Source organism: Collinsella sp. An2, from assembly GCF_002160065.1.
Classification (GTDB): Bacteria; Actinomycetota; Coriobacteriia; order Coriobacteriales; family Coriobacteriaceae; genus Limicola.
Genome location: NZ_NFJW01000001.1, coordinates 171153 through 284393 on the forward strand (window position 1 = coordinate 171153; position 113241 = coordinate 284393).

The following is a 113241-nucleotide window of genomic DNA, read 5'->3' on the forward strand; positions in this document are numbered from 1 at the left end:
CACGAACGCCGTGACGCTTTTCGAGGGAAGCAGCAGGTGCGCGGGTGTGACGGTGACGCCCAGTAGCCGTCCGGCGTTGCAGGTGGCAACGATGCTGTCCTGCGCCTCAAGCGGGCAATCCCCGTAGCCGGCTGAGAAGCGCCAGTTGCGAGAGAGTCCCAGCTTTTGGGCATCGTCGCTCACGGCGGCGTCCATCTGGTCAAGCGCCGCCTCCACGTAGGCCGAGCAGGCGGCGTCGTATACCGCCGACTCCAGCGGACGCCGGCTGCCAAGAAGCCGCAGCGCGCGCTCGCTTGCCATGCCGAGCGTGCAGACCAGCAGCATGCAGCAGCAGGCTCCGCGCAGGTGGCGATACGCGTCGCGCCCGCGCAGCTCGACGGTGGTTCCTGCCAGGCGCACGCAGGGCAGACCGTCCTCGTCGGTACCGGTGGCGTCGACGGGGAAGGCCTGGCGGACGCCGGAAGGAAGAAGCGTCTCCTCGACCTGGCAAATCACGTGCTCGATGCGTTCGGCGAGGTCAGGCTTGAGCTCCTGCCCGGCATATCCCAGGTAGCGCAGCACCTCGGCGCGGTCTATCTGCGGGCGCTCGCTCGACTGAGGCCGATACAGCCCAGGCGTGCGCAGGCTGTCCCAAATGGCGCCTGTCCCTTGGGGCATCATGCGCTCCGGAGCGCGCTCATGGCCGCGCGGGCCACCGAGGGGCGGTTCATGGCGTAGACGTGCAAGCCATCGACGCCGTGTGCGGCCAGGTCCTCAAGCTGACGGCACGCGTAGTCGATGCCGGCTGCCCTCAGGCTCTCGGGGTCGTCTTCGTACTTTGCCAGCAGCTTGATCACAGGGGAGGGTAGCGACGCTCCGCAGGTAAAGACCATGCGCGTGATCTGCTGCTTGCTCATAAACGGCATGATGCCAACGGTGATGGGTACCGTGATGCCCGCCACGCGTGCCATGTCCAAGAAGCGATAGATGTATTCGTTGTCGAAGCACAGCTGCGTAACAAGGAAACTCGCCCCTGCATCCTGCTTCTGTTTGAGATGCTCTACAGAGAGATTCAGGTCTTCACACGTCAGATGTCCCTCGGGATATGCCGCTCCGCCTACGCAAAAGCCGGCGTCCACCAGCTCGGGCACAAGATCTTTTGCATAGGGGAAGGCGATGTCCCCTGCCTCCGCCTCGCTCATGCCGGCGGGCAGGTCGCCGCGCAGCGCCAGCACGTTTTCAATCCCTGCAGCGCGGAACTCGTCGATCTTCTCGCGCAGGCCATCGCGTGTCAGCGAGATGCAGGTGAGGTGCGCTACCGATGCCACGCCAAGCTCGTGCGAGATCATGGAGGCGATGCTTGCGGTCGCGCCCGAGTTGCCCGATCCGCCGGCCGAGTAGGTCACGCTTATAAAGTCGGGCCCCAGCTGCGCCAACTCACCCGCGATGTCGCGCGCCTGCTCGAGTGTGAGCTCGCCTTTCGGGGGAAACATCTCAAACGAGACGGGTTGTTCGTTTGCTTGTCGGGCGTTGCGAAAAATATCGTCGACGCGCATGGCGTTCACCTTTCTAGATCACAGCGGGGAGCCGCCCGTATGGCGGGTCAGAAAATCCCTGCAAGATACGCGAATTGTCTCTAGGCATGATACAGAATGGCTACGGTCCTGTTACACTTGCTTCTCGAAATGGTATCGAGCCGGCAATCCTCTGTTAATTTGGGCGAAACACGATGTGACTAACCTGCTTGATGTCCAATACGACCCGCCGGGCGCCTCCGGTGTGTAGAGAAGGGAATTCCGCATGGCGAATCTTACCGACCGATTCGGGACCCTGGTGTTCTCAGAGAGCGTGATGAAGGAGTACCTTCCCAAGGAAGTGTACAAGCGCCTGTTCGCCACCATCGATGAGGGTGAGCCGCTCGACCTCGACGTCGCAAACGCGGTTGCCCACGCCATGAAGACTTGGGCGATCGAGCACGGTGCGACGCATTACGCGCACTGGTTCCAGCCCCTGTCGGGCATCACGTCCGAGAAGCATGACAGCTTCCTGGAGCCCGTTGGTGACGGCACCGCCATCACCAAGTTCACCGGCAAGGCCCTCATCCAGGGCGAGCCCGACGCCTCGAGCTTCCCCAACGGCGGCCTGCGCGCCACCTTCGAGGCCCGCGGCTACACCGCTTGGGATCCCACGAGCCCGGCGTTCATCAAGGACGAGGTGCTCTGCATCCCCACCGCATTCTGCGGCTACAACGGCGAGGCGCTCGACAAGAAGACCCCGCTGCTGCGCTCCATGAAGGTGCTCGACACGCAGGCTAAGCGTGTGTTGGCACTCTTCGGCAAGACGCCCAAGCGCGTGGTTCCGAGCATCGGCCTTGAGCAGGAGTACTTCCTGATCAAGAAGGACGCCTACCGCAAGCGTCGCGACCTGGTCATCACCGGCCGCACCCTCTTCGGCGCTCCCCCCTGCAAGGGCCAGGAGCTCGAGGAGCACTACTTCGGCGCCATTCGCCCCAGCGTCTCCAAGTACATGAAGGCGCTCGACGACGAGCTGTGGGCGCTTGGCATTCCCGCCAAGACCAAGCACAACGAGGTCGCTCCTTGCCAGCATGAGCTCGCGCCCGTCTACACCGAGCTCAACGAGGGCATCGATAACAACATGCTCGTCATGGAGAAGATGAAGCTCGTCGCCACGAACTTCGACCTTACCTGCCTGCTGCACGAGAAGCCGTTCGAGGGCATCAACGGCTCCGGCAAGCACAACAACTGGTCGCTGGGTACCGAGGACGAGAACCTGCTCGATCCGGGCGATACCCCGCTCGAGAACCTGCAGTTCGTGGTCTTCCTGACCGCCGTCATCGAGGCTGTCGACAAGTATCAGGACCTGCTGCGTATGTCCGTGGCGAGCTGCGGCAACGATCACCGTCTGGGCGCTAACGAGGCGCCTCCGGCGATCATCTCCATCTTCCTGGGCGACCAGCTTACCGAGGTTGTTCAGAAGATCATGGACGGCAAGGCTTCTGTCCACGCCACCCACGGCGTGCTCGACCTGGGCGCCGACGTGCTGCCCAACCTGGAGCAGGACAACACCGACCGCAACCGCACCTCTCCGTTCGCTTTCACCGGCAACAAGTTCGAGTTCCGTGCCGTCGGTTCCGAGGCCAACCCGAGCGACCCCAACCTGGTGCTCGACACCGCCGTCGCCGAGGCGCTCAAGGAGTTCGCTGACGCGCTTGAGGGCACGCCCGCCGATGACTTCGCCAGCGCTGCGCTCGAGTACTGCAAGAAGACGCTCAACGAGCATCGTCGCATCCTGTTCTCGGGTGACGGCTACTCCGACGAGTGGCAGGAGGAGGCTGCTCGCCGCGGCCTCGACAACCTGCGCACCGCGGCCGACGCGCTGCCCGCCATGGTCGCGCCGAAGAACCTCGAGCTCTGGACCAGCATGGGCGTCCTTACCGAGACCGAGGCGTTCAGCCGCTACGAGGTGAAGCTTGAGAAGTACAACAAGCTCATGAACATCGAGGCCACCACGATGATTCGTGAGGCGCGCCGCACCTATCGTCCGGCGATTACCGCCTACGCCACGAAGGTCGCCAAGGGCCTGGAGATCATCCACAGCGCCGGTGCCGACGCCGCCATGGATTGCGAGAAGAACACGCTCAACAAGCTGTGCCGCGGCATCACCGACATCAACGAGGGCATCAAGGCGCTCGATGCGGTGCACCAGAAGGCCGAGGGCATTGTCGACGCGCAGGAGCAGGCCAACTGCTACGCGCATGAGGTGAGCCCTGCCATGGAGACGCTGCGTGCCGCCGTCGACGCCATGGAAGAGATCGTCGCCGCCGACTACTGGCCGGTGCCGACTTACGACGACATCCTGTTCTACGTGTAGCGTGAGCGCCTGACCAGGCATACATAGCAGTAGATGCGAGGCCCCGTCCCCGTTTTCGCCACGACCGGTTCCCGTGTGGACGGTCGAGGCGGAAGGGGGCGGGGCCTCTTGCTGTGTGGATTCGTTTGCTGGGGGTTGTGGCAGCGGGGGAGTAAGGCGGCTGCGGTGGCGGGGGGTGAGACGGGCTGTGTCGCGGTGAGAGGGTGTCGCCGGGCGGGGTTGCTGCCAGTGGGCATCGTCTGGCGGAGCCGCCGCCAGTGGGTATTGCTGGGGCGGGACCGCCGTCTCGTCGTGCGTGTCTGCACGTAACCGCCAGGCGAGGGCCTGCTCCACCGCCCCGCACCCTCGCGTTGTGCGGCAAATCACACGCACAGATTCTGTTCTGCGGCAATTCGCACGCTCGGGGCCCCTATTTGAGGGGTCGAGCGTGTGGATTGCCACAATTCCGGGCCCCGTCGCCGGCCGAGCGTGTGGATCGCCGCAGAACACAAGGGTGCCGCCCAGGCAGTTGGTGGGGCGGCACCCCTTTTTCATGGCTGCGATACGCAATCGGCGTCTGTCGGCCGTTCCGACGGGGCACGGGACGCGTCGAGCGATGCTTCGCCGCCGACACCTTCAAATACATAGACGAGGTTGACGTCGAGTCCTTGGGCAATCTTGTCGATGGTGCCGAGGGTTGGTGCCCTGAGGCCTCTTTCCACATTTGACAGAAATGTTTTATCAACACTAATGACCAGGGGCGAACTGCCGAAGCGACAGACCCCGTTGTTGTCTCAAAGCTCGAACACGCGAGCCGAATTGTTTCCTCACCTCGTTTGACATGGACAAACGTCTAACCCTCGTCGGATTGGTCGCTCTTTCGCGCGCTGCGCAGATGCATGTATACCGTATTGCGCGATATGTCCAGCTGCTGGGCAACAATAACGACTGCGTCTTTGAAACGGAACACTCCTTGCCGGTTCAGACGATTGACGATTTCCTTATTGCGGTTAGAGGGCAGTACGGCATCGTCGTCGAACACGGCCGAGCGGGTGCGCTCTACCATGGAGGCAATGAGCTCGTCGGCATTTGAGGCAAAGTTTTCTTCTAGTTGACGCTTGGGAGCGGCATCGGGCAACGCTTGCTCGGAAGCTGGCACAAGTTCATGCACCAAATCGATAACAGGTGTATTGAGATAGCGATTGATGCAGAGCAGCCCGATGATACGACCTTCTTCGCCGCGCACGGGAATCGTGGTCGACTTAAGCGGATCACCTGCACGATTGGTGCTGAAATAGGGTGTTGCGGGCTCGCCCTTGGATAGATGGTCGAGCATTTCAAGTGCACGGTCGGTGATGGGCGCGCCGATGGCGCGTCCAGTATGTTCGCCATTCACGATGGCGACGACTGAATGCTCGAAATCGTCCAGGGAATGTAGGACGATCTCATAGCTGCGTCCCAGATATCCGGCAAGGTCATAGACAACGTTGACGTAGGAAGCCAGAATCAGCTCGTCGGTTTTCGACAGGCTCACGGTCGCCTCCGTTCTGCGGGATATGTGCGAAGTGCGTCGGCCATGCGTGTGAGGGCGTCCTCGACGTGTTCGTCACTGCGATAGACTCCCAGCACGACACGGAGATGACCTTCTCCTCCCGGGCCATAGTTGGCTCCATCGTTGACTGAGACACCGGTATGCTCAACCAGGTACGCTACGATATCGCTCGAATCCCCGAGGTCCGACACATCAATCCAGCCAAGGAATCCCGACTGAGGCATGTCCATATGTACACCTGGCACGGAGTTCAAAATCCGGCATGCAATATGACGACGTCGATCGTAGGCGGCCTCGAACTCTTTCATGAATTCGGGATGTTCGAGCGCGGCAAGCACGGCCGCCTGCGCCGACGTAGACGTGGCTCCAATAACGGCGACCGCATTGGCGTACAGCGCGTCCATGATGTGATCATCGCAGACGATGTAACCAACTCGTAGCCCCGAAAGTCCCATGCCCTTCGAAAATGAAAACACCGTGACGGTGCGCTCGAACATACCGGGAAGGCTTGCAGGGGTGACCATCTCGTTGTCGAATGTGAAGTCCTCAAACGCCTGATCGACCACCAGAATGAGATCATGGCGGCATACGAACTGGGCAAGCTGTTCAAGTGCGTTCCGGCTGTAGACCGTAGTCGTGGGATTGTTGGGATGCGTGAGCACTACGGCCTTCGTGCGCGGGGTGGTTTTTTGCTCCAAGGCATCAATGTCCAGTTCGTAGCCACGGGCGGGGTCCAGCTCGACCGGTACAGGCATGCCGCCCATAATGCGTACGTCCAACGTGTTGTTGGGATAGCTGGGTGACGGGATGAGCACCTCGTCACCTGGATTGACAAAGGGAAGGAGAGCGAAATAGAGGCCCGAGTCCGATCCTGGTGTAATAAGGATGTTTCGCTGAGGGTCTACCTCTAGCCCGTTGATGCGTGAGAGCTTGCGGGCGATAGCTCGTTTGAGACTCGGATTACCGATGGGGGCCGTATAGTGAGGCGCGCTTTCTGCACGTACGGCATCAAGCCATGCGTTCTCGACGACGGGAGGCATCGAGCGATCAGGCATAAAAGGGTCCGCCCAACCCATGAGCGCTACGCCATTCTCAGCCAGCGTTTGATACGAGTCGCCAACATCGGCTTTCTCGACCGATGAAAACAAGCCGCCTTCGGCAGAGGCAAAGGCGGGCGTCATCTTACTGCGGACGTCCCACACGGGGCAGCCACCTCCTTGTATGAACGCGCGTTCTGAGCGCTTCTCTATACCTTATCCGAACGGATGCACCGTGGACAATTATCGGCCGTGTTGCGCGTGGTTTTGTAAATCACTGAACAATATTTCATTCTCATTACCTATATAGGAGATGTCTAGATACGTTGTGAGTGGCAGTATAGTACTCACAACATCGTAAAATGCCTTGTCTTTTAGGCCGAATGGCATGAGACACAAAGGGGCTGCGAGGAGCCGATAGGAGGCAAACGAATGAAATTCAATTCAGTTGAGCACCATTCGAACGAAGCGGACGGCACAGGACGCATCCACGGGTTCGCTCCACTTTCTCGTCGCGGCTTTCTTGGCGGAGTCGCTGGTGTCGGTGTGTTGAGCCTGCTCGGTGGTTGTTCCAACGGAGCTGGAGGTACGGGCAGTACGGGAGCCGCTTCCGATGAAAGTAGCGGCTCGATTTTGGCGTATTACATTAGCAATCCGACTGCCATTGACCCGTATAACTGCCAGGAGACGATGGGTAGTCAGGTGGTAAGCCAGCTGTTCGACGGCCTTATGATCTATGACTTCCAAAACGATGAACTCGTATGTACGGCCTGTGAGTCGTATGAGATGAACGACGACGCCACCGTGTTTACCTTTCATCTGCGGGAAGGCATGACGTTCCACAACGGCGACACGGTAGATGCCCAGTCGTTCAAGCGTGCGTTCGAGCGCATCGTCGATCCCAGCACGAACGACAGTCCCTCGGCCATTTCGTACCATCTTGAGCCGGTCCAAGGCTATGACGAGCTGCTGTCTGGAGACGCGGACGAGCTTTCTGGCGTTACCTGCCCCGACGAGCTCACGTTGGTCATTTCCCTTAAATACAGCTATGCAGACTTTCCGTATGTGTTGACTCACCCGGCACTGGTGCCAGTGCCGCAGGCGGCGCTCGACGACCCTGCAAGCTATCTGTTGGCGCCCATTGGCAACGGTCCGTTCCAGATGGAAGGCCAGTGGGAAGACGGCCAGATGATTTCGGTGAGGAAATTTGACGACTACTACGGTACGCCTAGCTCTATTGATGGAGTCGACTTCTCCATCAGGAGGGATGTCGGGTCTGCCTACATGGAGTTCCAGGCGGGTACGCTCGATTTCTGCCAGGTCCCGAACGCTCAGTATGAGGATGCCACGCAGCAATATGGCATCTCCAATGATGGTTACACTGCCACTCCGGGCAACCAGGTGCTCAACGGATCTGAACTTTCTACGTACTATCTCATCATTAACAACACGCAGCCGCCGTTCGACGATGTGAATCTGCGCCGCGCGGTCTCGCTTGCCATCAATCGCGAGGCCATCTGCGAGACGGTGTTCAACGGAAACCGCACACCCGCCGATGGATTTGTGGCGCCCATGGTCGACGGTTATCAGGAAGGATCCTGGGAGTACTGCAAGTATGATCCCGATCAGGCGCGCGAGATTCTCGACCAGTATTATCCCGCGGACGCCGACGGTAATCGTGGCATTACGCTTCAGCTGAGCTACGACCTGAACGGTGACCATGCCGATATCATGGATGTGGTTATGAGCTCGCTCAACGAGGTTGGCATTCAGGTCACTGCCGATACGGGCGAGTGGGCCAATATCGTCGCTCGTGTTCATGACCTGGATTACCAGTTCTGCCGCATGGGATGGTCTGCCGACTATCCTACGCTCGATAACTTCCTGTATCCGCTCTTCTGCTCCAGCAGCCCCGACGATGCGAGCGGATACAAGAACGATGAAGTCGATGCTGCTATCGCTGAGGCGCGTGCAACCGTAGACCACGACGAGCGCATAGCAAAGTTCCAGGCGGTCGACAAGATGATCGGTGAAGATTGCCCGGTCGTCCCGCTGTTCTACTATCAGCACAACTACGTCGTTGCCGAGCGCGTAGACGAGCTGTATCTGTCTCCCGGGATCATCCCCTCGCTTGATGCCGTAAAGATGGGATAGTAACTCCAACGAGAAGTGCGACGTCGTTGTTGTATGCAGCGGCGTCGCACTGCATGTAGTAGCGTGGCGACATAGAGGAAAGGATGGGCTGTGGAGGTTCTCAGCGTTCGTGAACAGTATCAGGTCATGGAAGAATCGTTGCGAGAGCGGCTTGACCAGTTGGTTCCGCAAGCCATGCGAGAGCATGAAGTCGACCTGTGGGTGGTTGCTTGTCGCGAATATAACGAGGACCCGGTTTTTCGGGCGCTGTTCCCACCGGCGTACCCAACGGCCCGTCGGCTTACCATGGTCGCCTTTGCTGCTGATGGACGACGTTGGTCGCTCTCTATGCCCGACGAAGGACTTGAGCCGTATTACACACAGTATTGGCGTGTGCGCGAAGAAGACCAAATGTCTGCTCTCAACCGCCTGTGCGCAGAGCTGGAGCCGACAACCATTGCGTTGAATGTGTCTAAAACGACTTCCTTTGCCGACGGGATGACTACAGGTGTCTTCCACATGATGCAGGAGGGCGTGTCGGAGCAATGGGTGAAGCGCATGCGTTCCGTCGATGACCTTGTTGTTGATGTGATGGGCCGACGGACGCCTACCGAGCGTCGCGTGTATCCCCATGTTCTCGATGCCGCCTTTTCTGTAATCGATGCCATGTATACGCCCGAAGTGGTAAAGCCTGGTGTCACCACCTGCGCCGACCTTGAATGGTTTATGCGCCAACGAGTGCGCGACATGGGTCTTGGCTATTGGTTTGAACCAACGATGGACCTTCAGCGTCGTGGTACCGGTGAGAGCCGCTCGTACGGAACCATCGAGGCGGGCGATCTTATTCATTGTGATTTTGGCATTCGATACCTGGGTGTTTGCACGGATACGCAGCGGCTGGCATATGTGGCGCTTCCTGGAGAGGACGGGCTGCCGGATGATTATGCGCGCGGCATGAAGACCAACAATCGTTTCCAAGATATCGTGCGCGAAAACATGGTGCCTGGTCGGACGGGCAACGAGGTCTTTACATCGTCGATTGGACAGGCGAAGGCCGAGGGTATTCAGGCAATGCTTTATTCGCACCCGTGCAACCTCTATGGACATGGTCCCGGACCGACGATTGGCCTCTACAGCAATCAGGCAGAGATTCCTGTGCAGGGCGACTTCAAGCTTGCGTGTAACACCACGTTTGCACTTGAGCTCAATACCACGTCGAAGTCTGCCAACGGTGAGGAGACGGTGTTCTACACCGAAGAAACGGTCTATCTCGACGAGGACGGCGTGAGATTCCTGCATCCTGGCCGCGAGACGATTACCGTGATTCATTAGTGTCACGACAAGTACATCCTGCCATGCGTGTCTGCACGTAACCGCCAGGCGAGGGCCTGCTCCACCACCCCGTGTCCTCGCGTTGTGCGGCAAATCACACGCACTGGTTCTATCCTGCGGCAATCCGCACGCTCGGGGCCCCTATTTGAGGGGTCGAGCGTGTGGATTGCCGCAATTCCGAGCACCGACGCCTGTCGAGCGTGTGGATCGCCGCAGAACACAAGGGTGCCGCCCAGGAAGCAGGAGGGGCGGCACCCTTTTTCATGGCCGCGATACGCAGTCGGCGTCTGCCGGCCGCTCCGACAGCGCACGGGACGCGTCAGGAGGCACACCGCCGCCGACACCTTCAAATATATAGACGAGGTCGACGCCGAGGTCCCGTCCCCGCCCCTCCATTCATCGTTCAAATCCAACCGTTCGCAAAATAAAGATTGCAACTTGAGGCATGAATCCCGTCCATTACGCCTCGATTGTTTCCCACGCGTTGCCCGATGATTGCGGCTTTGGGACGGGTCCGTTTCAAAATCCGGGTCGTTCGTTTCCGGTCGGTTGCCGTTCTGTATTCTCACCACATCGTTCTTTACCTGCAACATTGCGTTTCTACTCTAGGGAACGTGCGCGCGGCCAAGCGTGACCGAAGGTCTGGACAGCCAGCGTTGAGGCACGTCTCAGGATCTACGGTTCCGCGGACGCACGGAAAAGCCGTAGCCGCAAAGCCGGCAACGGTCCGCGTCCGACAACGCCCGCACGCACGACGGACAGCCTCCAGGAGGCTTGAGTTCGACACGACGAAAAGCAGGGGAGATGTGTATGGGGCTTAGGAATGGATGGGAGCCACAGGACGCCCTCGCGCGTGCCTGTCTTACGCGGCGAACGTTTCTTGGCGCCGCTGCCGGAGCATTCGGTCTGGCATCGGTCGGACTTTCGGGATGTGCGCAGAGCGCGCTCGCCGAGGCCATGTCGGGTTCGGGATCGGGTACAAGCGGCGCAGCGCAGGCGACGGCCGATGTGACCGCCTCCACCGTCAAGGTGGGCGTCATGCACTCGCTGTCGGGCACCATGGCTATGAGCGAGACCTCGGTGCGCGACGCGGAGCTGCTCGCAATCGAAGAGGTCAACGCGGCGGGCGGCGTTTTGGGCCGCCAGATCGAGCCGGTCGTGGAAGACGGTGCATCGGACAACGCCACCTTCGCCGAGAAGGCCGAGATGCTCCTCATGAGCGACCACGTGGCGGCGGTCTTCGGCTGCTGGACCAGCGCATCGCGCAAGGCGGTGCTTCCGATCTTTGAGAAGTACAACGGCCTTCTGTGGTATCCGGTGCAGTACGAGGGCATGGAGTCCTCGCCGAACATCTTCTACGTGGGCGCGGCTCCAAACCAGCAGATTGTCCCCGCCGTGGACTATCTCGCTGAGCGCTTCGGCAAGCGCATCTTTTTGGTGGGCTCCGACTACGTGTTCCCGCGCACCGCGAATACCGTCATCAAGGCGCAGGCGGCTGCCAAGGGCTACGAGATCGTGGGCGAGGAGTACACCCCCATGGGCCACACGGACTACGCCACGGTCATCAACAAGATCCGCGCGGCCGAGCCGGACTTCGTGTTCAACACGCTCAACGGCGACTCCAACGTCTCGTTCTTCAAGCAGCTCCGCGACTCCGGCATCAGCTCGGACGACCTCATGACCTGCTCGGTTTCGGTGGCCGAGGAGGAGGTTGCCGGCATCGGCGCGAGCTACCTCGAGGGGCACATGACGTCGTGGAACTACTACGAGACCACCGACACCCCCGAGAACGACCGTTTCGTCGCCGCCTACAAAGAGCGCTACGGCGCCGACCGCGTGACGGACGACCCCATCGAGGCCGGGTACTGCGCCGTTCATCTGTGGGCGGCTGCCTGCGAGAAGGCCGGGAGCTTCGATGTCGACGCCGTGCGTGCTGCCGCGGGCGGCGTGACGTTCCAGGCGCCCGAGGGCCTCATGACCATCGACGGCGACAACCAGCATATGTACAAGACGGTCCGCATTGGTCGCGTCAACGCCGACGGCCTCATCGACGAGGTCTGGGCAAGCGACGAGCCCATCAAGCCCGACCCGTACCTCAAGGGGTACGACTGGGCGTCCAACCTTTCGTAAAGGAGACCGGCTATGGTAGAAACCCTCATCATGCAGGCCTTCAACGGCATCAGCCTCAGCTCGATCCTGTTTTTGGCAGCGATCGGCCTGGCGGTGACCTTTGGCCTCATGCATGTCATCAATATGGCGCACGGCGAGTTCATCATGATCGGCGCCTACACCGCCTATGTGGTCCAAAACGTCTTCTCTGGCTTTGGAGACCTGTTTGGACTCTATGTGCCGGTGGCGCTCATCCTGTCGTTTGTTGTGGCCGCGCTCATCGGAGCGGTGGTGGAGCGGCTCATCGTGTGCAGGCTCTATGGCCGCGTTGCCGACAGCCTGCTTGTCACCTGGGGCCTCTCGCTGGTGCTGCAGCAGCTCGCGCGCAACCTCTTCGGTTCGGCGAACGTGGGCGTCGAGGTGCCGTCCTATCTTGCGGGAAGCCTCGAGATCGGCGGTGTGGCGCTGCCCTACACGCGCATCTGGATCCTGGTCATCGCGCTGCTCTGCCTGCTCGCGGTGTATCTCTTCATGTTCCGCACGCGCTTTGGCCGCACGGTGCGCGCCGTCATGCAGAACCGTCCCATGGCCGCGGCGCTCGGCGTCAACACGCGCCGCGTCGATGCGGTGACCTTCGCGCTCGGCTCGGGCCTGGCGGGCCTTGCCGGCTGCACGCTCACCTGGATCGGCCTCGTGGGCTCCGGCCTCGGTCAGAACTACATCACCCAGGCCTTCATGACCGTCGTCGTGGGCGGCGTGGGCTCGGTCTTCGGCTCGGTCTTCGGTGCCGGGTTCATCGGCGTGGGCCAGGCGATCTTCGAGTTCCTCACCGATGCATCCCTTGGCCAGGCGCTTATCTTCCTTGCGGTCATTGTGCTGCTGCAGTTCCGTCCCAAGGGCATCTTCTCGGTGAGCAGCCGCTCGCTCGAGGATGAATAGGAGGCTCCCATGGCTCGTAGTGAAATCACCAAGACGCAGCGGGGGCGCCTGATCCTTGCAGCCGTCATCTTTGTCATCCTGGCCATCGTGCCGGCGGTGCTCCCCATGTTTCGAACCACCCTTATCGCGCGCTTCATGTGCTACGCCATCGTGGCGCTCGGCCTCGACATGATTTGGGGCTACACGGGCATCATGAGCCTGGGCCACGGCGTGTACTTTGGCCTGGGCGCATACTGCATGGCCATGTACCTCAAGCTCGCGGCCTCCGGCGGCGGCCTGCCCGACTTCATGCAGTGGTCCGGCTTTGACGCGCTGCCTGCCTGGTGGGCGCCGTTTGCAAACCCGGCGTTCGCGTTTGCCATGGTGATCATCGTGCCCGTCGTCGTGTCGGTGGTGATCGGCCTGCTCACCTTCCTGCACAACATCAAGGGCGTCTACTTCTCAATCCTCTCCCAGGCGCTCGCCCTCATCATGAGCGTGCTTCTGGTGGGAAGCCAGCAGTACACGGGCGGCTCCAACGGCCTGACCGACTTCGACACCATCCTGGGCGCCTCGCTTTCGAGCCCGGTGACCGAGGTCGTGCTGTACTACGTGACCCTTGTCGTGCTCATCGCTGTCTTCGCACTTTGCTTCTTCTTGGTGAGCCGCCGCATCGGCAAGATTTTCATGGCGATTCGCGACTCCGAGAACCGCGTGCGCTTCACCGGCTATAACACCGCCATCTTCAAGGTCTTCGTCTATGCGCTCTCAGCTGCGGTGGCGGGTATCGCCGGCGCGCTCTATGTGAGCCAGGTGGGCATCATCACCCCCACCGACGTGGGCGTGGCGCCCTCGATCGAGATGATCGTGTGGGTGGCCATCGGCGGCCGCGGCACGCTCGTCGGCGCCATGCTGGGCGCGCTGCTTACCAGCGGCGTCGAGACCATCGCCTCTGAGACCTTCCCCGACCTGTGGAACTACGTGCTGGGCCTGGTGTGCATCGTCGTGGTGCTGTTCCTTCCCGGCGGCCTCATGGATCTGCCGAAGGTGCCCGCACGCATTCGCGCATGGTGGGCGCGCAAGCGCGGCATCCAGGAGCCTGCGTTGGACGTTTCTGCTGGTGAAGGACCTGATGTGAAGGGAGACCTGGCATGAGAATGCACGTTATGGATGCGCCGGCGACGTTGGTGGCGGCAATGGACGCGGCCATAGAGGCGCCGGTGCCGCCCAAGGTGAGCGTGTCCGAGCCGACCTCCAGCGCGACGTCCTCGGTCGACGTTGCCGGCGAGCGCACGGCAGCCGATTCCAAAAAGCCGCCGCTTCTTTCCATCGAGGACGTGAGCGTCACGTTTGGCGGCTTCCACGCCATCAGCCACGTGTCCACGACGGTGGGCGAGAACGAGATCCGATTCTTCATCGGGCCCAACGGCGCCGGGAAGACCACCATCCTGGACGCCATCTGCGGCAAGAACCACGTCTCCGACGGGCGCATCGTCTTCAAGGGTCGCTACGATTTGGCTCGCATGAAGGACTACAAGATCGCCAACCTCGGCGTCAGCCGCAAGTTCCAGGCCCCGAGCGTGTTCCCGGGCATCACCATCCTGGAGAACATGGAGCTCGCCGCTGCCAACAGGCACAGCCTTTACTCCACGACCTTTTTGAACCTCAAGCCCGAGCAGCGTGACTACATTCGCTACATCCTCGACTTCGTGGGTCTCTATGACATGCGTTTCGATTATCCGACGCGCCTGTCGCACGGCCAGAAGCAGTGGCTGGAGATTGGCATGCTCCTCACGCAGCGCCCCGAGTTGCTGCTGCTTGACGAGCCGGTCGCAGGCATGAGCCGCCGCGAGACCGAGCACACCGCCGAGCTTTTGCAGCGCATCAAGCGGGAGTGCTCGGTCATCGTGGTGGAGCACGACATGCAGTTTGCCAAGGACGTCTCGGACGACGTGACGGTGTTTCACGAGGGCAAGGTGCTCGCCGAGGGCACCATGGACGAGGTGTCGAAAAACCAGACGGTGATCGATGTGTATCTGGGACGAGGGGGCGATGCGTAGTGGCGCTCGAAATCTGTGACCTGACGGCGACCTATGGCGAGGGCACGGTGCTTCACGGTGTGTCCCTTACGGCCAAGCCCGGAATGGTGACGGCGCTGGTGGGGCGCAACGGCGCCGGCAAGACCACCACGCTCAAGGCCCTCATGGGTCTGGTGACTTCGCCAAGCGGCACGGTGTCGCTTGACGGGAAGGACCTCACGAAGCTTCCGGCATACGAGCGCGCCCGCGCGGGCATCGGCTACGTGCCGCAGGGACGCGAGATCTTCCCGCAGCTCACCGTGAAGGAGAACCTCGAGCTGGGTATGGAGGCGAACCCCGAGGTCCGCTCCATTCCCGAGGACATCTTCGAGACCTTCCCGGTGCTGAAGGAGTTTTTGGGCCGGCGCGGCGGCGACCTGTCCGGCGGCCAGCAACAGCAGCTTGCCATCGCCCGCGCGTTGGTGGCAAAGCCGCGGGTCCTGGTGCTCGACGAGCCCACCGAGGGCATCCAGCCGTCCGTCATCCAGGAGATCGGCCGCGTCATCACGCGGCTCAAGCAAAACGTGGCGGTGCTGCTGGTAGAGCAGTACCTGGAGTTTGCCCTCGACATCGCCGACGACGTTTATGTGATCGAGAAGGGCGAGATCGTGCAGCACGGGAAGCCCGGCGAGCTCGACGAGGAGAAGCTCAAGGAGACCATGTCGCTCTAGCCGGCATGGCGGGGCCCCGGGGTGCTGCTGGGGCAAAGATACGTCACACGAGAGGAGATGCGCATGCATCTGACCGAGAAGGACCAGGAGAAGCTGCTGCTACATGTGGCCGGCGAGCTTGCGCGCGAGCGCCGGGCGCGCGGGGTGAAGCTCAACTATCCGGAGGCGGTGGCCTACATCAGCTCAGAGCTCATGGAGCGTGCGCGCGACGGCGTGGACGTGGCCGAGCTCATGAGTGCGGGGCGCGAGATCCTCACGCGTGACGACGTGATGGAAGGCGTGCCCGAGATGGTGCGCGAGGTGCAGGTCGAGGCCACGTTTCCCGACGGCACCAAGCTGGTAACCGTGCACGAGCCCATTCGTTAGGAGGTTGCCGTGAAGGTAGGAGAGACCATATGTGCCCCCGGCGAGATCGAGCTGAACGAGGGGCGTGAGACGCGAGAGCTCACCGTGACCAATCGGGGCGACCGCCCGGTCCAGGTGGGGTCACATGTCCATTTCTTCGAGGTGAACCGCTGCCTGGACTTCGACCGGGCGTCGGCCTATGGATACCGGCTCGACGTGCCGTCGGGCACTTCCATGCGCTTCGAGTCGGGGGAGACGTATCGCGTGCGCCTGACCCAGATCGGCGGGGCACGCCGCGTCTTTGGCCTGAACGGCCTCACGCAGGGCTCGCTCGACGAGGTCGGCTCCCTTGACCGGGCGCTGGGCCGTGCCGAGGAGCGCGGGTTTTTGACCTATGAGGAAGGCGTCGCCGTGGGATTTGACGGCAAGCGCTACACGCTGGGCGGCTCCGGCGTGTCGACAGGACGGGAGGCGTGAGCATGGCGACGCGAATAAGCCGCGAGACCTATGCCTCGATGTACGGCCCCACGGTGGGCGACAAGGTGCGGCTTGCCGATACCGACTTGGTGATCGAGGTCGAGCGCGACCTGACGGTCTACGGAGACGAGGCCAAGTTCGGCGGCGGCAAGACGCTGCGCGACGGCATGGGCCAGTCGGTGAACACCACGTCTGCAGACGGTGACTTGGACCTTGTCATCACCAACGCGCTCATCCTCGACTACACCGGCATCTACAAGGCGGACATCGGCGTCAAGGACGGCCGCATCGTCGGCATCGGGCACGCGGGCAACCCCGACGTCATGGACGGGGTCACACCGGGTATGACGGTGGGCGCCTCGACCGAGGCGCTTGCCGGCGAGGGCCTTATCGTGACGGCCGGCGGCGTGGACACCCATATCCACTTCATCTCGCCCACACAGATCGGTTGCGCGCTCATGAGCGGCGTCACCACCATGATCGGCGGCGGAACAGGCCCTGCCGACGGCACCAACGCCGTCACCTCCACGCCGGGCCCCTGGAACATCGAGATGATGCTGCGCGCCGCCGAGGCCTATCCGGTGAACCTGGGCTTTCTGGGCAAGGGCAACTGCTCGGCCGTGCCTCCGCTCGCCGAGCAGATCGAGGCCGGCGCCATCGGTCTCAAGGTGCACGAGGACTGGGGAGCCACCCCTGCGGCGATCGACTGCGCCCTGCGCGTCGCCGACGAGTACGACGTACAGGTGGCCATCCATACCGACACGCTCAACGAATGCGGCTGCGTGGAGGACACCGTGGCCGCCATCGGTGGGCGCACCATCCACACCTACCACACCGAGGGCGCGGGCGGCGGCCATGCGCCGGACATCATGCGCATCGCGGGCGAGCCCAACGTCCTGCCGAGCTCCACGAACCCCACGATGCCCTTTACGGTGAACACCCTCGACGAGCACCTGGACATGCTCATGGTGTGCCATCACCTGGACAGCCGCATTCCCGAAGACGTGGCGTTCGCCGACAGCCGCATCCGTCCCGAGACCATCGCGGCCGAGGACGTCATGCACGACCTGGGCGTGTTCTCCATGATGAGTTCGGACTCGCAGGCCATGGGGCGCGTGGGCGAGGTTATTACCCGCACCTGGCAGACCGCGTCCAAGATGCGTACCCAGCGCGGCCCGCTGCCCGAGGACGAGGGCCGCGGCAACGACAACTTCCGCGCCCGCCGCTATGTGGCGAAGTACACCATCAACCCGGCGATCACGCACGGCGTCGCGCACCAGGTGGGATCGGTCGAGGTGGGCAAGCTCGCCGATCTGGTGCTGTGGGATCCGCGCTTCTTTGGCGTGGTACCCGAGATCGTGGTGAAGGGCGGCATGATCTGCGCGGCGCGCATGGGAGACGCGAACGCGTCGATCCCCACCACGCAGCCGGTCATGATGCGCACGATGTTTGGCGCGGACGGGCTCGCTCGGGCGCAGAGCTGCATCACGTTTGTCTCGCGCGCGGCGCTCGACGCCGGTGTGCGCGACCGGCTTGGCCTGGCGCGTCGCGTGGAGGCTGTGGAGGGCTGCCGTGGCATCGGCAAGGCCGACATGCGCCTCAACGATCGCACGCCTGCGATTTCGGTCGATCCCGAGACGTACGAGGTGCGTGTCGACGGCGAGGTCATTACCTGCGAGCCTGCGGACCGCTTGCCGCTCGCACAGCTGTATCACCTGTTTTAGTGAAAGGACGGAGGACTGCGATGCTCTGCGAGAAGATCATCGGCTCCCTAAACGACGGGGTCACCCACGCTGCGCTTGCGGCGCAGATGGGCGCCTATACCGTGGAGGAAGTTCCCTTCGCGTGGTTCGAGACGCATCGGCGCATCAATCGCAAGACGGGTGAGAACGGCACGGAAGTCGGTATTCGTCTGGACGACGAGGCGGCGCGGCGCGGCATTCACGACGGAGACGTGCTAGGCGTGAACGTGGCTCGCTGCCATGTGCTGGTGGCGCATGTCGAGTCGGCATCGGCTATCGTGGCCGAGGTTGCGCCCGGCGATGTGACGGCCGCCGCGCGCCTGGCATGGACGGTGGGCAACACGCACACACCGCTCTTTGCCGGCGACGGCGAGGGGTCCTTCCTGGTTCCGTGGTCCGAGCCGCTCAAGGTGGCCTTGGAGCAGCTGCCAGGCGTGCAGGTGCACGAGCGCGACGTTCTGCTGGATTCCGCGCGTCAGCTGTCGACGGGCGGCGGACACGGACACGGCCATGCTCACGCTCACGGCCACGTTCATGGTCATGGCGACGCTCATGCCCACGAGCACGGCGAGGACGTTCCGGTGCCTGCCGAGGTTGCGCAGTGACGGCGGACCTCCTGCTTATGCAGGTGACCGACTCGACCTTTCCCATCGGCGCCTACGCACATTCCTTTGGGCTTGAGACCTACGTGACATGCGGCGTGGTCGCCGACGAGTCCTCTGCGGAGCGGTATGTGCGCCGTCAGCTTGCAGGGCCCCTCACCTATACGGAGCTTCTGGGGATGCGGCTGGCCTTCGAACGCGCCGGCAACAGCGATGTGCCCGGCGTGCTTGGGCTCGAGGCGACGATTGCCGCCCACCGTGTTCCGTGCGAGCTGCGGGAGGCCTCGCAGCGTCTTGCGGCGCGTTTCTGCCGCATGGTGCCCGAGCTGTTGGGTGAGTCTGCGGCCAAGCGCTTCGCCCGCTATGCGGACGCCGGCGGGGTGCATGCCGTCAACGTTGCCTATGGCGTGTTCGCCCAGGTCGCAGGCATACCGCTGGAAGATCTGCTGCGACGCTACCTCTATACGCAGGTATCGGCTATGGTGACTACCTGCGTCAAGGCGGTGCCGCTCAGCCAGACCGCGGGCCAGCGGATACTGCGGCAAAGCTATGAGTCCCAGCAGGATGCCGTCGCGCGGGCGCTTGCCGCCTCTGAGGGCGACCTTTGCCGGTCGTTTCCCGGTTTTGACATTCGATCCATCGAGCACGAGACGCTCTACACGCGTCTCTATATGAGTTGATGATAGGAGCCAGCCATGGCATACGTTCGCATTGGTGTCGCGGGCCCGGTGGGGTCGGGCAAGACCGCGCTTATCGAGGCGCTTACCCGCCGCATGGCCTCTCGGTACAGTATCGGTGTGGTCACCAACGACATCTATACCAAGGAGGACGCCGAGTTTCTTGCTAAGAATTCGGTGCTCCCGCTCGACCGCATCGTGGGCGTGGAAACCGGCGGCTGCCCGCATACGGCGATCCGCGAGGACGCCAGCATGAATCTCGAGGCTGTCGAGCACATGGTGGCACAGCATCCCGATATCCAGATCATGTTCATCGAGAGCGGTGGCGACAACCTGTCGGCAACCTTTTCTCCCGAGCTGGCCGACGCGACGATCTTTGTGATTGACGTGTCTGAGGGCGATAAGATTCCGCGCAAGGGTGGCCCGGGTATCACGCGGAGCGACCTTCTGGTGATCAACAAGATCGACCTCGCGCCGTACGTTGGGGCGAGCCTTGAGGTGATGGACCGCGACTCCCGCAGGATGCGCGGCGAGCGTCCCTTCGTCTTCACGAACATCCGCGCCGGCGAGGGCGTCGACGAGATTGAGCAATGGATTCGGTGCAACGTGCTGCTTGAAGGGCTTGACGCATGAGCACGGCGGCGCGTAACCGCTACGGTCGCATCTCCCGGCTTGAGCTTACGGCAGAACGTTCGGGCGACCGGACCGTGCTGTGCCGCGCCTACGCCACCTCGCCGTTTCGCATTATGAAGCCGTTCGGCGGCGATGCTGCGGAGGGGCGGGATGTGCGTGTGGGTCAGGATGACGCCGCCGCCGTGGCGGGCCTGGACGCGCTTGCGGGCCGGGGTGACGCGCCGGCTGCCGGGCAGGACGCGCTTGCGGGCCGGGACAGCGCTGCGATGGAGCGCGCAGGACAGGGCACCGACGACCCCTCCTTCTTGCAGGTCATGGCCATGAGCTCGTCTGCCGGACTCCTCGCCGGAGACGAACAGCGGCTGAGCATCGAGGTGGGCCGCGACGCGGCGCTTTCAGTCGAAACGCAGGCCTTCGAGCGGGTGCATCGCATGGAAGAGGGCTGCGCGCGCCGATCGGTGGCGATTGCTGTCGACCATGGGGCGCGTCTGCGTTTCATGCAGCAGCCGGTAGTTCCCTATGCCGACTCGTGCTTCGTGGGAACAACGAACATCGCCCTTCAGGACGCGACCTCGGCCATAGCCTTTGGCGAGGTGCTTTGCTGCGGGCGTGTTGCACGGGGTGAGCGCTTCGCCTTCACGCGGTTCGAGAATCGTATCTCCCTGTGCGTGGGAAAGACGCCGATCTATGCCGACACCACGGTGCTCGACCCGCGAGATGGCCTGGAAGATCTGGGCATGTTTGAGGGATTCACCCATTTGGGAACGCTGGTGGTCATAGCTCCCTGGCTTACTGATACTGCCTTTGAGGAGGTTCGTGAACATCTTGCCCTGCTCTGCGGGGAGGGGAGCGCGCCCGGTGGATTGCGTAGCAGGCGTGAGGCCTCCAGCGGAGAGGAGCCCGCGTACAGGCCCCGCTTTCTGGGCGGCGTGACGCATCTGGGCACCGTCGAGGGAGCTACCGGATGGGCGGTCAAGCTGTTTGGCATGCAAGCGCCCGAGCTTCAAACGGTGTTGGATGGCGTCGCGGCCCAGTGTGGCTTTGCCGACGGCTTTCGTCGGATCGGTTCGAGTTCGGTCGGCGTGTAGTAGCGTTGGCGCATGGTGGCAGGTCGATATGGCCATAAGGGGCGGCGATGCCCAGGTAAGCGTCGGATCTTTGCGGACGGTGGCGCGTTACGGTTGCCGGGGTTGTTCTGGCACACTTCGTGGATGCGCAAGAAAGTCTCGCACAACAGATGAACTCTGGTATACTCTGTGAGCACTGTCCCCATCGTCTAGCGGTCTAGGACGTCGCCCTTTCAAGGCGAAGATCGCGGGTTCGAACCCCGCTGGGGGCACCACGCGAACACAGTGCGAACCCACCGCCGGGTTCGCACTTTTTTTGTGCCTCGAGCGCGAAGCGTATTTCCGCCAGATCTCCAACCTCGTCGCGGAAGTTGAAGCGCAGAAGAACGCAGTCCTCGAACAGGTAAGCCTCCCTGACAACGGCGCCAAATATCACGTCCTCGTCCGTCCGGTCGAACCCGTGCATCATGAACCCCACGATGTCATCCTCCGTGACCTCGCAAATCTGGCTCGCGAGGATTCCCCGGCGGTTGTGCAGGTTCTTCAGCTGTAGCTTTATCTCCTCGTTCCTGGAAACCATCTCGTCGTTCACGAAGCCCCTCATCGCAGCACTGGTGAGGTTGTGCTGCTCGCGCTCAAGCGCCGCGATCTGCTCCTCGACGGCATCCATCTCAGCCTGCTCCTCGCCGGGCTGCGCGTAGGCCTCGATGATGCGGTGGGCCATCATGCGCATCTTCTCCTCGTCCGAACATACCTCCAGAACGGCCTCGGCTATGGAGTCCTCCACAAGTTCCCTGCGCACCCACGGGCGCCCGCAGCCCCCGTTCTCCTTGCACGCGTAGTAGTGGTAGCGCTTGCCCTTCTTCCCAGTCCCTGCGGTGCCGTGCATGGGCATCCCGCAGAACCCGCAGTAGAGCTTGCCCGTGAGTCTGTAAACGTCCCAGTTCTCGTTGGCCCTGCGCTTCTTGGGGACAACGGCCTGTGACTTCGCGAACGTTGCCTTGTCCACGATCTGCGGCATGCCGCCTTCGACCTCTATCCCGCCCCACGAGTAAAGTCCGGTGTAGGCTCGCTTGTTCAGGATGCGCCACGCCCAGTTGTAGTCCACCGGGCGTCCGGTCGTGGTTGTCCAGCCCCTCTGGGCCATCTCTCGGGCTATGGAGTTGACGCTGTGGCCATGGATGTGCATCTGGAACATCTCGCGCACGCAGGCGGCCTCTGCGTCGTTTATAACGTACCTTCTGGTGTCCGGGTCGGTGTCGTACCCGAAGATGCGGTAGCCGTTGTTCTGGGCCTTCAGGGCGTTGCCCTCCATGCCCCTACGTACCTTGCGCGCCAAGTCCCTCACGTAGTACTCGCTCAGCAGTTCGAGCATACCCTCCTGCAACCCGCCCTCGGGGGTGTCCTCGACCTTCTCCGAGGCCGAGAGGACGCGCACGCCGCACTCGCGGAGCATCTTCTTGTAGGTCGCGGAGTCGTACCTGTCTCGGGAGAACCTGTCGAACATGTAGACAACGACGTAATCGCTCTCCGGCGCGTTGGCTATCATGCGCCGGAACTCAGGCCTGTGGTCGGTCTTCCCGGAGAGCGCATAGTCCGCGTATTCCGCAACTATGGCGATGTTCTCAGCCTTGCAGTAGTCCCTGCACACGCGCAGCTGATCGTCAATCGATGCCTCGCGCTGCTTGTCGCTGGAGTAGCGGGCGTACAGCACGGCCGTCTTCTGTGTCATAATTCGGTTGCCCCTTTCCGCACATGGGGTATTCACAGCCCCGGCGCTTGTCTGGCAGGACGTACGCGCCGGGGCGTTTCTCTATTGCTGCCTGGCAGAGAGAATCAGGTCGAGGCAGGACATCGCCTCCTGCATCGACTCGACGGCCTTTCGGTAGTCGTTGCTCTTAGTCTTCGTCGGCTTCGAGATGTAAGTGACGATGGCGCACGGCATATCGAAGTCGTTCAGGTCGATTCTCAGCGCCATGGTGTTCACGACCTTCTTCTGCTGGCGCTTCCCGCCCAGCGCGCCGACCACGGCGCCGACTCCGCCCAAGAGAAGCCCGCCGACGGCCGCCGCGCCAATCGTGCCGCCCTGGATTTCGTCATCATCCTGAAGGACGGAATATCCTCGAATATCGGAGAACGAGACGATGTAATCCTGCGGCTTCATGGCCGCTTCGGCTGCGAGCGAAATGCCGGCGGTCATCATCGCCAGCGTTGCCTTGCCGGCAACGCCGAGGGCGCCTGACTTCTTCTTGATCTTTGCCGTCGCGTGGCGAATCTTCAGAAGCTGCGCGTCCTTGTCGATGGACAGATCTCCGAAGCGCCTAGTCTCGTGAAAGCTGTTTTCGATGGCCTTGAGGGCAGCCTTCTCCTCCTTCTTCTCGATTGAGGCCTGCTTTGCCTCGTCGGCCTTCTGTATCGCGGCGTCAGCGGCCATGCCGGCTGCGTTGACAGCCATTTCCTTCGCCTTGTCAAATAGACCCATGTGACTCTCCCATCTAATCGAAAACAAACAGTTACTGCTCTTCTTGGAACTTCCTGAAGTCATCAACGGTCATTCCAAGAGCGTCGATAATCGCGCATGCCTTAGCCCATGTCGGCTCTTTGATCTTCCCGTTTAGCAGCTTTGAAATATATGGGGCATTAACGCCGCTCTTCTCAACGAGGTCTTTGGCTTCCATCGAGCGTTCGTCCATAGCCTTTCTGACGGCATCTGCAAACGTCACGGTGGCCCCCTTTCCTTCTGTACACGCAAGATTCTACCGTTTCCAATAGGAAATTGCCAATATGCAAAAAATCTTGTTGCCAAGTTGCCAATTAGCAACTACAGTAGTGGTTGCCAATTAGCAACTAGAGGAGGTGAACATGGACAAGATCGCGGAGAAGGTTGGCGCTTGGCTCCTCATCAGCGGAAACACCAAGGCGAAGCTCGCCAACGATTTGGGCATGTCGGTTGGGACGCTGAACAACCGGCTCTCCGGTGAGACGGAGTGGAGCTGGAAGGAGGTGTGTGACCTTGCAGAAATCATCAACTGCAAACTGTCTGACTTTCGGTAAGGAGCACGCAGCCTTCTGCGAGCGCCAGTTCGTCATCGAGCTGTTCCGACGCATCCGCCTGTGGAAGACGGACGGGAAGCCGGAGAAGAGGTAGCCGATGTACTGGACTACCTACATGCTCCGATACCTCGAGGAGCACGCCGACGAGGGCGCGGAGGCAATCGCCGAGGCGTTGGGCTGCTCCGTGCACGCGGTGGAGGTTCAGGCGAGCCGCTACGGCGTGTCGCTGCGAAAGCGGTGGCGCTGCCCCCGGTGCGGGATGGTCACCTTCAGGCCGCTGTCAACGGTGACCGGGTGGTGCTCCAACTGCACGAAGGAGGCTAGGCGCGACCGGATAGCGGAGGAGGTTCGGGCGCTAGAGGAGGAGGTGAGGCGGCAGGAGCGCGAAGACCGCGAGCGCCAGAGGCTCTACTCGCGGAAGCACCGCGCCAAGAAAAAGTTGAGAAAACGTGAGAAGTAAACGAGAAGTGGTCATCTACCAGCGGAAACGAGAGGAGAAAGATGAACCGGAGCACAAAACAGGGCGCCCCCGACTACCACATCACGAGCGCCCAGTCCCAAAAGGGCAACCGAAGCGTACCACGCCACCGCAGGAGCGCGGCGGAAATCGAGCGAGAAAACCAGACGATGGCCTTCAAGGCGGGCCTCTTCCTCGGGTTCGGAATCGCGGCGCTCGCCTTCGCGATCATCCTGTGGGCGTGGGTAATCCCCACGATGGACAACGCCGTCTCAATCGCCCAGGGGATGGTTGCATGAGGCGCATGGAGGCGCCGGGCAACCAGTGCGCACTTCCCGGACTAGACCCCAAGGGCGAGCAGCGCATGGCCGAGGCCCGCGCATGGGTGGCGGCCCACCCCGATGAGTGGGGCTGGTACAGGCGCAACGCCCGCCAGGAGTGCAGGCGCACGCACGACGGCAAGGCAAGCCCCAACCGCTGCATCTACGGCATGCGCATCGCCTTCGGCATCGAGCTGCCGAACCACATGGCGCCGTACCTCGCGCGCATCGCGATGGAGCAAGACCCCGAGATCCGCATGCGCGTGGCCAGAAGCGACGCCGACCAGTACACCACGGCGGTGCTGAAGTGAGCTGGCGCCTGCGCATGGTCGGCGAGGCCCATGCCATCGCCGAGGTTCCGGAGGTCGTGGGCAAGCAGCGGCCGCGCTACTCGCGGAAGCTTGGGCGGCCCTACACGCCGAGCAAGACCCGAGTGTTCGAGGAGTGCGTGCGCAAGGCTTGGCGCGAGCAGGTCGGCGAGGGATGGGCCGAGTTCTCCGGCGCCGTGACGGTCACGGTGGCCATGACGAGGGAGCTGGCCAAAAGCAACCCCAAGAAGTGGGCCGGAAGGCAGGACGTTCAGAAGCCGGACGCTGACAACGTGCTCAAGAGCTGTCTGGACGCCCTGAACGGGCTGGCCTACTCCGATGACGCCCATATCACCCGCGAGCTGGCGGAGAAGATGCCGCGCACACCGCATGGGAGCGGCAACCAGATCTCAATCCATTGCATCTACTACGAGGAGGAGTTCGAGAAATGAGGTACTTCGAGGAGAACTTGTACGAAGGCGAGGATCTGCATGAGCTGCACCACGACATCCTCAACAGCGTCGGTACAGTCGCGGGCAACCTCTTCTTCCACCAGTTCGTGGGGGCTGCGGCTACGACCGATCACCGCGAGACGCTTGCCCGCAGTGCCTACACGCTCATAGGGGTGTGCGAGGCCATCATCGCCCGCGTTCCCGAGAACGAGGCGAGAAATGCCCTTGCCAGAGTGCGCCAGCAGATTAGGCCCATCGAAGAGGGCGAGGCTGACGTTGCAATCGATGCCATCAAGAAGCTTCTCGTGGCTGTCTTTGACTAAAGGGAGGGGAGCCATGTCGCTCGTTGCTGACTGCAAGGCGGTGTTCGCGAAGATGACGGTGACCCTGCGGGGAACCCAGATGGTCTTCAGCCTGAGCACCGAGAGCGTGGGCCTGCTGCCGGAGCTGTCGAGGCTCACGGGGCAGATCGTGTTCCTGTCGATAGAGCCCGCGCAGACCGAGATGTTCGATGTCAACGCATACACGGAGGAGGACTAACCATGGAGATCACGAAGGACGAGAGGCTGGCGTTCCTGGCCGCCCTGGACAAGCGCGTGAAGCCGGCGCTCGATGACGCCAAGGCCGAGGCGCGCGCGGAGATCATGGACCGCTACGCCGAGGACGGCACCGACCGCAAGGCGATTCTGGTGGGCGGCGAGAAGGTCGGCGAGGTCGGCATCAGCTACTCGAAGGCCGCGCCGTACATCTACGCGGAGCAGATGACGGCAGCGCTCGACTTCCTGCGGCAGGTCGGCCTCGTGCAGGAGGCGCCCGCCAAGGGCTGGGAGCAGAGCTTCGACCTCATCGGCGGCAAGGTCGTTTACAAGCCCACCGGCGAGGTGGTCGAGTGGGCCGGGTGGAACCCCAAGGCCGCGAAGACGGCGGCCGTGCGCGGCTGCAAGCCCGAGGACGTCATGCGCGCCTTCGGCCCGCGCCTCGCCTCCGTGGACGCCATTGCGCTTCTCGACGGGGAGGTGGAGTAGATGGCCGAGGAGAGGAGCAAGACCTACATGAACAGCAACGACTACGTGGTCGAGAACGAGATCACCGTGCAAATCACGCTGGCAGAGTACAGAGACCTCGTTGGCTTCAAGGCCAAGCACGACGCAGAGCTGAGCAAGATCAGCAACGAGAAGTGGAAGGTCGAGCAGGAGAACAGGCGCCTCAAGGAGAAGATTCTCAGCCTCACCACCGAGTGCGGAAAGGACAAGGAAGAGGAGGAGCGGTAATGGCCGAGGAGACCATTCAGGAGTCACCGGCCGTGGCGCTCGTGCGCCTGCTGGCCGAGGCTCAGGGCGAGATGCCCAACCCGAAGAAGTCGAAGGAGGGCCAGAAGGGCTTCCAGAAGTACAAGTACGCCACCCTTGACGCCGTTCTGGACATCGTGAAGGGGCCGCTGAACGAGCGCGGCATCTTCCTCACGCAGCCCACGGGCATGACGCAGGACGGCCGCATGTTCGTGCAGACGGTGGTGTTCCGCGAGGGATCTCAGATGGTGCTGGACACCAAGCCCTTCGAGTACGACAGCGACCCGCAGGAGTTCGGCAAGCGCGAGACCTACGCGCGCCGCTACTCGCTGCTCACGGCCTTCGGCCTCGCCGGCGAGGACGATACCGACGGGGACACCGGCCCGAAGCAGCAGGCTCCCAAGCAGGCGAAGCCGGTGGACAAGCGCAAGAAGATGCTCGCCCGCGTGGCGCAGCTCAAGGCAACGCTCATGGAGCGCGGCCTCACGGAGGACGGGCTGGACGCCTACCTCATCGCGCACTACGACGTGGACTCCGCCGACAAGCTGACGGACGAGCAGCTGGTGGACTACGGCAAGCAGCTGGCCAAGACGGTCGAGGAGTACAAGGGCGAGGAGAAGACCAATGAGCATTAACAGCGTGACGATCAGCGGCAATCTGGGCCGCGACGCCGAGCTTCGCGCCACGAAGAGCGGCATGCAGGTGCTGGGCTTCAGCGTGTGCGCTAACAGCCGCGTCAAGCGCGGCGATTCCTGGGAGGACAAGCCCAACTGGGTTGACGTGAGCATCTTCGGCAAGCGCGCGGAGAGCGTGGCCAAGTACCTGACCAAGGGCACGCACGTGACCATCCACGGGCGCCTGAACCAGCGCACGTGGGAGACCGATGACGGCCAGAGGCGCTCCAAGCTCGAGGTCATCGCCGATGACATCGACTTCAGCGGAGGCGTGCGCAGCGATTCTGCGCCCTCCGGCGTGTCGGAACAGGACTACTACGACGAGGACTGCCCGTTCTAAGGAGGGGAACATGCCAGAGCAGGAGACCACCTACTCAATCGCCATGCTCGCGGCGGTGCGCTACCTGAGCGAGCTGGGCTACGAGAACATCAGCGAGGACGGATTCTCGTGCGACGAGGGCGCGGTGCAGATCGTGGCCAACAACGGCGGAATCGCGCACCTCGTCATCGCCCGCGCCAAGCGCACGCGCGGCGCCGTGACCAAGCCCGCGGAGAGCGAGGCCAAGATGCGCCGCATCGCCATGGCCTACCTCATCGAGCACCCGGAGGCGCCGGAGCTCCAGTTCCACATCATCGAGGCGCTCGTGGGCGAGCACGCCACGGTGACCATCAACGCCTCCATGTGCGCCTATCACTGGGAGCGCTAGGCATGGCTGCGGCGTTCACAATCTTCGAGAAGTTCGGTGACGTGTGCGCCGCGCTCAACGAGGCCGACCGCAAGGAGCTGTGCTACGCGATCTGCATGTACGGGATGTTCGGCGAGGAGGTCGAGCTTCCCTACCTCCTGAAGGCCATCTTCATCAGCCTCAAGGAGGACATCGACAACTCCAAGGAGAGCCGCGCCCGCGGCTCCAAGGGCGGCAGGCCCCGCAAGGGCAGCCCGGTTCCGGCCGACTCGGCATCGCCGGAACCGGAGGTTTCCGAAAGCGAGAAACCGGGGGTTTCCGAAACTGCAAAACCCCCGGTTTCCGGAAACGCGGCGAAAACCGAAAGCCAAACCAAACCAAACCAGACCAAACCAAGCCAGACCAAGGGTGGTAGGCGCTTCGCGCCGCCCGCACGCGATGAGGTCTCCGCCTACGCGCTGGAGTACGCGGAGGAGAAGCGACTCGACCCCGGGGGCTTCGACGCCGAGCGGTTCGTGGACTACTACGCCAGCAACGGCTGGAAGGTCGGGAGAAACGCGATGAAGGACTGGCGGGCGGCCGTGCGCGACTGGGTGCGCCGCGACTGCCGGCCGAGGAAGGAGGCGAAGCGGGATGAGTACTCGGCTCTCTGACGCCATCGGCGCGCTGAGGCTGCCGAGCGGCGTCAGGCCCGCGAAGCCGGTTCCGTTCGAGCAGACGGACGATTATCGCAAGATCCGCGCCAAGATGCTCGAGAGCAGGCTCCGCAAGGCCGGGCTGCGCGGCGCGTACGCCACGGCGGCGTGCACCGAGGGCGCGCTGGCGTACCGCAGGGCTCGCGACGGGCGCGGGACGTACCTGCACGGCATGCCCGGCAGGGGCAAGACCTACGCGGCTGCCGCCGCGGTGAGGCTCGCGGTGAGGGACGGCCTCACGGCCAAGCTCGTGACCGCCAAGGGCCTGCTGGACGCCATCAAGGCGGAGTGGGACGGCGGCGAGCGCGGCGCCCTGGAGCGCGCGGAGCGCTACGACCTGCTGGCACTCGATGACCTCGGTGTGGAGCGCCCCACGGAGTGGGCCATGGAGACCCTCACGGGCCTCATCGACGCCCGCGTTGCCGCTGGGCTGCCCATCATCGTGACGAGCAACTACAGCCTCGGCGAGCTGCGCGACCGATGGGGCGGCATGCCAGGCATGCGCGTCGCGTCGAGGCTCGGAGGGGCCTGCGAGCGCATCGAGATGGCGGGGCCGGACAGGAGGCTCGCATGAGCGCCTACGTGCCCCCGGCGTCGCTCCTGCGCGGCCTCAGCGTTGCAAGCGCCTCGAAGTTCGGCATGCCAAACGTCGGCGCGCACTACGAGGGCAGGGGGGTGCGGACCAACCGCCTCGATGACGGCGCCCTGTGCGCCTTCTGCCGCAGGCCCGCGACCAACGCCCACCACGTGCCGGCCGTGGGCATGGGCGCGCGCAACGCGACCTTCGAGCTGTACGGCCACAAGCTCCGGCCCGCGCTGATCGCGCTGTGCGGCAGCGGAACGACGGGCTGCCACGGCGAGTGCCATTCCGGCGTGATGAGCGTCGAGTGGGTCTGGGACGAGGAGGAGTTCGCGGAGGCGTGGTGGCGCGGGGAGCTGCTCCGCGAGCTGGGGCCTGCGAGCCCGCTCCTCTACGACTACGGCTATTGGGCCATCAAGAGGCCCGGTTCAATCGTCAGGCGCATCCGCGCCTAGGAGGGAGAAGACCATGGAGATTACGAGCTGCGAGCAGTACGTGCTGGCCGAGCTGGAGGCAGCTCAGGCGAGGGTGGAGAGCCTCACGGACAAGAACGCGAGCCTCCAGGCGCGCCTGCTGCTCGCCGAGGAGAGGGTGGACGCGCTCCAGAACGCCAAGCCCTCGCGCATCGAGGCCTACATCGCCGAGTACGGGAGAAAGCAGCTGTTCGATGACCTCACGTATGCCAATGCAACGCCGGCGATCTCGGCGGACGGGAAGAAGACGGAGTTCCGCGTGTGGTGCGAGGAGTGCCTCAGAGACTACGGGCGCCCGGAGTGGATGAGCGCCGCCGAGTTCATCGAGTTCTTCGAGCCGGAGTTCCGCAAGGCGTACGAGAAGCACATCGAGGAGCAGCGGTGAGCGCCGAGGAGCGCGCCCGCATAGTCGAGCGCCACAGGAAGGAGATAGAGCGCCTCGAGGCCGAGGGGAAGCACTGGGAAGTGAACCGGGTGCGCCGCGAGCTGCACGTGGCGCTCATGGAGATGGAGGTGAAGGAGCATGGCGGACACGTGGGAAGCGATTGAGCAGGATCTCGAGGAGGTCTTCGGCTACCGCGACGATGAGCGGCCGCAGGAGAGGGCGCACTCCTACATCAAGCAGAGGCAGGTGATGCGCGGCTTCAACGACACGGCGCTCCAGGTGGCGGCCACGGACATGTGCCGCAGGGCCTACGAGGCCGGCAGGGCCGAGGCGCTGGCGGGCATGCCGGAGATTCAGGGCGTGGCGGCGGACCTCACGGAGGCATCCGGGAAGCTGCTGAACCTCGCGCTCGAGCTGCGCGGGACGGGAGGCGCCCGATGACGCCGAAGAGCAAGTGGGTGCTCATGCCGAGCGTGCGCGTCTTCGATGACGTGACCGCGGGCAAGGAGCAGGTGACGAAGATCGCGGAGGAGACCTGCGAGGTCTACAGCGCGTGGGAGGACTACGCCGCGCTCGAGGGCGAGTACCCGGACGGCCACGACGTGCGCGAGCCGCTCCGCCAGAGGGTGATAGAGGAGTGCTGCGACGCCATCCAGGCAACGTGCAACCTCCTCGCCGCGCTCGGCGTCACGGACCTGACGGACGCGATGCTGGCGTGCCGGCAGCGCAACATGCGGAGGGGGCGAATCACGCGATGAGGTTGATCAAGGGCGCCGCGTGCCTGATGGCCTGCGCACTTCTGTGCGCCGCGCTCGCGGGGTGCGAGGCAGAGGAGGAGCCGAGCTGGGGCGAGAGCGCCGAGTTTTCGCAGCTGATGACCGGGCAGGCGCGCTTCTCGGAGCACGAGACCGGAATCTACAGCTGGAGCATCATCGTTGACCACCAGACCGGCATCCAGTACCTCGCCTACGAGCAATACAAGGGCGGCGCGGCGGTGTGCCCGCTCCTAGACGTGGACGGGACGCCGCTCAGGGTGCTGGAAGCAGGTGACGAGTGATGGCAGAGTGCAGGTTCCACGGCGAGTGCCGCCTCTGCGGGGGCCTCGCGCCCCGAGAGTGCGACGGCAGGGGCATGGTAACGACGCTCTCGGCAGTCGGCTACGTGTACGACAGGTGCAGCCGGTTCGAGCCGATGCCTGATAGGGACGCGCTGCTGAAGATCGCGGACGAGTGCATCGGCTTCGGCCTAAACGAGCACTGCGCGCGCTCCGTGCTCAAGGGTGTCGGGCACGACATCCGCAAAGCGCTGGGGGTGAAGGCATGAGACTCCTGGCTGACGAGATAGACAAGCTCATCGAGCACTACGACCAACTGGCAGAGAAGTGGCAGTACGAATACATGGACAGCGGCAAGCCGTCATCCCAGAGGGCGTGGGAGCGCAACGAGGCCATGGCGGACGCCCTGCGCGTGGCACGCGACGCCCAGAGGGGCACGCGAGAGCTGGTTGAGCTTAAGCTGGACGTTCTGGAGCTGGACGCGGGCGCCGAAGACCTCGCCGACAGGGTGAGGAGCCTCCAGAGGCGCGTCAGGGACGGCGAGATCGCATGAGGCCGCTCGACGGCCAGATGACGCTGGACCTGTTCCCGGAGGAGCGCCGGGGGACGTGGAGGCCGTTCGAGGACACCCTTGACTGGCTCATCAACACGTGGCACTGCCCGGAGGAGGCTGTGCGGCCGTACGTGGAGCGGTGCTTCAGCGAGTTCGCCGAGACGTGGGAGGCCGTGGACCGGGCGCAGGAGCTCAAGTGGTTCTTCTCGGCCGGGCGCCGGCGCCAGCCGGGATGCGCGCCGGAGGAGCTGGGCATGTTCGACCATTCCATCGACTACCACGTGTTCTGGGACCGCTGCTGGGCCTCGCTCTGGATTGACGCGGAGGAGGCCCGGAACGTGCGGGAGTGGAACTACAACTACCGCCAGCCGTACACGGGGGCGCCCGCGCACGTCTGGTACATCGACAACGACGGGCGCGAGGTCAAGCGCACGTACGAGAGGAGAGACTGAGATGGTTATGGCGTACATCGCCTTCATCGTAATAGTGCTGGTGCTGATAGCCGTGTGCGCGGCGGACTGGAGGGACTGATGGACGCGATGACTGACGGCAGGCCGTGGCACTGGGCCGTGGCCACGGCGCTGACGGTCGCGCTGCTGCTGCCGCTCCTGCCGGTGGCGGCCGTCGCGATCATGCGGGACAAGATGAGGAGGGGAGCATGGAACAGATAACGATGCTGCCGCTCGATGAGCTGAAGCCCTATGACAACAACGCCAAGCGCCACACGAGGGAGCAGCTGGCGGCCGTGCAGGCGTCGATACGGGAGTTCGGCTTCAGGAGCCCCATCATCGCGTGGCACGACGAGGACGGCGCCGCGGAGATAGTGGCGGGCCACGCGCGAGCGGCGGCCGCCAAGGCGCTCGGGCTGGAGCGCGTGCCGGTGATATTCTGCGATGACCTGAGCGACGCGCAGAGAAGGGCGCTCACGCTGGTGGACAACCAGACCACGATGATGACGGGCTGGGACTCCGACATGCTGGCGTACGAGCTGGACGTGCTGGCGCAGGACTTCGACATGGGGGAGCTGGGCTTCACAGATGCGGGGGAGGACGCGACCGACAGCCTCGATGAGGAGGCGGAGCCGAAGCGGAAGCAGGTGACCTGCCCGCACTGCGGCGAGACCTTCGAGGCGTGAGACCACCCCGGGGGGATGGCGAAAGGCAGCGGGAGGCAGAGGGGCCGTGGCCACGAGGAGCCGCGGCCCCTTCTCATGCCGGGGCCACAATGCGCTGGGAGGTGATGGGTAATGGGAGACCCTAGGACGAGGAACGGCAACGCGCGCAGGAAGCTCAGGGCGAGGCTCAGGGCGGAGGGAAGGCCGTGCCACATCTGCGGCCAGCCCATCGACTACAGCCTGCCTGCCGGGCACCCGTGGTGCTTCGAGGTGGACGAGATCATACCCGTGAGCAGAGGCGGCAGCCCGCTGGACTACGCGAACGTGGACGCGGCGCACCGCATCTGCAACCAGAGGCGCGGCAACAGGATGCCGGGCGATGAGGGAGCGAAGGGCTTGCCGATAGTGCGCACCCGCCTGTGGTAGCGGAACACGATGCCATGTGCACGCCGTGCAGGGGGCCGGGCCGGGGTGGCGTTTCGCCAGCTCGCTGCGCATCGCGCCGACAGACCGGGGGCATCGCCCCTCCCCGGGGTGCGACGGCAAGCCTCGCGGCCTAGGGCCAATTTCCCCCCGCCCAGTTGCGGGGCATAGGGGGGGGCTATCTCACGCCCGAAATACCATCTCTCCCGACGAAGGGAGGCGCGATGGCTGACAGTAAGCAGGGCGTGCCGATGCCCGAGGACATCGCGCAAGACCCGGTGCAGAGCGCCATATGGAGGGACATAGCCCCGGAGGAGGGGAACAGGTTCACGGCGCAGGACGTGCCGACGCTGCGGCTGCTGTGCTACTGGCACGCCGTGGCGATACAGGCCCAGGAGGCCATAGCCAAGGGCAACGGCCACATCAACATCTTCGACCGCATCGGGACCAAGCCGTACAAGACGGATGACGGCCGGAGCGTGCCGCTGGTGCGCAAGAACCCGGCGCTGGGCATCCTGAAGGAGGCGAGCGCCGAGATCCGCGCGCTCTCGGACCAGCTGGGCATCTCGCCCAGGACCAGAGCGGCCGCTCCGGCTGAGGCGCAGCAGCCCCGCAGCGCCAACGGCCGCATCCTCAGCATGGTCCTCAGCGACCGCGAGGCCAAGGCGCGGAAGGCGGCGGGCGCATGAGGCCGCGGCAGACGCCGACCTACGAGGCGAACATCCCAGATAGCCTGAGCGGTGACGGCTTCATGGCCGCGCAGCTCGCCACGGCGTACTTCGGCGAGCCGATGCCATGGCAGCCGCACCTTCTGGACATCATGCTGGCCCGGGACGAGCACGACAAGTTCTGCGCGAAGACCATGGGCGTGAGCATCCCGCGCCAGAACGGCAAGAGCTGGGTGGTCAGGGCGCGCTGCTTCTACGGAGCCCTGAACGGCGAGAAGATCCTGTACACCTGCCAGCACGGTGACACCTCGGACGAGATGTTCCAGCAGCTCTCCGAGCCGTTCGAGGACGAGGACGAGCCGGAGCTGCACGCGCTGCTGAAGACGGTGCGCAAGACGAACGGCCAGCAGGCCATCCGCCTGAACAACGGTGGCCTCATCCGCTTCACCACGCGCACCGACTCCCTCGCGCGAGGCAAGACGTACGACGTTCTGATCTACGACGAGGCCCAAGACCTGACGAACGGGCAGCAGGCGGCATCGCTCCCGGCCATCTCGGCGGGAAGGAAGCACAACCCGCAGACCATCTACCTCGGGACGCCCCCGGCGCCGGAGAACAAGGGCACGGTGTTCCGCAGCCTGCACGATGACGTTCACGCCGGGCGCTCGGACATGGCGTGGGTGGAGTGGGCCGCGTCTGAGATAGGGGACAAGACCGACCGCTCAAGGTGGTACGAGTGCAACCCGTCGCTCGGGACGCTCATCGACATCGCCGCAGTGGAGGGCGAGAGCCAGCAGATGCAGCCCGACGTGTTCGCGCGCGAGCGCCTCGGCTGGTGGTCACCCATCGGAGGCGTGCAGAACCCCGCCCTGGACGGCAACAAGTGGCTGGAGTGCACGCGGGACGGCGCGGTGGCCGATGGGAAGCTGGCCTTCGGCGTGAAGTTCTCGCCGGACGGCGGCACAGTGGCCATCTCGTGGGCTCGCGCCGTCCTCGGAGGCCCATCCTACGTCGAGCTGTACGACGTGCAGAGCGCCGGGGGAGGAACCGCGAGCATCGCGGACATGCTGCTGCGGAACGAGAGCGAGATCGCGGCCGTCTGCATCGACGGCAAGACCGGCGCCGCGGCCCTCGTCCAGAGGCTGACGGACGGCAAGTTCCCGAAGAAGGCCATCATCACCGGCACGGCGGCCGTGGCCCAGAGCGCGGCCACGATGCTGCGGGACGAGGTGAACGCCGGAACGGTCGGCCACGTTGCGTCACCGGCGCTGGACGAGTCAGCCGTGAAGTCGGTGCGCCGGAGCATCGGCCACGACGGCTGGGGCTTCGGAGACGGGCCGGACAGCATATCGGCGCCCATCGAATCGGCATCCCTCGCGCTGTACGCGGCGCGAACGACGAAAAGAGACCCGCAGAGAGTGCAGGAGGCGAGCTTCTGATGATTGACATGAACCTTGCGCCCGGGGTGTCCTCGGCGGCAGGACTCGAGCCGGAGGACAGGGACGTTGTGAGCGAGCTGGTGGAGCTGTGGGGCAAGAAGCGCCCGCGCAACCTGCTGCGCGAGAAGTACTACCTCGGCCACGTGCGCGTGAAGGATCTCGGCATCGCCATGCCGAAGAGCCTGGCCAAGAAGATTGACCCGCGCATCGACTGGCCGAAGAAGGCCGTGCACGCGCTGGCAGACCGCAGCGTGTTCGACGGCTACACGACCGACGATGACACGACCACGGAGGAGCTGCGCGAGATCTGCTCCGCCAACTCGCTGCCCGCGCTGTACCGGAAGAACCTCATCTGCGAGCTGAAGCACTGCTGTGGCTTCTGGACAGTGACCGAGGACGGCGATGGCACGCCCATCATCAGCGCCTATCCTGCAACGTCGGCGTGCGCCCTGTGGGACGATGCGCTGAAGGCCATCCGCGCCGGCATGGTCGTGGCCGAGTCGAAGGCCGTGGCCGGGACGAGCACCCGCAAGCCGTCCATCATTGAGGTCTACAAGGATGACTGCATCATCGTGCTCCGCTGCGAGCGCGGGACGTGGCACGCTGAGTACCTCGAGCACTCCATGGGGCGCCCGCTGATGGAGCCGATGCCCTACGGCGCCACGCTCGAGCGGCCGTTCGGCGCCTCGCGCATCACGCGCTCGGTGATGAGCATCACGGATGACGCGATCAGGCAGCGCGCCCGCATGGAGGTGGCAGCCGAGTCCTCGACGCTGCCGCAGATGTGGCTGCTCGGCACCAACAAGCGCATGACCAACACCGAGAACAAGTACGATGCGTCGATGGGCGCCATCAACGAGGTCACAAAAGACCCAGACGGTGACTCCCCGACAGTCTGGCAGAGCGCGCAGCTCCAGATGGCGCCGCTCAGCGAGTACTTCCGCGGCCTCGCGTGCCAGATGGCGAGCGTCACCAACGTGCCGGTGAGCTTCTTCGGCGTGTCGAACGACAATCCCAGCTCATCCGACGCAATCGCGGCCGCGCTCGAGCCTCTGGTAATCGACGCCAAGAACCTGAACCGCGACAACGGCACCGCCATGCGCAACGTGGCCTACATGGCGCTGGCCGTTCTGCACGGGACGGACTACGCGACCGAGCGCGACGCCGGGAACAACATCAACCCGAAGTGGATGAGCCCAGCCTACCCGTCCGTGGTGAGCCAGAGCGACGCGATTCTCAAGCAGGTGCAGGCCATCCCGAAGCTCGCCAACTCGAACGTCATCCTCGAGCAGCTCGACTACACGGACGAGCAGATCCAGCGCATCGAGAGCGACACGAAGAAGGCGCAGGCGAGCGCCGCGGTGATGTCGCTGCTGGCGCCGAGGGAGGGCAGCGATGGAGATACCGCGCAGCCTGCTTGATGAGCTGTCGGAGGAGGTCAACGCGCTCTCCGGCGCCGCGCAGGCGCAGGCAACCATCGCGCTGAACAACCTGTTCGCGGAGTGGGACGGCAGCGACTACGACGCGCTGCGCACCGCGGCCCTCGCCGTGCTCGAGTCGATACTCGGGGCCTACACGGACATGGCCGCGGCGCGCGCCGCCGAGTCGTACGACGCCATGCGCGCTGCGCAGGCGGCAGGCGGAACCTACGCGGCAGTGGCCGACTCCCGCAGGAAGCCCGGAGCGACCCAGGGCGCCATGTACGCCATCACCAAGACGTTCGAGCAGACCCAGAGCGAGGACCGGTTCATGGCCGAGGTGCTGGACCGCGTGGACACGGAGATGCGCCGCGCCGCCAACCAGTGCATCGCGCACAACGCGAGCCGAGACCCGCGGAAGCCGACCTACGCCAGAGTTCCTGTCGGCGAGACGTGCGGCTTCTGCCTCATGCTGGCCAGCTTCGGCTACCAGTACACGAGCGAGGAAGCGGCGAGCCATGCGCATCGGAAGTGCAACTGCCGAATCGTGCCCAGCTTCGGCGATGCCGAGGTGAAGGGTTACGATCCGGACGCGATGTACGGGCGCTTCAACGACTGCATGGCAGCCATCGGTGGGCGCCAAGGAATCAGGGACGAGTGGAACGCGCTGCCGAAGGCCGAGCGCGAGGCGTACACCAAGAAGCACGGCAACAAGGCGGGCGAGGCGTTCGACGCCTACGTGAACAAGCGAGTCTCGCAGGAAATAGAGACGCGAGACCCGGAGTGGTTCGCAACCGGGAAGGTTCCTTCGGTTGATTTCGCAAGCAAAGAGGTGGAGAAGCGCGCGACCGATGCCGAGAAAAGGACGGCGAGGCTGCTGGCCGAACACGGAATCAAGCCAGTGTTCATCCAAGACTTTGAGGTTGTGCGCGTTGACGGAAGGAAGCAGAGAATAGGCCTTCCAGACCTCGAGAACGGCATCGAGATCAAGACGCTCGGCACATCTGGAAACGCACACGGTGCCGTAAAGAACTACCTGGGAAACGCCGAGAAGAAGAAAGGGCTTAGATGCGTTGTCATTGATAACTCGGAGTCGCTGCATATCTCCGACGATGACCTGAAGAAGGCGGCGGCAGATTTGGCCGGCGATTATCCTGGAATACCTGGCCTGCGTCTTCTGCTTAAAGACGGCACGTACTTCAAGGTTAAATAGCAGAAGGCGGCTCCCAAGCCTCCAGTTGTAGAGGGGGGAACCGCCTATTTTTATTATACCCGCATCTCAGGGCCGCGCTCAATCGGGCGCGGCCCATTTTGCATCTCCCTGCGAAATCTCACGCCCATAAGACACTCTCCCGCGAGGCGCCGCACGGCACCGACCTACACGTTTTCGGCAGGCCGCACGGCAGGCCGGGCGCGCCGCACGGCGCGGGAAGGAGAAGCGACATGGCAGAAGAGAACGCGACGCCGACCGAGGGCGCAGCAGGGACCGAGCCGCACGGCGAGGAGCAGGAACCCGACTACAAGGCGCTCTACGAGGCGGAGAAGGCGCACTCCCGAAAGTGGGAGAAGCAGGCCAAGGCCAACCGCACGGCCGCGGACGAGCTGGCGAAGGCTCAGGAGGCGGGCAAGACCGCCGAGGAGCAGATCGCGGACCTCAAGAAGCGGCTGGACGAGAAGGAGAAGGCCGAGCAGCGCGCGAAGCTCGCCGCCAAGGTCGCGGAGAAGAAGGGCATCCCGGCCGACCTCATCGTTGGCGATGACGAGGACTCGATGAACGAGTGGGCGGACAAGATGCTCAAGCACTTCCAGAAGAAGCCCGCGCCGAAGGTCGAGAAGCCAGGCAAGTTCGACCGGAGCGACGGCAAGGACGATTCGGAGATGCGCGGCTTCGCCCGCCAGCTCCTCGGCAAGGAATAGGAGAAGACAATGGCTAACGACACCAGCAAGGTCGTGCTCCCCAAGAGCGTTGTGACCACGCTCCTCAACAAGGCGCGCGACACCTCCACCATCGCGGCCCTCAGCCCCAGCGTGCCGCAGAAGTTCGATGACCAGACTTACCTCGTGTTCAACCCCACGGCCGAGGCCGAGGTTGTCGCTGAGGGCGCCAAGAAGGGCGCCTACGACATCAGCACCGGCCCCATCGTGGCCAAGCGCGCAAAGGTCGTGACCACCACGCGCGTGAGCGATGAGCTGAAGTGGGCCGACGAGGACAACCAGCTCGAGATCATCAACAACATCCTCGCGGACCAGACCGGTGCAATCGGCCGCGCGCTCGACTACATCGTGTACCACGCCGTGAACCCCAAGGGCGGCGGCGCGCTCAGCGGCTACACCGCACTCACCGCTGGCGCATCCTCCGTGACCGCCACCGACTCCCCGGTTGATGACATCGACTCCCTGACCGACAAGCTCATCGAGTACGACATCAACGGCTTCGCGCTCTCCCGCGGCTTCGCCAGCGACCTGCGAAAGCTCCGCGTGCCCGCGACCGGCACACGCCTCTACCCGGAGATTCCGCTGTCCCTGAACGTGGGCAACATCGACGGCATCCCCGCGGCAGTCTCCGGCACGGTCAACGGCAAGCTCGCCACCGCGCCCACCAAGGTGCTCGCCATCATGGGCGATTTCAGCCTCATCAAGTGGGGCATGGTGCGCGACATGTACTCCGAGATCATCGAGTACGGTGACCCGGACAACACCGGCGTGGACCTCAAGGGCTCCAACCAGGTGGCCTACCGCACCGAGGCCGTTCTGGCCTACGCGGTGCTCGACCCCAAGGCCTTCGCCGTGCTGAAGAGCGCGTAAGGGGGCGGTGAACATGGCAAAAAAGCTCGTCCAGAAGGTCATCGTCCACGAGGAGGCGGACGTTTCCCCGCTCCTTCCCATGGACGTTGCCCTCTTCAACGAGGACGGCACGCCCTTCACCGGAGGTGGCGGCGCCGCGCCCGGGAACGCCACCACCACGACCGCGGGCCTCGTGAAGAAGGCCAGCGCCACCACGGCCGTCGCGTCTCCCGACGCCACGGCGGCCGCTAACGAGACGGTGACTAAGGAGGAGTTCGACAAGGTCGTTGCGCTCGCCAACGAGTGCAAGGCTCAGCTGAACGACCTCATCACCAAGGCCAAGAGCGCCGGACAGATGGCGTAAGGGGACGTGGGCGATGGCGGAGACGGTTTTCGCGACGGTCGAGGAGTACGAGGCGCGCTACGGCGCCCCCGGTGACGAGAAGCGCCTTAAGGTGCTCCTCGGCGATGCGTCGAACTACATGCTCAGCGCCTTCGAGGAGGTCTACGGAACCTACGCGAAGGGCGTGTGCGACGCCTTCGACCGCAACGCCGGCGCCGTCTGCTGCCTGCTTGTGAGCAGGGTTCTCAACGCCCCCGCCGCCATGGCGGGGGCAACCCAGTACAGCCAGGGCGCGGGCGGCTACACGGCATCCGTGACCTTCGGCAGCGCCATGGGCGAGATGTACCTGGGCAAGACAGTGCGCGAGGCGCTCGGGCTGGACGCGCAGATCATGCGCAGCCTGCACCCGATGGAGAGGGGCGAGCTGTGAACCTCATCCAAGGCGAGCAGGTGACAGTGATCCGGCGCACCGCGAAGCGCGACGAGCTGGGCGAGCCCGCGGGCTTCACCGAGGAGCGCGAGCAGGTCGAGAACGTCGTGGTCTACCCGGGCGCGACCGCCGATCTCGCCGCCTCCCGCCCCGAGGGCGTGACGGTCGCGTTCACGCTGTGCTTCCCGAAGAGCTACGAGGGCGAGCTTCGCGGCTGCTCCGTGCTCGTGAGGGGCGTCGAGCACAAGGTGGTCGGAGACCCGCAGCGGTACGCGCCGGAGAACACGCCCGGAGACTGGAACCTGACGGCGGAGGTGAGCAGGACAGATGGCTAAGTGCAGGTGCAAGGTCAAGTTCGGCCCCTTCAAGCCCAAGAGGAGCGGATACGCGGCAGTTATGAACGCATCCGCATGCCAGTCAATCCTGAAGGGCCACGCCGAGCAAACCAAGAGGGCCGCGACGCTCGCCCTCGGCGATGACGGTTACACGAGCGCCGATGGCTACAAGATCGGCGTGGCGCACGGCAAGCTCGCGAACGGCTACTACGTGCGCACCTACACGTGGCACGCGATGCGCGACAACCTGCTCTATAACACGCTGAAGGAGGCCCTCCGATGATGGACGTGGAGCGCGTGGTGGCGCAGCGCCTCATGGGTGCCACGGGCATCAAGGCCGTCCTCGAGGTTCCGGAGGAGCGGCCGGATGAGTTCATCTCCGTGGAGATGACGGGCGGCACAGGTGACCGCTTCATCCGGCAGGCGAGCCTCGCCGTGCAGTCGTGGGCGCAGACGCGCCAGCGCGCCGCCGAGATCTCGCGCCTCGTGGAGGCCGCGGTGTCGGGAATCGCGGACGCGGAGCAGAACGTGTTCCGCGCCGTGGCAACCGGCTCGTACAGATGGCCAGACCCGGACTCGGGGCAGGCCAGATACCAGACGAACGTTGAACTGACGATTTGCGAATAGGAAGGAAGGGAACGGCCATGGCAAACACGGTTGCTACCTCCAACAACGTGAACAACGTGTCCTCCGCGAAGGGCGTGGCGGGAGGCTACATCTTCTCGGCGCCTGTGGGCACCGACCTGCCGACCGACATCAAGACGCCCCTCGACCAGGCGTTCAAGGTGCTCGGATTCATCTCCGAGGACGGCTACGTGGAGACGCTCGAGAGCGACTCCGAGGACATCGTGGACATGAACGGCACGCTCATGGACTCGCCCACCACCTCCCGCGTGGAGAGCGCCCAGTTCACCCTCGCCGAGATCAAGGCGGAGACGCTGAAGGTGCAGTACGGCGAGGACAACGTGACGGACGCCAACGGCATCATCACGGTCAAGCACAACGGCGATTCCGCCTGCATCCGCTCCTACGTGCTGGAGCTGGTGCTCAAGAACGGGCGCCGCTGGCGCAAGGTCGTGCCCATGGGCCAGTCTGCCGAGCTTGATGACCTCACCATCGCCGTTGCGGAGCTGTGCGCCCGCGCCCTGACGATGAAGTACCTTCAGGACGAGGACGGCAACACCTGCTACGACTACTACGAGTCCACCGAGACCGACCCCACGGAGTAGGTGATCCGGCATGAATCAGGTCAAGTTCCAGGTCGAGGGCGTCGAGGGGAGCTTCTTCTGCGACGCGGACCAGCTCACCAGCTACCGCACGATCAAGCAGTTCGCGCTCGGTGACAAGAACCCCGAGGGCCTCTTCGAGGCGCTCGAGCGCGTGTACATGGGCAAGGACGAGGAGTACGTGGACCGCGTGGGCGGCATGGACGGCCTCGCCAAGCTCAACGACGCTGCCACGGCGGCGGTGAAGGCAAAAAACTCCTCGGGTTCGTCTCGTGCCTCGAGGAGCACCGGGACGAAGTAACCGCGGACTTTCAGCAGTACTACGGCATCCCCCTCCCTCTGGAGGGGGATGTGCCGGACCTTCGGCGCATGGCGCTCCTCTGGGCGCAGCTCCCCGCAGAGTCGCGCACGGCGCGCATGCAGGCGCCCACGCTCGAGTGGCAGACGGGTGACTACCTGCTCTGGCAAATCGAGTTCCAGCTTCGGAACCTCATCTGGGCGCTCACGTACGACAAGAAGCACCCGGTGCCCAAGCCGAAGCCCATCCAGACGCCGGGGCAGCTCGCCGAGGCGCAGCGGAAGCGCGATCACGCGCTCGCGGCGAAGGAACAGATAGACAAGCTGCTCGGATTGGAGGGAATGAATGGCTGACGGCGCAAACGTCGGTTCCGCATACGTCACCCTGTTCCCGTCCATGGACGGGTTCGCCGACGAGCTGAACAAGGAGTTCGGCCCTGCCGGCACCAGCGCGGGCAAGGACTTCGGGGACGGCCTCTCCTCCGGCGTCGAATCGGGCGCGTCGGACGCGAAGCAGGCCGTCTCCGGCCTTACCGACACGGCATCAAAGGAGGCGGAGTCCATGGGCTCCGCCCTCAAGTCCGCGATAAGCGACGCGGGCAAGTCAATCTCAAGCTCGCTCTCCGGCTCCGGCATGTTCGACGGCCTGACATCCAAGGCGAAGGCCGCGGCCGATGGCATCACGAGCGCCTTCTCCGGCGTCAGGTCGGGCGTGTCCTCCGCCCTCAGCGGGGTGCAGGGCGCCATCAAGTCGGGCCTCTCCGGCGCCGAGAGCGCCGCGAAGAGCGCGATGAGCAAGGCCGCTGACGCCATCCCGGCGCCCATGAAGGGCGTGGGGAGCAAGGTCAAGGGCGCCCTGTCTGACGTGACATCGGCGGCCAAGGCCGCTGTCGGTGACCTCGCACCCGCTCTCAAGGCCGAGGCGAGCAGGGCGGCGGACGCCTTCAGCTCCGGCCTCAGCAACATCAAGTCATCCGTCACGTCCGCCTTCGGCGGAATCAAGGGCGCCATCGCCGGACTCGGCATCGGCGCCGCCATCACGGAGTCCATAAGCGCTGCCGCCGAGGCGCAAACCTACATGTCGCGCCTATCGGCATCCGCCGACGCCAACAGCGTGAGCACCAAGGCCATGAACGCCACGTACACCGACCTCATCGGCGTGCTGGGCGAGACGGACCGCGTGGTGGAGACCTCCGGAAACCTGTTCGCGCTGTGCGGTGACAACCAGCAGCAGCTCAAGAGCCTCACCACGTCGCTCACGGGCGCGTACTCGCAGTTCGGTGACGGTATGCCCATCGAGGCGCTCGCCGAGGCCGCCAACGAGACGGCCAAGGCCGGCACGGTCACGGGCAGCTTCGCGGACGCCCTCAACTGGGTTAGCGCGAGCACGGAGCAGTGGGGCGCCGCCATGGGCGGCAACAGCGCCGCGCAGGCCGCCTTCAACGCGGCCCTCGAGCAGGGCATGACGAAGGAGGACGCCTTCAACGAGGCCCTCGCCGCGTGCACGTCGGAGCAGGAGCGCCAGCAGCTCGTTGTCTCGGCCATGAACGCGCTGTACGGCGAGGCGGGCCAGAAGTACCAGGAGGCCAACTCCGACCTAATCGCGTACAACCAGTCGCAGGATGCCATGGCAACGAGCGTCGCGAACTTCGGCTCAAAGCTGATGCCCGCTGCCACGCTGGTGACCACGTTCGCCAGCACGGTGCTGGACGCCCTCTCGAACATGATCCCGCCCATCGACGTGAGCGCCATCACGAACGCCTTCTCGATGCTCGGAACGACGGTCATGACCATCCTCATGCCCGCCATCCAGCCCATCGTGGCCGCGCTCCAGAACATGGCGAACACGCTCGGGCCGCTCATCATGCCGCTCATACAGCAGATTCTCATCCTGCTCCAGAACCTCGCCACGGTGCTCGCGCCCGTCGCGGCCGTCGTGGGCCAGATCGTCGCGGCCGTCATCAACGCGGCCACGCAGATTCTGGCGTTCGTCATCCCGGTAATCACCCAGATTGTCGAGATCATCAACCAGAACATGCCGGCGATTCAGAACATCGTCACGACGGTCATGGGAGCCATCCAGACGGTCATCCAGACGGCCCTCGGAATCATCCAGGGCATCTGGAACGCCATCTGGCCCACGCTCTCCACGTACGTCGAGGGCGTCATGAACAACATCAAGATAGTCATCGAGACGGTTCTCGGCGTCATCCAAGGCATCATCACCACGGTCACCGGCCTCATCTCCGGTGACTGGGAGCAGGTCTGGGAGGGCATCAAGCAGATCGCCCAGAGCGTCTGGGACGGCATCAAGGGCCTTGTCGAGAACGCCATCAACACGGTGAAGAACGTCATCGACAGCGTTCTGAACACCATCAGCTCCATCTGGGACTCCATCTGGAACACGGTGAGGTCCACGGCGGAGAGCATCTGGAGCGGAATCCAGAGCGCCATCGACAGCGCCATCAACGCCGTGAAGGGGACCATCGACAACGTTCTCAGCAGCATCAAGAGCGCGTGGGACAGCACGTGGAACGGCATCAAGTCGTTCTTCAGCGACATCTGGAACGGCATCAAGAGCGCTGCGCAGGACGGCGTGAACAACGTCTACAACACGGTGACCAACATCAAGGACCGCATCCTCGGCTTCTTCTCCGGTGCCGGCAGCTGGCTCGTGAACGCGGGCGCCAGCATCATCAACGGCCTGAAGGACGGCATCATGAACGCCGTGGGCGGCGTGGTGAACGCCGTCTCCGGGGCCGTGAGCAGGATCAGGAACCTGTTCCCGTTCTCGCCCGCGAAGGAAGGCCCCTTCTCCGGCCACGGCTACACCACGTACTCCGGCAAGGCCCTCATGGGTGACTTCGCCGAGAGCATCAGGGCGCAGGCAGGCAAGGTGGCTGCCGCCACGGCATCCGTCATGGACGTGGCCAAGAACGGCCTCACGGCGCAGCTCACGACGGCCCGCACGGTCGCGATCCGCACGGACACGCGCGACGAGTACGGCGGCACGCTCGAGACCATCACCGAGCTGCTGCGCGCCATCGCGGAGAAGGACGGGGACGTTTACATCGACGGCGCCAAGGTGTCGGCGGCAATCGCTCGCCGCTCCCTTGCAACTGCCACAGGAAGAGGGGTGAGGATGTGAGCAGGGAGACGCCCATATACTTCGACGGCAAAGACCTCAGCACGCTGCTGTGGGTCACCGGCGTGAAGCGCACCATCCTGCCCGAGCGCAACATCACCACGACGGAGGTTCCGGGCGTGGACGGCTCCATGGTGAGTGGGGTCTCGCTGGCCCCGCTCACGGTAACGGTGACGGCGCACATCCGCAAGGACAGCGTGCAGGACGTGACGGACGCGCGGCGCCTCATCGCCGAGGCGCTCGCCACCGACACTCCGCGGCCGCTGTTCCTGCCGGACGAGCCGAACCGCTACCTCATGGCCATGTACCAGGGCGGAGCGGAGATGTCGCGCAACGCGCACAAGCCCGGAGTGGAGCTGACGTTCTACTGCGCAGACCCGGTTTCGTACGGCGAGGAGCGCGCGCTCGACGTGACGGGCAGGCGCCCGGTGAACGTTCGCGGCACCTACCCGTGCAGGCCGACCATCACGGTGAAGCCGCCCCAGTCCGACGAGTGGCGCATCACGAAGGTGAGCACGCAGGAGTTCGTGGCCGTGGAGGGGCCGTTCACCGGTGAGCAGACTGTCGTTCTGGACACCGCCAACGAGCGCTGCACCATAAACGGCAACGACGTTCCCGTTGTGGTCAAGAGCGACTACTTCACGCTGCTGGGCACCGAGGAAATCGAGGTGTCGGGTGGGACCGCCCATCTGGAGTGGACGGAGAGGTGGCAGTGATGCGCATCGACGTGTACGACAGGCAGGACAACTACCTTCACACCATCGGGACGGGCGAGCTGATCGGCTTCGTCTGGACGGACGAGCTGAACGGCGAGGACAGCGTGGCCATCAGCACCACGTGGCCCATCGGCGAGGGCATGCGCCTCATCTGGAAGGACCGCACGAACACGGTCCACGAGCACGTGTGCCAAGACCCGCAGGCCATCCGCGAGAGCGGCGACGTGTACTACACGGACACGGCGCTCAACTCCATCTGCGAGCTGTTCGGTGACTACATCGAAGACAAGAGACCATACGGATACACCTACGAGCTGGCGCTCACGGTGTGCCTCGAGCCCACGCGCTGGGAGGTCGGCACGGTTGACATGCCGGGCACGGTCTCCGAGTCGCTGACGTTCTACGCCACGGACTGCCGCACGGCGCTCAACTCCATCCTGGAATCGGGCGGCGAGCTGGAGACGGAAATCGAGATGGGAGCCGGCGGAATCACCCGCAAGGTCGGCATCCGCCAGCACAGGGGCCTCACCGGAGGCCACAGGCGCTTCAGCTACGGCAAGGATCTCGTGAGCATCACCCGCACGGAGCACTGGGGCGCGATAACGGCGTGCTACGGCTACGGCAAGGGCGTCGAGACGGACTCGGGGGGCTACGGGCGCAAGCTCACCTTCGCGGACATCAACGGCGGCAAGGCCTACGTGGAGGATGCCGAGGCGCTCGAGAAGTACGGAAGGCCTGACGGCAAGGGCGGGCTGGCCCATGTCTTCGGGACGTACGAGAACCAGAACTGCGAGGACGCGGAGCAGCTCAAGGCCGAGACGGAGGCCCACCTCCAGAGCCACAAGGAGCCTGGCGTAACGTACGAGGCGAGCGTGGTGGACCTGCTGGCCATGGGCCGCGAGTGGGAGGCCGTGGGCGTCGGCGATGACTGCCAGATCGTGGACAGGTCGTTTTCGCCCGCTCTCCGCTGCGAGGGCCGAGTCTCCAAGATGGTCACCGACATGCTGGGCGGCACCATCGAGGTGACGCTCGGCAACGTCGTGCAGACCATGGGAGACCTGCTGGCCAACCAGTCGCAGGAGCTGTCGAGTCTCAAGGAGCACTCCGCGCAGTGGGACGTGGCGGCATCGACGCCCCCGGCGTACCTCCAGCAGATAATGGACGGTCTGAACGCCGAGTTCAACAAGCAGGGCATGTCGTACAGGCACACCAGCTTCGAGAAGGGTGACATCTGGGCATCGGTGCCCATGGACAGCACCGGAAAGCCCACGGTGCCGGGCGGCACGGCCATCCAGATGTGCGCGCAGGGCTTCCGCATCGCGGACGGCACTCTGGCGGACGGAACGTGGGACTGGCAGGTGTTCGGCACCGGGCAGGGCTTCACGGCCAACGCCATCGTGGCGGGGACCATCACGGGCGGCAACAGCCATTGGAACCTCGAGACCGGCGAGCTTCTGTTCAAGCAGGGCATGATAGCCGACACCAGCGGCAGGAACACGTGGAACCTCACCACCGGTGACATGGCGCTGTCGGGTGACGTGACCATCTCCGGTGGAACCATCAGGGACGCCAGCGGCAGAAGCACGTGGAACCTGAGCACCGGTGACATGGTGCTCGCGGGCAACCTCACGGTAAGAGGCGGCAAGATCATGGACGCATCCGGCCGCAACGTGTGGGACTTGGCCAACAGCAACATGAGCCTGGACAGCCCGAACACGAGCATCACGGGCGGCATCATCCGCGGCGCCGGGAACAACTACTGGAACCTCGACACGGGCGCCCTGAACCTCGACTTCATCCCGGACAGCGTGCAGACGCAGCTGAACCGGCTCGAGAGCGACGTGGAGGACGCCCAGTGGGACGCCACCATGGCCCGGAACGTCACCAACCGCATCAGCTTCACGTCGAACGGCATGGAGATCGAGGGCACGAACGGCCAGACGCAGAGCGTGGCCACCTACACCTCGGAGGGCTTCGAGGTCGATGCCGAGACCTGCACCATCAGGAGCTCGACGGGCTCGCTGACGGTGAAGAACTGGGGCATGTACGGCGAGTTCGACAACAACGTTCGCATGTGGATCACGGACGGCTCGCGCTACGGCGGGGGCCATCACTTCCTCGCGAGCGGAGCGGACTACACGTTCATGGTCAACAAGGACGGCGCGTACTGGAACGGACAGAAGCTGGCAGTCGAGACCAGCGCGTAAGGAGGAGAAATGGCACTTTTCACGTTCACGCTCGACATGTACAAGGGGCCGCGAGTCGGCGAGCCGGTGTACATCCGAGTGGGAGACAAGAGCACCTGCGAGGTCAGGGCCACCATCACCGAGGACGGCATCCCCAAGGAGCTTGACGGCCTCCAGGCGCGCTTCGAGTGCTTCAAGCCGGACGGCCACGTGGTCATCTCGGAGCCGTTCGACGTGGAGGGGAGCGTCATCGAGTACGCGATGCCGGAGCAGGTGTCTCTGGCAGAGGGCCGCATCTCGCTGGCCTACTTCTCGCTCATCGACTCGACGGGGCACATCGACACCACGCAGAGCTTCGAGATCATCGTGGAGCCGGGCGCCTCCGGAGGTGACATCAGCTCGAGCGACTACATCGGCGAGATCGACGCGCTGCTCCGCCTCATGGAGAACCAGCGCCGCGAGTACGACGCCGCGGAGGACGCGCGCGCGGAGGCCGAGGACGGCCGCGTGACCGCCGAGCAGGGCCGCGTCGAGGCCGAAAACGCGCGAGTCGAGGCCGAGAACGCCCGAGCCGAGGCGGACAAGACGTGGAACGCCAACGAGGAGACGCGCAAGGCGAACGAGGCGGCGCGCGTGGCCGCAGAGCAGGGCCGCGCATCCGCCGAGGCGCAGCGCGTCGAGAACGAGCAGGAACGCCAAAGCGCAGAGAGCGCCCGCGCGTCGGCGGAGAGCCAGCGCGAGGCATCCGAGACCGCACGCGACACGGCGGAGGGCCAGCGCGCATCTGCCGAGCAGGCGCGCCAGACCGCCGAGACCGCGCGAGACTCCGCGGAGGACGCCCGAGCGGAGGCGGAGCAGGCCCGCGCGTCGGCAGAGACCGCCCGCGCATCAGCCGAGGGCGAGCGGGCGCAGGCCGAGACCGAGCGCAAGTCGGCCGAGACCGAGCGCGACACGGCAGAGGACGCCCGCGCCGCGGCGGAGGCACAGCGCGTCGAGAACGAGACCGCCCGCCAGAGCGCAGAGTCGGCACGCGCGCAGGCCGAGCAGGCGAGGGCAACCGCGGAGCAAGCGCGGGCGGACGCGCAGGATGACCGCGACGCGCGACAGGACCAGAATGACGCGGACCAAGCGAAGAACAACGCGGAACAGGCAGCTAACAACGCCGCGGCGCTGGGCATGACGTTCGTGATCCTCACCTCCGGCCAGTACGACCCCGAGACGCTCGAGCCGACCATCGAGGGCGAGAACGGCAAGATGTACCTCGTCCCCGACCCGAAGGGCGGCGAGGATGACGTGTACTCGGAGTGGATATGGGTCGAGACCACCAAGAGCTTCGAGCACATGGGCAGTACCACCACGAGCTTCGACCCGATGAGCACCAACGACATCGACGCCGTGACCTCGGACCAGTCACCGACCGGTGACCGCGTGCTCAACCTGACGGGCCTGAGCTACCTGTGGGCGAAGCTCAAGGGCGCCTTCGCGGCCCTGACGCACACCCACACGAGGGCGCAGATCACGGACTTCCCCGCGAGCATGCCCGCATCCGACGTGAGCGCATGGGCCAAGGCGCCGGAGAAGCCGACCTACACGCCGCAGGAGGTGGGGGCGGCCGCGGCCCAGCACTCGCACGCCGTGGCCGACGTGACCGGCCTCAGCGACACACTGGCAGGCCTACAGAAGCGCTCGACCTACGCGACGGTGGCCATCCAGCCCGCGGACTGGCAGGGCACGACCTGCACCAAGCAGGTCTCCGGCGTCACGGCCGACTCCATCGTGCGGTGCGGCGCGGCGCCCGAGAGCGAGATAGCGGCGAGCGAGGCGCACGTCTACTGCTCGGCTCAGGGCGCTGGGACGCTCACCTTCAGCTGCGTGACGGTCCCCGCAGCGGCGGTGACCATGAACATCGAGGTTTGGGAGGCATAGGAATGATCTTCAACAGCATCGGAGGCGGGGGAGGAACCCCGAAGCTCAACTTCGACACGCCGTACGGCACGGCGCCCGAGACAATCGAAGCGACGTTCGAGAAGCCGGCAGACCCGAGCCAGCAGGGCTTCGTCTTCGGCGGATGGTACGTGGACGCGACGCTCCAGACGCCCTACGTGTGGGGCTCGGAGGCGCGGAACGCGACGCTCCACGCAAAGTGGGCCATCGAGCAGCCCACGGTGGCGCCCGCCACGCCCGGCACCTACGACGGCACTGCCAAGAGCCTCGGCACGGTGACGGCCAAGGGAGCGGGCCAGGCGGTCGAGTACCAGCTCGACGGCGGGGGCTGGACATCGACGGCGCCCACGGCCACGAACGCCGGAACCTACACGGTGGGCTGGCGCGTCACGGCCGAGCACTGCGACGCGCTCACGGGCAGCTTCTCGGTGACCATCGAGGCCGCCGAGATCCAGGCATCCGTGAGCGGCACGGAGACCACCTACACCGGCTCCGCGGTGAAGGCCAACGCCGTCACGGTCACGGCGCCGGCATCCGGCTACGAGCTGCGCTACGGCACCTCCGCGGGGACGTACGACCTCACCGAGCCGCCGAGCTTCACGAACGCGGGCTCGCACACGGTCTACTACCGCATCACGGCCCCGAACTACGAGACCAAGACGGGCGCGTACACGGTGGCCATCGCCAAGGCGTCGTGCGGCCTCTCCATCCAGCCCTCGAGCATGACGGTCAAGGAGGGCGAGGGCAACGGTACCATCACGGTGACGCGCACCGGAAACGGCGCCATCACCGCATCCGCAAACCCGGCGAACCTCTGCACGCTCTCCGTGAGCGGGAACACAGTGACGGTTGCCTACGCGGACGCCGGAACCGCGACGGTCACGGTGCAGGTCGCGGAGACGGCCAACTACCTCGGCGGCTCCGCCACGTGCACGGTCGAGCTGGAGTCCGCGCTCGAGATCGTCACGTGGGCCAGCGGAACGGACGAGCAGATTGCCGCCATGGTCGCTGCCGCGGACGCGGGCCAGATCAACCTCAGCGACTACTGGCACGCGGGGGACACCCGCACGGTGCGCCTGTCTGCGATGCAGCGCGGGGCAGTCGGCGAGACCCACGCGGCGCAGAACGTGCAGTTCGTGCTCAACGACGCCGGGCACTTCACGCTCGCGAACGGGAAGAAGTGCAACTTCGTGGTGCACCAGAAGGACTGCCTCAGCGAGTACGGCTACATGAACAGCTCGAACACGAACAACGGCGGATGGAACAGCTGCGCGCGACGCACGTGGTGCAACGAGACGTACCGCAACGCCATCCCGGCATCGCTGCGCGGCATCTTCAAGCAGTTCAAGACGAGGGCGGCCAATGGGTCGGGCTCGTCAGCCGTCGAGAGCACCGACTACTTCGCGCTGCCCTCCGAGAAGGAGGTCTTCGGCTCCATCACATACTCCAACTCCTCGGCGGAGAGCCAGAACACGCAGTTCCAGTACTACAAGACGGCATCAAACCGCATCAAGAAACTCGGCATCAACGGCAGCGCCTGCTGGTGGTGGGAGCGCTCGCCTTACAGCGGCGACTCCGGCTACTTCTGCCGTGTGAACAGCGGCGGCACTGCCGGCGCCAGCAGTGCCAGCTACGCGACCGGTCTGGCGCCCTTCGGCTGCATCTAAAAATCGTGTAATCCGCCGACGTTACGTCGGAGGGGGGGGGTGGCCGAGTTTTAATTAGCGGGAGAGCCGCGACGAGGACATGAAGGGAGGAGCGGTGTCGGTAAACGTCGAGGACAGGGATGAGTCGAAGGTCGAGTACCTTGAGGTAGCGCGCCAGATCAGCAAGCGCACGGCGCAGATGGTATCGAACGGGCCGCGCAAGTACCTAACGACCTACGGTGACCACCTGATGAGATGCAGCCTGAACATGTTCACCCACGTGGACATAGCCAACTCCATCTACGTGACGTGCCAGGTTGACTACGAGGCGCGCCGGAAGCACCTGCTGGAGGCGCGCGGGATGTGCTTCAGCATCGAATCGACGGCGAAGTTGTACACCGACCTGATAACGGCAGCGGGCACTGTCGGCAGGGATAAGGCCTACGGGCGCCTTGCCGACATCGCCCGGCTGTGCCACAAGGAGCGCGGACTCATCAAGGGCGTGCTGGACTCGGACAAGAAACGGTACAATGCGAACAAGGCCACAGCCCGATAACAGCGCCTACTGGTGGTGGGAGCGCTCGCCTAACAGCGGCAACTCCAACAACTTCTGCAATGTGAACAGCGACGGCACTGCCAACGCCAACAATGCCAGCAACACGAACGGTCTGGCGCCCTTCGGAAGCACCTCGGCAACCAGGGACGGTAGCGAAAGCGAAGTCAAAGGTAGCATCCGATATACCGAGATGCAGGGGGCTGTGACCTTGGCCGGAGACGGCCTAAATAGGCGCCGCCACGCCGGGGAGGCTGGGACTCACCTGCTGCAAAAGGGCGGCATCGTCCGCTTCGATGAGGTGTTCACCTTCGAGCACCTCTACGAAGCGGGCACCGCGTGCTGCAACGGCGTGCGCTGGAAGGCATCGACGCAGATCTTCGAGGCCCGCCTCCCGTCGTGGGCCACCACGGTGCAGGACCAGCTCATGGACGGCACATGGCGCTCTCCCGGCTTCAACAAGTTCACCATCATGGAGCGCGGCAAGGTCCGCGACATCCAAGCCGTGCACATCGCCGAGCGCATGGTGCAGAAGTGCCTCGTGCGCTACTGCCTGCGACCGCTCGTCCTGCCGAGGCTCATATACGACACGCACGCCACGGTGCCCGGGCACGGCACGGAGCAGGCCCTCGCCCGCCTGAAGGAGCACCTGCGCTGGCACTACGCCAGATACGGGCAGGAGGGCTACGTGGTCACGATGGACTACCACAACTACTTCGGAAGCATCCTTCACGCCAAGCTCATCGAGATGTACGGGCGCCTGCCAATGGACGATAGGCTTCTGGGCCTCACCGCCTACCTCATCGACTGCTTCGACGGTGACCGCGGGCTGGGCCTCGGCTCCGAGGTTAGCCAGGTGTCGGCCGTCTTCTACGTGTCACCGGTGGATCACGTGGCCAAGGACCGGCTGGGCGTGCACTGCTACGGGCGGTACATGGATGACTCGTACGCCATCCTCCCGACCAAGGCGCAGGCGGACGAGCTGATGCGCGCCGTCAGGGCGAAGTCAGAGGAGCTGGGCCTGACCTTCAACGAGAAGGTCACCAAGGTGCGGCCGCTCAGGCACGGCTTCCGCTACCTCAAGAAGCGCGTGAGCCTCACGGAGACGGGCAAGATCGTGATGCGCCCGCAGCGCGACAACATCGTGCGCGAGCGCCGCAGGCTCAGGCACAACGTGCAGTCCGTGCTCGCCGGTGACATGAGGCCCGAGACCGAGCTGCAATCGTGGGAGTCGTGGAAGAGCCATTGCCTCACGCTCGACGCCCACAGGACGGTGACGGAGATGGAGGCGTACCGCCAGAGGCTCCTCGAGGACGCCGTGCTGGCCTAATCTCACGCCCAGCTTACCCTTCGCTCAGACGTTCCCAAGCGAAGGGAGAGAAATGCTACTCAACGGAATCAGGCTGACCGGCTACAGCTCCACCGAGGACGCCGCCCAGTTCGAGCTGGCGGAGACCACGGTGAAGGAGGTCGCTGCGCTCGACGGCCAGCTGCTCGCGGTGACCGATGACGATGGCACGGAGGTGGAGGCCTTCGTGGGCTACTCCGTGGACTACATCAAGCGCGAGGGCGAGATCATCCGCATGCGCGCGGTGAAGACCATGGATGACACCACGGCCGCGGCCATCGAGCAGCTCACGCAGAAGGTGGACGCCGCGAGCGCCAAGGCCGAGCAGTCCGCCACGGCCGCCACCGAGGCGAAGACCCAGGCGGATGACGCCAAGGCGAAGGCCGACGAGGCGAAGTCTCAGGCCGAGGAGGCCAAGAAGGCCGCCGAGCAGTACTCCACCAAGGCAGACGGCGCCGCAGCATCAGCTACGGAGGCCAAGGAGCAGGCGGCCGAGGCCAAGAGCATCGCTGAGCAGGCCGGCACCTCGCCGAGCGTGCGCGCCGCATCCGCCATGTACGTCAACGCGACGGTCCTCACCAACCAGCAGGTCGCGGACGTTCGCGAGCTCATCGAGGACTTCGTGCCCGGCACCGCATACGGCAAGGGCCTCACTCGTCGCTGGGACGAGAAGTACTACCGCATGGCCAAGGACATCGACGCGCAGACCTCCACGACATACCAGCCCGGCCCCGGGATGGAGTCGCTCTACACGCTCATCGACCTCGCTCCTGACGGAATCCGCATCTGGCACCAGCCGACCTGCGCGGAGGACAGCTTCACCCTCGGCGAGAAGGCGCACTACCCGGACGCCGAAGGCCCCATCTACGTGAGCAAGCGAGTGGGCAACACATCCGTGCCCGGGGCTGACGAGTGGTGGGTGCTCGAGTCTTGATCGAGCAGATTCTGGGCTACGTAGTGGCGCCGGTGATGACGCTCGTGATTGGCGCCCTCGCCGGCTCCCTAAAGGCCTCGCTGAAGCGCGAGCGCGACAGGGATGCCGCGAAGGAGGCCGAGCACAAGGCCCTGTGCATGGGCATGCGCGAGATGATGCGCCGAGAGCTCTACGAGATGCACCGGCGCTACGTGGTCGAGGGCGAGCCTATGCCCTACGAGGAGAAGGAGCGTGAGGACGAGGTTTACCGCGTCTATCACTCGCTCGGGGGCAACGGGACCGGAACCCACGTGCATCAGGAATTGCAGGCCGCCTACGTGGGCGGCCAGAAGGGAGAAGGAAATGGACGGTAGCAAGGTCATCTACTGGCTCGTGGCGGCGCTCGTGCGCGCGCTCAAGACCGCATGCCAGACGGCCGTGGCCCTCATCGGAACGGAGATGGTGGCCATCACATCGCTCGACTGGACGCAGATCGCGGCAGTCTCGGCCACGGCCTTCGTGCTCTCGGTGCTCACCAGCATCGCCGGAGTGCCCGAGGTGCAGGAGGGCGAGAGCCTGCCCAAGCTCGCGAAGGGGGCGAAGGAATGAACTTCGAGACCTGCGAGGCCGATGTCAACCTCATCCTGAGCAAGCACTTCACCGAGGGGCGCGGCGGGCATCAGGTCGATAAGATCGTGGTGCACTACAACGCGGGCAACCTGACGTGCGAGGGCTGCTTCAGCGTGTGGCAGAACCGCGAGGCATCCGCACACTATCAGGTGGAGAGCAACGGCCGCGTCGGCCAGCTCGTCTGGGACCGCGACACCGCGTGGCACTGCGGAGTCTTCAGCCAGAACCAGCGCAGCATCGGCATCGAGCACGCCAACCTGAGCGACGGCACCATCACGGAGACGTGCCTCGACACCGGAGCGCACCTCGTGGCCGCGCTATGCAAGATGTACGGCCTCGGCCGCCCGGAGTGGCTCGTCAACGTCTACCCGCACAAGCACTTCTCGCCAACATCGTGCCCGGGCCAGATCTACGGCAGCCAGAAGGACGCCTACATCCAGCGCGCCCAGCACTGGTACGACGTGATGACCGGCGCCATCCAGCCCGAGCCGGAGGAGCCCGCGACGCCCCTGCCGGACGCGCTCAAGGGCTTCCAAGACCTCGACCCGAACGCATGGTACGTCTCGGCCATCGAGGAGTGCGTGCTCCAGGGCTACATGTCCGGCTACGACTCCGCGCACTTCGGCCCCACGGACCACATCACCCGCGGGCAGGCCGTGTGCGCCATCTCCAACGCTGCGCGCGCGGACCTCACCGAGATCCTCGAGCCGTTCAAGGACGTGGCGCCATCGCCCTACTACTACACCGCGGTGTGCTGGGCGGTGCAGGAGGGCATCGTCTCCGAGCAGGAGAACTTCCGCCCGGACGATGCCGCCACGAGGGCCGAGATGTGCGTCATGCTCTGCAACTGGCAGCACGGCGAGAGCGTCGGCCAGCCCACGGGCTACCCCGACTGGCCCGAGGTGCCCGAGTGGGCGCAGGAGGCAGTGGCATGGGCCGTCGAGCAGGGCGTCATCTCCGGTTCCGGAGGGAAGCTCAACCCCAACCAGCCGTGCACGCGCGCCGAGGCGGCCGCGATGCTCGCCAACCTCCTCTAGCCATCACGGCGGGCCTTAGCAAGCTGTCACCCGCCTGAATGGAACGGCCCCTTGCGAGGGGCCGTTTTTCTACACTAATATATATGGCGCTGGAACCAATGCCGGATGGGTGCGCTGGGGCTGCCGCGCTCATGCGGCCTTCAGGGAGATGACTATGCAGAATCCCCCTGAAATCGTAATCACGGTGGGTTCGGGTAATCTCTTGCCCGGTGCACCATTGCTCAACCGTGCGAACCCGCGAGACGTTTACTCTTGCGGGTTCGTTTTGCTTTGCATCGAAGGCGAGCGTTGCTGGCGCCTCATCATCACCACTCCGATGCCAATCGATGTGCTCGCCTCATCACCGCGCCGTCGTCGACTGTTGCACGGCCGTCGCGTCACCTCACCGTCGAGGTCGTCCATCGCGCGGCTACCTCATCATCGCTCCGCCGAGGTTGTCCGTCGTGCGACCGCCTCATCATCCCAAACTTAGTCCAGCAACTACCTTTGACTAAGAAAAGCCGAAAAATCAGGCCAATTGTTAGTCAAATATAGTTGCTGGTCTACTTTTTGAGTTGCTGGTCTACTTTTGCAAAAAGATGGTCAATGGCAGTCGCTGGACTACAGCCCCGCCGGTGAACGTCCCTCAGCGCAACGCGCCCGCTTGGCCTCGCCTAGCCGCGAACAGCAGCGTATCGTGCAGCGCGGCGCTCTTCTGGGGTCATGCGTGCACACGGTGAGAGAATCACGTGCGTGCGACAATAGTCTGCACAGAGGTCGCATCCGCTGCAGGCATCTGCATCGATTACGGCGCTCGGCGGCTGGAACGAGAGCGCCGGGCATCCGGTGATCTGCACGCAGCGCTGGCAGCCCACGCAGGAATAATGGTCGACTTCCGCAGGCTCTGCAGGATGAGCGGTCTGCAGCAGTGCGCAGGGCGATGCGAAGATTATGGCGTGCACGCCGGGTACTTCCGCCATGTCGCGGATGATGTCCTGGCATCCGCGGGTGTCGAAGGGATCCATAACGGTGACGTCTGCGGCGCCCGCCTGCTCGGCAAGCTCTGCCAGACGCTTGATGCCCTCGTTGTCGAGATAGCCCTTGCTAGATGCCAGTATGCACGGCAGCACGATCTCGCCCTCGGAGGCAAGGTGGTCGAGCGGCGCGGAGATCCCATCGTCGCCACACGCAGCAACAAGCTGCTCGTCGCGTATAAAATGCACGCAGACCTTAGGCCGCGCCTCGTCTTTTCCGGGAATGGCCTGCGCATAGCGTGGCAGCAGACGAGCCATGCCGCCGGGGCAGGTGGTTGCTGCGGGATGCACCTCTCCGACTGCTGGACAGCCCGCATCGCCGCAAAACACCTTGCCGCGCCCGCGTCCCACGGCATCCTTGACCGTGACGTAGGCGGCTCGATGGGGGCATCCCGGGCAGCAAATGCCCTGCTGGGCCTTATGCATTCTCGTCATCTCCCGTATAGGGCTCGCGCGACAGCAGCTCGAGCTCGAAGTTGAGCGGCATGCCTGCCATGGGATGGTTGAAGTCAAAGACCGTCATGCCGTCGTCTTCGACCTTCACCACGCGGGCAAGCTGCTGGTAGCCCTGCTCGTTCATGAGATAGATCATCTCGCCCACTACCAGGTCGTCGTAGTTGGGAATGTCGACCGTGGGCATCTGGTAGAGCAGCGCCGGGTTTGGCTCGCCGTAGGCATCTTTGGGCTCCAGGCGGACCTTCTTCTTGTCGCCCGGCTCCATGGTGCTCACGGCTGCCTCGAAGCCAGGAATCACCTCGTGGTTGTTCTCGATATAGGTGAGCGGCGTGCGACCGATGGTGGTGTCAAAGACCTCCCCGTCGTCAAAGCTGCCGGTGTAGTGGACACATACTTTCTGTTTGAGAGAGAAGTTCGCCACGAATGCTCCTTGTCGTGCGACGCCGCCAGGCCCGCAGGTACGTGGCGGCGGCAAAGGGATATGCCGCAGTTACTATAACGCATCGATGCAAGGTGGTCCCGCGGTCGCGGCCGCTAGAAGCCGTGACGCTCGGCAAACGCCTCAGATGCCTCATAGATGCCTTCGACCGTCTCGGCCCAGGGAACGAAGTCGGGTGTGTCGTAAACAGCGCCTTCCGCCTCCCACACCGCTTGGTGGGTGAGCTCCCACGGTTCGCGCACCTGGGGGCGAACCGGCAGGTAGGGGTCGATATAGGTGGGGTTGAGCAGGAAGAATGCTCCGCCCTCACAGCGTTCGGAGAAGTCGCGCAGGGCTCGCCGCGCCGGTCGCTCGCGGCCTGCCTTGAACAACAGCAAGGTGCGAGCGAGCAAGAACCAGGGCGAGTCGTCCACGGAGACCTGGCCGGACGCCTCCGGCGCGCTGCCTTCTGCGGTGTTTTCGGGCGACCCCAACTCGCGAACGAAGGAGAAGAAGCCGTCCTCGTCCTCCAGGCGCGCCAGTGCGAGCATCACGGTGCCCTCGGCGTGGCTGGGGTAGCCCTGCGCCCTCATCACGCAGCGCGCATAGGATGCAGCCGCCTTGTAGCGGGCGGTCGCCAGGCAGAGCTGCGAGATGGCCTCGAGCGTATGGAGCCAGCCTATGGCCATGGGGTCGCTTTGCGTAAGCTGCGCCTCGGTCAGGCCGGTGGAGTTTAGAGCCTCTGCGGTCCAGAAGCCCGGGGCGTCGATATCGAATCCGCACCCTGAGTTCTCGAGATGCTCGCGGGTGCGCGCCTCGATTTTCATGAGGTCGCTGATGCATGCGTCGAGCGGTGTGTCGGCAAGCATGGCGCCGACCAGGTGCGCATCCACCACCAGGTGGTCGGTCTGGGCGATCTTATACAGCGCAAGGCGCGTCTCGTCGAACAGCTGGCCCCGCTTGCGTTCGAACTCCTCGTCGGGAAGGTCGGCCATGCGGTTGAGCTCGGACATGAGGTGCGCATGGGTGTGAGCATAGGCCAAAAGCGCCTGGGCGTGCGGGGTCGTTGCGTACTTCTCGGGGCGCTGCCACACGTCGTCGTGCACAAGCTCGCGCGCAGCCGGCGTCAAGTCGGGATGCTCGGCAAGGTAGGAGCGCTCCAGGTAGGCGGGCACATAGCTGGACGGGTCCATCAGTTCTCACCATCCATACGCGACGACGACGTGGTTTCGGTGTGGGAGGTCTGGTGCTCCAGCGCCTCGCGTACAAGCTCGTGCGTGGCAACCCACGTGGCAAAGCTTGCGTTGGTGGGGGAGCCCATGCCCTCCTGCAGCAGAGGCGTCGCTTCGCTGATGGCCAGGATGAGCTCGTCTTCGCTGCCGGGCGTCACGTGCACGCGGGCATACACGCCGTCGGGGAACTCGGCCTGGAAGTAGAGGGCGCTCGCTGCGCGCGGGTAGCTGCGCAGAATGGTGCGAAGCACGCGCGTCGCCCCGGTAAGATCGAGTTCGTGATAGGCGATCGCCAGCTCGGCGAGAAGCGTCCAGGCGTCCGGCGTCTTCTCGGCAAGGTGATGCCGGCGGCGCAGCTGCACCGGCGGCAGGAACGAGGTTGCATGCTGGCCGCGGAAGCGCTTGAGGTCATCCCGGCTGCACTCGAGCTTCGCCAGGGCGAGCAGCGCGGTCAGGCGCACGTCGGCGGGGTCGTCGGGCGCGATGGCCAGGCTCTCCTCCGCGGTCGAAAGCGACAGCTTGTAGCGGCCGGCGATGAGCGCGCGAGACGACAGGGCCGCCAGCCAGCGCAGGTAGGGGCGACGCGCAAGGTCGCCGGCATACTCGCGGCTGTAGGGGTCCGATGCGTTCTCCACGGCTTGCTCGTAGTCGCGGCGCACCTCGTCGCGGTGCGCCAACAGGTACTCGACATACGCGGTGTTCGATTCCGATTCCAAGGCGGCGAGCATGCGCTTTGCGTCCCAGTTGGCGGGATCCAGGCTGCTGGCCTCCTCAAGCTCGTGCTCTGCCTTGGCGGTCTCCTCCTCGGCCGCGGCGTCGTCAACGATGAGTGGCACGCGGTAATCGATGATCTCGGTTGCCCTTGTTACCAGGTGAAACGACCGGTCGCGGTCGGTTACGATCAGGCTCGACGGGTTGTCCTGGAACGTCTCCATGGTCTTCTCGATGAAGATCGCGTTGTCGAGCGGATAGATGCGCTCACGGCGCATCGCTTCAAGGACGAGCCGGTGGCAGTCCTCTTGGATGGGGTCGAACGCCATGACTCCTCCTCCCCAGAGTCGAATGGTGCGTCGGACAGTCCTGTCCGGCATGTGGGCCGCCTCGGCATTCGGACGAAGCGGACCGTCTTTGATATCCCAACAGTGTACCCCGGCAAGCGGACAGAGGTCGCGGGCGCCGCTTGCTTGCCGGCGAGAATCACATAGCTTGCAGCTCCGGCGCCGACGGGGCCCAGACACGGGTAAGGCTCCGGTGACGGTGGATTTCCGGCGCGGATAGGCTTTCGACGCCGAGGGAGCTCGTGCATGGCTGGAGATCCCGACGTCGAGGGGGTTTAGGCGCGAGAGCCCGCCGGGGAAGGCGGGCTTTAGGAAAACGCCGATTACAGCCTCCTTGCATCCCCTCGTGCACACTCGCTTCGGAAAAGGGCGTCCGAAACGCGACTTGCCGAGTAGACCAGGATGTCCGACGGACAGAACCCCTGGTAGATGGCTCAGGGCTTAAGGGCCTACACGGCGGTTCCGGAAAGGGACGCCCTTTTCCGAAGCGAGCGTGCATTGATGGCCGCCGCGAAGGCCCACATTCAGTGCTTCCTTAGGGCAGACGAGCGACGAGCCCCGAGAGCCCTATACGAGCGAGGTCGCGTCGTCTTCGTTAGCGACGATCTCGATCACCATACCGTGCGGCAGGCAGACGATCTGCTCTCCCACCTGCGAGATGGGATCGTGGTCGACGCACACCTGGTTCGAGCAGTCCGCCGCCGTCACGTCGACCGTCCCGCCGCCGATGACCACGGTGTTGTGGCCTTCGTCGGGTTCGGTGCCGGTGACCACGGTGTATTCGACAGACGATGAGAGCGGGTCGACGCGGCGGAAGCCGTCTTTGGTTTGGCACACCACGACCGCTCCGTCGTCGTCGACGGGGAAGGCGGCGCTCCAGGCGAACCACGCCGCGGCGACAACGAGCGCGATGGCAACGATCACCGCGAGAACGCGATCGCCCGTTTTCAGCTGTGCCATGGTTCCTCCCTGGGTGTAGCGTGTCGCGCCGCCGGCCGGCGTTTGCTGTTCGACATGATAGCGTCCGACACGCCGAGCGAACAGGGGCTCTTGTGTGCAGGTCGCGTCGCCGCGGGGCCAGAGCTGTGTGCTTTCCGCGGGCAGCGTTCCAGTCACACCTGCTCATCGGTGCGGTGCCCGCGCCTGCACGAGGGGTCGGTACACGTTGAGCGGTGCTTTGAGGCCATCGACCGAATCGAACGAATAGATCTTGCATGGGCGCGGTACGTTGAAACCGATATGTGACGAGGCGGGGAGGCGCCGTATCGCCACGGTATCCACCCGTCGTTCGATGTGTCGCCCGTCGCGGCGCCCCGTCCGACGAGGTGCATGCAAGGTCCGTACGAGGCCCGGAGGGGGCTTCGTTCAGCATGCCCGCAAGGGCTCGTGTTTTGGAGGCACACATGGGACGTTTTACCAATCCTCGCGACCTGTATTTTGGTGAGGGCGCTCGTCACGAGGTCAAGAACCTCAAGGGCTCCCGTGCCATGATCGTCACCGGCGGCGGTTCCATGCGCCGCGGCGGCTTTTTGCAGGACGTCGAGGCCGACCTCAAGGAAGCCGGCTTTGAGGTACAGATCTTCGAGGGCGTCGAGTCCGACCCGTCGGTCGACACCGTGATGCGCGGCGCCAAGGCCATGCAGGACTTCCAGCCCGACTGGATCATCGGCATTGGCGGCGGCTCGCCGATCGACGCGGCCAAGGCCATGTGGCTCTTCTATGAGTATCCCGACGAGAAGTTCGAGGATGCCGTGAAGCCGTTCAGCTTCCCCGAGCTGCGCACCAAGGCGAAGTTCTGTGCCATCGCTTCGACCTCCGGCACCGCGACCGAGGTCACGGCGTTCTCCGTCATCACCGACTACGAGAAGGGCATCAAGTACCCGCTCGCCGACTTCAACATCACGCCCGACGTGGCTATCGTCGACCCCGAGCTCACCTACACCATGCCGCAGAAGCTCTGCGCGCACACCGGTATGGACGCGCTGACCCACGCCATCGAGGCCTACGTCTCCACCGCGGGCTCCATGTTCACCGACGCCAACGCGCTGCACGCCATCCGCGAGATCGTCGAGTGGCTGCCCAAGTCCTACACCGGCGACCATGAGGCTCGCCAGCACATGCACGAGGCCCAGTGCATCGCCGGCATCGCCTTCTCGAGCGGCCTGCTGGGCATCGTGCACTCCATGGCGCACAAGACCGGCGCCGCCTTCACGGGCGACCACATCATCCATGGTTGCGCGAACGCCATGTACCTTGGCAAGGTCATCCAGTACAACAGCAAGGACGCCCGCGCCAAGAGCCGCTATGCCTACATCGCCAAGGAGGTCCTGCACCTCGCGGGCGAGACCGAGGACGAGCTCGTGGCTGCGCTCGTGCAGGAGATCCGCGACCTCAACGACAAGCTCAACATCCCGCAGGGCATCAAGAACTACGGCAAGGGCGGCGTGAAGGCCGACGAGTCCATTATCGATTACGAGGAGTTCGAGGCCAAAAAGCACGACGTCGCGGCCAACGCCATCCTCGACGCTTGCACGCTCTCCAACCCGCGCCAGCCCACGCAGGAGGACATGGAAAAGCTGCTCGAGTGCGTCTACAACGACGTCGACGTGGACTTCTAAGCAACGTTTCGCTTTGTGCCCGCGCGTCCGCGCCCGGCGATGCACGCCGGAGCGGTTGTGCCGCGGCTTTTGCAGTAAGCACCTTTTGGGAGGCCCTTCGGGGCCTCCTTTCTTGTGTGGGAGATGCGGAGGGAGAGGCGCGTTCGGTGCAATTTCTGAAAATGGATGCAGCCTGGCACGGAATATCGGCTCAAACAGCCATTTTTCGTGCTGAGTTGCACCCATATTCACGTTTTGCACCGAAGTTTCATCCATGCGAAGGTGCCTCGCGAGGACACCTCGTGCAGATATTTCAACGGGAGTTTCACAAACCTGTATTACAAGTTCATGAATGTGCATACCAATGAGTAGAAACGTGCTATTCTCTCGACCTGCTACATATTTGGAAGCTTTGCATGCAGTTTGATGTATGCATATGCGGACGGTGCGACACGTGCCGCCCGCGTGGAACGGATTGGTCCCGGTGGGGCCGGGACAGAACGGGGAAGTGGTTGGTATGGCCATCAAGGTGGGAGTCGTCGGAGCGGCAGGCTACGCAGGGGCGGAGCTTGTGCGCCTGCTCGTTGCCCATCCGGATTTCGAGCTCAAGGTCATCACCTCGAACGCCGACGCCGGCCAGGCGCTTTCCTCGGTGTATCCCGCCTTCTGCGGCGTGAGCGACCTGGTCTTCTCCACGCACGACGATCCCGCCCTGAAGGAGCTTGATGCGGTCTTTCTAGCCGTTCCCCACACGGCGGCCCTCGCGGCGGCGCCGGGGCTTCTGGAGGCGGGGGTAACCGTCATCGACCTCTCGGCGGACTACCGCCTGTCCGATCCTGCGGTCTACCAGCAGTGGTACGGCGTTGAGCACACCTCTCCCGAGCTGCTTGAGACGCGCGCGTTCGGCCTGCCCGAGCTCTTCGGCGAGGATCTTGCCCGTGCAGCCGCCCGGCACGTAGCAGGCGAGGCGGTGCTTGTGGCCTGTGCTGGCTGCTATCCCACGGCAACATCGCTTGCCGCCGCCCCCGCGGTGCGCATGGGCTGGGTGTCGCCCACGGGCCCCGTGGTGGTGGATGCCATCTCGGGCGTGACGGGTGCTGGCAAGTCCTGCAACGCGCGCACGCATTTCTGCAGCGCCGACGAGAACGTCGAGGCCTATAACGTGTGCCGTCATCGCCACACGCCCGAGATCGAGCAGATTCTGGGCCTTGCTGGTCGCGTCGTGTTTACCCCGCACCTCGCGCCGCTCAAGCGCGGCCTGCACTCCACCGTCACCCTGCCGCTTACACCCGAGGCGGCACATGACCTTACGGCCGAGGCCGCCGTCGAGGCCTATCGTTCCTTCTACGAGGGCCGCGACTTCGTGCGCGTGCTCGACGCGGGGGCGACCCCCAAGACCTCCTCTGTTGCCGGCTCGAACGCATGCCAGGTGGGGCTTGCCGTTAATCCCCAGGCCGGTGTGCTTGTGGCCATGGGCGCCATCGACAACCTGTGCAAGGGCGCCGCGGGCCAGGCGATCCAGTGCGCCAACGTCGTCTTCGGCATGGACGAGCGACGAGGCCTGCCGGGCATCGCTCTTCCCGTGTAACGCGGGCGGCGGTGCCATTGTGGCCGGGCGCGTTGCTCGGTACACTGGACGCACTGGCTTTTGTGGGGCGGCAGGCCCCAAACAATAGGGGGAAACCATGATTGACATCAATCGTTTCGATGCGACGGTTCGTTCTGTGCCGGACGGCGGCGTGACGAGCGCCAAGGGCTTCAAGGCTGCCGGCGTGCACGCGGGCTTCCGCAAGAATCCCGAGCGCCTGGACATGGCCATGGTCGTCGCGGACGAGCTGTGCGCGGGTGCGGGCGTCTTCACCACCAACCGCTTCTGCGCTGCACCCGTCACCGTGTGCCGTGAGAACCTGGGTGAGGGTGGCTGCGGCATGGTGCGCGGGCTTGTGGTGAACTCGGGCAACGCGAACGCCGCCACGGGCGAGGAGGGCCTCTCCGTTGCGCGCGAGACCTGCGACATCGCGTCCCAGGTGCTCGCCTGCGAGCACAACCAGGTGCTCGTGGCGTCGACCGGCGTGATCGGCGTGCCCCTGCCCATCGGGTCGTTCGAGACCGGCATCCCGCAGGCGTGCGACGAGCTGTCGCGCTCCGGCGGCGCCGCGGCCGCACGCGCCATCATGACCACGGACACGCATCCCAAGGAGTACGCCGTCTCCTACGAGACGGAGACCCTGGAATACGTGGGCAGCACCTTCACCGTGGGCGGTATGTGCAAGGGCTCCGGCATGATCATGCCCAACATGGCCACGATGATCTGCTGCATCACCACCGACGCCCCCGTGGAGCCCGAGACGCTGCACGGGCTACTTTCCGGCGTCGTGGCGAAGACCTTCAACAAGGTCACGGTGGACTCCGACACCTCCACCAACGACACCTGCATCATGATGGCCTCCGGTGCCGCCGCTCCCGGCGTGCAGCCCATTCAGGAGGGAACCGACGCCTACGAAGAGCTTGAGCGCGCCGTGCGGATCGTGTGCGAGGCCCTGGCACGCGCCATCGCCTCGGACGGCGAGGGAGCATCGCGCCTTGTGACGGTAAACGTCACGGGTGCCCCCAGCGACGAGGACGCCGACACCGCCGCCCGCGCGGTGGCGAACTCTCCGCTCGTAAAGACCGCCATCGCCGGCCGCGACTGCAACTGGGGCCGTATTGCCATGGCGCTCGGCAAGTGCGGCGTCGCCTTCGACCAGCGCGACGTCTCTATCGACATCATGGACATCCCGGTGTGCCGCGGCGGCCTCACCGTCCCGTTTGACGAGGACGAGGCGCTGCGTCGCTTCGAGGCGCCCGAGATCATCATCACCGCCGACCTGGGTGCCGGCGACGGATCCGCCACGGTGTGGACTTGCGACCTCACCCATGACTATGTAAGCATCAACGGGGACTATCGCTCGTAGCCGGGTCGCGCGGCGACGGGGAGCTGCCTCGCGCCGCGCCTGCCTGGGCTTAGAGCCCGTCCCCTGGAGCCGCCGATCAGGCGGAGACAGGACATACCCATGAAGTACGCACGCGACTCACGCCCCTCGCTTTCTAACGAAAAGACAGCAAAGCTGCTGTTCGAGGCGCTTCCCTGGATTAAGAACCTCACCGGCAAGACGGTCGTCATCAAGTACGGCGGGTCTGCCATGGTCGACGAGAAGCTCCGTGCCGACGTCATGGGTGATATTCTGCTGCTGAAGATCATCGGCGTGAAGCTCGTGCTGGTGCACGGCGGCGGCGCGGCCATCAACGAGGCGCTTTCCCACTACGACCTGCCCGTCGAGTTCAAAAACGGCCAGCGTGTGACCACGCCCGAGATCATGGACATCGTGCGCGAGGTGCTGGGCGGCAAAGTGAACCAGGAGCTCGTGGCGGCCCTGAACCAGCACGGAAACGTGGCGGTGGGCGTGTCGGGCGGAGACGCGGGCACCATCATGGCCGAGCAGCTCGACCCTGCCCTGGGGCGCGTCGGTAAAATCTCGCGCATCAACGCCGACTATCTCGAGAGCCTTATGGACAACGAGTATATTCCTGTGGTGGCAACGGTCGCCCAGGGTGAGGACGGCGGGTTCTATAACATCAACGCCGACGTCGCGGCGGGGCATATCGCTGCGGCGGTTCACGCGCACAAGGTCATGTTCCTCACCGATGTTGACGGTCTGTACGAGGACTTCTCCGACAAGGACTCGCTCATCTCCAACCTGACGCTTGAGGAGACCGAGGCCATGCTTGCCAGCGGTGACGTGGCAAAGGGCATGATTCCCAAGCTGCAGTCGTGCATCACGGCGCTGCGCGGCGGCGTGTACCGTGCGCACATCATCAACGGCACCACGCCGCATTCGCTGTTGCTGGAGCTGCTCACCAACGCCGGTGTCGGTACGGTGATGCACTCCACCACCGAGGCGTACGAACACGATTGGAGCCCGCATCCGCTTGGCACGTTTGCGTCGCGCCTTACCGAGAACATCGACGGCGCGCTTGACGACGTCGAGGCTCTGTAACGGAGACCCCGGTCGCCTGTGAGCAGGCGGCTCCCTTCACGACCACGCTCATTTCCATTTGAACAAGAAAGGTCCCACCATGTCGCTCGCACAACAAAAGGCCCTGGAAGATACCTACCTCATGCATACCTATGGACGCTCGCCCGTTGAGTTTGTGGGCGGGGAGGGCATGGAGCTCGTCGGTGACGACGGCCGCACCTACCGCGACTTTTTGGCGGGCATCGGCGTGTGCTGCCTGGGCCACGGAGGGCTGGTTGCCAAGGTGATCCAGGAGCAGGCCGCAAAGCTCGTGCACGTTTCCAACTATTTCTATATCGAGCACCGCGGCCAGGTGGCGGCGCTGCTCTCCAAGCTGGCAAACGACGACCTTGAGGGCGCTCGCGCCGTCGCCGACGCCATTGCCAGCGGCGATGCCGACGCCGTGGCCGCGGCGTGTGCGCCGAAGCCGGGCGAGCAGGTGTGGAAGACTTTCTTCTCCAACTCGGGCGCCGAGGCCAACGAGGGCTCCATGAAGCTCGCGCGCCTCTATGCGCATCGCGCCGGCAACGGAGGCAACACCATCGTGTGCCTGCGCGGCGGCTTCCACGGGCGTACGCTCGAGACCATTGCGGCCACCATGCAGGATCGGCTTCAGGACAGCTTCAAGCCGCTGCCGGGAGGTTTCGTGGCTTGCACTCCTAACGATGTCGATGAACTGCGTCGCATCTTCGACGAGCTGGGCAGCGAGATTTGCGCCGTCATGCTCGAGCCGATTCAGGGCGAGAGCGGCGTGCATCCGCTGACGAAGGAGTTCGTGCAGGCCGCGTACGATCTGGTTCACGGCGTGGGCGGCGTGCTTATTTCCGACGAGGTCCAGGCGGGCCTGTTCCGTCCGGGCAAACCTTTTGCCGTGCAGCTCTTTGATGTTCATGCCGACATCATGAGCCTTGCGAAGGGTATCGCCGGCGGCGTGCCGGCCGGTGCGTTTGTTGCCAAGCAGGAGATCGCCGACGTCTTTCGTCCTGGCGACCACGGCTCTACCTTCGGCGGCAGCTGCCTGGCGGTCGCCGCGGCCGAGGCCGTGCTCACGCGCTTGGTGCAGGGCGACTATGCCGCCCATGCGGCGGAGGTTGGCGCGTACATGGTCGAGCGTCTTGCGACCGTGCCGCATGTGACCGAGGTCCGCGGCTCGGGCCTCATGCTGGGCTGCGATCTGGACGAGGCCGCCGGCGACGCTCATGACGTGGTGGCGCGCGCTCTTGAGGCGGGCTTCGTGATCAACGCGACGGGTGCCCACACCCTGCGCTTCCTGCCGCCGCTCATCTGCGAGCGCGCGGACGTCGACGACCTTGTTGCGTGCTTGACGAGCGTGCTTGGGTAGGGTGTCGCGCAGCGCGGCGTTTGGCGCCGGCGGTGGCATGCTTTGGCGCGCGCGGTGTTTGGTGCTGGCGGCATGTTGTGACGGGCGTGCTGCATGGTACCGGCGGCACGCTGTGACGGGCTTGCCGCTGGGTGCCGATGACGCGCCGTGACGGATGTGCCGCCGTGCCCTTTTCGATTCTCGGCCGTTCTGCCGCTGGCGTTTCCGGCGGCGTACGGTATACTGGTCCGCACGGGCGATTGGCGCAATGGTTAGCGCAGGTGCTTTACACGCACAAGGCTGGGGGTTCGAGTCCCTCATCGCCCACCACTTGGTTGTGACGGCCCCGGCGACGGGGCCGTTTCCTGTTTGTGGTTCTTGCTTGGACTCGAACCCGTAAGGGCCCCATGGTGAGCAAAGCGCGTGAGCGACTTTGCCAGCATGGGTCGCAAGGCGCGGGACGCGCCGCAGCGGGTCCGGCGCCGTGAGGCGCCGGGGAGTCCCTCATCGCCCACCATGGCATCGAAAGGCCTTTCCGCAGCTGGGGAGGCCTTTTTGCGTTCTGCATAAACGTGTTTTTTAGCACTCGATAGCACATCGGTACCTAACTGTTCGCTTTCGAGCATGACGTTGCGAGCGGCTGCGCTGTTCTGCGGCAATTCGCACGCACGAATTCTATGTTGCGGCAATCCGCACGCTCGGGGCCCCGATATGGGTGCTCGAGCGTGTGGATTGCCGCAATATATGCGCTCCGTCGGTCTCGTCCGTGTATATTGCCGCGATTTGGGCGCTGCGGTCGCGACCGTTCGGACGCCAGGGGCGCCGTTCGGACAAAGGCGCTTGCGACGAGGTGTTTTTTCCGATACGTTGAGGAAATCCAGTATGTCTACGCTGTTTTCTGAAGGCAGCCTACTACGCCGTGCTTCTGGGCACAGGATAGGGTTTCTCTGCCACCATCACTCGAAATTCGGAAAATCACCGTTGAATTATTCGGAAAAACACGGTTGAAAAATTCGGAAAATCAATGTTGAAATATTCGGAATATAATGGTTACGAATCATAATGCCTGGATGAGGGGTGAGCATATGGCACGGCAGGGCATTGCGCCGGAGGGTTACCTTCCTCGCGTGGTAGATGAGCAAGTCGAGCGATACCTGGAAATCTTCGGAGCCGTTGAAATAGCGGGCACCAAGTGGTGCGGCAAGACGTGGACCGCCCGCGAACACGGCGCAAGCGTTTCATATGTTGATGACGATCTTGACCTTGCACGTGCTGACCCTTCTCTTATGACGCTCGGTGATCGCCCGCACGTTATTGACGAATGGCAGCTCGTTCCGCGCATTTGGGATGTGGTGCGCCGCAGCGTGGACCGCGAGCGCGGCCTTCGCGGTGGCTGGATTCTCACAGGGTCGTCAACGCCGTTCCTGCGCACCAACAAGGATGGGGAGGCGCCGAGCCATAGCGGCGCTGGGCGCATCGGGCGGGTGCGCATGCACCCGATGTCGCTCTTTGAGAGTGGGGATTCTACCGGTGGTGTCTCTCTTGCCAGGCTTTTTGAGGGAGACTTTGAACCGTGTCTTGCTCCAGACGATACCCGCGAGCTCATCGATCTCTGCTGCAGAGGGGGATGGCCCGAGGCCGTCGGCTCCGAAGTTTCAAATGCCCAGACGCTCGCACGGGAATACCTGCGGCTCTTTTTTACGGAGAGCGTGCCCAAGGCCGGTAAGGACGCCGATGTGGCCGCTCGGCTCGTGGCGTCTCTCGCACGCAACCTCGGTCAGGCGGCGACCTACACAACCATTGTCCGCGACATGTACGGCGAAGAGGACGGCACCTCGGTCATCGCGCAGGGGACCGTGGCATCCTACCTCTCTCTGCTCAAGGCTTCCTATCTTATTGAGGAGTACCCCGGATGGGTTCCTCCGACGCGCTCGCGTAAGCGCCTGGCAGTCAAGCCCAAGCGCTACCTTGCCGATCCCTCCCTTGCAGCAGCCCAGCTGGGGATGGCGCCCGATGCGCTGCTGCGTGACTGGCAGACCTTTGGTCTCTTGTTTGAATCCCTTTGCATGCGCGACCTCACGGTCTATGCCCGCGCGCTGCCAAACGTGGGCTTTGAGCCGGTGCGCTACTACCGTGATGACGCGGGCCTTGAGGCGGATGCGATCATAGAGCTTGCGGACGGGCGCTGGGCGGCCTTTGAGTTCAAAGTGAGCGAGGACAAGGTTGCCGATGCCGCGAGCAGCCTCCTGCGGCTCAAGCGGAAGCTCTGTGAGAACCAGCGCGCGCGGGTGCGCGAGCCGGAGTTTCTTGCGGTGGTGACCGGCATCTCAAAATACGCGCGGCGTACATCCGAGGGCGTGTACGTGATTCCCATACGGGCCCTGAGGGCCTAGCGTCGCCGGGGGTTCCCTCATCGCCCGCCACTGATCTGAAAGGTCTTTCCGCAGCTGGGGAGGCCTTTTTGCGTTCTGCATAAACGTGTTTTTTAGCACTCGATAGCACATCGGTACCTAACTGTTCGCTTTCGAGCATGACGTTGCGAGCGGCTGCGCTGTTCTGCGGCAATTCGCACGCACGAATTCTATATTGCGGCAATCCGCACGCTCAGGGCCCCGATATGGGTACTCGAGCGTGTGGATTGCCGCAATATATGCGCTCCGTCGGTCTCGTCCGTGTATATTGCCGCAATTTGGGCGCTGCGGTCGCGACCGTTCGGACGCCAGGGGCGCCATTCGGACAAAGGCGCTTGCGACGAGGTATTTTTTCCGATACGTTGAGGAAATCCAGTATGTCCACGCTGTTTGCGTGCGTACAAGACAGCTAAGGAAAGGCCGGTGCCGCCATGTTCCGTTCCGCAATCGAAATAATGTTCGGGGGGGGGACGCTCGTTCTGAGCGTCTAGCTCAAAGATGGCAGATGCTGGCTGTCGTTGTTTTGATGGTACTTGCGGCATGTATTGCGGTGGCGGTGTCCGGTGGCGCACAGCCCGTTTTGGCAGAGGCGTTGGGCGATGCGTTGTCGAGTACGAGTTCTGCAACGGTGGCCGTGGAACCCCGCGAGGGGAACGACCATGACACCAGCCACAGTGGCTGGACTGCCATCACCGGCACACAGACCCTGAGTGGCGGTAACTACTATCTAAATGGTGATGTAACGGGCGACCTGACCATCACCGGCACCGTCACCCTCTGCCTCAACGGATACGTTTTAACGGGCAGCGGTAACGGTTCGGTCATTACGATAAGCAGTGGCGGAAACTTAACGCTGTGCGACTGCCGGCCAAATACCACGCACAGTGGTATTTCCTACACCGGAGGCGTTATCACCGGCGGAAAAACCACTGGTAGTGACAGAGCCGGCGGCGGGGTCGAAGTGTATCCAACTTCGGGTAACGCCTCCTTTACTATGTATGGCGGCACCATCGCAGGGAAAAGTAGTGAAGAGTCTGGTGGCGGTGTGACCACATGGGCTAATACAACTTTTACGATGTACGGCGGCACGATCACCAACAATACGGGTGATACTGGCGGTGGCGTGCGTAATGGTGGCACGTTCTATATGTACGGCGGAACCATTTCCGGCAATACGACCGCCTGGAAGGGCGCTGAATTGTATGTGAACAATGTGGCTAACATCCAAGGCGGAACCATTGGGAGCGGTACAGTTTACATTGCTGGTAGTAAAACGCTCAATATATCCGACGGATATATTGGCTCCTCTTTTGATGACACAAGCGACACTGCCAACATTACAGGCGGGTATTTTGCCAACGGCGACGCCACAGCGAATACTGTCGCGGGGAGAGCGGTTGCCAGCGGTTGTACCGCTGTGGACATTTCCCAAGGAAACCATTACGGCGATACGGACTATCAAAACGGCTACCCCTATGCGGTGTATACGACCGGCAGCACTTCGGGGTACGGTGTAGCTAGTGTGACCGTGACTTACGGCACAAGCTATACCCCAATCGTTTCGGGCAATACTCACAATGTAGAAGTCAGCTATTCCTACAAGGACAGTAACGAAGAAGCGGTAAACGACACCCCGTCCGCCGTGGGTACCTATACCGGCACCGCCACATTTGCTGCGTACATCGACGGGGCAAACAAAATCTATTATCCCGAAACCGATGTGAGTTTTATCGTAACCATCAATTCTGCTACGCCGAGCATCACGGCAACCGTATCCTATGGCTCGACGCAGACCAACATATTCACCTACGGCGATACCATCACCATTTCGGGCACCGTCACGGCGGCCCCCTCGACCAACGGCGTCAGCCTGTTGGCCGAACCGGAGCAAAACCAGGTGGGGTTGTATGTGTCGAGGAATGACAGCCCGATTGCCAAAGCGGATGTGACGACGACTGATGGTAGCTTCATCCTTCAATACAATACTGCCAGTCAGCTGATGCCCACGGGAAGCCAGACCCTCACGGTGAAATACGGCGGCAGTTCTGGCCTGACCAGCGGCGAGGCCACCGCGACCATCACGCTGAATCAGAAGGCGGTTACAGCCTCTCTCAGCGGTACGACGGCCAAAACCTACGACGGCGAGACCAACGCGCCGACTGGGCTGACTGTCGGTCTGAGCGGCGTACTTTCAGCCGATACCGTGACGGTTTCGGCTGAAAGTATCACCTACGACGATGCCAACGCGGGCGCCAACAAGACCATCACCGCTACGGGTATCACTCTCAGCGGTGACGATGCGAAGTGGTACAGCCTGTCCAGCGACACGGCCGCTACCACCGGCTCCATCACCGCGGCAGCTTCTTCTGTGGACACCGCGCCGGAGGCCAACACTAGCTTGACCTTCACCGTCACAGCCCAAGCTCTGGTGACGGCGGGCTCAGCCAGCAATGGCACCATGGTGTATGCCCTGGGAACTAGCGCGGACGATGTGCCAGCTGATAATTACAGTGCGACCATCCCTACCGGCACCAACGCGGGCACATACTACGTCTGGTACAAGGTGCAGGCAGATCAAAACTACAGCGATACCGCCCCAGTCTGTGTGACCGTGACCATTGCCAAGGCCACGCCCGAGCTAGCTCTGGCGGCCTCTCCTGCGTCCCTGCGGGGTCGGGGTACCGTAACGCTGACCCTCACCGGCGTGCCGGAAGGCGGCGGGAGCGTCACGGTGGCCTGCGACGACGGCAGCATCACCGTGGCGGCGGGCGACGACGGCGCTTGGACGGCCAGCCTGCCCAACCGCACGCAGACGTACACCTTTACCGCCAGCTTTGACGGGAACGACAACTACGACCCCACCAAGGCTTCCTGCACCGTGGAGGTGACTTATCGGAGCACCTATGTCCCGCCCGCGCACACGGACGGCCCCAGCACCTCCGGCTCCGAGGGCTGGGATGACATCAAGGATGAGATCGCGGGCGCCGAGGGCGGCGGTTCCATCGTCATCGATATGGGTGGCGAGACCGAGGTGCCCGGCGAGGTCTTCGAGGAGGTCGCCGGCAAGGATGTGGACGTGACCTTCGAGCTGGAAGACGGTGTGAGCTGGACGGTGAACGGCCAGGACGTGCCCAAGGGCGCCGACATCGGCGACCTCGACTTGGGTGTGGGCATGGGCACCGACGGCATCCCCGTGGACGTGATCAACGCCGTCACAGGCGAGGTCGGCACCGTGCAGATCGCCCTGGCTCACGACGGCGAGTTCGGCTTCGAGATGGTTCTGACGGCCCCGCTGGGCCGGGAGAACGCCGGATACTGGGCCAACCTCTATCACTACGACGAGGACGACGAGCGGCTCTCCTTCGAGACCGACGCCCGGATCGACGACGACGGGAGCGTCTCCCTGAGGCTCTCCCATGCCAGCCAGTACGCTATCGTCATCGATAAGGTCGGCCACGCGCTGCCGTTTGCGGACGCGTCCGAGGGCGAGTGGTACTCGGAGCCCGTCCGCTGGACGTGGCTCCACGGCGTCATGACCGGCTACGACGACGGGTCGAACCTCTTCGGCACGGAGGACGCCCTCACGCGCGCCCAGCTCGCGGCGACGCTCTACAAGGCCGCCGGCTCGCCCGCGGCCGACCCCGCCGGTGTAGAGAGGTACTCCGACTGCGCCTACGGCGCCTGGTACGCGGAGGCGGTCTCCTGGGCAACCGACCAGGGCCTCATGACCGGTTACGACGACGGCTCCGGCCGCTTCGCGCCTGACGCTCCGCTCACGCGCGAGCAGCTTGCCGTGGTCTTCTGGCGCGCCGCGGGCTCGCCTGCGGCCGAGGCGGACCTCGGCGCCTTCCTCGACGGCGGCGAGACGTCCTCGTGGGCGAGGCCGGCGGTCATATGGGCGGTCTCCACGGGCCTGCTCAAGGGGTACGGCAACACCGGCGAGCTCGACCCCGCGGGCACCCTCACCCGCGCCCAGGCGGCGACGGTGCTCTACCGCCTCGCCACGGAGGGAGCGGACGAGACTCTCGGCTCCCGCTAGAACCCCGAGATCGTTTCGGATGCTCCGGCCCGGGACGTCTCAGCGGACCGTCCCGGGCCGTCTTCGTCAAGGGGCTCCTTCCTCGTTCCCGAGCCGTATCCCTCGCCCTAGTTGCGTGCACGATTCCAAAGTCGATAGGGGGTTCCGGCCGTTTCCACCCTGCGTCGTTGGTCGATTCGAGTGGTTACTGGGCATGGGAGACGCGTCCGGTTCGAGTGACTGGTCAATTCGAATGTCCGCTGGGCAAGAGGAGCGTGGCCTGGTGCGGTCGTTGGTCGATTTCGCTGAGCACTGGGCACGTGCAACGGGAGATTTTCGCGTGTTGGTCCGCGGTGGGACCGCCTTGCTGCCCAGGAGGTCGACATCTTGACCACACCCGCATGCATGCGAGCGGGGCCGCTGCCCAGCGCGCGTTCCAATTGACCACGCGCTCTTCAATTATGCGATCCCCATGCCCAGCGCGGGTCCATATTGACCATGCCACGGCTAATGAGGGCGATTGTGGCCGAATCGCGCTCGTAACTCTCGTCCAGCGCACGCAACGTAAAAACGCCACATGCAGCTCGCGCGTCCAAGGACACAGACCCGCGACAAGACGGGAGTAAGCTCGCTCGTATGACGCATCACCTAGATAACGGCCACAACGGGATGCAGTCGCTTCCCATGAGACTACGCCAACAGCCAATCGATGAGATTCAACTGCTCTATACCGTTGTGGTCGCTCGACCCAATGCGGTCCAAGGTGAGCAGTGTCTTGGGGTAGGCATCGTCCAGCCGCTCGAGCGGACGCAGCTCGCGCTCTAGGGTCGACTCATCCAGTACAGACAATGCGACCTGGAAGTAATGCGGCCTGCCCTCGCGCTCGGCAACAAAGTCGATTTCCAAATCGCCCAAGCGGCTTCATTTATATTCGACGCATCGTTTGCTTGCAAGACATGTTTCGATCTGTCCAACCAAATGGATGAAATTCGGTGAAGCTTCAAGTTCATCCAATTAACTGGATGAATTTGCCAGAATTGATGGTTGGCTCGAAAGGTGACGCGAGAGATGCTGCGCAAGTGCGGATGTCAATTGAAAGCGCCACCAACGACGACGTGAAACCCGTGCCACGATCCAGCGTCGAGTGCTGGGAAATGTCGAGGCTTCCGGTTGGCGCCATCGCGGTGATCGAGGGCAGGGACAAGCCATATCTCTATCGCGGAAAGGCATACCGCAGAAGCGACACGGTAGATGTGCTCAGGACGCTTGGCCTGTATTCGGCCGTCAGCGTCTGCATCAATGCGGCGATAATACCGGCTGATGAACCGTGAAGGGCAAAAATGGGCCAATCGCATACCAACGAGAGATGTTGGCTATATCGACGAAGTGAGGGTGTGGCCCTGCGGAGCGTGAAGCGGGTAGTTTCCATGCCGATTCGCGATGCGTGCGATGCTGACGAGGCGCGGGAAATGCTGATGCGGTGCACCGGTGATGCCTGTGTGGTCGGAGGGGTGTCGGATGGGTTCTGGGCAGGGGGTCAGACCTGGTAGGTCTCTCGTCCGGTATTCCCCGGTGCATTTCGTAAGGAGCGTGCCCCTCGGGATACCCCTAGGGAGTAGGGGAGGCGCCTGCCTTTTTCGAGATGTCCTCTGAGGAGTGGGTTCGGCCCCCACGTACGTCTTGAGTTGCCTACCTCGAATTCAAGTTGCGTGCGCGCTTTAAAAGTTGATAGAGGTTTTCGGCCATAATCACCTCCAATTGAGGGCGATTATGGTCGTATCGCGCACGCAATTTTCATCGGGCGCACGCAATTTCAGTTGGGCGCACGTAACACCTGCCACGCGCACGTAACTCGACAACGGGGTACGCAACTCGCGTGGAGCAGCGCGTCTCGGGTCCTCCGGAAGGGTCCTTCAGGAAGGTCCTTGGGGAATTCTCTTGTTGACAACACTGCGGGCAAGAAGGCGTGCAGCCGGTCCGCCCCTATGGCCGTATACTCGGTGCGTACGTATGATTCGCGCTTGGGCAGCCTTGCCCGCCCGGAAGGACTCATCATGGAGAAGATCGCCAGCTTCACCGTCAACCACCTCGTACTCAAGCCGGGGGTGTACGTCTCGCGCATAGACACCGACCCCGCCACGGGTGCGCAGGTAACCACGTTTGACCTGCGTCTTACCGAGCCGAACCACGAGCCGGTGATGAACACCGCCGAGTGCCATACTATCGAGCATCTGGGCGCGACGTTTTTGCGGAACCATCCCGATTGGGCCTCGCGCGTGGTCTACTTTGGGCCCATGGGATGCCGGACCGGCTTTTACCTGGTGGTGTTTGGGCAGGTGAGTTCTCAGGAGATTCTCCCGCTTGTTCGTGAGCTCTTTGCGTTCGTTCGCGACTTTGAGGGCGAGATTCCGGGCGCGCGCCCCGAGGAGTGCGGTAACTACTTGGATCAGAACCTCCCCATGGCCAAATGGCTGGCGGCGCGCTATCTGGAGCGCGACCTGGACCACGCCGACGAGACGCGCCTGCAGTATCAGTAGGGGCGCCCGACCACCAGCAGGAACGCAAGAACCCGCGCGCCGAGCCACCAGCAAACACGCCGCGCCCCATCGCGCGCCGAGCATCGCCTGTTTGTTTCGCGTGGTCTCGCGCCAGCGGCTACAATGAAATGCGCATCTGCGTCCACTCCAAAAGGAGCTGTTCCATGGCCCATACCGTCCTGCCCGAAACGCCAACCGGCGAGCTGCGCGACCGCTTGCGGCGCGTCCGCTACATCTTCACCGACCTCGACGGCACCATGTTGGGGCCGGGATCGTGCGTGCTTGCGAATGCTTCTGGCGAGCCAAGCCTCGACTTTGTGCGCGCGCTGCTCGAACTCAAGCAGGCGGGCATCGAGGTCATCCCGTGCTCGGGACGAAATCGCTCGATGCTCCACGAAGATATTCGCCTGCTGGGCCTCAACTCCTTTATCGGCGAGATGGGCGGACTGCTCATGCTCGACAACAGCGAGAGCCGCTGGGAGTACTACACGGCCGACATGCCGTTCAATCCCGCCTGGGGCTACTCGCCGCACGAGTGCATCGAGGCCACGGGCATCCTCGACGAGTTCTCGACGCGGTGGCCGGGTCTTCTGGAATACCACAACGACATGTCGACGGGCTACAAGCACCGCGAGGTCACCGTCGGCCTGCGCGGCGAGATTCCCGATGAGGAGGCGCGCGCCATCATTGAGCAGTCCGGCGCGGAGCTCGACTGGGGAGACAACGGCTTTCTGAACTACATCTCGGCTCCGACTACGCTCAAGCTGCCGGAAGGCGTGCGGGGCCGTGCGTTCAACATCATGCCTCGCGGCCTGAACAAGGGGCGCGGCATCAAGCGCTTCTGCAGCCTGCGCGGCATCGACTTGTCGGAGACGCTCGCGATCGGCGACGCTCCGTCCGACTTTCTCATGGCGGACACGTGCGACACGTTCCTCCTGGTGGAGAACGGTCTTAAGAGCTCTTCGGCCGAGGAGTTCCTGGCGAGCCACGATAACGCGTTCGTCGCGCCTGGCCGCTTGGTGGACGGTTGGGTCAACGGCATGCGCTGCGTGCTGGCGGCGCAGGACCGAGTGGAGGGCTGAGGCGCATGCAGCAGCAACGTGCCGAGGCGGGCTTCGTCGGACCGGGAAGCCTGGTCACGCCCCATCCGTCGGCTACCGACCCCCTGGCGGCCGAGCGCGGCGGCAACAGCCGACCGATCGGCGTCTTTGACTCGGGGCTGGGAGGCCTCACGGTGGCCCGCGCCATGGCTCGCGCCCTTCCGCACGAGTCCATCTACTACCTGGGCGACACGAAGCGCTGCCCGTACGGTCCGCGCGACGAGGACGAGGTGCGCTCTTTCGTGATACAGGCGGGGCGATGGCTCGAGGCGCACGACGTCAAGATCATGGTCATTGCCTGCAATACCGCGACGGCCGCCGGCCTGCACCTTGCGCAGCAGCTGCTGCGTGTGCCGGTGATCGGCGTCATCGCACCGGGCGCCCGCGCCGCCATCAACACCACGCGTACGCGCAAGGTGGGCGTGCTGGCAACCGAGCTCACCGTGCGGTCGGGCGCCTATCGGCGCGCCATCCACAGCCTGGATGCCGGCGTAGACGTGTATGGCTGCCCTGCGCCCAGCTTCGTCGAAATCGTTGAGCGCGAGCTAGCCACGGGCGCGCATCTTCAAGAGCGCTGGCTGGAAAACGGCGACATTTTCGATACGCCCGAGAACCGAGCCGAAGTTTGCCGCACGCTGTCGCCGCTAGCCGATCGCGACGTCGATACGGTGGTGCTGGGCTGCACGCACTTCCCGCTGCTTGCCGGCCCCATTCGCGCCGCGCTGGGTCCGGGTGTGCACGTGGTGTCCTCGGCCGAGGAGACCACGCGCGAGCTCACCGATATCCTGCAGCGCCGCGAGCAGCTGGCCTCGGCCGATGTGGAGCCGCAGCATCGCTTTGCCACCACGTCGGACAACATCGCCGCCTTTGCGGCGGCGGGCAGCTTCATCTTTGGCCAGCCGCTGCGCAGCGTGGAATACGTGGGCCTCGATGAGCTGGAAGCCCTCGACCGGCGATAGCGAAGCGGCCGGGTAGAGCTTGGCTCGCTGAGGAATCGGTCGGGTGAGGTTCGGTTCACCGAGGGCTTGACCTGGTGGGGCCCGACCCGAAGGCGCCGCCCCGCAGTCCCGCGAAAACCTGCCCGGTAAAGGTTGCTCTTGACGATGGATGTTCGTAGGGACCACCCCACAGCGGTCCTGTTACATAAGGTACGAAAGGTTTAGGAACGACATGCTGACCACCGATTCTGTGCGCGCAAACGGGCGCGCCGCCAACGAGATGCGCCCTGTGAAGCTCACGCGCGACGTCATGAAGCACGCGCTGGGGTCGTGCCTGGTGGAGTTTGGCGACACGAAGGTGCTGTGCGCCGCCACCATCGAAGAGGGACTTCCCGGTTGGCGCAAGGCGAGTCGCGCCGGTTGGGTGACGGCGGAGTATGCCATGCTGCCCGCCTCGACCAACCGCCGGAGCCGCCGCGAGACCGGACAGCGCAAGGGCCGCTCCATGGAGATCGAGCGTCTGATCGGTCGCAGCCTGCGCACCGTCACCAACCTGCGCGCCCTCGGCGAGTACACCGTCACCGTGGATTGCGACGTGTTGCAGGCCGACGGCGGAACCCGTACGGCAAGCATCACGGGCGCTTGGGTCGCCCTGCACGACGCCCTCATGGCGTGGGTCGCCGCGGGAAAGATTCCCCGCCTGCCGCTGGTCGACCAGGTTGCGGCCGTGTCCATGGGCGTCGTTGATGGCGAGAACCTGCTGGATCTCGACTACTCCGAGGACTCCAACGCCGAGGTCGACATGAACCTGGTCGCGACGGGCTCGGGAGAGATCATCGAGATCCAGGGCACGGGCGAGCGCACCCCGTTTGATCGTGCGCGTCTGAACACCCTGCTTGACCTGGGTGACCTTGGTATCAAGCATCTCATTGCCCTGCAGGACGAAATCACGGCATTCCAGGACTAACGGGGTTGCCCCACGGCGCGGACGTCAGGCTGCAAGTCAAGGGGGCAAGGGCGCCCGCCCGGTCAGCGCACCGATGCCCCAGCCGCATGGCGGGGCACTTACCGACACGCGGGCATCACACTGCAGCGTATTGTGAGAGGAGCGAACAACATGGCGCTTGAGCACATCGATATCGCGGAGCTCGACCCCGCCCACACCGTGGTGGTGGCAACGGGCAACGCGCATAAGCTTGTTGAGATCGAGGATATCCTGGGGCGTGCCCTGCCGGGAACGCGCTTTGTCGCGCTTGGCCAGCTGGGCGACTTCGAAGAGCCCGAGGAGAACGGCACGACGTTCGCCGAAAACGCGATCATCAAGGCCGAGGCCGCGGTCGCCGCGACGGGCCTTACCGCGGTCGCAGACGATTCGGGCCTGGTGGTGGACGCGCTCGACGGCGAGCCGGGCGTATACTCTGCGCGCTATGCGGGCGTTCACGGCGACGATGCCGCCAACAACGCCAAGCTGCTCGCAAACATGCGTGACGTCCCCGATGCCGAGCGCACGGCGCGTTTCATGAGCGTGGTCGCGCTGATCGAGCCGAGCGGCCTGGTGCGCCTGGGCGAGGGCGCGTGCGAGGGCACGGTGGGCCACGAGGGAAGGGGAGAGCACGGGTTTGGATATGACCCACTGTTCCTGCCCGCCGACACGCCGGGAAAGACCATGGCAGAGCTCATGCCCGAGGAGAAAAACGCCATCAGCCACAGGTTCCATGCACTGCAGGACCTGTGCCAGAAGCTCGCAGCAGAAGACCGAGGCGCCGACGGGACGGCCGATTCCGCCGCTGCTACGACGCCCGAGGCGTCCTGCAACGCCGCCGAGGAGGCGTAGAGCCGTGCGCGCGGTTGTTCAGCGGGTGCTTTCCTCCAGCGTCACCATCGGTGGCGAAGTCGTAGGAGCAATCGATAAGGGCTACCTCATCTTACTGGGCGTGGGGCACGACGACACTCGCGCCCAGGCCGAGCAGCTCTGGCACAAGATCTTCTCGCTGCGCATCTTCGAGGACGAGCAAGGCAAGACCAACCGGTCGCTCGACGACGTGGGCGGCAGCGTTCTTGTGGTGTCGCAGTTCACGCTGTACGCCGACTGCAGGCGCGGCCGTCGTCCCTCGTTTACCGACGCCGGATCGCCCGCGCTTGCCAACGAGCTCTATGAGTACTTCGTCTCGCTCGTGCGCGCCGACGTCCCCCGTGTCGCTACCGGCAGATTTGGCGCCGACATGCGCGTCGAGCTCGTGAACGACGGACCGTTCACCATCGTGCTCGACACCGACGACCTGTAGCGCCGCAGGTCGCAGGGTGTTTCGCCACACCCTCACCACATGCCGCCGAGTTGCGAGCTCAAGCACCGCGAGGCTGCTATACTCTTGTACGTTTGACTTTATGTTGGGGATATTCTGCCCTGATTGCACAGCAAGTGGGAGGCATCGTACATGGAAGAGCTGGTAGTCAACCACGTCGAGGAGATTCACGAGCATCTGAGCCAGATGGTGGGACAGCGCGTGAAGGTGAAGGCCAACATGGGCCGCACGCGCGTCATCGAGCGCATGGGCGTCATCAAGACGGTGCACCCGGCGGTCTTCATCGTCGAGGTCAACGAGCGCCGTGGCCGTACCTCGCGTCAGTCGTACCAGTACGTGGACGTGCTCACCGGGTCTGTCGAGCTCTTCGACCCCGAGACGGGCGAGCACATCTTCACTCCGCTTGGCAACCAGTCCGAGGAGCACTAAGATGCCTGCGCGGTTCATGCTTATTACCGCTCCGGCAAAGATTAACCTCTACCTGGGCGTGCACACGCAGAAGGACGCACGCGGCTACCATCGGGTCGATTCCGTCATGACGACGATCGACCTGACCGACACGCTTGCCATTGCGCCTGCCGACGAGCTCGCGGTTCATACCGTGCCCGAGGCTGACTTTCCCATGGAGGAGAACACCGCCTATCGTGCGGCGGTCGCCATGGGCAAGGCATTTGAACGCGAGCCCAACTTCACGATCCTGATCGACAAGCACATTCCTATTCGGTCTGGCCTGGGCGGTCCGTCGACCGATGCGGCGGCGGTCATCATGGCGCTGTGCCGCGCATGGCATCTCGATCCCACCGACCCCAAGATCGATGAGATCGCGCGCTCCATCGGGGCCGACGTGCCGTTCTTTTTGTACGGTCCCCCTGCGTATCTTGCCGGCGCCGGCGATGAGATGCGCGAGCTGTTTCGCCCGCTGACCGGCACGCCGGTCGCGCTGGTCAAGCCGCTTGCCAGCGGCGTGACGGCGCGCGACGCCTACGTGCGGTTTGACGAGAGCCCGATTGACGCGGCTCCGCTCGACCCCATGCTCGAGGCGCTGCGCCTGCATGACGAGACGGCCATTTTTAACAGCGTCGCCAACAACCTGGCGCCTGCTGCCTGCTCCATCGAGCCCGAGATCGCGCAGATCCTCGATTGGATTCGCGAGCAGCCCGAGGTTCGTGCGGCAGACGTGACCGGCTCCGGCGCGTGCGTATTTGCGATATGCAACACCCAGATGGCCGCCGACGCCATCGCGCTTTCCGCGCTCAACGAGCACGGTTGGTGGGGTCAGTCCGCAAAAATGGAGAACTCGGGACCTTATGTTGCTGCGGGCTAGCATCCCGCACAGGCTTGTGCTAAGATAGCCTCCGCTTCGGGTTGTGGCTCAGTTTGGTAGAGCACCGCGTTCGGGACGCGGGGGTCGCTGGTTCAAATCCAGTCAACCCGACCATTTGAATGTAAAGGCCTGCCGCTTGTCGGCAGGCCTTTTGCGTACGAAGGGATACGAGGGGCAGGACACCGCTGCGATTTGGGGGAAGGGGAGCTTCGCTCTCATTGGGCCCGCGTCGCAGATGATGAAAGGAGTCCTCCGATGAAAAGCGGTATGCCGCGACATGGCTATGCTCGGGTCAACGAAAAGATCGGAAGGCATCTGTCGGACCTAGAGCTGACCGAGCGCCTGCAGGAGCCTGACGCCGAAATCGCCCTGACCGCATTCGACGGGGAGTCGTTTGAGCGCCTCGATCCCGACGCCGCCTCCTTTTCCGAGGTCGTGTTCCATAACTGTTTGTTCGAGGACGGCGACTTTTCGGGCTGCACTTTCACAGACATCCTGTTTGTTGGCTGCCGTTTTATATCCTGTTCCATGGAGCGAAGCTGGCTCAACCGCGTCGATTTCCGGGCGTGCTCGGCACCGGGTCTGGGGTTTGGCCAGGGCAGGTTGACCGGCGTCTCGTTTACCGACTGCCAGCTGCGATACGCCGACTTCTCGGAGGCATCCGTGCGCGGTGTTGTTGCACGGGACACCTGTCTGGCCGAGAGCGTGTGGCGGGCAGTCAAGCTTGGCCGCGTCGAGCTCGAGCGCTGCGACCTATCACGGGCGGATGTCATGAGGACGTCGCTCGAAGGCGTGGATCTCTCATCGTGCAACATAGGAGGCCTCGTGGTGTCGAGCGGCTTGCGCGAGCTGCGTGGAGCCATCATCGCGCCCGAGCAGGCCTTGGACCTCGTTGGCTTTCTGGGCGTACGTATCAAGGACGAATAGGGCGGCGCCATTCCAGCCCGTCGCCTCCTGCCTTCGCAGTCCGTCCTCATATGGCGTCTTCTTCATTTTTTACACGGCTTTACATACGGATTACCTGCGCGCGTGTAAAATATGGCGATGTTGTCCATGCCACGCGTGCGCGGTATACTCGACCGAGCACGTTTTGGCGCACATATGGGAGGAAACATGTTCCCTAAGGGTTTTGAGTGGATCGTCATCCTGGTTGTTGTCCTGATCATCTTCGGGCCCAAGAACCTTCCGAAGCTCGGCAAGTCGCTTGGTTCCACGGTCAAGAACCTGCGCGAGGGCATGGAGGGCACCGACAGCTCCACCGATGAGCCTGCAGAGGAGAGCGACGAGGACAAGGAGATCCGCGAGCTCGAGGAGAAGCTGGCCGAGGCCAAGAAAAAGAAGGAAGCCGAATCCGACCAGGGTCCCATCTCTGAGTAGGAACGCATAACGTCGGGTAAGCGGCGGCCGGTTACCACATGGTCAGCCGGTCGCTTTTTTCTCCCGTGGGATTTGGACGCACACCGCGACAGCAAGGAGTTTTCTGCATGGATGCAAGCGAGATCGTACTGACAGCCGAAGGCCGCCAGAAGCTGGTTGACGAGCTTGAGTGGCGCGAGGGCGACCTCACGAAAGAGATCGTCGAGCGCATTCGCACCGCCCGCGACTTCGGCGACCTCTCGGAGAACTCCGAGTACGACGACGCCAAGGAGGAGCAGGCCAAAAACGCCGCCCGCATCGCCGAGATTCAGTCTATTCTCGCCAACGCCAAGGAGGCCGAGTCGCTCGATCACAACCTGATCGTCTCCATTGGCTGCACGGTCGGTCTGGTTGACGGCGACGGCGTGGCCACCGAGGTCACCCTGGTTGGTACCACCGAGACCAACTCGCTCGAGCACAAGATCTCGAACGAGTCCCCCGTCGGCCGCGCCATCATCGGCCGCGCCGAGGGCGACACCGTCGAGGTCGTGACGCCGTCCGGCAAGTCCCGCATCTACACCATTACGAAGATCACGCGCTAGGCCGCGGCCCGGTGCGAACAAACCTGTACGCTCCCCGGGACCGCAAGGCCCTGGGGAGCTTTTTCGTTGAAGAGATTCCGTTGGCATAACGGAAGACGCAGCAAGGAGCAAGCATGGCAGAGAACCAGACCGAGCAGGTCGCCGAGGGCGCACAGGCTCCGGATACCCTGAACGACGAGCGCGCGCATCGTCTGAGCAAGCGCGAGGCGCTGTACGCCGCCGGACGCAACCCCTATCCCGAGCACTCCGACGTGGAAGACCACGTCGAGGACATCGAGGCCAAGTACGCGGACCTCGAGGCCGGCGTTGACACCGAGGACGTCGTACGCATCGGCGGGCGTGTCATGGCCAAGCGCGGCCAGGGCAAGATCGCCTTCGTGGTGGTTCGCGATGCCACCGGCGACATTCAGCTCTTCTGCCGCATCAACGACATGCGCGAGGAGGATTGGTCGCTGCTGCAGGAGCTCGACCTGGGCGACATCGTGGGCGTCGAGGGCGTCGTGGTGCGTACGCGCCGCGGTCAGCTGTCGGTGGCTCCGAAGCGCATCGAGCTCCTCTCTAAGGCGGTGCGCCCCCTGCCCGAGAAGTTCCATGGCCTCTCCGACAAGGAGACCCGCTATCGCCAGCGCTACGTCGACCTCATTGTGAACGAGGACGTGCGCTCCACGTTTGCCAAGCGCTCCGCCATCGTCTCGGCGTTCCGTCGCTACATGGAGGGCAACGGCTACATGGAGGTCGAGACGCCCATTCTGCAGACCATCCAGGGCGGCGCCACGGCCAAGCCGTTCATCACGCACTTCAACGCGCTCAACCAGGAGTGCTACCTGCGCATCGCTACCGAGCTGCACCTGAAGCGTCTGCTCGTGGGCGGATTTGAGCGCGTGTTCGAGATCGGCCGCATTTTCCGCAACGAGGGCATGGACCTTACGCACAACCCCGAGTTCACCACCATGGAGGCGTACCGCGCCTTCTCCGATCTCGAGGGCATGAAGCAACTTGCCGAGGGCGTCATCAAGGCGGCCGCGGCTGCTATCGGCGCGGGCGAGAAGATCGTGTACCAGGGTACCGAGATCGACCTGTCGGGCACGTGGCCGAGCCGCCCCATGACCGAGATCGTCTCCTCCGCGCTTGGACGCGAGGTTACGCTTGATACCCCGGTCGAGGAGCTGCGCGCCGCCTGCGCCGAGCACGATATCGAGGTCAAGCCCGAGTGGACCGCTGGTAAGCTCATCGCCGAGCTCTACGACGAGATTGGCGAGCCTTCGATCGTGAACCCGACCTTCGTGGTGGACTATCCCATCGAGGTGAGCCCGCTTGCCAAGCGCTTCGAGGACGACCCGCGCCTGACGCATCGCTTCGAGCTTGTCATTGCCGGCCATGAGTACGCCAACGCGTTCTCCGAGCTCAATGACCCCGTTGACCAGGCGGAGCGCTTCGCCAAGCAGATGGAGGAGAAGGCCGGCGGCGACGACGAGGCCATGGAGTACGACGAGGACTACGTGCGCGCCCTCGAGTATGGCATGCCGCCTGCGGGTGGTATCGGCATCGGCATCGACCGCGTGGTCATGCTGCTCACCGATTCGGCGAGCATCCGCGACGTTCTGCTGTTCCCGCACATGAAGCCCGAGGGCAAGGGCAACGCTGGCATTGCTGCGGCGAAGGCGAAGCAGGAGGCCGAGGCTGCCGCTGCGTCCGCCGAGGCTGCCGAGGTCGCAGCTGGCGTGGCCGTTGCCCCCAACAAGGTGCCGACGCTCGACTTCGACAAGGTCGCCGTCGAGCCGCTCTTTGCCGACTTCGTGGACTTCGAGACGTTCAGCAAGAGCGACTTCCGTGCGGTCAAGGTGAAGGCGTGCGCCGCCGTGCCTAAGAGCAAGAAGCTGCTGCAGTTCACGCTTGACGACGGCTCGGGCACGGACCGCACCATTCTCTCCGGCATCAGCATGTACTACGAGCCGGAGGACCTTGTGGGCAAGACCTGCATCGCCATCACGAACCTGCCGCCGCGCAAGATGATGGGCATCGATTCGTGCGGCATGCTGATTAGCGCCGTGCACGAGGAAGATGGCGAGGAGCGCCTGAATCTGCTCATGGTCGATGACGCGATTCCTGCGGGCGCCAAGCTCTACTAAGGCGCTGCGCGGCCGAGCTAAGGCGTTGCGTGCCCGAACTGAGGCAGCTCAGAACTGAAGCCACAAGATGGTCCCTCACCTCCCGTCCGAAAGGGCTTGGAGGTGGGGGACCTTTCTATACGCGGGTGCGAGTGCGCAGAGGTGGGCGCGAGCAACGCCGTCTATTTCCTCATGACCGTCTGCTGTGGCGTATCCCTTCTATAATGGACGCGTTGGATAGGAGGGGTTGTCAATGGCAGACGGAGAGAGACCGCGACTCACGGCGGCTCAGCTGCACGTGGTGGTTACGTTGGGGTTCTGCGGACTTGTGTCCGCAGCGGATAACTGGTTTGTTTCTCCGGCGCTGCCTGCTATAGCCCATACGCTTTCTGTGGCCCCGACAGCTGCGGCAATCGTCTTAACTGCCTACCTGTTGCCGTATGGTGCGCTGCAGCCGGTCTGCGGCAGGCTGGGCGACGGGGTGGGGCGTCTGCGCCTGCTTCGCATCATCGTGCTGGGCCTTTGCGTGGGTACCTTTCTGTGTGCCGTGGTGCCCAACCTCGAATTCTTGGTGGTCGCGCGCGTGGTAACGGGCTGTTTTGCGGCGGGCATCATCTCGGTGTCCCAGGCGTTTGTGGGCGATGTGGTTGGACCCGACCGTCGCGCGGGCGCCGTGGGTATCCTCATGGGCATCACCTTCACCGGGCAGGGACTGTCGGCGGGTCTTGGCGGCATCCTGACTGATCTTGTGGGCTGGCGTGCTGCCTTTGCGGCGTTTGGCGTGCTGGCGGCGCTTGCATGGCTGGGGTTGTTTACCTTGCGCGAGCCGAAGCATCAGGGGAGCCTCGATTGCAGAGATGGCCGAGATGGCTGCGACGACACCGGCACCGGCGAATCGCGTGTAACGGCCCAGGATGTTGATGCGACGAGCATTGCCGCGCCGACTGCGCAGATGCCCTCTGCGGATGCGGTGAGCGCTGCCGCGCACGATTCTTCAGAGCCCATTGCGGCGACCAACAAGGCCGTCAATCCCAACAAGACCGTCAATCCCAACAAGACCGTCAACCCCATCGTTGCGTTCTTCCGCGATGCCCTGCGCATCTTTTTTGGTCCGCATCGGGCAGTGTTCCTGCTTGCATGCAGTACGGGCCTGCTCTTTTTGGGCGTCTATGGTCTTATGGGAACGTTTCTTTCCGAGGCGTGTGGGCTCACTTCAACGCAGTCCGGCCTGGTGATGATGCTCTACGGCGTCTTCTGTCTCATCGGCGGGGCGCTTTCCGGACGCCTTGGCGCAGGCCGCGGCCTTGCACATGTTATCGGCATCGGTGAGGTATCGGGGTTGGTGTCTTCCTTAGCGCTTGTCCTTTCGGCCGTATCGGGTTCGTGGGTGCCGGCGCTCGTCGCTGCCGCCGCGCTCGGCTTGGGCTATATCCTTGTTCAGCCCACGCTTGTTACGCTTTCCATGGAGGCCGATCCAAATCAGGCAGGACTTTGCACCGGTCTCATCGGCTTTGCGGTTTTTGCCTGCGGCGGCGTGGGCTCGGCGCTCGGCGGTGCGCTGCTGCAGATGGGCGGCTATCCGCTGCTGTGGGGCATCGCCGCGCTCTGCCTCGTTCTTCAGCGCATCATCTCTCAGCGCGTCCTCGCCTAGCAGGCGTGGCTACCGCATTTCGTTTCGTTCCAAGCTCTGTGCTCGGTTTTGGTATCTAGGCTCGGCTGTCAAAAGGGCAGGACGGCCACGGCCCAAAAGCCCCGGCAGGGGCTTTTGGGCCGTGTGGTTCGTGTCGAAAGGGGCACCGCCCGGCGCCTTGCGTTTATAGCGCTCGGCTACGAGGTGTTTTTTCGGGTGCGGGCGGTGCTCTGTGCACGTTCGTTTCGGAAGAGGGCGTCCAAACGGCGAACTGCCAAGTAGCCCAATTTGCATCACCTCTTCTACCTGCGGGTTTTTTCTTTGAAACGCCCGGTCTACTCGCCACATCGCGTTTTGGACGCCCTCTTCCGAAACGAACGTACAATCGGTGGGTTCAAAAGGCTCTGATGGGGTGTTTTCGGGGAGGGCGGCGCCAAACGCGCTGCCTCGGCTGTGCTTGATTTCTCCTGAGGTGGGCCGGCAAACTGTTCTGTAAGCGGCTGAATGGCTACCAAGATGCTCAAATAGTGCGGCGTTGCATGGGCGCAGCAAGTTACCGCTTCTGCGGTCGCGGCGCATTTACGACGATGATGCCTGCCACAACGAGTACAAGGGCAAGCGCGGTCTGCTGCCACGGTATCGTCGAGGCCTCGTTGAGAAGTAGGCTCGATAACACCACGCCGAAGACGGGCAGGCTAAACTCATAGATCACCACGCGTGAGGTGGGGTTGTGCTTGAGCAGAAGCGACCAGAGCGAATAGGCGATGCCCGACACGCAGGCCAGGTAGGAGAGCATGCCCAGCCCCTGAGGTGTCACTTGCCCCAGGCTGCCGCCCAGAACGAGTCCCGCGACCGTGAGCACGGCTCCGCCCAGTACAAACTGCCAGCCGCTCAGCGCCACGGGGTCATCGCCCTGGGCAAACATATGGATGAGCGCGGCCGAGACAGCGCTTGACACCGAGGCGACCAGAATGAAGCCCTCGCCGGTGACCGTCATGCTGCCGCCCAGATCCCCACCGGTAAGGTTCGCGATGATAACGCCGGCGAACCCCACGATGCAGCCCACCACCTTGCGGGCATCGAGTCGCTCCTGGTGAAATACGAGCGCCGCGACGAGAATGGCGAAGAAGGTGCTCGAGCCGTTCACGATTGATCCTCGCACGCCCGGCGCGTTTGCCACTCCGATATAGAAAAACGCGTACTGCACGATGGTCTGTGCCAGCGCAAGCTTGACGACCTTGTGCCACGACGCGCGGGGCACGCGGGGGATGCCGCGCCTTCCGATGCCCGCTGCGACCAGTGCGATGACGCCTGCCAGCATAAAGCGAAGGCCGGCGAACAGGAAGACCGATGGAACGTCTGCGGTATCGATGGCGAGAAACTCGTATCCGAGCTTGATGCACGGTATGGCGCTGCCCCACAGAAGGCAGCTTGCCAGGGCAAGGAGGCATACGCACCAGGTTCGGGAGAGAAGCGGCGGCCGGTCCCGAGGAACCGTCTCGTGGTCTGCCGTTGCTGCAACCTGCTGTCGCTCCATGAACCTCGTGCCTCTCGTTTGCTTCGCTTGGTGTCGGCGTGCCGTATGGCGCCCGATATATTGTGGGACATTGCGACGGTGAGGGCCATGCTCAATTGCGCTTCGGTACGAGTTGCCACAACCCCCGCGCCCTCCGCTGTCCGTTTCGACCGTATGCTCCGCAGCGCCCCGGCCATACACCCAAGTCGCCCGCTCAGTCGCCGCCTCCGTGCGCCCTGGTGCCGCACGAATTTCACCCACGGCAGAGGCTTGCCGAGGCATCATCACAAACCTTCCACTTACATTGAGCGGAAAAACTTGTTAGGCTAATCCGCACAGCTGCACAACCGACTACATATTCAGGCTGGCGTCACCGCGCGAATCGGGACGCCAGCTTTTTTGTGGCGCGCGTGCGAAAGTCGGCCCGTCGCGAGAGGCGGGACAACGTCGAGAAAGGTTATGTCATTCATGCCCACCAATAAGCGAGAGAGCCTCATCTTCACCATCATCATGTGCTTCTGCATGGTGCTGTGGATGTCCGTCTATAACGTCATGCGCGTTCATGGATGGCAGTTCGACCTCGGTATTCTTGCCGAGGCCTGGGTCGGCTTCCCGCCCGCGTATATCGTGGCCATGCTGCTGGACGTGTTTGTGGCCAGCCGCTTTGCCAAGTGGTTCGCGTTCCGTTTCCTCGTGACGCCCGGCAAGAGCTCCAAGCTTGCCATCACGCTTTCCATCTCCACCATGATGGTGTTCCCCATGGTGTTCTTCATGTCGCTGTATGGTGCGCTTGAGGCCTTCACCCATGTGGGGAACCCTGCCATGATCCTGCCCACGTGGATCTCGAACATTCCGTGGAATTTCATTGCTGCGCTGCCGTGGAACCTCATCGTTGCGGGCCCGTTCTCGCGTTGGCTGTTCCGCCGCGTCTTCCCGGAGGGCACCGTGCTCGCTGAGCCCCTGGCGGCTGCCGGCACCATGGAGTCCGGCGCTCATGTCTCCGATGCTGCCATGCCGCAGCAGGTTGTCGCACAGGAGCTGTAAGCCCTATCAAGCCCTGTCGGTCCGACGCAACAGCACGATCTGGCCAGATACGGCAAGGCCCACTAAAACCAAGAAGGCCGCGCGCCCCACAGCAGGGACGCGCGGCCTTTTGCCTACATGTTGAGAAACGATTCCGAGCTGCTATGCCAGGAATTGCGGCATGTGCGTGGGGATGAAGTCGGTATACACGATGCCGGCTGCGTAGTCGGGTTCACGTACGACCGCGCGATGGAACGGCAGCGTGGTCTTGATGCCCTCGATCTGGAACTCGTCGAGCGCGCGCTTGGCGCGGGCGAGCGCCTGCTCGCGGGTGGGTCCCCATACGATGAGCTTTGCGACGAGCGAATCGTAGGTGGGCGGAATCTTGTAGCCCTCGTACACATGGGTATCCACGCGCACGCCGGGGCCGCCGGGCAGGCGCAGCTTGGTGATGGTGCCCGGGCACGGACGGAAGGCATGCTCGGGGTCTTCGGCGTTGATGCGGAACTCGAAGGCGTGTCCGTCGGGCGTGTCGATGCCGCCATCGGGGATGGTCATGGGCTCGCCGGACGCGATGCGCAGCTGCTCGCATACCAGGTCGGTACGGGTGATCTCCTCGGTCACGGGATGCTCCACCTGAATACGGGTGTTCATCTCCATGAAGTAGAAGCTGCCGTCCTCGTCGAGCAGGAACTCGATGGTGCCGGCGTTGGTGTAGCCCGTGGCGCGCACGGCCTTCACGGCCGTCTCGCACATCTTGCGGCGCAGCTCGGGCGTGAGCGCTGGGCTCGGCGCCTCTTCGCAGAGCTTCTGGTGACGGCGCTGCACAGAGCAGTCACGCTCGCACACGGCTGCTGCGTGACCAAAGTTGTCGGCCATGACCTGCACCTCGACGTGGCGCGGGCGGGTGATGAGCTTCTCGAGGTACACCTCGTCGTTGCCAAAGGCAACGCGGGCCTCGGAGCGGGCGGCATTGTACTCGTGTTCCAGGTCGGCGGGGTCGTGCACCTCGCGCATGCCCTTGCCGCCGCCGCCGGCGCTCGCCTTGATGAGCACCGGGTAGCCGACCTCCTCGGCGAACTTCGCCGCTTCCTCGACGGTTTCGACGGCGCCGTCGGAGCCGGGCACGGTGGGCACGCCGGCGGCCTTCATGGTCTGCTTGGCGTTGCTCTTCTCGCCCATGCGGTCAATGACGTCGGGGTCGGGGCCAATGAAGGTGAGCCCGTTCTCCAGGCATTTGCGGGCAAACTCGGCGTTCTCAGACAAAAAGCCGTAGCCGGGATGCACGGCCTCGCAGCCGCGTGACACGGCGGCGCCCACAAGGCGCGCCATATCCAGATAGCTCTGGGCCGAAGGGGCGGGGCCGATGCACACGCGTTCATCGGCCTCTTCGACGGCGGCGGTGTTGCGGTCGGCGGTCGAGTAGGCTACGCAGGCGGTGACGCCTAGGTCCTTGCAGGCGCGCACCACGCGCAGGGCAATCTCGCCGCGGTTGGCGATGAGGATCTTCTTGAACACAGCTATCGCCTCGCTCCCTTACGCGACGGGCTCATAGTAGAAGATGGGCTGCCCGAACTCGACGGGCTCGGCGTCCTTGACGCAGATCTCGCGGATGATGCCGGGCTCCTCGGCGGGCAGTTCGTTCATGAGCTTCATGGCCTCGACGATGCAGAGCGTCTGGCCTGCCTCGACGGTGTCGCCCAGCTTCACGAACGGGTCGGCGTCGGGCGCAGGGGCCTGATAGAAGGTGCCCACCATCGGGGACTCGACGGCCTTCCAGGTTGCGGGGCGCGCGCTGGCCGCGGGCTCGGCGGCAGCGGGCTCGGCCGGGGTCGCGGCGGGAGCTGCGGCAGGTGCAGCCGGAGCCGCGGCGGGAGCGGGGGCTGCTGCGGGTGCGGGCGCAGGGGCGGGCGCGCTCACGGCGACGGGCTTCTTGATGGCGACCTCGGTGGTGCCGTCCTTGATGGTGACCTCGGCGACGGAGCTGCCGTCAAGGGCTTCGATGAGCTCGCGGATCTGGGTGACGTTCATATCGGATTCCTCCTCGGTATCCATGTCCTGGTTCTCAGCGGTGGCGTTCATGTCTTCGGTGATGGGGTGGACCTTGCCGGCGGCGCGGCGCTCGAGATAGGCGCGCGCCTCGTTGGGGAAGAGCGCGTAAGAGAGTACGTCCTCTTCGGACTCGGCCAGGTCTCCGATCTCTGCTGCAGCCTCGTCGTAGGTCTGCAGGTGGGCATTCTTGGCCTCTTCCTGCAGCTTGGCCACGTCGACCTTGCCCAGCACCTTCTCCTGGATGGCAGGGTCGATCGGCGCGGGCGTCTTGCCGTAGAAGCCCATCAGATAGTCGCGCATCTCCTGCGAGACGATGCCCCAGCGCTTGCCGGTGAGCACGTTCATGACGGCCTGCGTGCCGACGATCTGGCTCATAGGCGTGACGAGCGGCGGGTAGCCGACCTCTTTGCGCACGCGCGGAATCTCGGCGACGACTTCGGGCAGGCGGTCGTGCATGTTCTGCAGATCAAGCTGGCCCACGAGGTTCGACATCATGCCGCCCGGGATCTGATGCTTGTAGATGCGCATGTGGGTGAGCGTGGTGATGCCGCGCTGGTGCTTGCCGCGCTTGCGTACGGCGTCCCAGTAGTCGGCGATCTCGAACAGCAGGTCCAGATCGAGCCCGGTGTCGAAGGGCGAGCCCGAGAGCGACGAGACGGTCATCTCGACCGCAGGCTGCGAGTTGCCAAACGCCAGCGGCGCGTGGGCGCAGTCCACAATCTCGGCACCTTCCTCGGCTCCGCGCAGATAGTTGGTGCTTGCCATGCCGCCGATGAAGTGGCAGTGCATATGCACGGGCAGACCGATCTCGGTGCGCAGGGCGGAGACCAGCTGTGCGGCGCGGTAGGGCACCAACAGGCCGGCCATGTCCTTGATGCACAGGGAGTCGGCTCCGAGCTCGGCGAGCTGGCGTGCGTAGCCGATATAGCTGTCGAGGGTATGGACTGGGCTGCGAGTGTAGGAGATCGCGGGTTCAAAATGCGCGCCGACCTTCTTGATGGCCGCCGCGCAATCCCGGATGTTATCTATGTCGTTCAGGGCATCGAACACGCGGAAAACGTCCACGCCGTTGGCGTGGGCGCGCTCGATGAAACGCTCGACCACATCCGATGAATAGTGCTTGTAGCCCACCAGGTTCTGGCCACGTACCAGCATGGCGAGCGGCGTGTTGGGGCAACGCTCCTTGATGAGCCTCAGACGCTCCCAGGGATCCTCGTCCAAAAAGCGCAGGCAGGTATCAAACGTCGCACCTCCCCACGCTTCGATCGCCCAATAGCCTACCTCATCCATTTTTGGCAGAATGGGCAGCATCTCTGCGGTGGTCATGCGCGTCGCCCAAAGCGACTGCTGGCCGTCGCGGATGGTGGTGTCCATAATGCGGAGACGATTGTCGGCCATAAGCCAGCCTCCTCTCATGGTGTTCCTTTGCTGGGTCCGAATGACCCGACTCGGCCTTGCCCCCAACTATAGGAGCCGCGCAAGGGGTTGGCGGCGTTTTATCGGTGAGCGCCCGATGCGGTCCGTGACAGGCGTGCCGGACAGGGGGGGCAGACTGACCAGGTGCGGCGCGTACAGGTGGGGCGGATGGCGCGCGGGCGGCGTGCCGGACAGACTGACCGGGCGCGGTGCGGGCGTGCGTGCCGGACGAAGTTCGCATGGCCGCATCGGGCGGGGCGGACGGCTGCACCTGCCATGCGTGCCGGACGGACGGCGTGCCGGACGGGGCGTTTATCACACTGGCTTGCGAGAAGCCTGCGGAAAAATAAAACTCAACAGTTTGTTGTATTTCCATTGGTGGTATATATACGCGAGACAAATTCGATGCCGTGTCATGTAATCGGCAACACCCCCGGGGGTCGGTGCAGGTCACGGGCCCAATCGGGGGCAACGCGGACACGCCGAGGTGCGCCCGCAACATGGAAATAGATGAGGAGCATATGGCGCAGACAACCGACTATGCTGGCCGCCTTCTGCACGTTGGTCTTGACATCGGATCAACCACGACGAAGGCGTTTGTTTTGGATCCCTCGAACAACGAAACGCTCTTCTGGCGCTACAAGCGCCACAACGCCCGTCAGGCGGCCAGCGCCGCCGAGGCGCTGCGCGATGTGGGCGAGCGCTTTCCGGGCGCGCGCCTGCGTGTGGCGGTCACGGGATCGGGCGCCCGCGACATCGCCCAGGCGCTCAACGCGTCCTACATTCAGGAGGTCGTGGCCAACTCCATCGCCATCCGCGAGCTGTATCCCCAGGTCCGCTGCGCGATCGAGCTGGGCGGTCAGGACGCGAAGATGATCTTCTTCCACGCCGACGACTCGGGCACGCCTACGGTCTCGGACATGCGCATGAACGGCAGCTGCGCCGGCGGTACCGGCGCTTTCATCGATGAGATGGCAAAGCTCCTGGGCGTGCCGAGCGAGGGCTTCGAGGAGCTCGCCGCGCAGGGCACCACGGTGTATGAGATCTCCGGCCGCTGCGGCGTCTACGCAAAGACGGACGTCCAGCCGCTGCTCAACCAGGGCGTCTCGCGCGCCGACCTCGCGCTTTCCGCCATGCATGCCGTGGCGCGCCAGACCATCGGAGGGCTCGCCCAGGGCATCGATATCGAGGCACCGGTCATCTTCGAGGGCGGCACGCTCGCCTACAATCCCACGCTCGTGAAGGTGTTCCGCGAGCAGCTTGACCTTACAGATGACGATGTGGTGGTGCCGCAGGACCCGCAGGTCATGATTGCCCGCGGCGCGGCGCTCTCGCTTGCCGGCCTGTTTGCCGACGAGCAGGACGATGTGGACCCCGTCGCCGGCGTGGCCGCGCTCGAGGAGCTGCAGGCGCATCCCGTAGAAGATCCTGACATCGCCGCTGCGGCGCCCTTCTTCGCGACCGATGAGGAACGCGAAGAGTTCGAGCGCCGCCATCCGGCCGAGCAGCCGGCGCCCGGTCCTGCCGCCTATCGGCGCGGCGAGGTGGTCCATGCGTATCTGGGCATCGACTCGGGCAGTACCACGACCAAGTTTGCGCTCGTCGACGCCGAGGGCGGCCTCATCGACTCGTTCTACGCGTCCAATGAGGGAAAGCCGCTCGACGTTGCGCGGCGGGGTCTTCTGGACCTTAAGCGCCGCTGGGACGAGGCCGGCGTCACCCTCGCCATCGACGCGGTGGGCACGACGGGCTACGGCGAGATGCTCTTCGCCCGCGCGCTCCATGCGGACTATCACACCGTCGAGACCGTCGCCCACGCCCGCGCCGCCGCCATGTGCGTGCCGGACGCCACGTTCGTGCTCGACATCGGCGGCCAGGACATGAAGGCCATCTGGCTGGACAAGGGAGTGCTTACCGACATCGTGGTGAACGAGGCGTGCTCGGCCGGCTGTGGCTCCTTCCTCGAGGGGTTCGCCGCGAACTTGCACATCCCCGTAGACGAGATCGCTCGCGCCGCCTTCCGTTCCGAAGAGCCGGCGAGCCTGGGCAGCCGCTGCACGGTGTTCATGAACTCAAGCGTAGTGTCCGAGCAGCGCCGCGGCAAAGGTCCCGACGACATCATGGCGGGCCTTTGCCGTTCCATCATCGAAAACGTGTTCACGAAGGTGATTCGCGTATCCAACCTCGACCGCCTGGGCGACCGCATCGTGGTCCAGGGCGGTACGTTCCGCAACGACGCCGTGCTGCGCGCCTTCGAGCAATATCTCGGCCGTCCCGTCACGCGCGCGCCGCACCCCGGCCTCATGGGAGCGATCGGCGTCGCGCTGCTTGCGGCCGAGCATGCCACGGGGCAGGAGGAGCGCGGAGGAGAGGCCTGCGCATCGAGCTTCATCGGCCTCGACGCCATGGAGGGCTTTGCGCACGAGGAGTACGCCGGCGTCACCTGCCGCCGTTGCGGCAACCACTGCTCGCGCACCGTCATCGCGTTCTCTGACGGTTCGCTCTATGTGACGGGCAACCGCTGCCCGCGCGGCGAGGAGATTGACTGGGCCGAGCTCACGCGTGAGGTCCCCGATGCGGTGGCACCCGTCCAGGACCCCAAGGGCAGCGACGACCCCGCGCCCGGCACCCGTGGGCTTCCCGCCGACGATGCGGAAGCGTCCGCACGTCCGAAGCCTGCGGCGAACCTCTTTGATGAGCGCGAACGGCTGCTCTTCCAAAACTGGCCCTGCACGCCGGTTGCCCCCGCCCGCGGCGTGACCATCGGCATTCCGCGCGTCCTTGAGTTCTGGGACAACATGCCCTTCTGGTCGACCATGTTCCGCGCCCTCGGCTTCACGGTGCGCATTTCACGCCCCAGCACGCGCCGCACCTTTGAGCGCGGTTTGGCTCACGTGACCTCCGACACCATCTGCTTCCCGGCAAAGCTCGTGCACGGACACGTGCGTGAGCTCGTGGACGCGCATGTGGACCGCATCTTCATGCCCATCATCACCACCGTGCCTACGGAGAACACCGCCAAGACAAGCGAGTGGATGTGCGCCGTGGTGAAGGGCTATCCCTACGTGATGAAGAACTCCGACAACCCCGAGGAACGCTACGGCGTGCCCTTCGACGCGCCGCTGTTCCACTGGTACACCGATCGCGACCGCGTGCGCCAGCTGACAGATTGGCTCGGCGAGACCTTCGGCGTGTCGGAAGACGCAGCCCATGCAGCCATTCGACAGGGTGACGAAGCGCAGCACGCCTTTGCCGACCGGATTCAGCAGCGCGGCCAGGAGGTGCTGGACCAGGTGCACGCTGCCGGGACCTATGCCGTGGTCATGGCGTCGCGCCCCTATCACAACGACCCGCTGGTGAACCATGGTCTGCCGAAGCTCTTCTGCAACCAGGGGATTCCGGTGCTCACCCCCGACGCCGTGCCCGGCGTGCGCGACGTGGACCTCTCGAAGAGCCGCCTCGACATCGTGAACAACTTCCATGCGCGCATGCTCTCCGCGGCCGTGATCGCCGCGAGCTCGCCCGACCTCGAGTACGTGCAGCTCGTGAGCTTTGGCTGCGGCCACGACGCCTATCTTTCCGACGAGATCGTGCGCCTCATGCGCGAGATCTCGGGCAAGGCGCCGCTCATCCTAAAGATTGACGAGAGCGATGCCACCGGCCCGCTGCGCATCCGCGTGCGCTCCTTCATCGAGACCACCGAGCGCCGCCGCCGTGACGAGGCGGGCAGTCCTGCCGCGTCGAGCGCCCCGCGCGAGCTGCCCGACCCCTATGAGGTCAAGTACGTCCGTGAGGATCGCAAGCGCAAGGTGGTGCTCGTGCCCAACACGAGCCACGCCTTCTGCCGCCTTATGACGGCCGCCATGAGGCGTGAAGGCGTGCGCGCCGACCCGCTGCCGGTGGGCCGCGAGGAGGCGATTCGTCTCGGTAAGCGCTACGTGCACAACGACATCTGCTTCCCGGCGCAGATCACCATCGGCGAGTCCCTTGCGGCGCTCGAGAGCGGCAAGTACGACTCCGACGAGGTCGCCATCGTGACCGGCAAGTATATTGGCGACTGCCGTCTGACGCACTATATGCCGCTGCTGCGCCGCGCGCTCGACGACGCGGGCTACGCCAACGTGCCCGTGCTCACAAACGACGACGTGGACGCGCACGATGCGCATCCGGGCTTCCGTCTGAGCCTTCCGGCGAGCCTCGAGATCGCCTGGGGCCTTCCCATGATCGATGCGCTTGAGGCGCTGCTGCGCCGCATGCGTCCCTACGAGCTCGAACCGGGCGCGGCCGACCGCGCCTTCGACGCCGCGCTTGACGAGGTGATTCACGGCATCGAGGACCATGGCCTGCGCGGTGCCGAGCAGGGCTTCAAGCGCGCCATCGAGATTATGAAACAGGTGCCCTACGACCGCTCGAACCCACGGCCGACGGTGCTCATCGTGGGCGAGTACCTGCTCAACTTCCACCCTGGCGCCAACCACGAGATCGAGCGCTACCTGGAGCAAAACGGCCTGGAGATCATCGAGGCACGCATGACCGACGTCATTCGCAAGAGCTACTTCTACAAGCATGCCCAGTCGCGCGAGTACCACGTCGACATTCCGCTGGCAGACCGGGTGTGGTACGCCACGGCCGACAACCTGTTCGACATCGCGCACGACCGCTGCGACCGCATTGCCAAGGCGCACCCGCTCTACGAGCCGCCTGTGCGCATGCCCGAGCTCGTGAAGGTGAGCGACGACGTGCTGCACCATACCTTCGACGCAGGCGAGGGCGTGCTGATTCCGGCCGAGATTTTGGAGAACGCGGCGCGGGGCTGCCGCGCCTTCGTGATCCTGCAACCCTTCGGTTGCCTTCCCAACCACGTGGTGGGACGCGGATTGGTGCGCGCTTTGAAGGAGCGCTATCCCGACGCTCAGATTCTGCCGCTGGACTACGATCCCGACGTGAGCTTTGCAAACGTCGAGAACCGCCTGCAGATGCTCATCATGAACGCGCGCGAGCGCGGCAACGCCGCCGCCCACGCCGAGGAGGCTCCGAACGTCGGTGTGGGCGCGGTCGACGAGGGGGCCGATCATGGCACGACCGCGTAAGGACGCAGAGGGGGTCTGCGCGAGGCAGCGCATCATCGACGCCTTCTGGCAGCTGCTACAAGACCGCCCCATCCACGAGATCGTGGTGGGGGCGGTCGCCGACACGGCGTGCTGCAACCGCGGCACCTTCTACTATTACTTTCCCGACATGGACGCGCTTGCTGCGAGTGCCATCCGCGAGGAGCTCTTTGCCGACGACGCGCTTGCGCGCGCGATGTCGGGGATTCTGGCGGGAGGGGACGCCAAGGCGCTCATGCGGTCGCTCTCTCCCCGGCGCATTCGGCGCATCTCGTTGGTCATGCGCGCCGGTGCCACGCGGACAGTCGAGGTCGCGGTGCGCGAGGCCGTTCACGCCCGGTGGCAAGAGCTACTGTGCGACGAAGGCGACGACTTGGCGCCGGCTGCGACGTTCGCGATTCAGTTTATGGTCGGCGGCCTGCTGGGGTATTTCTCCTACATGCTGAACGCCGACGGCGCCATTCCCCTGGATGCCGATGCCCGCGCGTATCTGGGACAGGTGGCGCACGCGACCATCGAGGCCGTGGCGAGGGCACAGGGCATGCAGCCCGAGGAGGTCAAGAAGCGCCTCCACTGCAGAGCTGCCTGACGAGGCGCACCGGGGCGCGCCGCAGAACGTGTTGGCCCGGACAGTGCAGCAACAGGCCCTTCGGCGGCAGTCAGCAGAAACTCGTTTCGGTTTTATGCAGTTATTTCGCAACTCGCCGAGTAGCCGCTTGATTTTGGCAACGAAAGCCCAGGATTCCGAGGTGCTATAACTCGCTCTACTTTGCAGATCGCGAATAAACTGCATAAAAACGAAACGAGTTGTTTTCGGGGCGGGGCTATAGGCCTTGTTGGCGCAGCAATGCGCCCTTGTCGGTGGGGCTATACGCCCTCGTTATGCCAGTATTCACGTAGAACGACTATTTGTTCGACTATTATGGTACGTCCCTGGGTACACATCCGGGGTACCAACACGCAAAAGAGGTGTAGAGCATGCTAGACAGATTTACCGACCGCGCCCGTCGCGTCATGGCGATGGCAAAAGAAGAGGCGGTCGCGCTTTCGTCCACCAAGGTGGGCACGGAGCACCTGCTGCTGGCCCTCGCCAAAGAGGAGGAGGGCATCGCTGCCGAGGCGCTGCGTTCGCTGGATATCTCCTACGACGACATTCTGACTCAGCTCAAGGAGACGCTCACCACCCAGCCGGGCGACGTCGACGACGATGCCGAGCAGGCCAAGCTCGCCTTCACCCCGGCGGTCATCTCGGTTATGGAGCGCTCCTTCCGCTTGGCGCGCGAGAACAACCAGACCTACGTTTCAACGGAGCACCTGCTGCTGGGTGTGGTCGACGAATCCTCCTGCAAGGGTGTCGACCTGCTCATGCGCCTGGGTGTCACCGCGGCTTCGGTGCGCGTGGCGGTCGAGAAGCTCACGTCCAAAGATCAGAGCAGCAAGCGCCCCATGGCGGGCGCCGGCGCGGGGCGTCCCGGTGCAGGTCTGCCGTTCTTCTCGGGCGAGGCCGCGCAGAGCAAGGGCGGCGAGACGAGCGTTCTTAAGCAGTTCGCGACCAACCTTACGCAGGAGGCGCGCGAGGGCAAGCTCGACCCGGTCATCGGGCGCGAGAAAGAGATCTCCCGCATGATGGAGATTCTGTCCCGTCGCACCAAGAACAACCCGCTTATTCTGGGCGACCCGGGCGTGGGCAAGACGGCGATCGTCGAGGGCCTGGCGCAGGAGATCGCTGCCGGCAACGTGCCGGAGAACCTTATCAACCAGAATATCTGGTCGCTCGACCTGCCCGGGTTGGTTGCCGGTGCAAAGTATCGCGGCGAGTTCGAGGAGCGCCTGAAAGGCGTAATCCAGGAGGCCACCGATGCCGACGACGTGATTCTGTTCATCGACGAGATGCACACGCTGATCGGCGCCGGCTCGGCCGAAGGCTCCATCGACGCGAGCTCCATGCTCAAGCCGGTGCTTGCCCGCGGCGCCTTCCAGATCATCGGTGCTACCACCGCCGAGGAGTTCCGCAAGTACCTCACCAAGGATCCGGCGTTCGAGCGTCGCTTCCAGTCCATCGATGTCGAGGAACCGAGCATCGAGGATACGGTGAAGATCCTGAACGCCCTGCTGCCGCGCTATGAGGAGCACCATCACGTGCACTACACGCCCGAGGCCGTCGAGGCCGCGGCGAAGCTCTCTGCGCGCTATATCCAGGACCGCTACCTGCCCGATAAGGCCATCGACCTCATCGATGAGTCGGGCGCTCGCGCGCGCATCGCGGCCAATCATGCCCCGCAGCCGGTGCGTGACGCCGAGGCGCGCGTGGCCGAGCTCAAGGAGCAGGTCGAGGACGCCACGGACCGCGACGACATGAATCGCGCCGCCGAGCTTAAGGAGCAGGAGCACGCCGCCGAGATCGAGCTTTCCGAGGCCCGCGCCTCCTGGAACGCCCAGATGGATGCAAGCCCCATCGTCATCGACGTGCCCCAGATCGCCGACATCGTGTCGGTGACGTCGGGCGTGCCGGTGTCGTCGCTCACCGAGGACGAATCCCGTCGCCTGCTGGCCTGCGAAGACGTGCTCAAGACGCGCATCATCGGTCAGGACGAGGCCGTGTCGCTGGTGGCCAAGGCCATCCGGCGTTCGCGCTCGCCGCTCAAGGATCCGCGCCGTCCCGGCGGCTCGTTCATCTTCCTGGGCCCCACCGGCACGGGTAAGACCGAGCTTGCCAAGACGCTTGCCGAGTACCTGTTTGGCAGCAAGGACGCGCTCATCAGCTTCGACATGTCCGAGTTCGCAAGCCAGTACGAGGTCTCGAAGCTCATCGGTTCGCCCCCGGGCTACGTGGGCCACGAGGAGGGCGGCCAGCTCACCAAGGCGGTTCGCCGACATCCCTACTCGGTCGTGCTCTTCGACGAGATCGAAAAGGCGCATCCCGACATCTTCAACATCCTGCTGCAGGTGCTCGACGAGGGTCGCCTCACCGACGGACAGGGCAAGACGGTCGACTTCCGCAACACCGTGGTCATCATGACTTCCAACGTGGGCGCTCGCGAGATCTCGCAGGAGTCCAGCGTGGGCTTTGGAACCACGGGCGAGTCGGGGCTGTCCACCAAGGAGATCAAGAGCCGCGCCATGGGCGAGCTCAAGCGTCTGTTTAGGCCGGAGTTCCTGAACCGTGTGGACGACATCGTGGTCTTCCAGAAGCTCTCGGGCGAGAGCCTTACCTCGATTGCCGAGCTCCTCATCGACGACCTGCGTCAGCGACTCATTGCCAACGGCATGAACATTGTGACGACGCCGGCAGCCATCGAGAAGATCGTCGCCGAGGGCACCGACCTCACCAACGGCGCTCGTCCGCTTCGCCGCGCCATCCAGAAGCTCATCGAAGACCCGCTTTCCGAGGAGCTGCTGGCAGGCGAATGGAGCGAGGGCGATACGGTTTTGTGCGACGTGGTGGACGGCGAGTTTGTGTTCTCGCACACCACGGGCGAGATTCCCGCTCCGCGGCCGCAGGGGGCGCTGGGCGCTTCCTTCGAGCCCGCTCCGCATTCGGGTGGTGGGGCTCCCGCGCTTACGGGCAGCGGCCCCGGTGGCGTCGCGCAGTCCGGCGCCGGGGCGTGCTAGGTCGACCGACCTGTAGCAGCCCCGTTTGCCTGCGCAAGCGGCGGGCATACCACAACGGCAGCTGGCGCACCACAACAGGGCAGATGAGCGTCGACTCATTGCGGTAAGAGAAGGCGGCGGATCTTTGGGTCCGCCGCTTTTGCATATGTCGTGGGTATGCGTCGTGGGATTGCCGTCGTGGGATTGTGCTGTCCGGTGGGACATAGAGCTACAGATTCGCGACCCCTCCAACATGCGCTCTGTACTGCGGCGCCACGGGCAGGAGGTTATTTCTGTTTCAATCTGCGATTGTGGGGGTGGATTTATGGATGGGCGTGCGAAAATACCTGTATGACTGTGACTGACGAGCCAAACAATATGCGAGCGCATGGGATGGGGGAGCACATTGGATAAAGAGCGGGTCCAAAAGCGTATGAACGAGGCGATTCGACTGACCGCACCAGGACAGCCGATTCGCACCGCCCTCGACATGATTATCGCAGGTCACCTGGGTGCCCTCATCTGCGTGGGCGACACCGAGCATGTGCTTGCGGCGGGCAACGACGGTTTTCCGCTGAACATCTCGTTCACAAGCAATCGCCTGTTTGAGCTCTCCAAGATGGACGGCGCCATCGTCATCGACGACGACGTCACCCAGATTCTGCGCGCGAACTTCCACCTGAATCCTGACCCCTCGCTCGCCACGAGCGAGACGGGCATGCGTCACCGCACCGCCGCGCGCATGAGCGTGCTGACCGACGCCATCGTCATCTCGGTCTCGGCTCGCCGCGCCGTGGTGAACGTCTACGTGCATGGCAAGTCCTACACCATCCAGCCCGTTCCGGACATCATGAGCTCCGTGAACCAGCTGGTGTCGACGCTTCAGACCACGCGCACCTCGCTCGACCGTGCCCTGCTGCGTCTCACCGCGCTTGAGCTGGACGACTACGTGACGCTTGCCGACATCACCGACATCTTCTCGAGCTTCGAGATTCTGCAGCAGGCCAAGGGCGAGCTGGAGTTTTGCATCGTGAAGCTCGGCACGCAGGGCAAGCTTGTCCAGATGCAGCTTGAGCAGCTGGCGGGCACGAGCATCGATACCGAGTACACCCTGATGATTCGCGACTACGCAAGCGACTCCTCAGAGGAGAACGCGCGCCGCATTCGGGACAAGTTCTCGTCCATGACGCCGCGGGATCTTACCAATCCGCAGCGTGTGGCCGAGGTGCTTGGATACGACGACCTGGACGAGGACTCCGTCATGACGCCTTTGGGCCTGCGTACCCTGTCGCAGGTGTCGGTCGTGCGCGATGGCGTTGCCGAAAAGATCGTCGACGAGTACGGCTCGCTGCAGGACCTCATGGACGACATCCGCAAGGACCCGGAGCGCCTGGGTGACTTCGGCGTGAACAACCCCACGATCCTGGCGGATTCGCTCTATCGTATGCAGGGCAAGCGGGGGGCATAAGGTGCTGCAGGAAAGAGTGCCGTCGCGTCCGCCGGTATGCGCGGTTATCGTTGCAGGCGGATGCGGCTCCCGCTTTGGGAACCCAGGCGGCAAGCAGCTGGTAAACGTGGCAGGACGTCCACTGGTGACGTGGTCCATCATGGCGTTTGACCGGTCATGCCTGGTGGGGCACATCGTTGTCGTGTGTCCGCAGGCGAAGCGCGCCGAGATGCGTCGTCTGGCCATAGACCCGTTTGACTTCAAGACGCCCATCACCTTTGCCGATGCGGGGGAGACCCGCCAGGATTCTACGGCGTCGGGCGTGGACGCCGTGCCCATGGGGTTCGAGTACGTTGCCATCCATGACGGCGCCCGCCCGCTCATTACGACCGCGGCCATCGACAACGCCATCCAGGTGCTGCTGCACGACCGCTCGCTCGACGGGGTGGTGTGTGGCCAGCCGGCCATCGACACGCTCAAGATCGTCGATGGCGAGCAGATCGTAAAGACGCCGCCGCGCAGCATGTATTGGGCGGCGCAGACGCCGCAGATCTTCAGCGTCGACGTCATGCGTCGCGCACACGCCGCCGCGGTGGCCGACCAGTTTGTAGGGACCGACGATGCCTCGCTGGTGGAGCGCATGGGCGGTACGGTTCACTGCGTTGCAAGCCCGCGCGACAATCTGAAGGTTACCGTGCCCGAGGATCTGCGTCCGGTGACGGCGATCCTTCTTGGCCGCATGAGCGACGCCGAAAGTGCCCAGGATACGGGAGTCATGCCGCGTCTCTAGGGGATCTCTAGCGGACGCGCCTTGAGCCTGTTGTGGTTCGAGCAGCGGGGCGCAAAGCGGCTGCCGGGCCCTGCGCTATCATGGTTCGGTATCTAACTGCTGGCGCGCGGTGCTGGCGCGTGGCGCCGCTTAGGCACAAGGAGTTCTTCATGTCGCTGCGTATCGGTCATGGCTATGACGTACATCGACTGGTGGAAGGAAGGCGCTGTATCATCGGCGGGGTGGACATCCCGCACGATAAGGGGCTGCTGGGGCATTCCGATGCCGATGTATTGGCGCATGCTCTCGCCGACGCTATCTTGGGCGCCATGCGCGGGGGAGACATCGGAAAACTCTTCCCCGATACGGACCCTGCCTACGAGGGCGCGGACTCGCTGAAGCTGCTTGCAGCCGTTATGGCCTATACGCGAAGCGAGGGCTTCGAGCTTGTGGATGCCGACTGTACTATCGCCTGCCAGGAGCCGAAGATAAGTCCCTATCGCGACCAGATGCGCGAGAACCTTGCCCGGGCGCTGGGCGTTTCCGTCGAGAACGTCGGTGTCAAGGCGACCACGACCGAACGGCTGGGTTGGGAAGGCGCCGGCGAGGGCATTGGGGCCTGGGCGGTTTGCCTGCTTGAACGTCGCGTCATCAAGCATCAGGCCTAGGGCCGGGCTGCTGGACGCCGCTGGTCGGTTTGGGATTCCAGTATGGCTTCCGGTGGCGTGGACGCATTCGGCATGGTGATGAATATCCGACCGGCATGGCGGGTTGTTAACTCACCCTTTGTGCTTCCTTCCCGCTCAGGTAGGATATGCTCAAGAACGGTCTATCAATGGGGTGTTGACGTTTCGCAGAGCTGGCGATCCATCTGGCTTCGACAGCGACTTATACGGCGTGGACGATTGCACCTCTTCGAGAGGATTCTCATGAAGATATATAACAGCGCAACGCATCAAAAAGAAGAGTTCAAGCCCATCGAGGAGGGCAAGGTTCGCATGTATGTTTGCGGGCCCACCGTCTACGACAACATTCATATCGGCAATGCACGTACGTTCATCAGCTTCGACGTTATTCGCCGCTGGCTCATCGCGAGTGGCTACGAGGTCACGTTCGCCCAGAACCTCACCGACGTGGACGACAAGATCATCAACCGCGCCAACGAGCAGGGTCGCACGGCCGCCGAGGTCGCGGAGGAGTTCTCGACCAAGTTCATCGACGTCATGCACCGCGCGAACGTGATGGACCCCGATATTCGTCCGCGCGCCACCAAGGAGATCGGGCCTATGATCGGCATGATCAAGAGCCTGATCGAGCAGGGGCATGCCTATGCCGCCGACAACGGCGACGTGTACTTTGCCGTGCGCAGCGATCCCGCCTACGGTGAGGTTTCCGGCCGCAAGGTGGACGAGCTCATGGTGGGTGCGCGCATCGCTGCGGGCGAAGAGAAGCGCGATCCGCTCGACTTCGCGCTGTGGAAGGCCGCCAAGCCCGGCGAGCCCAGCTGGCCGAGCCCCTGGGGAGACGGACGTCCCGGCTGGCATACCGAGTGCGCCGCCATGGTGCACCGCTATCTTGGATGCCCCATCGACATTCACGGCGGCGGGTCCGACCTTGCGTTCCCGCATCACGAGAACGAGTGCGCTCAGGCCACGTGCTGCTGGCACGAGGGCTTTGCGAACACTTGGATGCACACGGGCATGCTGCTCGTGGACGGCGAGAAGATGTCCAAGAGCCTGGGCAACTTCTTCACGCTCGAAGAGGTGCTCGAGAAGCATTCGGCCGCGGCGCTCCGCCTGCTCATGCTGCAGACCCACTACCGCTCGCCGCTCGACTTCTCGTGGGAGCGCCTGGACGGTGCGGAGAGCTCGCTTGCGCGTATTGCCGGCACGGTCGAAAACCTGCGCTGGGCGGCTCGCCACGCGGCGGGCAACCCCGATGTCGCCGCGGCCGACGCGCTGGGCGAGGACCTTGCGGCATTTGGTCGTACCTACACGTCCTGCATGGATGATGACTTCAATACGGCCGGAGCTATCGCGGCGGTCTTCGAGGCCGTGACGCGCGCCAATCACTATCTTGAGGACACACAAGCGCGCGATGCCGTGGACGAGGGCGCTGCGCTTGCTGCTGCGGGCGTGCTTGCCAACTGGCTGGGGACGCTTGGTATCGAGCTGCCGGAGCCCAAAGAAGAGCTGCCGGTGGGGCTGCTGGGAGTCGCAGCCGGTCTGGTGGGCTATACCGGAGACGACGTGGACGAGGCCGCCGAGCGGATTCTTACGGCGCGCGCCGATGCCCGCGCCGCCAAGAACTGGGAGCTGGCCGACGCGATTCGCGACCAGCTGCGCGATATGGGGTTGGTGATTGAGGATACGGCTGCCGGCTCCCGCCTCAAGCACTCCTAGGTGCTGAGGCACACCATCTTGCCGCTCAAGCCTTCGGGCATGGCCCTAAGGCCAATGCCCTCGGCTTTCGCGGCAACCTGGCGCACCTCAGCGCCTAGGTGGACCGGGCGCCCAGCCCTTGCGTCGGGGTAGTCGGCTGCCGCACGCGTGGCGTGCTCCCTCCTCTTTCGCGGCAACCTGGCACGCCTCAGCGCCTAGGAGCCGTAGTGGAGCACGCCTTCTTGTCCAGGCCTTCGGGTATGGCCCAAGGCTAATGTCCTCGGATTGAACGGCAGTCTGCGAGACCCCAGAACAGGAAATATGCATTCGTAGACCGTAGGCGTCTGGTCCATAGCGGATCGGGCGCCTACGGTCATATAGGCACATATCGTTGTCAGGCCCCCGTGTGCGACCGTGCAATCCAAGGGAATGCCGCCTCTGCAGCTTCTGCCCGGACAACGGGTGTCGTCGGGATTTTTCTCGATGCTGTAAAGGCGCGGGTCGTTTGATGTGACAATAGGTGCGGTCAAACGAATCGAAGGGATAGAGAGTGGCAGATAAGACAAGGGCGGGCTCGAAGCGTTCGTCAAAAGAGGGGAATCGACCGAAGGGCCAGGGTAAAGGCTCTTCGCGCCGAAGCGCATCGCGGCCAGCAACCGGGTTTGAGTCTTCGGGGCGTCAGGGGGCCCGGCAACGGTCGACGCGACCGGTGGCTTCAGGGTCCTACCTCGAAGGACGGCGTGCGGTGGCCGAGGCGCTGCGTACGGGCTTTCCCATCAAGCGGGCGTTGGTTGCAGACGCCGAGCGCGCCCGCGACGCAGGCCTGTCGCAGCTGGTAGCCGGCCTGTGTGCTGCCGGAGTGTCGGTCGAGTATGTCTCGCAAGACCAGCTCGACGCGATCTCAAGCCATGGGGCACACCAGGGCATCGTGCTCGAGGTGGGTGCGTTCCCCTATGCCGAGCTTGCCGATATCGTCTCGCGTTCCGGGGACGGCCCGGCGTTGGTGGTCGTGCTCGACCATGTGACCGACGCCGGCAACTTCGGCGCCATCGTGCGCTCTGCCGAGGTGGTCGGTGCGGCGGGCGTCGTCATTGCCAACAAGCGGGCTGCCGAGGTCAACGTGGGTGCCTACAAGACATCTGCCGGAGCTGTCATGCATCTGCCCATTGCGCGCGTACCCAACATCGCCCGAGCGCTCGAGGAGCTGAAAGCTGCGGGATTCTGGGTTGTCGGAGCAAGCGAGCATGCGCAGGCAAGCTGCTGGGAGACCGGCTTTGAAGGTCGTATTGCGCTGGTTATGGGCTCCGAGGGCGACGGAATCTCGCGCCTGGTCCTAGAGAGTTGTGACGACCTCACCAAACTGCCGCAGCTTGGCGTCACGGAGAGCCTCAATGTGGCCCAGGCAACCACGGCGCTGTGCTATGAATGGCTTCGCCGCAACGTCGAAAGCCTCTCAGGGGCACGCGGCAGGGAGGCGATGTAGGCATGTCGAAGAAGAGCCGGGCAAAAGCCAAGGCCAAGCGATTTGGCGAAGGGTCGGCCAAGCCCATCGTCTCGGCCAGCACCTTTGGCGTGGGCAACGCATTCGCGGCTCCGAGCTATGACATCACGCTTCCGGCACGTCGCAAGCCGGGCGAGCGCGAGCTCTTGGTGGTCGACGGCTATAACATCATCCACGCGACGCCGCGATACGAAAAGCTCATCTACGACCGCTCAGACGACCCCTACTCAAACGACGTCTACGTATCGGCACGCATGGCGCTCATCCGTGACGTGGCGGCGTTTGCACAGAGGCGCTATGAGGCGGTTATCGTGTTCGATGGCGCTGGCAACGTGTCGGCCGATCGCCCCAACATTCCGCAGGCGGGCGTTCGCATCGAGTTTTCTCCGACGGGGGTGTCGGCCGATACCGTGGTGCAGCGCCTCTGCACCGAGGCCCGTGAGGCGGGGAGGGCGTGCTCGGTCGTCACCAGCGATGGGACGATCCAGGCTACGGTCATGGGGAAGGGCGTTACGCGCATCTCCGCACGTATGCTTGTCGACGAGATCAAACAGATCGATGCCGATGTGGCGGCGGCTGAGGACGCTCCGCCTATGAAGATGACGCTGGGAAGTAGGCTGTCGCCCGAGGCCCGTGCAAAGCTCGATGCGCTGCGCGGCCGGGTTCGCTAAGCGAGGCCGATGGATCGCGGCGTGCCGCATAACGTCGATGCGCAGGTAGCGAATTGCGGCATTTCACACGCTCACATGCGCTCAGGTAGCTATGTTGTAACAATCCACACGCTCAAGGGCCCATTTTGGGGGTCCGAGCGTGTGGATTGCCACAATATAGAATTCGAGCGTGTGATATGCCGCAGATCTTGAGTGAGGGGTGCTAGTGGATGCGCCTCGGGCTGGTGCGCTCCCTCAGCTGCGGGCGGCTTTCGCCGCCCTTGCGCGCTTCGCTGGAAAACGCCCGCGCGTTTTCGCAGCTCCGCGCCCGTAATCGGGTTCGATTCCCGGCTCTGTGTAGAAGAAGGGCCCATCACCGCAAGGATGACAGGCCCTCAAGAACAATGGAGCCAGCGACAGGAATCGAACCCGCAACCCAGTGATTACAAATCACTTGCTCTACCGTTGAGCCACGCTGGCGCAGGGAACATCTTACCCGAAAAGCGCTCGCGGGCCAACGGCTGCACAGGCAGAGCAAAACCGGAAGGCCTTCTCATAAGAGGCGACCGGAACGTTTGAACCAATACCAGCGGCATTCATAAAGTGTTCATCAAATAGAAATATAAAACCGCAGGTCAACGGATATAGATACGCCCGGCACCGTGTATTCAGGCAATTTGGTTGACATGCCCGCGGCGAACGTCGTACTATTCACCTGCTCGACGCGAGAGCGGGCTTATGCATGAGCTTGCAAAGCGTCGGGACTTGCACTTATGGGAGTGTGCCCGAGTGGTTAATGGGGACGGGCTGTAAACCCGTTGGCTCTGCCTACCAAGGTTCGAATCCTTGCGCTCCCACCAGCAAGTGCCTGTGTAGCTCAGTCGGTAGAGCACCTCGTTGGTAACGAGGAGGTCACCGGTTCAAGTCCGGTCGCAGGCTCCAGTACGGCGGTGTAGCTCAGTTGGTTAGAGCACACGGTTCATACCCGTGGCGTCACTGGTTCGAATCCAGTCACCGCTACCACGGTAACACGGTGGCTTTCCCATCATGGGGAGGCCACTATGGTTAAGAAGGCATGTCCCGCCAGGGACGACCTTAAGGAGGAGGGCTTTATGGCCAAGGAAAAGTTCGAGCGTACTAAGCCGCATGTTAACATCGGCACCATCGGCCACGTGGACCACGGCAAGACCACGCTGACCGCCGCCATCACCAAGGTTCTCTCCGAGACCCCTGGCTGCAAGGCTGACTTCACCGCTTTCGAGAACATCGACAAGGCTCCCGAGGAGCGCGAGCGCGGCATTACCATCTCCGTCGCCCACGTCGAGTACGAGACCGAGACCCGTCACTATGCTCACGTCGACTGCCCTGGTCACGCTGACTACATCAAGAACATGATCTCCGGTGCTGCTCAGATGGACGGCGCTATCCTGGTCATCGCTGCTACCGACGGCCCCATGGCTCAGACCCGCGAGCACATCCTGCTCGCCCGTCAGGTCGGCGTGCCCTACATCGTCGTGTTCCTGAACAAGTGCGACATGGTCGACGACGAGGAGCTCATTGACCTCGTCGAGATGGAGACCCGTGAGCTCCTCTCCGAGTACGACTTCCCGGGAGACGACATCCCCGTCATCCGCGGCTCCGCTCTTGGCGCCCTCAACGGTGACGAGAAGTGGTATGACTCCATCCGTGAGCTCATGCACGCTGTCGACACCTACATCCCGACCCCCGAGCGTGACGACGCCAAGCCGTTCCTGATGGCCATCGAGGACACCATGACCATCTCCGGCCGTGGTACCGTTGCTACCGGCCGTGTCGAGCGTGGCGTGCTCAAGCTCAACGAGCCCGTCGAGATCGTCGGCATCAAGGAGACCCAGTCCTCCGTCGCCACCGGCATCGAGATGTTCCGTAAGACCATGGACTTCTGCGAGGCTGGCGACAACGTCGGCATCCTGCTCCGTGGTATCAAGCGCGAGGACATCGAGCGCGGCCAGGTTCTCTGCAAGCCCGGTTCGGTGCACCCGCACACCAAGTTCACCGGCGAGGTCTACGTCCTGACCAAGGAAGAGGGCGGTCGTCACACCCCGTTCTTCAACGGCTATCGTCCGCAGTTCTACTTCCGTACGACCGACGTTACCGGCACCGTCAAGCTGCCTGAGGGCACCGAGATGGCCATGCCTGGCGACCACATCACCATTGAGGGCGACCTCATCCACCCGATCGCCATGGAGGAGGGCCTGCGCTTCGCTATCCGCGAGGGTGGCCACACCGTCGGCTCGGGCGTCGTCAGCACCATCATCGAGTAACTTAGTCTCTAAGATACTCTGAGCTGATTTGTTGGAACCCGGTTCCTGTTACGGGAGCCGGGTTCTTTCTGTGAGAGACCAGCGAGGCACGTTGCACGTTGCCTTCTATCGCGGTGTAACGTCGTGTAGCATGTTCTTACTAGCGCGTGACGTGCCACGCTGGTCTGGGTTATGTGTCGAATCTGCGGAAAGCGGCCGAAACCCACTTTG

The 113241-nt window shown here is 63.9% G+C and carries 113 protein-coding genes and 7 tRNA genes (1 of these 120 cut by a window edge); 104 read left to right on the forward strand and 16 right to left on the reverse strand.

The window, feature by feature from the left end; translation table 11 throughout:
- Positions 1–660: the 5' portion of a hypothetical protein gene (locus B5F33_RS00725; RefSeq protein WP_087409878.1), read on the reverse strand. The gene continues 114 nt to the left of window position 1, outside the view; 660 of the gene's 774 nt are visible here — the first part of the coding sequence; its start codon is at positions 658–660; its stop codon lies beyond the left edge, outside the window.
- Complete coding sequence (locus B5F33_RS00730) at positions 657–1535, reverse strand: methylenetetrahydrofolate reductase (protein WP_087409879.1); 879 nt, start codon at positions 1533–1535, stop codon at positions 657–659. Before B5F33_RS00730 ends, B5F33_RS00725 begins: the two co-directional genes overlap by 4 nt.
- Before the next feature lie 244 nt (positions 1536–1779).
- Here B5F33_RS00730 and B5F33_RS00735 point away from each other — a divergent pair, with 244 nt between their 5' ends.
- Positions 1780–3870, forward strand: coding sequence for a glutamine synthetase III (locus B5F33_RS00735; protein ID WP_087409880.1), 2091 nt, complete (start codon positions 1780–1782; stop codon positions 3868–3870).
- Between the two features lie 832 nt (positions 3871–4702).
- Here the strand turns inward: B5F33_RS00735 and B5F33_RS00745 are convergent.
- A complete protein-coding gene (locus B5F33_RS00745; RefSeq protein WP_204214318.1) occupies positions 4703–5383 on the reverse strand; it encodes a PAS domain-containing protein in 681 nt (226 codons plus the stop codon).
- A complete protein-coding gene (locus tag B5F33_RS00750) occupies positions 5380–6603 on the reverse strand; it encodes a pyridoxal phosphate-dependent aminotransferase (RefSeq protein ID WP_239284641.1) in 1224 nt (407 codons plus the stop codon). The genes B5F33_RS00745 and B5F33_RS00750 overlap by 4 nt, the downstream gene beginning before the upstream one ends.
- A gap of 267 nt (positions 6604–6870) precedes the next feature.
- Between B5F33_RS00750 and B5F33_RS00755 the strand changes: the two genes are divergently transcribed.
- The 15 genes from B5F33_RS00755 to B5F33_RS00825 all read left to right on the forward strand — a co-directional run bounded on the left by B5F33_RS00755 (position 6871) and on the right by B5F33_RS00825 (position 21497).
- Complete coding sequence (locus B5F33_RS00755) at positions 6871–8592, forward strand: ABC transporter substrate-binding protein (RefSeq protein WP_087409884.1); 1722 nt, start codon at positions 6871–6873, stop codon at positions 8590–8592.
- A gap of 90 nt (positions 8593–8682) precedes the next feature.
- Positions 8683–9903 (forward strand): M24 family metallopeptidase, encoded by a 1221-nt coding sequence (locus tag B5F33_RS00760; RefSeq protein ID WP_204214320.1) that lies wholly within the window; start codon positions 8683–8685, stop codon positions 9901–9903.
- Between the two features lie 810 nt (positions 9904–10713).
- On the forward strand, positions 10714–12033 hold the full coding sequence (gene urtA, locus B5F33_RS00765) for an urea ABC transporter substrate-binding protein (RefSeq protein WP_087410107.1): 1320 nt from the start codon (positions 10714–10716) through the stop codon (positions 12031–12033).
- 12 nt (positions 12034–12045) lie between these two features.
- Positions 12046–12951, forward strand: a complete 906-nt coding sequence (gene urtB, locus B5F33_RS00770; RefSeq protein ID WP_087409885.1) for an urea ABC transporter permease subunit UrtB — start codon at positions 12046–12048, stop codon at positions 12949–12951.
- 9 nt (positions 12952–12960) lie between these two features.
- Positions 12961–14085 (forward strand): urea ABC transporter permease subunit UrtC, encoded by a 1125-nt coding sequence (gene urtC / locus B5F33_RS00775; RefSeq protein ID WP_087409886.1) that lies wholly within the window; start codon positions 12961–12963, stop codon positions 14083–14085.
- A complete protein-coding gene (gene urtD, locus B5F33_RS00780; RefSeq protein WP_204214321.1) occupies positions 14082–14990 on the forward strand; it encodes an urea ABC transporter ATP-binding protein UrtD in 909 nt (302 codons plus the stop codon). Before urtC ends, urtD begins: the two co-directional genes overlap by 4 nt.
- Complete coding sequence (urtE, locus tag B5F33_RS00785; RefSeq protein ID WP_087409887.1) at positions 14990–15679, forward strand: urea ABC transporter ATP-binding subunit UrtE; 690 nt, start codon at positions 14990–14992, stop codon at positions 15677–15679. The genes urtD and urtE overlap by 1 nt, the downstream gene beginning before the upstream one ends.
- 63 nt (positions 15680–15742) lie before the next feature.
- A complete protein-coding gene (gene ureA, locus B5F33_RS00790) occupies positions 15743–16045 on the forward strand; it encodes an urease subunit gamma (protein ID WP_087409888.1) in 303 nt (100 codons plus the stop codon).
- Positions 16046–16054: 9 nt separating this feature from the next.
- The gene (locus B5F33_RS00795) at positions 16055–16501 is read left to right on the forward strand and encodes an urease subunit beta (RefSeq protein ID WP_087409889.1); all 447 of its coding nucleotides are present in this window, start codon (positions 16055–16057) and stop codon (positions 16499–16501) included.
- Positions 16502–16503: 2 nt separating this feature from the next.
- On the forward strand, positions 16504–18225 hold the full coding sequence (ureC, locus tag B5F33_RS00800) for an urease subunit alpha (protein WP_087410109.1): 1722 nt from the start codon (positions 16504–16506) through the stop codon (positions 18223–18225).
- 20 nt (positions 18226–18245) lie between these two features.
- Positions 18246–18848, forward strand: a complete 603-nt coding sequence (locus B5F33_RS00805; RefSeq protein ID WP_087409890.1) for a hypothetical protein — start codon at positions 18246–18248, stop codon at positions 18846–18848.
- The gene (locus tag B5F33_RS00810; RefSeq protein ID WP_087409891.1) at positions 18845–19525 is read left to right on the forward strand and encodes an urease accessory protein UreF; all 681 of its coding nucleotides are present in this window, start codon (positions 18845–18847) and stop codon (positions 19523–19525) included. Before B5F33_RS00805 ends, B5F33_RS00810 begins: the two co-directional genes overlap by 4 nt.
- Before the next feature lie 15 nt (positions 19526–19540).
- Positions 19541–20155, forward strand: coding sequence for an urease accessory protein UreG (gene ureG, locus B5F33_RS00815; RefSeq protein WP_087409892.1), 615 nt, complete (start codon positions 19541–19543; stop codon positions 20153–20155).
- Complete coding sequence (locus B5F33_RS00820) at positions 20152–21243, forward strand: urease accessory protein UreD (RefSeq protein WP_087409893.1); 1092 nt, start codon at positions 20152–20154, stop codon at positions 21241–21243. Before ureG ends, B5F33_RS00820 begins: the two co-directional genes overlap by 4 nt.
- A 177-nt stretch (positions 21244–21420) precedes the next feature.
- Positions 21421–21497: transfer RNA gene (locus B5F33_RS00825), tRNA-Glu, on the forward strand.
- 1538 nt (positions 21498–23035) lie between these two features.
- Here the strand turns inward: B5F33_RS00825 and B5F33_RS00840 are convergent.
- On the reverse strand, positions 23036–23677 hold the full coding sequence (locus B5F33_RS00840; RefSeq protein WP_087409894.1) for a hypothetical protein: 642 nt from the start codon (positions 23675–23677) through the stop codon (positions 23036–23038).
- A 58-nt stretch (positions 23678–23735) separates the two neighbouring features.
- On the reverse strand, positions 23736–23945 hold the full coding sequence (locus B5F33_RS00845; RefSeq protein ID WP_087409895.1) for a helix-turn-helix transcriptional regulator: 210 nt from the start codon (positions 23943–23945) through the stop codon (positions 23736–23738).
- A gap of 139 nt (positions 23946–24084) precedes the next feature.
- On the opposite strand from B5F33_RS00845, the gene B5F33_RS00850 reads away from it, so the two are divergent.
- The 51 genes from B5F33_RS00850 (at position 24085) to B5F33_RS01085 (ending at position 56797) form a co-directional block, all read left to right on the forward strand.
- On the forward strand, positions 24085–24276 hold the full coding sequence (locus tag B5F33_RS00850) for a helix-turn-helix transcriptional regulator (RefSeq protein WP_087409896.1): 192 nt from the start codon (positions 24085–24087) through the stop codon (positions 24274–24276).
- 97 nt (positions 24277–24373) lie between these two features.
- Positions 24374–24736 (forward strand): hypothetical protein, encoded by a 363-nt coding sequence (locus B5F33_RS00855; protein WP_087409897.1) that lies wholly within the window; start codon positions 24374–24376, stop codon positions 24734–24736.
- Positions 24737–24777: 41 nt separating this feature from the next.
- Entirely contained in the window at positions 24778–25032 is a 255-nt protein-coding gene (locus B5F33_RS00860) for a hypothetical protein (protein WP_087409898.1), read from the forward strand.
- Complete coding sequence (locus tag B5F33_RS00865; protein ID WP_087409899.1) at positions 25029–25364, forward strand: hypothetical protein; 336 nt, start codon at positions 25029–25031, stop codon at positions 25362–25364. Before B5F33_RS00860 ends, B5F33_RS00865 begins: the two co-directional genes overlap by 4 nt.
- The gene (locus B5F33_RS00870) at positions 25361–25813 is read left to right on the forward strand and encodes a RusA family crossover junction endodeoxyribonuclease (RefSeq protein WP_087409900.1); all 453 of its coding nucleotides are present in this window, start codon (positions 25361–25363) and stop codon (positions 25811–25813) included. Before B5F33_RS00865 ends, B5F33_RS00870 begins: the two co-directional genes overlap by 4 nt.
- On the forward strand, positions 25810–26136 hold the full coding sequence (locus tag B5F33_RS00875) for a hypothetical protein (RefSeq protein WP_087409901.1): 327 nt from the start codon (positions 25810–25812) through the stop codon (positions 26134–26136). The genes B5F33_RS00870 and B5F33_RS00875 overlap by 4 nt, the downstream gene beginning before the upstream one ends.
- 13 nt (positions 26137–26149) lie before the next feature.
- Positions 26150–26353, forward strand: a complete 204-nt coding sequence (locus B5F33_RS00880; RefSeq protein WP_087409902.1) for a hypothetical protein — start codon at positions 26150–26152, stop codon at positions 26351–26353.
- Positions 26354–26355: 2 nt separating this feature from the next.
- Complete coding sequence (locus tag B5F33_RS00885) at positions 26356–26838, forward strand: hypothetical protein (RefSeq protein ID WP_087409903.1); 483 nt, start codon at positions 26356–26358, stop codon at positions 26836–26838.
- On the forward strand, positions 26839–27084 hold the full coding sequence (locus tag B5F33_RS00890; RefSeq protein WP_087409904.1) for a hypothetical protein: 246 nt from the start codon (positions 26839–26841) through the stop codon (positions 27082–27084). It begins immediately after the preceding gene.
- Positions 27084–27737: an ERF family protein gene (locus B5F33_RS00895; protein WP_087409905.1), complete on the forward strand. Its 654-nt coding sequence runs from the start codon at positions 27084–27086 to the stop codon at positions 27735–27737. The genes B5F33_RS00890 and B5F33_RS00895 overlap by 1 nt, the downstream gene beginning before the upstream one ends.
- Positions 27727–28116: a single-stranded DNA-binding protein gene (locus tag B5F33_RS00900; RefSeq protein ID WP_087409906.1), complete on the forward strand. Its 390-nt coding sequence runs from the start codon at positions 27727–27729 to the stop codon at positions 28114–28116. Before B5F33_RS00895 ends, B5F33_RS00900 begins: the two co-directional genes overlap by 11 nt.
- 10 nt (positions 28117–28126) lie before the next feature.
- A complete protein-coding gene (locus tag B5F33_RS00905; protein WP_087409907.1) occupies positions 28127–28483 on the forward strand; it encodes a hypothetical protein in 357 nt (118 codons plus the stop codon).
- Positions 28484–28485: 2 nt separating this feature from the next.
- Positions 28486–29115, forward strand: a complete 630-nt coding sequence (locus tag B5F33_RS00910; RefSeq protein WP_087409908.1) for a DUF6291 domain-containing protein — start codon at positions 28486–28488, stop codon at positions 29113–29115.
- Positions 29096–29731: an ATP-binding protein gene (locus B5F33_RS00915; protein WP_087409909.1), complete on the forward strand. Its 636-nt coding sequence runs from the start codon at positions 29096–29098 to the stop codon at positions 29729–29731. Before B5F33_RS00910 ends, B5F33_RS00915 begins: the two co-directional genes overlap by 20 nt.
- Positions 29728–30192, forward strand: a complete 465-nt coding sequence (locus tag B5F33_RS00920; RefSeq protein WP_087409910.1) for a hypothetical protein — start codon at positions 29728–29730, stop codon at positions 30190–30192. Before B5F33_RS00915 ends, B5F33_RS00920 begins: the two co-directional genes overlap by 4 nt.
- Before the next feature lie 13 nt (positions 30193–30205).
- On the forward strand, positions 30206–30595 hold the full coding sequence (locus tag B5F33_RS00925; protein ID WP_087409911.1) for a hypothetical protein: 390 nt from the start codon (positions 30206–30208) through the stop codon (positions 30593–30595).
- Positions 30592–30759: a hypothetical protein gene (locus tag B5F33_RS10890; protein WP_158095267.1), complete on the forward strand. Its 168-nt coding sequence runs from the start codon at positions 30592–30594 to the stop codon at positions 30757–30759. The genes B5F33_RS00925 and B5F33_RS10890 overlap by 4 nt, the downstream gene beginning before the upstream one ends.
- On the forward strand, positions 30734–31036 hold the full coding sequence (locus B5F33_RS00930; RefSeq protein WP_087409912.1) for a hypothetical protein: 303 nt from the start codon (positions 30734–30736) through the stop codon (positions 31034–31036). Before B5F33_RS10890 ends, B5F33_RS00930 begins: the two co-directional genes overlap by 26 nt.
- Positions 31033–31353: a hypothetical protein gene (locus B5F33_RS00935; RefSeq protein ID WP_087409913.1), complete on the forward strand. Its 321-nt coding sequence runs from the start codon at positions 31033–31035 to the stop codon at positions 31351–31353. The genes B5F33_RS00930 and B5F33_RS00935 overlap by 4 nt, the downstream gene beginning before the upstream one ends.
- Positions 31350–31652: a DUF6440 family protein gene (locus B5F33_RS00940; protein WP_087409914.1), complete on the forward strand. Its 303-nt coding sequence runs from the start codon at positions 31350–31352 to the stop codon at positions 31650–31652. Before B5F33_RS00935 ends, B5F33_RS00940 begins: the two co-directional genes overlap by 4 nt.
- Positions 31652–31918, forward strand: a complete 267-nt coding sequence (locus B5F33_RS00945; protein WP_087409915.1) for a hypothetical protein — start codon at positions 31652–31654, stop codon at positions 31916–31918. The genes B5F33_RS00940 and B5F33_RS00945 overlap by 1 nt, the downstream gene beginning before the upstream one ends.
- Entirely contained in the window at positions 31915–32202 is a 288-nt protein-coding gene (locus B5F33_RS00950; RefSeq protein WP_087409916.1) for a hypothetical protein, read from the forward strand. Before B5F33_RS00945 ends, B5F33_RS00950 begins: the two co-directional genes overlap by 4 nt.
- A complete protein-coding gene (locus tag B5F33_RS00955; protein ID WP_087409917.1) occupies positions 32199–32654 on the forward strand; it encodes a hypothetical protein in 456 nt (151 codons plus the stop codon). Before B5F33_RS00950 ends, B5F33_RS00955 begins: the two co-directional genes overlap by 4 nt.
- Positions 32655–32732: 78 nt before the next feature.
- Positions 32733–32873 (forward strand): hypothetical protein, encoded by a 141-nt coding sequence (locus B5F33_RS10895; RefSeq protein ID WP_158095268.1) that lies wholly within the window; start codon positions 32733–32735, stop codon positions 32871–32873.
- The gene (locus B5F33_RS00960) at positions 32861–33337 is read left to right on the forward strand and encodes a ParB/Srx family N-terminal domain-containing protein (protein WP_087409918.1); all 477 of its coding nucleotides are present in this window, start codon (positions 32861–32863) and stop codon (positions 33335–33337) included. Before B5F33_RS10895 ends, B5F33_RS00960 begins: the two co-directional genes overlap by 13 nt.
- A gap of 111 nt (positions 33338–33448) precedes the next feature.
- A complete protein-coding gene (locus tag B5F33_RS00965) occupies positions 33449–33742 on the forward strand; it encodes an HNH endonuclease signature motif containing protein (RefSeq protein ID WP_087409919.1) in 294 nt (97 codons plus the stop codon).
- 221 nt (positions 33743–33963) lie between these two features.
- Entirely contained in the window at positions 33964–34428 is a 465-nt protein-coding gene (locus B5F33_RS00970) for a P27 family phage terminase small subunit (RefSeq protein ID WP_087409920.1), read from the forward strand.
- A complete protein-coding gene (locus B5F33_RS00975; RefSeq protein ID WP_087409921.1) occupies positions 34425–35846 on the forward strand; it encodes a hypothetical protein in 1422 nt (473 codons plus the stop codon). The genes B5F33_RS00970 and B5F33_RS00975 overlap by 4 nt, the downstream gene beginning before the upstream one ends.
- Positions 35846–37267, forward strand: coding sequence for a phage portal protein (locus tag B5F33_RS00980; protein WP_087409922.1), 1422 nt, complete (start codon positions 35846–35848; stop codon positions 37265–37267). The genes B5F33_RS00975 and B5F33_RS00980 overlap by 1 nt, the downstream gene beginning before the upstream one ends.
- Positions 37242–38477 (forward strand): hypothetical protein, encoded by a 1236-nt coding sequence (locus tag B5F33_RS00985; RefSeq protein ID WP_087409923.1) that lies wholly within the window; start codon positions 37242–37244, stop codon positions 38475–38477. Before B5F33_RS00980 ends, B5F33_RS00985 begins: the two co-directional genes overlap by 26 nt.
- Before the next feature lie 230 nt (positions 38478–38707).
- Positions 38708–39181: a hypothetical protein gene (locus tag B5F33_RS00990; RefSeq protein ID WP_087409924.1), complete on the forward strand. Its 474-nt coding sequence runs from the start codon at positions 38708–38710 to the stop codon at positions 39179–39181.
- A 9-nt stretch (positions 39182–39190) separates the two neighbouring features.
- On the forward strand, positions 39191–40069 hold the full coding sequence (locus B5F33_RS00995) for a phage major capsid protein (RefSeq protein ID WP_087409925.1): 879 nt from the start codon (positions 39191–39193) through the stop codon (positions 40067–40069).
- A 13-nt stretch (positions 40070–40082) separates the two neighbouring features.
- On the forward strand, positions 40083–40412 hold the full coding sequence (locus B5F33_RS01000; protein ID WP_087409926.1) for a hypothetical protein: 330 nt from the start codon (positions 40083–40085) through the stop codon (positions 40410–40412).
- A 13-nt stretch (positions 40413–40425) separates the two neighbouring features.
- On the forward strand, positions 40426–40821 hold the full coding sequence (locus tag B5F33_RS01005; RefSeq protein ID WP_087409927.1) for a Gp19/Gp15/Gp42 family protein: 396 nt from the start codon (positions 40426–40428) through the stop codon (positions 40819–40821).
- Positions 40818–41156 carry a hypothetical protein gene (locus B5F33_RS01010; RefSeq protein WP_204214323.1) on the forward strand — a complete coding sequence of 113 codons (339 nt, stop codon included), beginning with the start codon at positions 40818–40820 and terminating at the stop codon, positions 41154–41156. Before B5F33_RS01005 ends, B5F33_RS01010 begins: the two co-directional genes overlap by 4 nt.
- On the forward strand, positions 41149–41439 hold the full coding sequence (locus tag B5F33_RS01015; protein ID WP_143757908.1) for a hypothetical protein: 291 nt from the start codon (positions 41149–41151) through the stop codon (positions 41437–41439). The genes B5F33_RS01010 and B5F33_RS01015 overlap by 8 nt, the downstream gene beginning before the upstream one ends.
- A complete protein-coding gene (locus B5F33_RS01020) occupies positions 41436–41783 on the forward strand; it encodes a hypothetical protein (RefSeq protein WP_087409929.1) in 348 nt (115 codons plus the stop codon). The genes B5F33_RS01015 and B5F33_RS01020 overlap by 4 nt, the downstream gene beginning before the upstream one ends.
- A gap of 17 nt (positions 41784–41800) precedes the next feature.
- Positions 41801–42385, forward strand: a complete 585-nt coding sequence (locus B5F33_RS01025; protein WP_087409930.1) for a hypothetical protein — start codon at positions 41801–41803, stop codon at positions 42383–42385.
- Positions 42386–42395: 10 nt separating this feature from the next.
- Positions 42396–42683 carry a hypothetical protein gene (locus B5F33_RS01030; protein WP_087409931.1) on the forward strand — a complete coding sequence of 96 codons (288 nt, stop codon included), beginning with the start codon at positions 42396–42398 and terminating at the stop codon, positions 42681–42683.
- Positions 42684–42733: 50 nt separating this feature from the next.
- Positions 42734–43033, forward strand: coding sequence for a hypothetical protein (locus B5F33_RS01035; protein WP_158095269.1), 300 nt, complete (start codon positions 42734–42736; stop codon positions 43031–43033).
- Positions 43026–45827, forward strand: a complete 2802-nt coding sequence (locus B5F33_RS10755) for a hypothetical protein (RefSeq protein WP_143757909.1) — start codon at positions 43026–43028, stop codon at positions 45825–45827. The genes B5F33_RS01035 and B5F33_RS10755 overlap by 8 nt, the downstream gene beginning before the upstream one ends.
- Positions 45824–46540, forward strand: coding sequence for a distal tail protein Dit (locus B5F33_RS01040; protein ID WP_158095270.1), 717 nt, complete (start codon positions 45824–45826; stop codon positions 46538–46540). Before B5F33_RS10755 ends, B5F33_RS01040 begins: the two co-directional genes overlap by 4 nt.
- Entirely contained in the window at positions 46540–48747 is a 2208-nt protein-coding gene (locus tag B5F33_RS01045) for a phage tail spike protein (RefSeq protein WP_087409934.1), read from the forward strand. Before B5F33_RS01040 ends, B5F33_RS01045 begins: the two co-directional genes overlap by 1 nt.
- A 9-nt stretch (positions 48748–48756) precedes the next feature.
- Positions 48757–50652 (forward strand): BppU family phage baseplate upper protein, encoded by a 1896-nt coding sequence (locus tag B5F33_RS01050; protein WP_087409935.1) that lies wholly within the window; start codon positions 48757–48759, stop codon positions 50650–50652.
- A 2-nt stretch (positions 50653–50654) separates the two neighbouring features.
- Positions 50655–52337, forward strand: coding sequence for a DUF6273 domain-containing protein (locus tag B5F33_RS01055; RefSeq protein WP_087409936.1), 1683 nt, complete (start codon positions 50655–50657; stop codon positions 52335–52337).
- Between the two features lie 94 nt (positions 52338–52431).
- Positions 52432–52872, forward strand: a complete 441-nt coding sequence (locus tag B5F33_RS01060; protein ID WP_087409937.1) for a hypothetical protein — start codon at positions 52432–52434, stop codon at positions 52870–52872.
- On the forward strand, positions 52847–54199 hold the full coding sequence (locus B5F33_RS01065) for an RNA-directed DNA polymerase (RefSeq protein ID WP_087409938.1): 1353 nt from the start codon (positions 52847–52849) through the stop codon (positions 54197–54199). The genes B5F33_RS01060 and B5F33_RS01065 overlap by 26 nt, the downstream gene beginning before the upstream one ends.
- A gap of 52 nt (positions 54200–54251) precedes the next feature.
- Positions 54252–55151 (forward strand): alanine-zipper protein, encoded by a 900-nt coding sequence (locus B5F33_RS01070; protein WP_087409939.1) that lies wholly within the window; start codon positions 54252–54254, stop codon positions 55149–55151.
- The gene (locus B5F33_RS01075; protein ID WP_087409940.1) at positions 55148–55504 is read left to right on the forward strand and encodes a hypothetical protein; all 357 of its coding nucleotides are present in this window, start codon (positions 55148–55150) and stop codon (positions 55502–55504) included. Before B5F33_RS01070 ends, B5F33_RS01075 begins: the two co-directional genes overlap by 4 nt.
- Positions 55494–55739 carry a holin gene (locus B5F33_RS01080; RefSeq protein WP_087409941.1) on the forward strand — a complete coding sequence of 82 codons (246 nt, stop codon included), beginning with the start codon at positions 55494–55496 and terminating at the stop codon, positions 55737–55739. The genes B5F33_RS01075 and B5F33_RS01080 overlap by 11 nt, the downstream gene beginning before the upstream one ends.
- Positions 55736–56797, forward strand: coding sequence for an S-layer homology domain-containing protein (locus tag B5F33_RS01085; protein ID WP_087409942.1), 1062 nt, complete (start codon positions 55736–55738; stop codon positions 56795–56797). Before B5F33_RS01080 ends, B5F33_RS01085 begins: the two co-directional genes overlap by 4 nt.
- Positions 56798–57450: 653 nt before the next feature.
- Here B5F33_RS01085 and B5F33_RS01090 read toward each other — a convergent pair.
- The 5 genes from B5F33_RS01090 to B5F33_RS01110 all read right to left on the reverse strand — a co-directional run bounded on the left by B5F33_RS01090 (position 57451) and on the right by B5F33_RS01110 (position 61934).
- Positions 57451–58236, reverse strand: coding sequence for a 4Fe-4S binding protein (locus B5F33_RS01090; RefSeq protein WP_143757912.1), 786 nt, complete (start codon positions 58234–58236; stop codon positions 57451–57453).
- Positions 58229–58687: an FKBP-type peptidyl-prolyl cis-trans isomerase gene (locus B5F33_RS01095; RefSeq protein ID WP_087409944.1), complete on the reverse strand. Its 459-nt coding sequence runs from the start codon at positions 58685–58687 to the stop codon at positions 58229–58231. Before B5F33_RS01095 ends, B5F33_RS01090 begins: the two co-directional genes overlap by 8 nt.
- Positions 58688–58800: 113 nt before the next feature.
- The gene (locus tag B5F33_RS01100; RefSeq protein WP_087409945.1) at positions 58801–59877 is read right to left on the reverse strand and encodes a hypothetical protein; all 1077 of its coding nucleotides are present in this window, start codon (positions 59875–59877) and stop codon (positions 58801–58803) included.
- Positions 59877–60956: a hypothetical protein gene (locus B5F33_RS01105; RefSeq protein ID WP_087409946.1), complete on the reverse strand. Its 1080-nt coding sequence runs from the start codon at positions 60954–60956 to the stop codon at positions 59877–59879. The genes B5F33_RS01100 and B5F33_RS01105 overlap by 1 nt, the downstream gene beginning before the upstream one ends.
- A 585-nt stretch (positions 60957–61541) precedes the next feature.
- Positions 61542–61934: a NusG domain II-containing protein gene (locus tag B5F33_RS01110; protein ID WP_087409947.1), complete on the reverse strand. Its 393-nt coding sequence runs from the start codon at positions 61932–61934 to the stop codon at positions 61542–61544.
- A gap of 443 nt (positions 61935–62377) precedes the next feature.
- Between B5F33_RS01110 and B5F33_RS01115 the strand changes: the two genes are divergently transcribed.
- The 8 genes from B5F33_RS01115 to B5F33_RS01150 all read left to right on the forward strand — a co-directional run bounded on the left by B5F33_RS01115 (position 62378) and on the right by B5F33_RS01150 (position 75397).
- Complete coding sequence (locus tag B5F33_RS01115) at positions 62378–63592, forward strand: iron-containing alcohol dehydrogenase (protein WP_087410111.1); 1215 nt, start codon at positions 62378–62380, stop codon at positions 63590–63592.
- A gap of 496 nt (positions 63593–64088) precedes the next feature.
- Positions 64089–65159, forward strand: coding sequence for an N-acetyl-gamma-glutamyl-phosphate reductase (argC, locus tag B5F33_RS01120; protein WP_087409948.1), 1071 nt, complete (start codon positions 64089–64091; stop codon positions 65157–65159).
- Positions 65160–65256: 97 nt separating this feature from the next.
- Complete coding sequence (gene argJ / locus B5F33_RS01125; protein ID WP_087409949.1) at positions 65257–66525, forward strand: bifunctional glutamate N-acetyltransferase/amino-acid acetyltransferase ArgJ; 1269 nt, start codon at positions 65257–65259, stop codon at positions 66523–66525.
- Positions 66526–66624: 99 nt separating this feature from the next.
- Positions 66625–67608 carry an acetylglutamate kinase gene (gene argB / locus B5F33_RS01130; protein WP_087409950.1) on the forward strand — a complete coding sequence of 328 codons (984 nt, stop codon included), beginning with the start codon at positions 66625–66627 and terminating at the stop codon, positions 67606–67608.
- 79 nt (positions 67609–67687) lie between these two features.
- Positions 67688–68968 (forward strand): aminotransferase class III-fold pyridoxal phosphate-dependent enzyme, encoded by a 1281-nt coding sequence (locus B5F33_RS01135; RefSeq protein WP_087409951.1) that lies wholly within the window; start codon positions 67688–67690, stop codon positions 68966–68968.
- Positions 68969–69201: 233 nt separating this feature from the next.
- Positions 69202–69277: transfer RNA gene (locus tag B5F33_RS01140), tRNA-Val, on the forward strand.
- Positions 69278–70032: 755 nt separating this feature from the next.
- On the forward strand, positions 70033–71340 hold the full coding sequence (locus B5F33_RS01145; protein ID WP_087409952.1) for a DUF4143 domain-containing protein: 1308 nt from the start codon (positions 70033–70035) through the stop codon (positions 71338–71340).
- A gap of 523 nt (positions 71341–71863) precedes the next feature.
- Complete coding sequence (locus B5F33_RS01150; protein ID WP_087409953.1) at positions 71864–75397, forward strand: S-layer homology domain-containing protein; 3534 nt, start codon at positions 71864–71866, stop codon at positions 75395–75397.
- Positions 75398–76066: 669 nt separating this feature from the next.
- Here B5F33_RS01150 and B5F33_RS01155 read toward each other — a convergent pair.
- Positions 76067–76291, reverse strand: coding sequence for an ATP-binding protein (locus B5F33_RS01155; protein WP_087409954.1), 225 nt, complete (start codon positions 76289–76291; stop codon positions 76067–76069).
- 77 nt (positions 76292–76368) lie between these two features.
- Here B5F33_RS01155 and B5F33_RS01160 point away from each other — a divergent pair, with 77 nt between their 5' ends.
- The 15 genes from B5F33_RS01160 (at position 76369) to B5F33_RS01230 (ending at position 89295) form a co-directional block, all read left to right on the forward strand.
- On the forward strand, positions 76369–76707 hold the full coding sequence (locus B5F33_RS01160) for a hypothetical protein (protein ID WP_087409955.1): 339 nt from the start codon (positions 76369–76371) through the stop codon (positions 76705–76707).
- A gap of 723 nt (positions 76708–77430) precedes the next feature.
- Positions 77431–77913: an S-ribosylhomocysteine lyase gene (locus B5F33_RS01165; protein WP_087409956.1), complete on the forward strand. Its 483-nt coding sequence runs from the start codon at positions 77431–77433 to the stop codon at positions 77911–77913.
- Between the two features lie 164 nt (positions 77914–78077).
- Positions 78078–78995, forward strand: coding sequence for an HAD-IIB family hydrolase (locus tag B5F33_RS01170; RefSeq protein WP_087409957.1), 918 nt, complete (start codon positions 78078–78080; stop codon positions 78993–78995).
- A 5-nt stretch (positions 78996–79000) separates the two neighbouring features.
- On the forward strand, positions 79001–79972 hold the full coding sequence (gene murI / locus B5F33_RS01175; protein ID WP_087409958.1) for a glutamate racemase: 972 nt from the start codon (positions 79001–79003) through the stop codon (positions 79970–79972).
- 211 nt (positions 79973–80183) lie between these two features.
- Positions 80184–80918, forward strand: coding sequence for a ribonuclease PH (gene rph / locus B5F33_RS01180; protein ID WP_087409959.1), 735 nt, complete (start codon positions 80184–80186; stop codon positions 80916–80918).
- Between the two features lie 150 nt (positions 80919–81068).
- Complete coding sequence (gene rdgB / locus B5F33_RS01185) at positions 81069–81785, forward strand: RdgB/HAM1 family non-canonical purine NTP pyrophosphatase (RefSeq protein WP_087409960.1); 717 nt, start codon at positions 81069–81071, stop codon at positions 81783–81785.
- 4 nt (positions 81786–81789) lie between these two features.
- A complete protein-coding gene (dtd, locus tag B5F33_RS01190) occupies positions 81790–82236 on the forward strand; it encodes a D-aminoacyl-tRNA deacylase (protein WP_087409961.1) in 447 nt (148 codons plus the stop codon).
- Between the two features lie 150 nt (positions 82237–82386).
- On the forward strand, positions 82387–82683 hold the full coding sequence (locus B5F33_RS01195) for a Veg family protein (protein WP_087409962.1): 297 nt from the start codon (positions 82387–82389) through the stop codon (positions 82681–82683).
- Position 82684: 1 nt separating this feature from the next.
- Positions 82685–83578 (forward strand): 4-(cytidine 5'-diphospho)-2-C-methyl-D-erythritol kinase, encoded by an 894-nt coding sequence (gene ispE, locus B5F33_RS01200; RefSeq protein ID WP_087409963.1) that lies wholly within the window; start codon positions 82685–82687, stop codon positions 83576–83578.
- 37 nt (positions 83579–83615) lie between these two features.
- Positions 83616–83692: transfer RNA gene (locus tag B5F33_RS01205), tRNA-Pro, on the forward strand.
- A 141-nt stretch (positions 83693–83833) separates the two neighbouring features.
- Positions 83834–84505 carry a pentapeptide repeat-containing protein gene (locus B5F33_RS01210; RefSeq protein WP_239284644.1) on the forward strand — a complete coding sequence of 224 codons (672 nt, stop codon included), beginning with the start codon at positions 83834–83836 and terminating at the stop codon, positions 84503–84505.
- A 186-nt stretch (positions 84506–84691) separates the two neighbouring features.
- Complete coding sequence (tatA, locus tag B5F33_RS01215) at positions 84692–84955, forward strand: twin-arginine translocase TatA/TatE family subunit (RefSeq protein ID WP_087409964.1); 264 nt, start codon at positions 84692–84694, stop codon at positions 84953–84955.
- A 107-nt stretch (positions 84956–85062) separates the two neighbouring features.
- Entirely contained in the window at positions 85063–85536 is a 474-nt protein-coding gene (greA, locus tag B5F33_RS01220; protein WP_087409965.1) for a transcription elongation factor GreA, read from the forward strand.
- A gap of 113 nt (positions 85537–85649) precedes the next feature.
- Entirely contained in the window at positions 85650–87665 is a 2016-nt protein-coding gene (gene lysS, locus B5F33_RS01225; RefSeq protein WP_087409966.1) for a lysine--tRNA ligase, read from the forward strand.
- 232 nt (positions 87666–87897) lie between these two features.
- Positions 87898–89295, forward strand: a complete 1398-nt coding sequence (locus tag B5F33_RS01230) for an MFS transporter (RefSeq protein ID WP_087409967.1) — start codon at positions 87898–87900, stop codon at positions 89293–89295.
- Between the two features lie 532 nt (positions 89296–89827).
- Here the strand turns inward: B5F33_RS01230 and B5F33_RS01235 are convergent.
- Positions 89828–90811, reverse strand: a complete 984-nt coding sequence (locus B5F33_RS01235) for a DMT family transporter (protein WP_087409968.1) — start codon at positions 90809–90811, stop codon at positions 89828–89830.
- Between the two features lie 447 nt (positions 90812–91258).
- On the opposite strand from B5F33_RS01235, the gene B5F33_RS01240 reads away from it, so the two are divergent.
- Positions 91259–91834 carry a DUF2798 domain-containing protein gene (locus tag B5F33_RS01240; RefSeq protein ID WP_239284646.1) on the forward strand — a complete coding sequence of 192 codons (576 nt, stop codon included), beginning with the start codon at positions 91259–91261 and terminating at the stop codon, positions 91832–91834.
- Between the two features lie 141 nt (positions 91835–91975).
- Here the strand turns inward: B5F33_RS01240 and accC are convergent, their stop codons facing one another.
- Together accC and accB are read right to left on the reverse strand one after the other, a co-directional pair.
- A complete protein-coding gene (gene accC, locus B5F33_RS01245; protein ID WP_087409969.1) occupies positions 91976–93331 on the reverse strand; it encodes an acetyl-CoA carboxylase biotin carboxylase subunit in 1356 nt (451 codons plus the stop codon).
- Between the two features lie 18 nt (positions 93332–93349).
- The gene (accB, locus tag B5F33_RS01250) at positions 93350–95263 is read right to left on the reverse strand and encodes an acetyl-CoA carboxylase biotin carboxyl carrier protein (RefSeq protein ID WP_204214324.1); all 1914 of its coding nucleotides are present in this window, start codon (positions 95261–95263) and stop codon (positions 93350–93352) included.
- Positions 95264–95802: 539 nt separating this feature from the next.
- Here accB and B5F33_RS01255 point away from each other — a divergent pair.
- The 9 genes from B5F33_RS01255 to B5F33_RS01300 all read left to right on the forward strand — a co-directional run bounded on the left by B5F33_RS01255 (position 95803) and on the right by B5F33_RS01300 (position 110749).
- Positions 95803–100371: an acyl-CoA dehydratase activase gene (locus B5F33_RS01255; RefSeq protein WP_087409970.1), complete on the forward strand. Its 4569-nt coding sequence runs from the start codon at positions 95803–95805 to the stop codon at positions 100369–100371.
- A complete protein-coding gene (locus B5F33_RS01260) occupies positions 100355–100978 on the forward strand; it encodes a TetR/AcrR family transcriptional regulator (protein WP_087409971.1) in 624 nt (207 codons plus the stop codon). Before B5F33_RS01255 ends, B5F33_RS01260 begins: the two co-directional genes overlap by 17 nt.
- A gap of 389 nt (positions 100979–101367) precedes the next feature.
- Positions 101368–104001, forward strand: a complete 2634-nt coding sequence (locus B5F33_RS01265) for an ATP-dependent Clp protease ATP-binding subunit (RefSeq protein WP_087409972.1) — start codon at positions 101368–101370, stop codon at positions 103999–104001.
- A 385-nt stretch (positions 104002–104386) separates the two neighbouring features.
- Positions 104387–105448: a DNA integrity scanning diadenylate cyclase DisA gene (gene disA, locus B5F33_RS01270; protein ID WP_087409973.1), complete on the forward strand. Its 1062-nt coding sequence runs from the start codon at positions 104387–104389 to the stop codon at positions 105446–105448.
- Between the two features lies 1 nt (position 105449).
- On the forward strand, positions 105450–106217 hold the full coding sequence (ispD, locus tag B5F33_RS01275) for a 2-C-methyl-D-erythritol 4-phosphate cytidylyltransferase (RefSeq protein ID WP_239284648.1): 768 nt from the start codon (positions 105450–105452) through the stop codon (positions 106215–106217).
- Between the two features lie 149 nt (positions 106218–106366).
- Entirely contained in the window at positions 106367–106864 is a 498-nt protein-coding gene (gene ispF, locus B5F33_RS01280; RefSeq protein ID WP_087409975.1) for a 2-C-methyl-D-erythritol 2,4-cyclodiphosphate synthase, read from the forward strand.
- 261 nt (positions 106865–107125) lie between these two features.
- Entirely contained in the window at positions 107126–108598 is a 1473-nt protein-coding gene (gene cysS, locus B5F33_RS01285; protein WP_087409976.1) for a cysteine--tRNA ligase, read from the forward strand.
- Positions 108599–109127: 529 nt separating this feature from the next.
- Positions 109128–110060 carry a 23S rRNA (guanosine(2251)-2'-O)-methyltransferase RlmB gene (gene rlmB / locus B5F33_RS01295; RefSeq protein WP_087409978.1) on the forward strand — a complete coding sequence of 311 codons (933 nt, stop codon included), beginning with the start codon at positions 109128–109130 and terminating at the stop codon, positions 110058–110060.
- 2 nt (positions 110061–110062) lie between these two features.
- Positions 110063–110749, forward strand: a complete 687-nt coding sequence (locus B5F33_RS01300; RefSeq protein ID WP_087409979.1) for an NYN domain-containing protein — start codon at positions 110063–110065, stop codon at positions 110747–110749.
- Positions 110750–111133: 384 nt separating this feature from the next.
- Here B5F33_RS01300 and B5F33_RS01305 read toward each other — a convergent pair.
- A tRNA-Thr gene (locus B5F33_RS01305) sits at positions 111134–111208 on the reverse strand.
- Between the two features lie 295 nt (positions 111209–111503).
- On the opposite strand from B5F33_RS01305, the gene B5F33_RS01310 reads away from it, so the two are divergent.
- The 4 genes from B5F33_RS01310 (at position 111504) to tuf (ending at position 113031) form a co-directional block, all read left to right on the forward strand.
- Positions 111504–111588 (forward strand) — tRNA-Tyr (locus B5F33_RS01310).
- A gap of 6 nt (positions 111589–111594) precedes the next feature.
- Positions 111595–111670: transfer RNA gene (locus B5F33_RS01315), tRNA-Thr, on the forward strand.
- A gap of 4 nt (positions 111671–111674) precedes the next feature.
- Positions 111675–111751: transfer RNA gene (locus tag B5F33_RS01320), tRNA-Met, on the forward strand.
- Between the two features lie 89 nt (positions 111752–111840).
- Entirely contained in the window at positions 111841–113031 is a 1191-nt protein-coding gene (gene tuf / locus B5F33_RS01325; protein ID WP_087409980.1) for an elongation factor Tu, read from the forward strand.
- The last annotated feature ends 210 nt before the right edge of the window (positions 113032–113241 follow it).

Coding starts and splice junctions, on each gene's coding strand:
- B5F33_RS00970 (WP_087409920.1), top strand. CDS start 33,964: ATGGCTGACAGTAAGCAGGGCGTGCCGATGCCCGAGGACATCGCGCAA.
- B5F33_RS01030 (WP_087409931.1), top strand. CDS start 42,396: ATGAATCAGGTCAAGTTCCAGGTCGAGGGCGTCGAGGGGAGCTTCTTC.
- B5F33_RS00930 (WP_087409912.1), top strand. CDS start 30,734: ATGGCGGACACGTGGGAAGCGATTGAGCAGGATCTCGAGGAGGTCTTC.
- B5F33_RS00940 (WP_087409914.1), top strand. CDS start 31,350: ATGAGGTTGATCAAGGGCGCCGCGTGCCTGATGGCCTGCGCACTTCTG.
- B5F33_RS10895 (WP_158095268.1), top strand. CDS start 32,733: ATGGACGCGATGACTGACGGCAGGCCGTGGCACTGGGCCGTGGCCACG.
- B5F33_RS00960 (WP_087409918.1), top strand. CDS start 32,861: ATGGAACAGATAACGATGCTGCCGCTCGATGAGCTGAAGCCCTATGAC.
- tuf (WP_087409980.1), top strand. CDS start 111,841: ATGGCCAAGGAAAAGTTCGAGCGTACTAAGCCGCATGTTAACATCGGC.
- B5F33_RS00980 (WP_087409922.1), top strand. CDS start 35,846: ATGATTGACATGAACCTTGCGCCCGGGGTGTCCTCGGCGGCAGGACTC.
- B5F33_RS01165 (WP_087409956.1), top strand. CDS start 77,431: ATGGAGAAGATCGCCAGCTTCACCGTCAACCACCTCGTACTCAAGCCG.
- argJ (WP_087409949.1), top strand. CDS start 65,257: ATGATTGACATCAATCGTTTCGATGCGACGGTTCGTTCTGTGCCGGAC.
- B5F33_RS01255 (WP_087409970.1), top strand. CDS start 95,803: ATGGCGCAGACAACCGACTATGCTGGCCGCCTTCTGCACGTTGGTCTT.
- B5F33_RS00875 (WP_087409901.1), top strand. CDS start 25,810: ATGAGGTACTTCGAGGAGAACTTGTACGAAGGCGAGGATCTGCATGAG.
- ureA (WP_087409888.1), top strand. CDS start 15,743: ATGCATCTGACCGAGAAGGACCAGGAGAAGCTGCTGCTACATGTGGCC.
- B5F33_RS00920 (WP_087409910.1), top strand. CDS start 29,728: ATGAGCGCCTACGTGCCCCCGGCGTCGCTCCTGCGCGGCCTCAGCGTT.
- cysS (WP_087409976.1), top strand. CDS start 107,126: ATGAAGATATATAACAGCGCAACGCATCAAAAAGAAGAGTTCAAGCCC.
- B5F33_RS01115 (WP_087410111.1), top strand. CDS start 62,378: ATGGGACGTTTTACCAATCCTCGCGACCTGTATTTTGGTGAGGGCGCT.
- B5F33_RS01265 (WP_087409972.1), top strand. CDS start 101,368: ATGCTAGACAGATTTACCGACCGCGCCCGTCGCGTCATGGCGATGGCA.
- B5F33_RS00885 (WP_087409903.1), top strand. CDS start 26,356: ATGGAGATCACGAAGGACGAGAGGCTGGCGTTCCTGGCCGCCCTGGAC.
- B5F33_RS01110 (WP_087409947.1), bottom strand. CDS start 61,934: ATGGCACAGCTGAAAACGGGCGATCGCGTTCTCGCGGTGATCGTTGCC.
- lysS (WP_087409966.1), top strand. CDS start 85,650: ATGGCAGAGAACCAGACCGAGCAGGTCGCCGAGGGCGCACAGGCTCCG.
- B5F33_RS01070 (WP_087409939.1), top strand. CDS start 54,252: ATGCTACTCAACGGAATCAGGCTGACCGGCTACAGCTCCACCGAGGAC.
- B5F33_RS01085 (WP_087409942.1), top strand. CDS start 55,736: ATGAACTTCGAGACCTGCGAGGCCGATGTCAACCTCATCCTGAGCAAG.
- B5F33_RS01020 (WP_087409929.1), top strand. CDS start 41,436: ATGATGGACGTGGAGCGCGTGGTGGCGCAGCGCCTCATGGGTGCCACG.
- B5F33_RS01135 (WP_087409951.1), top strand. CDS start 67,688: ATGTCGCTCGCACAACAAAAGGCCCTGGAAGATACCTACCTCATGCAT.
- B5F33_RS01235 (WP_087409968.1), bottom strand. CDS start 90,811: ATGGAGCGACAGCAGGTTGCAGCAACGGCAGACCACGAGACGGTTCCT.
- ureG (WP_087409892.1), top strand. CDS start 19,541: ATGGCATACGTTCGCATTGGTGTCGCGGGCCCGGTGGGGTCGGGCAAG.
- B5F33_RS00865 (WP_087409899.1), top strand. CDS start 25,029: ATGAGGCGCATGGAGGCGCCGGGCAACCAGTGCGCACTTCCCGGACTA.
- B5F33_RS01080 (WP_087409941.1), top strand. CDS start 55,494: ATGGACGGTAGCAAGGTCATCTACTGGCTCGTGGCGGCGCTCGTGCGC.
- B5F33_RS01100 (WP_087409945.1), bottom strand. CDS start 59,877: ATGGACCCGTCCAGCTATGTGCCCGCCTACCTGGAGCGCTCCTACCTT.
- B5F33_RS00975 (WP_087409921.1), top strand. CDS start 34,425: ATGAGGCCGCGGCAGACGCCGACCTACGAGGCGAACATCCCAGATAGC.
- B5F33_RS01105 (WP_087409946.1), bottom strand. CDS start 60,956: ATGGCGTTCGACCCCATCCAAGAGGACTGCCACCGGCTCGTCCTTGAA.
- B5F33_RS01025 (WP_087409930.1), top strand. CDS start 41,801: ATGGCAAACACGGTTGCTACCTCCAACAACGTGAACAACGTGTCCTCC.
- B5F33_RS00900 (WP_087409906.1), top strand. CDS start 27,727: ATGAGCATTAACAGCGTGACGATCAGCGGCAATCTGGGCCGCGACGCC.
- B5F33_RS00730 (WP_087409879.1), bottom strand. CDS start 1,535: ATGCGCGTCGACGATATTTTTCGCAACGCCCGACAAGCAAACGAACAA.
- B5F33_RS01300 (WP_087409979.1), top strand. CDS start 110,063: ATGTCGAAGAAGAGCCGGGCAAAAGCCAAGGCCAAGCGATTTGGCGAA.
- B5F33_RS01240 (WP_239284646.1), top strand. CDS start 91,259: ATGCCCACCAATAAGCGAGAGAGCCTCATCTTCACCATCATCATGTGC.
- B5F33_RS01230 (WP_087409967.1), top strand. CDS start 87,898: ATGGCAGACGGAGAGAGACCGCGACTCACGGCGGCTCAGCTGCACGTG.
- B5F33_RS01050 (WP_087409935.1), top strand. CDS start 48,757: ATGGCACTTTTCACGTTCACGCTCGACATGTACAAGGGGCCGCGAGTC.
- B5F33_RS00850 (WP_087409896.1), top strand. CDS start 24,085: ATGGACAAGATCGCGGAGAAGGTTGGCGCTTGGCTCCTCATCAGCGGA.
- argB (WP_087409950.1), top strand. CDS start 66,625: ATGAAGTACGCACGCGACTCACGCCCCTCGCTTTCTAACGAAAAGACA.
- urtB (WP_087409885.1), top strand. CDS start 12,046: ATGGTAGAAACCCTCATCATGCAGGCCTTCAACGGCATCAGCCTCAGC.
- B5F33_RS00890 (WP_087409904.1), top strand. CDS start 26,839: ATGGCCGAGGAGAGGAGCAAGACCTACATGAACAGCAACGACTACGTG.
- B5F33_RS00950 (WP_087409916.1), top strand. CDS start 31,915: ATGAGACTCCTGGCTGACGAGATAGACAAGCTCATCGAGCACTACGAC.
- B5F33_RS01065 (WP_087409938.1), top strand. CDS start 52,847: ATGCGAACAAGGCCACAGCCCGATAACAGCGCCTACTGGTGGTGGGAG.
- B5F33_RS10755 (WP_143757909.1), top strand. CDS start 43,026: ATGGCTGACGGCGCAAACGTCGGTTCCGCATACGTCACCCTGTTCCCG.
- B5F33_RS00995 (WP_087409925.1), top strand. CDS start 39,191: ATGGCTAACGACACCAGCAAGGTCGTGCTCCCCAAGAGCGTTGTGACC.
- B5F33_RS01145 (WP_087409952.1), top strand. CDS start 70,033: ATGGCACGGCAGGGCATTGCGCCGGAGGGTTACCTTCCTCGCGTGGTA.
- B5F33_RS01005 (WP_087409927.1), top strand. CDS start 40,426: ATGGCGGAGACGGTTTTCGCGACGGTCGAGGAGTACGAGGCGCGCTAC.
- rph (WP_087409959.1), top strand. CDS start 80,184: ATGCTGACCACCGATTCTGTGCGCGCAAACGGGCGCGCCGCCAACGAG.
- B5F33_RS00840 (WP_087409894.1), bottom strand. CDS start 23,677: ATGGCTGTCAACGCAGCCGGCATGGCCGCTGACGCCGCGATACAGAAG.
- argC (WP_087409948.1), top strand. CDS start 64,089: ATGGCCATCAAGGTGGGAGTCGTCGGAGCGGCAGGCTACGCAGGGGCG.
- B5F33_RS00965 (WP_087409919.1), top strand. CDS start 33,449: ATGGGAGACCCTAGGACGAGGAACGGCAACGCGCGCAGGAAGCTCAGG.
- B5F33_RS00935 (WP_087409913.1), top strand. CDS start 31,033: ATGACGCCGAAGAGCAAGTGGGTGCTCATGCCGAGCGTGCGCGTCTTC.
- B5F33_RS00805 (WP_087409890.1), top strand. CDS start 18,246: ATGCTCTGCGAGAAGATCATCGGCTCCCTAAACGACGGGGTCACCCAC.
- accB (WP_204214324.1), bottom strand. CDS start 95,263: ATGGCCGACAATCGTCTCCGCATTATGGACACCACCATCCGCGACGGC.
- urtC (WP_087409886.1), top strand. CDS start 12,961: ATGGCTCGTAGTGAAATCACCAAGACGCAGCGGGGGCGCCTGATCCTT.
- greA (WP_087409965.1), top strand. CDS start 85,063: ATGGATGCAAGCGAGATCGTACTGACAGCCGAAGGCCGCCAGAAGCTG.
- murI (WP_087409958.1), top strand. CDS start 79,001: ATGCAGCAGCAACGTGCCGAGGCGGGCTTCGTCGGACCGGGAAGCCTG.
- B5F33_RS00945 (WP_087409915.1), top strand. CDS start 31,652: ATGGCAGAGTGCAGGTTCCACGGCGAGTGCCGCCTCTGCGGGGGCCTC.
- B5F33_RS00880 (WP_087409902.1), top strand. CDS start 26,150: ATGTCGCTCGTTGCTGACTGCAAGGCGGTGTTCGCGAAGATGACGGTG.
- urtA (WP_087410107.1), top strand. CDS start 10,714: ATGGGGCTTAGGAATGGATGGGAGCCACAGGACGCCCTCGCGCGTGCC.
- B5F33_RS00895 (WP_087409905.1), top strand. CDS start 27,084: ATGGCCGAGGAGACCATTCAGGAGTCACCGGCCGTGGCGCTCGTGCGC.
- B5F33_RS00990 (WP_087409924.1), top strand. CDS start 38,708: ATGGCAGAAGAGAACGCGACGCCGACCGAGGGCGCAGCAGGGACCGAG.
- B5F33_RS00855 (WP_087409897.1), top strand. CDS start 24,374: ATGTACTGGACTACCTACATGCTCCGATACCTCGAGGAGCACGCCGAC.
- B5F33_RS01260 (WP_087409971.1), top strand. CDS start 100,355: ATGGCACGACCGCGTAAGGACGCAGAGGGGGTCTGCGCGAGGCAGCGC.
- B5F33_RS01000 (WP_087409926.1), top strand. CDS start 40,083: ATGGCAAAAAAGCTCGTCCAGAAGGTCATCGTCCACGAGGAGGCGGAC.
- B5F33_RS00755 (WP_087409884.1), top strand. CDS start 6,871: ATGAAATTCAATTCAGTTGAGCACCATTCGAACGAAGCGGACGGCACA.
- B5F33_RS00925 (WP_087409911.1), top strand. CDS start 30,206: ATGGAGATTACGAGCTGCGAGCAGTACGTGCTGGCCGAGCTGGAGGCA.
- B5F33_RS00905 (WP_087409907.1), top strand. CDS start 28,127: ATGCCAGAGCAGGAGACCACCTACTCAATCGCCATGCTCGCGGCGGTG.
- B5F33_RS01090 (WP_143757912.1), bottom strand. CDS start 58,236: ATGCATAAGGCCCAGCAGGGCATTTGCTGCCCGGGATGCCCCCATCGA.
- rdgB (WP_087409960.1), top strand. CDS start 81,069: ATGGCGCTTGAGCACATCGATATCGCGGAGCTCGACCCCGCCCACACC.
- B5F33_RS00955 (WP_087409917.1), top strand. CDS start 32,199: ATGAGGCCGCTCGACGGCCAGATGACGCTGGACCTGTTCCCGGAGGAG.
- B5F33_RS01015 (WP_143757908.1), top strand. CDS start 41,149: ATGGCTAAGTGCAGGTGCAAGGTCAAGTTCGGCCCCTTCAAGCCCAAG.
- tatA (WP_087409964.1), top strand. CDS start 84,692: ATGTTCCCTAAGGGTTTTGAGTGGATCGTCATCCTGGTTGTTGTCCTG.
- B5F33_RS01195 (WP_087409962.1), top strand. CDS start 82,387: ATGGAAGAGCTGGTAGTCAACCACGTCGAGGAGATTCACGAGCATCTG.
- B5F33_RS01210 (WP_239284644.1), top strand. CDS start 83,834: ATGAAAAGCGGTATGCCGCGACATGGCTATGCTCGGGTCAACGAAAAG.
- B5F33_RS00915 (WP_087409909.1), top strand. CDS start 29,096: ATGAGTACTCGGCTCTCTGACGCCATCGGCGCGCTGAGGCTGCCGAGC.
- B5F33_RS00735 (WP_087409880.1), top strand. CDS start 1,780: ATGGCGAATCTTACCGACCGATTCGGGACCCTGGTGTTCTCAGAGAGC.
- ureC (WP_087410109.1), top strand. CDS start 16,504: ATGGCGACGCGAATAAGCCGCGAGACCTATGCCTCGATGTACGGCCCC.
- B5F33_RS01150 (WP_087409953.1), top strand. CDS start 71,864: ATGCTGGCTGTCGTTGTTTTGATGGTACTTGCGGCATGTATTGCGGTG.
- ispF (WP_087409975.1), top strand. CDS start 106,367: ATGTCGCTGCGTATCGGTCATGGCTATGACGTACATCGACTGGTGGAA.
- B5F33_RS01045 (WP_087409934.1), top strand. CDS start 46,540: ATGCGCATCGACGTGTACGACAGGCAGGACAACTACCTTCACACCATC.
- B5F33_RS00860 (WP_087409898.1), top strand. CDS start 24,778: ATGAACCGGAGCACAAAACAGGGCGCCCCCGACTACCACATCACGAGC.
- B5F33_RS00820 (WP_087409893.1), top strand. CDS start 20,152: ATGAGCACGGCGGCGCGTAACCGCTACGGTCGCATCTCCCGGCTTGAG.
- urtD (WP_204214321.1), top strand. CDS start 14,082: ATGAGAATGCACGTTATGGATGCGCCGGCGACGTTGGTGGCGGCAATG.
- B5F33_RS01170 (WP_087409957.1), top strand. CDS start 78,078: ATGGCCCATACCGTCCTGCCCGAAACGCCAACCGGCGAGCTGCGCGAC.
- ispE (WP_087409963.1), top strand. CDS start 82,685: ATGCCTGCGCGGTTCATGCTTATTACCGCTCCGGCAAAGATTAACCTC.
- B5F33_RS00985 (WP_087409923.1), top strand. CDS start 37,242: ATGGAGATACCGCGCAGCCTGCTTGATGAGCTGTCGGAGGAGGTCAAC.
- B5F33_RS00910 (WP_087409908.1), top strand. CDS start 28,486: ATGGCTGCGGCGTTCACAATCTTCGAGAAGTTCGGTGACGTGTGCGCC.
- B5F33_RS01055 (WP_087409936.1), top strand. CDS start 50,655: ATGATCTTCAACAGCATCGGAGGCGGGGGAGGAACCCCGAAGCTCAAC.